This is a genomic window from Variovorax sp. YR216 (assembly GCF_900107745.1).
Classification (GTDB): Bacteria; Pseudomonadota; Gammaproteobacteria; order Burkholderiales; family Burkholderiaceae_C; genus Variovorax.
The window spans coordinates 111903-206900 of the sequence record NZ_FNRO01000010.1 but is presented as its reverse complement, the minus strand read 5'-3'; the positions used below and the strand labels follow the sequence as shown (position 1 = coordinate 206900).

General features: G+C 66.5%; 86 protein-coding genes and 1 pseudogene (1 of these 87 cut by a window edge). 55 read left to right on the top strand and 32 right to left on the bottom strand.

Features of this window, described 5'->3' with window-relative positions:
* Positions 1–262 precede the first annotated feature (262 nt).
* From BLW05_RS23230 to BLW05_RS23200, 7 genes are all read right to left on the bottom strand, one after another.
* Positions 263–574, bottom strand: a complete 312-nt coding sequence (locus BLW05_RS23230; protein WP_093165921.1) for a helix-turn-helix domain-containing protein — start codon at positions 572–574, stop codon at positions 263–265.
* Between the two features lie 333 nt (positions 575–907).
* Positions 908–1363 (bottom strand): MBL fold metallo-hydrolase, encoded by a 456-nt coding sequence (locus BLW05_RS23225; RefSeq protein ID WP_256330456.1) that lies wholly within the window; start codon positions 1361–1363, stop codon positions 908–910.
* A gap of 41 nt (positions 1364–1404) precedes the next feature.
* The gene (locus BLW05_RS23220; protein WP_093165937.1) at positions 1405–2166 is read right to left on the bottom strand and encodes an ABC transporter substrate-binding protein; all 762 of its coding nucleotides are present in this window, start codon (positions 2164–2166) and stop codon (positions 1405–1407) included.
* Between the two features lie 50 nt (positions 2167–2216).
* Positions 2217–3233 carry a zinc-binding dehydrogenase gene (locus BLW05_RS23215; RefSeq protein WP_093165920.1) on the bottom strand — a complete coding sequence of 339 codons (1017 nt, stop codon included), beginning with the start codon at positions 3231–3233 and terminating at the stop codon, positions 2217–2219.
* Positions 3234–3241: 8 nt separating this feature from the next.
* Complete coding sequence (locus BLW05_RS23210; RefSeq protein ID WP_093165919.1) at positions 3242–4321, bottom strand: isocitrate/isopropylmalate dehydrogenase family protein; 1080 nt, start codon at positions 4319–4321, stop codon at positions 3242–3244.
* A 25-nt stretch (positions 4322–4346) separates the two neighbouring features.
* Entirely contained in the window at positions 4347–5717 is a 1371-nt protein-coding gene (locus tag BLW05_RS23205) for an MmgE/PrpD family protein (RefSeq protein WP_093165918.1), read from the bottom strand.
* Between the two features lie 52 nt (positions 5718–5769).
* Positions 5770–6738, bottom strand: coding sequence for a Bug family tripartite tricarboxylate transporter substrate binding protein (locus BLW05_RS23200; RefSeq protein ID WP_093165917.1), 969 nt, complete (start codon positions 6736–6738; stop codon positions 5770–5772).
* A 104-nt stretch (positions 6739–6842) separates the two neighbouring features.
* On the opposite strand from BLW05_RS23200, the gene BLW05_RS23195 reads away from it, so the two are divergent.
* The 3 genes from BLW05_RS23195 (at position 6843) to BLW05_RS23185 (ending at position 9715) form a co-directional block, all read left to right on the top strand.
* Entirely contained in the window at positions 6843–7757 is a 915-nt protein-coding gene (locus BLW05_RS23195; RefSeq protein WP_093165916.1) for a LysR family transcriptional regulator, read from the top strand.
* A gap of 108 nt (positions 7758–7865) precedes the next feature.
* On the top strand, positions 7866–8945 hold the full coding sequence (locus BLW05_RS23190; RefSeq protein WP_093165915.1) for a carboxymuconolactone decarboxylase family protein: 1080 nt from the start codon (positions 7866–7868) through the stop codon (positions 8943–8945).
* The gene (locus BLW05_RS23185) at positions 8945–9715 is read left to right on the top strand and encodes an adenylate/guanylate cyclase domain-containing protein (protein ID WP_093165914.1); all 771 of its coding nucleotides are present in this window, start codon (positions 8945–8947) and stop codon (positions 9713–9715) included. The genes BLW05_RS23190 and BLW05_RS23185 overlap by 1 nt, the downstream gene beginning before the upstream one ends.
* Here BLW05_RS23185 and BLW05_RS23180 read toward each other — a convergent pair.
* Positions 9703–10446, bottom strand: coding sequence for a DUF899 domain-containing protein (locus BLW05_RS23180; protein WP_093165913.1), 744 nt, complete (start codon positions 10444–10446; stop codon positions 9703–9705). The genes BLW05_RS23185 and BLW05_RS23180 overlap by 13 nt on opposite strands.
* A gap of 178 nt (positions 10447–10624) precedes the next feature.
* Here BLW05_RS23180 and BLW05_RS23175 point away from each other — a divergent pair, with 178 nt between their 5' ends.
* The 7 genes from BLW05_RS23175 (at position 10625) to BLW05_RS23145 (ending at position 15107) form a co-directional block, all read left to right on the top strand.
* Positions 10625–11023, top strand: a complete 399-nt coding sequence (locus BLW05_RS23175) for a hypothetical protein (RefSeq protein WP_143044901.1) — start codon at positions 10625–10627, stop codon at positions 11021–11023.
* Positions 11001–11588: a cytochrome b gene (locus BLW05_RS23170; RefSeq protein ID WP_093165911.1), complete on the top strand. Its 588-nt coding sequence runs from the start codon at positions 11001–11003 to the stop codon at positions 11586–11588. The genes BLW05_RS23175 and BLW05_RS23170 overlap by 23 nt, the downstream gene beginning before the upstream one ends.
* Complete coding sequence (locus tag BLW05_RS23165; RefSeq protein WP_177142780.1) at positions 11585–12151, top strand: YceI family protein; 567 nt, start codon at positions 11585–11587, stop codon at positions 12149–12151. Before BLW05_RS23170 ends, BLW05_RS23165 begins: the two co-directional genes overlap by 4 nt.
* 5 nt (positions 12152–12156) lie before the next feature.
* Entirely contained in the window at positions 12157–12876 is a 720-nt protein-coding gene (locus BLW05_RS23160; RefSeq protein ID WP_177142779.1) for a YceI family protein, read from the top strand.
* Positions 12873–13442 carry an SRPBCC family protein gene (locus BLW05_RS23155; RefSeq protein ID WP_093165908.1) on the top strand — a complete coding sequence of 190 codons (570 nt, stop codon included), beginning with the start codon at positions 12873–12875 and terminating at the stop codon, positions 13440–13442. The genes BLW05_RS23160 and BLW05_RS23155 overlap by 4 nt, the downstream gene beginning before the upstream one ends.
* Positions 13443–13575: 133 nt before the next feature.
* Positions 13576–14706: a TIGR03118 family protein gene (locus BLW05_RS23150; RefSeq protein WP_093165907.1), complete on the top strand. Its 1131-nt coding sequence runs from the start codon at positions 13576–13578 to the stop codon at positions 14704–14706.
* Positions 14707–14822: 116 nt separating this feature from the next.
* Positions 14823–15107: a cupin domain-containing protein gene (locus BLW05_RS23145; RefSeq protein WP_093165906.1), complete on the top strand. Its 285-nt coding sequence runs from the start codon at positions 14823–14825 to the stop codon at positions 15105–15107.
* Between the two features lie 56 nt (positions 15108–15163).
* Here the strand turns inward: BLW05_RS23145 and BLW05_RS23140 are convergent, their stop codons facing one another.
* Both BLW05_RS23140 and BLW05_RS23135 read right to left on the bottom strand, forming a co-directional pair.
* Positions 15164–15610, bottom strand: a complete 447-nt coding sequence (locus tag BLW05_RS23140; protein ID WP_093165905.1) for a c-type cytochrome — start codon at positions 15608–15610, stop codon at positions 15164–15166.
* Positions 15611–15740: 130 nt separating this feature from the next.
* On the bottom strand, positions 15741–16037 hold the full coding sequence (locus BLW05_RS23135; RefSeq protein WP_177142773.1) for a hypothetical protein: 297 nt from the start codon (positions 16035–16037) through the stop codon (positions 15741–15743).
* Between BLW05_RS23135 and BLW05_RS23130 the strand changes: the two genes are divergently transcribed.
* Entirely contained in the window at positions 15923–16744 is an 822-nt protein-coding gene (locus tag BLW05_RS23130; protein WP_371126963.1) for a LysR family transcriptional regulator substrate-binding protein, read from the top strand. The two genes, BLW05_RS23135 and BLW05_RS23130, sit on opposite strands and share 115 nt — an antisense overlap.
* 40 nt (positions 16745–16784) lie before the next feature.
* Here BLW05_RS23130 and BLW05_RS23125 read toward each other — a convergent pair whose 3' ends face one another.
* Entirely contained in the window at positions 16785–18101 is a 1317-nt protein-coding gene (locus tag BLW05_RS23125; RefSeq protein ID WP_093165904.1) for an amidohydrolase, read from the bottom strand.
* On the opposite strand from BLW05_RS23125, the gene BLW05_RS23120 reads away from it, so the two are divergent.
* Positions 18064–19110 carry a LysR family transcriptional regulator gene (locus BLW05_RS23120; RefSeq protein WP_305517129.1) on the top strand — a complete coding sequence of 349 codons (1047 nt, stop codon included), beginning with the start codon at positions 18064–18066 and terminating at the stop codon, positions 19108–19110. The genes BLW05_RS23125 and BLW05_RS23120 overlap by 38 nt on opposite strands.
* A gap of 53 nt (positions 19111–19163) precedes the next feature.
* On the opposite strand, the gene BLW05_RS23115 is transcribed toward BLW05_RS23120, so the two are convergent.
* The 5 genes from BLW05_RS23115 to BLW05_RS23095 all read right to left on the bottom strand — a co-directional run bounded on the left by BLW05_RS23115 (position 19164) and on the right by BLW05_RS23095 (position 22952).
* Positions 19164–19448, bottom strand: a complete 285-nt coding sequence (locus tag BLW05_RS23115) for a hypothetical protein (protein ID WP_093165902.1) — start codon at positions 19446–19448, stop codon at positions 19164–19166.
* 65 nt (positions 19449–19513) lie between these two features.
* On the bottom strand, positions 19514–20068 hold the full coding sequence (locus BLW05_RS23110) for a nucleoside 2-deoxyribosyltransferase (protein ID WP_093165901.1): 555 nt from the start codon (positions 20066–20068) through the stop codon (positions 19514–19516).
* A gap of 30 nt (positions 20069–20098) precedes the next feature.
* On the bottom strand, positions 20099–20536 hold the full coding sequence (gene trxC, locus BLW05_RS23105; protein WP_093165900.1) for a thioredoxin TrxC: 438 nt from the start codon (positions 20534–20536) through the stop codon (positions 20099–20101).
* Positions 20537–20701: 165 nt separating this feature from the next.
* Positions 20702–21061, bottom strand: coding sequence for a putative quinol monooxygenase (locus BLW05_RS23100; RefSeq protein ID WP_093165899.1), 360 nt, complete (start codon positions 21059–21061; stop codon positions 20702–20704).
* A gap of 253 nt (positions 21062–21314) precedes the next feature.
* Complete coding sequence (locus BLW05_RS23095; RefSeq protein WP_218135214.1) at positions 21315–22952, bottom strand: long-chain-fatty-acid--CoA ligase; 1638 nt, start codon at positions 22950–22952, stop codon at positions 21315–21317.
* A gap of 756 nt (positions 22953–23708) precedes the next feature.
* Here BLW05_RS23095 and BLW05_RS23090 point away from each other — a divergent pair.
* The 3 genes from BLW05_RS23090 (at position 23709) to BLW05_RS36855 (ending at position 25817) form a co-directional block, all read left to right on the top strand.
* Positions 23709–24644 (top strand): hypothetical protein, encoded by a 936-nt coding sequence (locus BLW05_RS23090; RefSeq protein ID WP_093165897.1) that lies wholly within the window; start codon positions 23709–23711, stop codon positions 24642–24644.
* Between the two features lie 153 nt (positions 24645–24797).
* Positions 24798–25505, top strand: coding sequence for a hypothetical protein (locus tag BLW05_RS23085; protein ID WP_143044900.1), 708 nt, complete (start codon positions 24798–24800; stop codon positions 25503–25505).
* Positions 25506–25673: 168 nt separating this feature from the next.
* The gene (locus BLW05_RS36855) at positions 25674–25817 is read left to right on the top strand and encodes a BBE domain-containing protein (protein ID WP_177142778.1); all 144 of its coding nucleotides are present in this window, start codon (positions 25674–25676) and stop codon (positions 25815–25817) included.
* A 427-nt stretch (positions 25818–26244) separates the two neighbouring features.
* On the opposite strand, the gene BLW05_RS23075 is transcribed toward BLW05_RS36855, so the two are convergent.
* A complete protein-coding gene (locus BLW05_RS23075) occupies positions 26245–27279 on the bottom strand; it encodes a LacI family DNA-binding transcriptional regulator (RefSeq protein WP_093165894.1) in 1035 nt (344 codons plus the stop codon).
* A 134-nt stretch (positions 27280–27413) separates the two neighbouring features.
* Between BLW05_RS23075 and BLW05_RS23070 the strand changes: the two genes are divergently transcribed.
* From BLW05_RS23070 to BLW05_RS23045, 6 genes are all read left to right on the top strand, one after another.
* Complete coding sequence (locus tag BLW05_RS23070) at positions 27414–28214, top strand: SDR family NAD(P)-dependent oxidoreductase (protein ID WP_093165893.1); 801 nt, start codon at positions 27414–27416, stop codon at positions 28212–28214.
* A 160-nt stretch (positions 28215–28374) separates the two neighbouring features.
* Positions 28375–29406, top strand: coding sequence for a TRAP transporter substrate-binding protein (locus BLW05_RS23065; RefSeq protein WP_093165892.1), 1032 nt, complete (start codon positions 28375–28377; stop codon positions 29404–29406).
* 25 nt (positions 29407–29431) lie between these two features.
* On the top strand, positions 29432–31306 hold the full coding sequence (locus tag BLW05_RS23060) for a TRAP transporter large permease (protein WP_256330458.1): 1875 nt from the start codon (positions 29432–29434) through the stop codon (positions 31304–31306).
* A 55-nt stretch (positions 31307–31361) separates the two neighbouring features.
* On the top strand, positions 31362–31916 hold the full coding sequence (locus BLW05_RS23055; protein ID WP_093165890.1) for a VOC family protein: 555 nt from the start codon (positions 31362–31364) through the stop codon (positions 31914–31916).
* On the top strand, positions 31913–33178 hold the full coding sequence (locus BLW05_RS23050; protein ID WP_093165889.1) for a ribulose-bisphosphate carboxylase large subunit family protein: 1266 nt from the start codon (positions 31913–31915) through the stop codon (positions 33176–33178). The genes BLW05_RS23055 and BLW05_RS23050 overlap by 4 nt, the downstream gene beginning before the upstream one ends.
* Entirely contained in the window at positions 33175–34467 is a 1293-nt protein-coding gene (locus BLW05_RS23045; protein ID WP_093165888.1) for a four-carbon acid sugar kinase family protein, read from the top strand. The genes BLW05_RS23050 and BLW05_RS23045 overlap by 4 nt, the downstream gene beginning before the upstream one ends.
* 93 nt (positions 34468–34560) lie before the next feature.
* Here BLW05_RS23045 and BLW05_RS23040 read toward each other — a convergent pair.
* A pseudogene (locus tag BLW05_RS23040) lies at positions 34561–34833 on the bottom strand (IS3 family transposase); the annotation flags it as partial.
* 261 nt (positions 34834–35094) lie between these two features.
* Between BLW05_RS23040 and BLW05_RS23035 the strand changes: the two are divergent.
* From BLW05_RS23035 to BLW05_RS23015, 5 genes are read left to right on the top strand one after another with little or no spacing between them, the layout of a single operon-like run.
* The gene (locus BLW05_RS23035) at positions 35095–36612 is read left to right on the top strand and encodes a DUF3300 domain-containing protein (protein ID WP_143044899.1); all 1518 of its coding nucleotides are present in this window, start codon (positions 35095–35097) and stop codon (positions 36610–36612) included.
* Between the two features lie 38 nt (positions 36613–36650).
* Complete coding sequence (locus BLW05_RS23030; protein WP_093165887.1) at positions 36651–37544, top strand: DUF2950 domain-containing protein; 894 nt, start codon at positions 36651–36653, stop codon at positions 37542–37544.
* Positions 37545–37567: 23 nt separating this feature from the next.
* On the top strand, positions 37568–38440 hold the full coding sequence (gene ppk2, locus BLW05_RS23025) for a polyphosphate kinase 2 (RefSeq protein ID WP_093165886.1): 873 nt from the start codon (positions 37568–37570) through the stop codon (positions 38438–38440).
* A 17-nt stretch (positions 38441–38457) separates the two neighbouring features.
* Positions 38458–40020, top strand: a complete 1563-nt coding sequence (locus BLW05_RS23020) for a phospholipase D family protein (protein ID WP_093165885.1) — start codon at positions 38458–38460, stop codon at positions 40018–40020.
* Complete coding sequence (locus BLW05_RS23015) at positions 40008–41720, top strand: SulP family inorganic anion transporter (RefSeq protein WP_218135213.1); 1713 nt, start codon at positions 40008–40010, stop codon at positions 41718–41720. The genes BLW05_RS23020 and BLW05_RS23015 overlap by 13 nt, the downstream gene beginning before the upstream one ends.
* A gap of 6 nt (positions 41721–41726) precedes the next feature.
* Here the strand turns inward: BLW05_RS23015 and BLW05_RS23010 are convergent, their stop codons facing one another.
* Positions 41727–44666 carry an autotransporter family protein gene (locus tag BLW05_RS23010; RefSeq protein WP_093165883.1) on the bottom strand — a complete coding sequence of 980 codons (2940 nt, stop codon included), beginning with the start codon at positions 44664–44666 and terminating at the stop codon, positions 41727–41729.
* 191 nt (positions 44667–44857) lie between these two features.
* Between BLW05_RS23010 and serC the strand changes: the two genes are divergently transcribed.
* Both serC and BLW05_RS23000 read left to right on the top strand, forming a co-directional pair.
* Positions 44858–45940, top strand: a complete 1083-nt coding sequence (gene serC / locus BLW05_RS23005) for a 3-phosphoserine/phosphohydroxythreonine transaminase (protein ID WP_093165882.1) — start codon at positions 44858–44860, stop codon at positions 45938–45940.
* Positions 45933–47129 (top strand): phosphoglycerate dehydrogenase, encoded by a 1197-nt coding sequence (locus tag BLW05_RS23000; RefSeq protein ID WP_093165881.1) that lies wholly within the window; start codon positions 45933–45935, stop codon positions 47127–47129. The genes serC and BLW05_RS23000 overlap by 8 nt, the downstream gene beginning before the upstream one ends.
* Before the next feature lie 13 nt (positions 47130–47142).
* Here BLW05_RS23000 and BLW05_RS22995 read toward each other — a convergent pair whose 3' ends face one another.
* Positions 47143–48354, bottom strand: a complete 1212-nt coding sequence (locus tag BLW05_RS22995; protein ID WP_256330453.1) for an ROK family transcriptional regulator — start codon at positions 48352–48354, stop codon at positions 47143–47145.
* A 257-nt stretch (positions 48355–48611) separates the two neighbouring features.
* Between BLW05_RS22995 and BLW05_RS22990 the strand changes: the two genes are divergently transcribed.
* The 18 genes from BLW05_RS22990 to BLW05_RS22905 all read left to right on the top strand — a co-directional run bounded on the left by BLW05_RS22990 (position 48612) and on the right by BLW05_RS22905 (position 68906).
* Positions 48612–49889: an ABC transporter substrate-binding protein gene (locus tag BLW05_RS22990; RefSeq protein WP_093165879.1), complete on the top strand. Its 1278-nt coding sequence runs from the start codon at positions 48612–48614 to the stop codon at positions 49887–49889.
* Positions 49890–49931: 42 nt separating this feature from the next.
* Positions 49932–50879, top strand: a complete 948-nt coding sequence (locus BLW05_RS22985; RefSeq protein WP_218135212.1) for a carbohydrate ABC transporter permease — start codon at positions 49932–49934, stop codon at positions 50877–50879.
* Positions 50872–51723 carry a carbohydrate ABC transporter permease gene (locus tag BLW05_RS22980; protein WP_093165878.1) on the top strand — a complete coding sequence of 284 codons (852 nt, stop codon included), beginning with the start codon at positions 50872–50874 and terminating at the stop codon, positions 51721–51723. Before BLW05_RS22985 ends, BLW05_RS22980 begins: the two co-directional genes overlap by 8 nt.
* Positions 51724–51896: 173 nt before the next feature.
* Positions 51897–52958, top strand: coding sequence for an ABC transporter ATP-binding protein (locus BLW05_RS22975; RefSeq protein ID WP_093165877.1), 1062 nt, complete (start codon positions 51897–51899; stop codon positions 52956–52958).
* 18 nt (positions 52959–52976) lie between these two features.
* Entirely contained in the window at positions 52977–54455 is a 1479-nt protein-coding gene (locus BLW05_RS22970) for a glycoside hydrolase family 5 protein (protein WP_093165876.1), read from the top strand.
* On the top strand, positions 54455–55552 hold the full coding sequence (locus BLW05_RS22965; protein ID WP_093165875.1) for a Gfo/Idh/MocA family protein: 1098 nt from the start codon (positions 54455–54457) through the stop codon (positions 55550–55552). Before BLW05_RS22970 ends, BLW05_RS22965 begins: the two co-directional genes overlap by 1 nt.
* 31 nt (positions 55553–55583) lie before the next feature.
* Positions 55584–56225, top strand: a complete 642-nt coding sequence (locus BLW05_RS22960) for a ThuA domain-containing protein (RefSeq protein ID WP_093165874.1) — start codon at positions 55584–55586, stop codon at positions 56223–56225.
* Between the two features lie 22 nt (positions 56226–56247).
* Positions 56248–58662 carry a glycoside hydrolase family 3 protein gene (locus tag BLW05_RS22955; RefSeq protein WP_093165873.1) on the top strand — a complete coding sequence of 805 codons (2415 nt, stop codon included), beginning with the start codon at positions 56248–56250 and terminating at the stop codon, positions 58660–58662.
* An 8-nt stretch (positions 58663–58670) separates the two neighbouring features.
* A complete protein-coding gene (locus tag BLW05_RS22950) occupies positions 58671–59858 on the top strand; it encodes a fumarylacetoacetate hydrolase family protein (protein ID WP_093165872.1) in 1188 nt (395 codons plus the stop codon).
* A 32-nt stretch (positions 59859–59890) separates the two neighbouring features.
* A complete protein-coding gene (locus BLW05_RS22945; RefSeq protein WP_093165871.1) occupies positions 59891–60655 on the top strand; it encodes a D-xylose 1-dehydrogenase in 765 nt (254 codons plus the stop codon).
* The gene (locus BLW05_RS22940; protein WP_093165870.1) at positions 60652–62436 is read left to right on the top strand and encodes an IlvD/Edd family dehydratase; all 1785 of its coding nucleotides are present in this window, start codon (positions 60652–60654) and stop codon (positions 62434–62436) included. The genes BLW05_RS22945 and BLW05_RS22940 overlap by 4 nt, the downstream gene beginning before the upstream one ends.
* Before the next feature lie 44 nt (positions 62437–62480).
* Positions 62481–63659 carry an amylo-alpha-1,6-glucosidase gene (locus BLW05_RS22935; RefSeq protein ID WP_093165934.1) on the top strand — a complete coding sequence of 393 codons (1179 nt, stop codon included), beginning with the start codon at positions 62481–62483 and terminating at the stop codon, positions 63657–63659.
* A gap of 72 nt (positions 63660–63731) precedes the next feature.
* Positions 63732–64166, top strand: a complete 435-nt coding sequence (locus tag BLW05_RS22930; protein ID WP_093165869.1) for a hypothetical protein — start codon at positions 63732–63734, stop codon at positions 64164–64166.
* 60 nt (positions 64167–64226) lie between these two features.
* Positions 64227–64739: a lipocalin-like domain-containing protein gene (locus BLW05_RS22925; RefSeq protein ID WP_093165868.1), complete on the top strand. Its 513-nt coding sequence runs from the start codon at positions 64227–64229 to the stop codon at positions 64737–64739.
* Positions 64740–64844: 105 nt separating this feature from the next.
* Positions 64845–65531 carry a DUF3348 domain-containing protein gene (locus BLW05_RS22920; protein WP_093165867.1) on the top strand — a complete coding sequence of 229 codons (687 nt, stop codon included), beginning with the start codon at positions 64845–64847 and terminating at the stop codon, positions 65529–65531.
* Between the two features lie 9 nt (positions 65532–65540).
* Positions 65541–67631, top strand: coding sequence for a DUF802 domain-containing protein (locus BLW05_RS22915; protein WP_093165866.1), 2091 nt, complete (start codon positions 65541–65543; stop codon positions 67629–67631).
* On the top strand, positions 67631–68278 hold the full coding sequence (locus tag BLW05_RS22910) for an OmpA family protein (protein WP_093165865.1): 648 nt from the start codon (positions 67631–67633) through the stop codon (positions 68276–68278). Before BLW05_RS22915 ends, BLW05_RS22910 begins: the two co-directional genes overlap by 1 nt.
* Entirely contained in the window at positions 68271–68906 is a 636-nt protein-coding gene (locus tag BLW05_RS22905; RefSeq protein ID WP_256330452.1) for a DUF2894 domain-containing protein, read from the top strand. Before BLW05_RS22910 ends, BLW05_RS22905 begins: the two co-directional genes overlap by 8 nt.
* Before the next feature lie 6 nt (positions 68907–68912).
* On the opposite strand, the gene BLW05_RS22900 is transcribed toward BLW05_RS22905, so the two are convergent.
* Positions 68913–70367 carry a metal-dependent hydrolase family protein gene (locus tag BLW05_RS22900; protein ID WP_256330451.1) on the bottom strand — a complete coding sequence of 485 codons (1455 nt, stop codon included), beginning with the start codon at positions 70365–70367 and terminating at the stop codon, positions 68913–68915.
* Between the two features lie 117 nt (positions 70368–70484).
* Between BLW05_RS22900 and BLW05_RS22895 the strand changes: the two genes are divergently transcribed.
* The 3 genes from BLW05_RS22895 to aspA all read left to right on the top strand — a co-directional run bounded on the left by BLW05_RS22895 (position 70485) and on the right by aspA (position 74343).
* Positions 70485–71135 (top strand): dihydrofolate reductase family protein, encoded by a 651-nt coding sequence (locus tag BLW05_RS22895; RefSeq protein ID WP_093165862.1) that lies wholly within the window; start codon positions 70485–70487, stop codon positions 71133–71135.
* A gap of 79 nt (positions 71136–71214) precedes the next feature.
* A complete protein-coding gene (locus BLW05_RS22890) occupies positions 71215–72822 on the top strand; it encodes an MFS transporter (RefSeq protein ID WP_256330450.1) in 1608 nt (535 codons plus the stop codon).
* Between the two features lie 99 nt (positions 72823–72921).
* The gene (gene aspA, locus BLW05_RS22885; RefSeq protein WP_093165861.1) at positions 72922–74343 is read left to right on the top strand and encodes an aspartate ammonia-lyase; all 1422 of its coding nucleotides are present in this window, start codon (positions 72922–72924) and stop codon (positions 74341–74343) included.
* Between the two features lie 19 nt (positions 74344–74362).
* On the opposite strand, the gene BLW05_RS22880 is transcribed toward aspA, so the two are convergent.
* Entirely contained in the window at positions 74363–75457 is a 1095-nt protein-coding gene (locus tag BLW05_RS22880; RefSeq protein WP_093165860.1) for a SphA family protein, read from the bottom strand.
* A gap of 198 nt (positions 75458–75655) precedes the next feature.
* Between BLW05_RS22880 and BLW05_RS22875 the strand changes: the two genes are divergently transcribed.
* A complete protein-coding gene (locus BLW05_RS22875; protein ID WP_093165859.1) occupies positions 75656–78952 on the top strand; it encodes an ATP-binding protein in 3297 nt (1098 codons plus the stop codon).
* On the opposite strand, the gene BLW05_RS22870 is transcribed toward BLW05_RS22875, so the two are convergent.
* The 5 genes from BLW05_RS22870 to BLW05_RS22850 are packed head-to-tail and all read right to left on the bottom strand — an operon-like array spanning position 78907 to position 86229.
* Entirely contained in the window at positions 78907–80778 is a 1872-nt protein-coding gene (locus tag BLW05_RS22870) for a hypothetical protein (protein WP_093165858.1), read from the bottom strand. The two genes, BLW05_RS22875 and BLW05_RS22870, sit on opposite strands and share 46 nt — an antisense overlap.
* 5 nt (positions 80779–80783) lie before the next feature.
* The gene (locus BLW05_RS22865) at positions 80784–81992 is read right to left on the bottom strand and encodes a saccharopine dehydrogenase NADP-binding domain-containing protein (RefSeq protein WP_093165857.1); all 1209 of its coding nucleotides are present in this window, start codon (positions 81990–81992) and stop codon (positions 80784–80786) included.
* A 16-nt stretch (positions 81993–82008) separates the two neighbouring features.
* Entirely contained in the window at positions 82009–83058 is a 1050-nt protein-coding gene (locus tag BLW05_RS22860; protein ID WP_093165856.1) for a polyprenyl synthetase family protein, read from the bottom strand.
* 16 nt (positions 83059–83074) lie between these two features.
* On the bottom strand, positions 83075–83896 hold the full coding sequence (locus BLW05_RS22855) for a hypothetical protein (RefSeq protein WP_093165855.1): 822 nt from the start codon (positions 83894–83896) through the stop codon (positions 83075–83077).
* Complete coding sequence (locus BLW05_RS22850) at positions 83893–86229, bottom strand: NAD(P)-binding protein (protein ID WP_093165854.1); 2337 nt, start codon at positions 86227–86229, stop codon at positions 83893–83895. Before BLW05_RS22850 ends, BLW05_RS22855 begins: the two co-directional genes overlap by 4 nt.
* A 123-nt stretch (positions 86230–86352) precedes the next feature.
* Here BLW05_RS22850 and BLW05_RS22845 point away from each other — a divergent pair, with 123 nt between their 5' ends.
* The 5 genes from BLW05_RS22845 (at position 86353) to BLW05_RS22825 (ending at position 88958) form a co-directional block, all read left to right on the top strand.
* A complete protein-coding gene (locus BLW05_RS22845) occupies positions 86353–86631 on the top strand; it encodes a hypothetical protein (protein ID WP_218135211.1) in 279 nt (92 codons plus the stop codon).
* Positions 86628–87239, top strand: a complete 612-nt coding sequence (locus BLW05_RS22840; RefSeq protein ID WP_093165853.1) for a LysE family translocator — start codon at positions 86628–86630, stop codon at positions 87237–87239. The genes BLW05_RS22845 and BLW05_RS22840 overlap by 4 nt, the downstream gene beginning before the upstream one ends.
* A 157-nt stretch (positions 87240–87396) precedes the next feature.
* Complete coding sequence (locus BLW05_RS22835; protein ID WP_093165852.1) at positions 87397–87807, top strand: DUF3830 family protein; 411 nt, start codon at positions 87397–87399, stop codon at positions 87805–87807.
* Between the two features lie 112 nt (positions 87808–87919).
* Positions 87920–88291, top strand: a complete 372-nt coding sequence (locus BLW05_RS22830) for a hypothetical protein (protein WP_093165851.1) — start codon at positions 87920–87922, stop codon at positions 88289–88291.
* Between the two features lie 10 nt (positions 88292–88301).
* Positions 88302–88958 carry an ATPase gene (locus tag BLW05_RS22825; protein ID WP_093165850.1) on the top strand — a complete coding sequence of 219 codons (657 nt, stop codon included), beginning with the start codon at positions 88302–88304 and terminating at the stop codon, positions 88956–88958.
* Between the two features lie 524 nt (positions 88959–89482).
* On the opposite strand, the gene BLW05_RS22820 is transcribed toward BLW05_RS22825, so the two are convergent.
* The 5 genes from BLW05_RS22820 to BLW05_RS22800 form a co-directional block, all read right to left on the bottom strand.
* Entirely contained in the window at positions 89483–89920 is a 438-nt protein-coding gene (locus tag BLW05_RS22820; RefSeq protein ID WP_093165849.1) for a CBS domain-containing protein, read from the bottom strand.
* A 49-nt stretch (positions 89921–89969) separates the two neighbouring features.
* The gene (locus tag BLW05_RS22815; protein WP_093165848.1) at positions 89970–91025 is read right to left on the bottom strand and encodes a 2-oxoacid:ferredoxin oxidoreductase subunit beta; all 1056 of its coding nucleotides are present in this window, start codon (positions 91023–91025) and stop codon (positions 89970–89972) included.
* Positions 91022–92866, bottom strand: a complete 1845-nt coding sequence (locus BLW05_RS22810; protein WP_256330449.1) for a 2-oxoacid:acceptor oxidoreductase subunit alpha — start codon at positions 92864–92866, stop codon at positions 91022–91024. The genes BLW05_RS22815 and BLW05_RS22810 overlap by 4 nt, the downstream gene beginning before the upstream one ends.
* The gene (locus tag BLW05_RS22805) at positions 92863–94692 is read right to left on the bottom strand and encodes an FAD-dependent oxidoreductase (protein ID WP_093165847.1); all 1830 of its coding nucleotides are present in this window, start codon (positions 94690–94692) and stop codon (positions 92863–92865) included. The genes BLW05_RS22810 and BLW05_RS22805 overlap by 4 nt, the downstream gene beginning before the upstream one ends.
* A gap of 226 nt (positions 94693–94918) precedes the next feature.
* Positions 94919–94998, bottom strand: the end of a protein-coding gene (locus BLW05_RS22800; protein ID WP_093165846.1) for a class I SAM-dependent methyltransferase. 736 nt of this gene lie beyond the right edge of the window; only the last 80 of its 816 coding nucleotides appear in the window; its start codon lies off the right edge, out of view — the gene reads right to left on this strand; it ends in the stop codon at positions 94919–94921.

Below are 94998 nucleotides of genomic sequence, written 5' to 3'. Positions count from 1 at the left end.
AGAACCAGGCACAGCTGTTCAGCCTGTTCGGATTGGCCAATCTGGTCATCGCCAAGAGTTCGTTGCTGATCGCTCATGGCCGAGGTGCGTCTTGAACATCGAAAGTGGCCTCGCAAGAGGTGCAAAGCGCCCGGCTGGCGGGCCTCACCGCGCGAAGTCGACCAAAATCGCGACCGCATCGCTTCGTGATGTCCTCAGATCCGACGACGTCGTTCATTGATCAGCATCTCCCTAGCGGCTCGGGAGCTATGGCAATTCGAAGCTATCCATCTCGCGACAGCAGCAACTCTTGAAGTTCCGTCTGAATTGCGTGCAAGGTCTTTTCGACCGATGCAGCGCTAGGCCGCTTCAGATAACAAAGCGTCAAGAGCGAGAGCGGATGCACGCCCAGCACCCCGGCGAGTTCATCTATTTTCTGGAGCGTTGGCTGCTTCAACCCGCGCTCCAGCGCACTTACGTACGTCCGATTCGATACTGCATCGAACTTCTCTTGGGTGATGTCTTTCGCAAGACGAACTGTCTTGAGAGCTTGGCCAAATTCCGAGCCGTTCGACAGATTCGTCGCACCTTTCATGCTCGATATTTCGGCATGGCGACACCAATAGGTCTACATCCTATAGGATTCATTTTGACGCATTGCAGCATTTCAACAGCTGCGGCTCAGTTTGGGCGATCCCCGAACATTTCGTCCGCGAAGCCGAAGCATCGCGATCGGAGACTCTCGTCACAGCAGGCAGAGGGCAAGAAACCGCGCCACATATCGCAGGGAAATGCTGCGATCAAGCTCTCACGAAACAGGCGCTGCAAGCCCATGTCGTTGTCGAAGCGGTCCAGTTCAGAATGATCGGTCTCCCCCGATCGCTGAAGTTCGGCAGACCAATTCACGACTATATTTGTGAGTTCGCGACTATGTTTGCCAGTTCGCGACATTAATTGTCGAGATCAGCTTGGCCGCGAAGAACGGCGGCATTTCGCTGCCGGTGACGATCTTGGATTTCTTCGCGAGCGCGATCTCGACCGCGAGCGAGTTGGGCATCGACGACACCGACATGTCCGGCGCTTCGCAGGTGCCCGAGTTGGGCGCCTTGTTGTGCGCATTGCCCAGATGGTCGCCATGCATGTGGCTCACCAGGATGATGTCGATCTTGCCCAGCCGAGGATCCGAAGGGCCGGCCACCGTGCGGCCCGGGTCGTAGAGGACGCGCGTGCCGTTGGGGTCCTCGAAGACCAGCGCCCGGTCCTGCGGGCAGAACTCGCCGTCGATGCCGCCCAGTGGCGTCACCTTCACGTTCTGCGCCACGGCGGGCAATGCCAGGGCGGCAAGGGCGGCGCCGATGGCGGCCAGTCGGTTCAATCGCTTCATGGAATCTCCATCAACAGGGTTGCAAAAAAACCGTGCGGGCCTCAGCCCGCACGTGGGGGTGCGACGGCCGCACCTTCGATGGCGTGCCGCTTCAGCGCGGCAGCCACGAAGTCGGTGCGCTTCATCTGCTCGATGAAGTCGCTCAGCCAGAGCTGTGCCGCGGTGCGGCCCTTGGGCACGCCCATGGCTTGCTCGATCACCATGAAGCGGCCCGGCAGCAGGCGTACGTTACCGACGCGCTGCGCATCAGATTCGAGCTGCTGCTTCACCCCGGCGGCCACATCCAGGTTCTGCGAGAGGAACATGTCGGTCACCGCCGGGGAGGTCGGCGAACGCACCAGCGTGGCCTGCTTCAGCTCGCGCGTCAGGAACAGGTCGTAGGCACTGCCGCGACCGACCACCACGCGGGTGCCTGCGCGGTCGACCTCTTCGTTGCGCTGCAAGGGCGAACTCTTGCGCACGAGGTACGCGCCTTCGATGATCACGTAGGGCGCGGTGTAGTCCATGTCCGCGCCGCGCACCGGATCGATCGCGACGAATGCCATGTCGACCTTGCCGGCCTTCAACGCCTCGACCACGTTGCCGGCCGAGTTGAACTGCACCAGTTCGAGCGGCAGGTCCAGGCGCTTGGCGACTTCACGCGCAAGGTCCACCGACACGCCCAGCGGCTCGCCGTTCTTGCCGCGCGTCGCGAGGATCGGGTTGCCGAAGTTGATGGCCGCGCGCAGCGTGCCCGTCGGCGCAAGCTCGCTGCGCACCGCGCGCAGATCGGCCGGAGGCTTCGCGCCGCAGCCCGCGAGCATCAAGGCACCGGCGCCGCACAGGGCGCGCCGCACGCTGGAGCAATCGTCTTTCATTCGTCTTGACCCTTGCACTTTTGACCGGATCCCGAATCAGGCCGCGTCCGGCATCTCAGTACGATCTTTCCGACATGCGCGCCGGCTTCCATCAGCGCCTTGGCTTCGGGCAATCGCGCGAAATCCATCACCCGGTCGATGCGCGGGACGATGCGCCCCGCGGCAAAGTGCGGCAGCACCTCGGCGATGAAGCGCGGCACCGCCGCGGCCTTCTGTTCCCGGGAGCGCAGCTTGTTGGAGACGCCGAAGAGCGTGAGCCGCCGCGCGTGTAGCGCTTCGAGGTCGATGTCGGCGTGCACCACGCCATCGACATAGCCGACTGTGGCGAGCCGGCCCTCGAAAGCGAGCGAGCGAATGTCTTCGGCGAACACCGTGCCGCCGACGGTGTTGACGATCAGGTTCGCGCCCTGCCCTGCGGTCGCCTCCATCACCGCCGGCGCAAAGTCGGCTTGCCGGGTGCACAGTGCCAGGTCGAGCCCCAGCGATTGCAGCGATGCCAGCTTGTCGGCCGAACCCGAGGTGCCGATCACCTTCGCACCCAGCGCCTTGCCAAGTTGCAGCGAGGCCACGCCGACGCCCGACGAAACGCCGTTGATCAGCAGCCACTCGCCTGCTTTCAGCCGGCCCTGCAGCACCAGCATGTCGAAGGCGACGAGAAAGGTCAGCGGAATGCTCGCGGCCTGCTCGAAGCTGAGGTTCGCTGGCATCGGGATCGCTTCGGCGGCATCCAGCAACGCGTACTCGGCGAACGATCCGGCACACCGCCCCATGACGCGATCGCCCAGTCCGAAGCCGGTCACTTCCGCGCCTGCCGAAACCACTTCGCCGGCAGCCTCTCCGCCGATCGCCTTCCATGCGCCGGCCTTGCCGTGCCCGGGCAGGAACTCGCCGCGGTTCAGCGACGACGCATGCACGCCCACCAGCAGCTGCTGCGGGCCTGGCACGGGGATCGGCACGTCGCGCAGTTCAAGCACGGCATCGGCTCCGTTCGTCTGCATCCAGTAGGACTGCATCGCGGACCTCAGGCGTGCAGGTTGTTCAGCACCGCCCGCGTGAACGACGCGGTGTTGCCCGTGCCCCGGATGTCGCCGGTGCGCGCCTGCCGGTCGGCCACCGCCGCGGTAGTCGCCTTCGACATCGATGCCGCCATGCGCACCGCGCCCTCGTTGCCACGGCTGTGGCCCAGCCACTCGAACATCATGCGGGTCGATTCGATCATCGCGTAGGGGTTCGCGATGCCCTGCCCCGCGATGTCGGGTGCGGAGCCGTGCGTGGCCTGCGCCATCGCGACATCGCCGTCCCCGATGCACAGCCCCGGCGCCATGCCGAGCCCGCCGACCAGCCCCGCAGCCTCGTCAGACAGGATGTCGCCGAACATGTTGGTCGTGACCACCACGTCGAAGCTCTGCGGATCGCGCACGAGTCGCATCGCGAAGGTGTCGACGATCACGTCGTCCACCCGCACATCGGGGTACTCGGCCGCCAGCTTGCGGCATTCCTCGACGAACATGCCGCAGCTCAGCTTGAACACGGTGTCCTTGTGCACGTAGGTCAGGTGCTTGCGGCGCTGCCGCGCGAGCTCGAAGGCCGCGCGTGCCACGCGGCGACTGCCGGCGCGGGTGATGACGCGCACCGAAAGCGTCACCTCGTCCGTGGGCCGGAACTCGCCCGTGCCCGCGACCATGTTGCGATCGGGCTGGAAGCCCTCGTTGTTCTCGCGCACGATGACGAGGTCCACGCCGTCGTGCAGGCAGCCGATGTCCGGATACGACCGCGTCGGCCGCACATTGGCGAACAGGTTGAACTGCTTGCGCAGGATCGGATGCGGGTTGATCGCGTTCGGCCCCTTGGGATAGGCGCGATGCCCGATCGGCCCCAGGATCCATCCGTCGAGCGTCTGCAGCGTCGCCATCGTCCCGGGCGGCAGCGTGTGCCCGTGCGTTTCGAGCGCGCGTGCGCCGATGGGCAACGGATGCCAGTCGATCTGCACGCCATGGAGTTCGGCAGCGGCGCGCGCGATATCGACCGATGCGGGAACGATCTCGTGCCCGATTTCGTCGCCGTCGAGGATGCCGATGCGCAGTGGTGTGGTTTGTGTCACGTCAGGTCCGGAAGAAATGGGTTCATCACGCCGCACAAAGCGCCGTCAGCGTGCGGATGTCGGGCATCGAAGCCAGCGTGCGGCAGTGCCTGGTGATCTCGTCCGCACGCGCCTGGCCGAGCACCGGCGCCACGAGCGAAGAGAACTTCGCCTCGAGCTGTGCATCGGTGAGCGGGTTTTCCAGCGAACCGATGGCGTGGTCGACGTTCACTTCCGCGCGGCGGCCATCGGTCAGCACCGCGGCCACGCGCACCGCTGCTTCGTCGATGCTGTCGTCCACCGTCGCCTGCACCTTGTTGCGCAGCGCGACCACGCGCGGGTCGTTCACCACCGCGTCGGAAAATTCCTCCTCGCCCGCGCGTCCGAAGAGCAGGCCGGCAGCACAGCCGTGGTAGACGCTGAACTTGCCCTGCAGCCCATCCTTCGGCTCCATCTTGCCGGTGAGTTCGAGCACCAGCGAATGCACGCGCAGCTCGATGCGCTGCACCTGATCGGCGGTGATGCCCTGTTCGCGCAGGCGCACGCAGGCATCGATGCTCGGGTGGATCACGATCCCGCACGCGAAGGGCTTGTAGGTGTTGAAGGAAATCTCGAATCGCTCGCCGAGCTCGTCGGTCACCTCGTTCCACGCACGTTTGTCCGAGGCCACCTGCACGAAGCCACGCGGTGCTTCGAGCGCGCGCTCGCTCGCGGTGAAGCCCTGGCTCGCCAGCAGCGCCGACATGAGGCCGGCCCGCGCGGCACCGCCCGGATGAAAGGGCTTGGTCATGGTGCCGAACTGCTCGCGAAAGCCGACCGGTTGCGATGCCGCGATGCCGAGCGCCATCGCGGTCTTCTTCTCGTCCAGGCCCAGCAGGCGCGCGCAACCGGCCGCCGCGCCCAGCATGCCGGTGGAGCCGGTGATGTGCCAGCCCCGGTCGTAGTGGTCCGGGTACATGGTGTTGCCGATGCGGCAGGCCACGTCGATGCCGAGCACCAGCGCGTCGATCACTTCGCGGCCGCTCGCCCCGCGATGCTCCGCGAGCGCGAGCACCGCCGAGGCCACGGGGCCGGCGGGATGAATGATGGTCTTCAGGTGCGTGTCGTCGAAGTCGAAGGTGTGCGAGGTGATGCCGTTGACCAGCGCGGCGCTGGCCATGTCCACCTTCTCCTTGCTGCCGAGCACGGTGGCCTGCGGTGCGGGCTGCAGTAGGCGGACTGCCCCGAGCGCTGCGTTCGCTGCTTCATGATATACCGCACCAATAGCGCAGCCGAGCCAGTTGTAGAAGGTGCGATGGGCCTCCCGCTCGACTGCGTCACTCCAGCCGCGCGAGGCATGGCCGGAGACGAAGCGGGCAAGGATGGCGGTGACCGGGGGTGCCGAGGTATCGGCGGGAACGTGCGTATTGCGTGCCACTGGATCTGAGTCGGTTACGGGGTTGAAAGAAAAAGGGAATCCGCGCGCGGATTCAGTCGTCGAGCCGGATGCCGCGCGCCTTGGCGAGCGCCGTCCACCGCGAGATCTCCGAGGCGATGTACTGGCCGAACTCTTCCGACGTCATGGGCCACGGCTCCACCGCTTCGCCCGAGAGCTTCTCCGCGAGGTCAGGCGACTTGAGCACCGCAACCTGCGTTTCGTTGAGGCGCCTCACGATGTCCGGCGGGATGCCGGCCGGGCCGACCGAGCCATACCACTGCATCGCGTCGAAGCCCTTGAAGCCGATCTCTTCCATCGTCGGCACATCCTTGAGTTGCGCGCTTCGCGCCTTGCCAGTGACGGCCAGCGCGCGCATGCGCCCCGAGCGAAGATGCGGCAACGCCGCCGCAAGACCGGGAAACATCGCCTGCGTCTGGCCGCCCAGCAGGTCGTTGATCGCGGGCGCAATGCCGCGGTAGGGGATGTGGACCATGACGGCCCCGGTCTCCTGCTTGAAGAGCTCCATCGTCAGGTGAGTGAGCGAGCCCGCGCCGGCCGAGCCGTAGCTCACCTTGCCCAGATTGGCCTTCACGTACTTGATGAATTCGTCGACCGTGTTCGCGGGCACCGAGGCGTTCACCGTGAGCACGTTCGGCGTGGCGCCGATCATGCCGATGGGCGTGAAATCCTTGATCGCGTCATAGCTCACCTTGCGCGTCGCGGGCGTGGTGCCGTGCGTGGCGACGTAGCCCTGCATGAGCGTGTAGCCGTCGGGCGCGGCATGCGCAGTGGCCTGGCTCGCGACCACGCCGCCGCCGCCGCTCTGGTTGTCGACCACCATGCTCTGGCCGAGCAGCCGGCCCCAGCGGTCGGCGACCACGCGGGCGATCATGTCGTTGCCGCCGCCGGCGGCCACCGGAACGATGTAGCGGATCGGCTTGGTCGGATAGCTCTGCGCGAAGGCCAGGTGCGGCATCGCGACCGCGGCCGCCGCAGCCTGCAGTAGATGACGGCGTTGCATGTCGTTGTCTCCTTGTTTTGTGGCGCGATCTTCGCCATTCGCGTCCTTGCGGTAAATTGCAAGTTTCTGGTGCTTTATTGCAATTCCTGCATGAATGTATCGCCATGACCAAACCCTCGCTCGCGGACCTGCGCGCCTTCGTCACCGTCGCCGAGACACAAAGCTTCGCCGCCGCCGCGCGTGCGCTGTATCTCTCGCAGCCCGCGCTGTCGCGCCGCATTTCGCACCTGGAAGACATGCTGGAGGTGCGCCTTTTCGACCGCACCACGCGCAGCGTCGCCCTCACGACGCTCGGGCAGCGCTTCCTCGGGCAGGTGCGCGGCCTGATGGAAGAACTCGACCGCTCGGTGCAGAGCCTGCGCGACGCGGCCGAACTGGAGGCCGGCGACGTGACCATCGGCGTGGTGCTCTCGACCATCCACCACTTCATGCCGCCGGTGATCAACGCCTTCCGCGCTCAGCACCCGCGGGTGCTGGTGCGCATCATCGAGGAAGGCGCGGACGAGGTGCTCGCCGCCGTCAAGCAGGGCGAGGCGGACTTCGCGCTCAACTACATCGGCATGCAGGACCCGGAGGTGGAGTTCACTCCGCTGCTGAAGGAGCCGTACGTGCTGGCCGTTGCCGCGGGGCATCCGCTGGCCAGGCGCCGCTCCGTGGGCTGGGAGGAGCTCGCCGACTACCCGCACGCGCGGGTATCGCAGGCCAGCCGCAACCGCCTCTTCATCGACCAGGCGCTGGCCGAGCTGCCACCCCTGCCCCGTCCGGTCTGCGAAGTGCGGCACGTCTCGACCCTGATCGGCCTTGTCGAGCACGGCATGGGCGTCGCGGTGGTGCCGCAGCTCACGCTGCCGCGCAGGCCGGGCTCGGTCGTCGGCGTGCGGCTTGAGAAGCCCGCGATCAGCCGGCCCATCGGCATCATCAAGCGCAGCGGGCGCAGCCTGTCGCCGGCAGCCGAGGCTTTCGCGGAACTGCTCGCGAACGCGAGCCGAGCGGCGCTGGATTCCAGGCGGCGCAGGTAGCACCGGCAACAAAGCTTCGGCGACCGGGCGCCGCGAAGGCAGAATCCGCCTCCGGGCCGGTGAAATGCCGGCGCAGATGCGTTTCTTCGAATTCCGGTGGAGTGCCCAATGGCGATGTTGTTGAGCGAGATCCAGTGGAGCGATCCGGTGCTGCCGGCGTCGCCCAATGCCGAATGGGAAGCCGAACTCAAGCGGCGCGGCGCCCAGGTCCTCGAAGTGGACCGGCGCGTCGCGTCCATCCCCTGGCTGCGCGAGGCCGCCTACCATGCCACCAACTACATGCCCGCCGCCGTGCCCGAGCGGCTGCACCGCATGGGCAGCATGGTGACGGCACAGGAGAACGCATGCCGCTACTGCTACGGCGCCAACCGCGCCTTCATGAAGGTGCTGGGCTATCGCGAGTCCTTCATCCAGCAGGTCGAGCGCGATGTGCTCCTGGCCGAGCTCGACGAGAAGCAGCGCGCCTACATCGCCTTCTGCCGCCGCCTCGCGCGGTCGAAGCCCCGGCCCGCCGCGGCCGAGCGCGCCGCGCTGCTCGCCAGCGGCTACACGCCCACGCAGGTCGGCGAGATCGCGTTCGCGATCTCCTTCGGCTGCTTCTACAACCGCGTGAGCACGCTGATGGCATGCCCGCCCGAGCAGAAGTTCGAGCGCATGGCCGCCGGCCCGATGCGCTGGGTGATCGCCATTGCGATGCGCGTCATGAAGAAGCCGGACGCCCCGGCGCAGGCGCTCCCGGATGCGGCAGCGCTGACGGGTGGCCCCTTCGGCGGGGTGCTCGCGCCGCTTGCCGGCCTGCGTGCGGCCGGCATCATGAAGGCGGCGCTCGACGGCGCCTTCGAGTCCGGCGAGCTGAGCCGCACCGCCAAGGTGCTGATGTTCGCGGTGGTGGGACGCACGCTCGGCTGTCCGCATTGCCAGGCGGAGGCGATCCGGCTGCTGGAGGGTGAAGGCCTCGGGCGCGACGAAATCGAAAACGCCCTCGGCACGCTGCACTCCCCGCGCCTGCCGCAGCGCGAGGACGGCCTTCTCTCGTGGGCCCGTGACACGGTCTACTACGAACCCTCATCGATCCAGCAGAAGACCCGCGCGCTCGGCGCCGAACTCGGCCCGGCCGCGCTGCTGGAAGCCATCGGCGTTGCAGCGCTCGCGAACGGCACCGTCCGGCTCGCGATGCTCCTGGAGTGATGGCGCTGGGCTGGGTACTCGTCGCGCTCGGGGCCGCCGCCCTGGTGGCACTGGCCGCGGTGACGCTGCGCATGCGGCACCAGAACGGCCAGCTCGAAAAGCTGCTGCTGTCCACCGACGACAAGCTGGAGCAGCTCCAACGCCAGTTCGAGCGCTTCGTGCCGGCCGACGTGGTGGAGCGCCTGACCCACGGCGGGGACACCTTCGCGCCCGAGCGCCGGCAGGTGACCATGCTGTTCGCCGACCTGCGCGGCTTCACCGCGCTGTGCGACCGGCTCGATCCCGCGGTCACCGTGAGCATCCTCAACGACTACTTCCGCCACATGACGCTGGCGATCACGCGCCATCACGGCCACGTGACCGAATTCGTCGGCGACGGCCTGCTGGCGCTGTTCGGCGCGATGGAACCCAACCCCTGGCAAGCGCGCGACGCGGTGCTGGCCGCACTCGACATGCGCGCCGAACTGGCGCGCTACAACGCCACGCTGCGCGAGAAGGGCCTGCCGGAGCTTCGCTTCGGCGTCGGCATCCACGGCGGAGAGGTGGTGGCCGGCGTGATCGGCACCGCGGGCCTGTCGAAGTTCAGCGTGACCGGCGACCCGATCAACGTCGCGTCGCGCGTCGAGGGACTGACCAGCAAGTACGAGGTCGACCTGCTGATCACCGAGGACATCCGCCGCGCGCTCGACAACCGGTTCCGCCTGCGGCCGATGCCGCCAGCGGTGGTCAAGGGCAAGGCGGAGCCGATCCAGACCTACTACCTCGAGTGATCCTTCCGGAACGCCGCCTCGCCGGCGTCCGACACCTCCACCCACTTCTTGTCGGGCTCGGCATCCGCGGCGTAGCTGTCGTGCCAGTTCCACCACTTGTAGGGCGGGGTCTGCGGATAGCCCTCGGGCGAGTCCTCCCAGACTTCCTGGCGGCCCAGCGGCGTGATGTCGAGGTAGTTCCAGGTGCCGCCCATCTGCTCGTCGCCGCGGTTGTTGACGAAGTAGGTGCGGAAGATGCGATCGCCATCGCGCACGAAGACATTGGTGCCATGCCATTCGCCGACGCCGAAATCGGCATCGAAGCTGTCGGTGACGGTGAACCACGGGATGTGCGCCCAGCCCATCCGGTTCTGCAGCCGTGCGATGTCCGCCTGCGGTGCGCGCGAGACGAAGACGAGCGTGGTGTCGCGGGCGTTGAGGTGCGACAGGTGCGCGACCTGGTCGGCCACCATCGAGCAGCCCCGGCAGGCGTGCTCGGGCCAGCCGAATACGCCGGGTTCGTAGAAGGCACGGTAGACGATGAGCTGGCGCCGGCCGTCGAACAGCTCTTGCAGGCTTCGCTTGCCCGAAGGACCTTCGAAGACATACGGCTTCTCCACCGCCATCCACGGCATTCGCCGGCGCTCGGCGGCCATCGCGTCGCGCGCGTGGGTCAGCGCCTTTTCCTTGGCGAGCAATTGCTCGCGGGCTGCTTCCCACGCCTGCGGCGAAACGACTGGCGGTGTGTGCATCCTCTGGATTGATGAGGTCATGGCTGCAATCTCCTGGTCTGGAAAAGGCCAGTCTGTCACCGGAGCGCCCGCGGTGGGGAGTAACAAGTTTGGCGGCTTTCCGGCGACGCTTGCCGGGGCCGGCGTTGCCATCGGCACGGGCGCGGCGTATCGTGGGGGCGCGTTGAGGGAGCAACCCATGCCTTCGCCAACAAGTCTTGCCAACGGCGCGACGCATTCCGCGCCAGCGATGCCCATGAGCTCGTGGAGCCCCGACGGCTTGTGCGAGCGCGCGGTGCGAGCGATCTGGCGCAGCCTGGATGAGCATGACCTCGTGGATGAGCATGTGCGGGACGAGCTCGCGACGATCCTCGAACCGCTGACGGAGCTTCCCCTCGGCAACCGGCCGCAACGGCTGATCGGCGTGCTGAAACAGCGCAATCCGCTGGATCCTTCGCACCTGTACTGGTTGACCCGCCGACTGCTGACGCTCGTGCCCGAGCTGCAGGCGATCGCGCACGACGGCCACCCTCCGGCCGGCGCGTTGCGAAGCGACATGCCGATCGATGAGATCGATGCCTACCAGCCGCTCGACTGACCGGCCGGATCCGCCCGCTTCTTTCAGTGCAGGCTGGAGTGCCGTCGCCAGGTTCCTGCACTGGGCCATCGCCGTGCTGATCCTGGCGCAGTTCGTGGTCGGATGGATGGCAGTGGCCTGGCGGTTGTCGCCGACCAAGCTCGACCTCTTCGTATGGCACAAGTCGACCGGCATGCTCGTGCTCGCGCTCGTGGTGGTGCGTCTGGCGTGGCGCGCGACGCATCACCCACCACCCTGGCCTTCGAACATGCCGCACTGGGAGCGCATCGCGGCAGGCCTCACGCACGGTCTTCTTTACGCGGCGATGATCGCGATTCCGCTCACCGGATGGGTGGTCAGCTCGGCCGCCGGCGTGCCGTTCAGCATCTACTGGCGGATTCCGCTGCCTTCGATCGCGCCCACAGACCGCCACCTGGCCGAGGTCGTCGCGGATGTGCACGGGGCGCTGGGCATCGCGCTGATCGTGCTGCTGGTGATCCACGTGGCCGCGGCGCTGCGGCATCACTACGTCAAGCGCGATGATGTGCTGGTCCGCATGCTTCCATGGAGCACGACATCCCGATGAGAAAACCCGCCGCCACCGCCGCCCTGCTCGCCGGCCTTGCCTTCCACGTCGGCGTGGCCTGCGCGGCCGACTGGAAGCTGGAGCCCGCCGGCAGCCGCCTCGAATTCGCGGCCACGTTCGAGAAGACACCTGCGCCCGGTGTCTTCCGCGAGTTCGACGTCAAGCTCGGCCTCGACCCGGCGAAGGAGGATGCGGGCCGGCTCGACGTGACGATCAACATCGCGAGTGCGGACATGGCGAGCGCCGACATCAACAAGGTGATCGCAGGTGCCGAATGGTTCGACTTCGCACGGTTCCGGCAAGCGGAGTTCCACGCGACCGAGATCCGGCGCGTGCAACCCAACGCCTTCGTCGCGCGCGGCACGCTCATGCTCAAGGGTGTCCAGCAGGCGGTCGAAGTGCCGTTCTCGTGGAGCGAATCGGGCAGCACCGCGACCATGGAAGGCAAGTTCGTCGTGAAGCGCAGCGCTTTCGGCATCGGGACCGGGGAATGGACGGAGACGGACACCATCGGTGCGGATGTCACGGTCACGTTCAAGGTGCGGTTGCGCAAGGCCGCATGAAAGCGATGGCCATCGCCATTGTTGCGCGCGCGGTGGTGGCGGCGCTCGCGATGGTGCTGGCGGCGTGCGCATCTGCTCCGAAGCAGCAGGCAGTGCCGGAGGCAGCGCTCGTGCGTGCGCCGCAGGGCTTTCCCGCGGACGTCTACGAGCGCCTGGCGGCCCAGGGCGAGGCGGTGTATCGCGTCGGCCTGAACGACGCGCTCGTGGTGCTCACCGTGCGGCGCGGCGGATCGCTCGCGCGTCTCGGGCATGACCACGTCATCGCCAGCCGTTCGCTGCAGGGCTTTGTCGCGCCCGCGCGAGGCCGCGCGGACCTCTACATGCCGCTGGGCGATCTCACCGTCGATGAGCCTGCACTGCGAACGGAGGCGGGTCTCGACACGCAGCCGACCGCATCAGACATCGAAGGCACGCGGACCAACATGCAGGACAAGGTGCTGCGGATTCAGGAGTTTCCGTATGCGCTCGTGCAGGTGCGCGATGTGGATGCGAAGAATCCCTCGTCGGGATCGGTCGCGATCACATTGCTCGGAGCCACCCGGACGTCGACCGTGCCCATGGAACTCATCACAACGCAGGACGCCTTGCGCGTCGTCGGCTCGATGGAACTCAAGCAATCCGATTTCGGCATCACCCCTCTCTCGCTGCTCGGCGGCGCACTTCAGGTAGAGGACGCGTTCAAGGTCCGCTTCGACATCCGCGCTCGCGCGCCGATGAGCCCATGAGCCGGGCAGACAAGCTGCTCGTGCTCGGCGCAACCGCGTTGCTGCTCAGCGCGCCATCGCCCGCCCAGCGCGTCGACATCGAAACGCATCGGAAGAACGAGACCATCATCGTCGAGGTCTCCGCCGAGATGCCGGTCGATCCGCGCACCGTGTGGAGCGTGATCACCGACTACGACCATCTCCCGCGCTTTATCCCCTACATGCGCAGCTCGCGCGTCCTGCAGCGCGACGCCGATCGCGTGATCGTGGAGCAGAGCGGGGAATTGGTGTTTCTCTTCTTCCGCCAGCCGGTGGAAGTGAAGCTCTCGGTCGTCGAATCACCGCAGACCCGCGTTGCGGCGCGCGCCATCGGCGGCAACCTCAAGGCACTGGACGGCCGCTACACCGTCGAAAGCCTGCCCTCCGGCTACACGCGGCTGTCCTACTCCGGGCGGCTGGTGCCCGATTTCGACGTGCCGCCGGTCATCGGACGGATCGCGCTGCAGACCGTGATGGCCCGCCAGTTCGACGCGATGGTCAAGGAAATCGTGCGACGTGATGCCGAGCGCATCGCACCGGCACGCTAGACCGCGGTGCGGCGCGGCCGGGCGAGGCCGCTTGCGTTTCCTTACCTTCCCGGCGATGAACCGCCGCGGCCTTCGCCGGAATTCACCGTCGCGCGCTACCCGGCGCCGCAACGACCAACTCCGGAGATCCATGATGAGCACGTCCATACCGCGCAGGCCACTTCTCATCGGCTCGCTCATCGCCATCGCCCTGTCAGGCTGTGGTGGCGGCGGCGGAAGCAGTATGCCTTTCATCCCGACATCGACGCCCACGTCCCCATCCCCGCCACCCGCGACCGCCGGCAGCTTCACCGCCACCAGCCTGGTGTCCGACGTCGCCCTCGGCGCGTACAGCACGACCAACCGCGACACCCATCTGGTCAACGCCTGGGGCATCGCCTTCAATCCGAAAGGCTTCGTCTGGGTGGCCGACAACGGCACCAACAGCTCCACCCTGTATGACGGCAATGGCGTGCCGCAGTCGCTGGTCGTGAGCACCCCGCCCAGCCCGACCGGCATTGTCTTCAACGGCAGCAGCACCGACTTCATGCTGACGAGCGGTGGCAAGAGCGGCCCCAGCTTCTTTGTGTTTGCGACGGAAGGCGGCATGTTGGCGGCCTGGTCGCCCACCGTCGAAGCCACCACGGCAGTCCCGGTCTATGACGGCAGCGCCGCGGGCAAGGTCTACAAGGGCCTGGCCATCGCCAGCCAGGGGGGCGCCAACTTCCTGTATGCCACCGATTTCCACAACGGCGCGGTCGACGTGTTCAACGGCAGCTTCCAGCCCAGCGCCGCCAACGGGGCCTTCAAGAACCCGCTTCTGCCTCTTGGCTATGCCCCCTTCGGCATCCAGGCGCTGGGCAATCTCATCTACGTGAGCTACGCGAAGCAGGATGGGGACGCACATGACGAGGTGGGTGGCGCCGGCCTGGGCCTGATCGCCGTCTACGACACCGCCGGTACTTTCATCAAGCAGTTGGTGATGGGCGGCGCGCTCAACGCGCCTTGGGGCATGGCGATGGCGCCAGGCAGCGGCTTCGGCGCCTTCAATGGCGCGCTGCTGGTGGGAAATTTTGGCGACGGCACGATCAATGCCTACGATCCCAACAGCGGCACCATGCTGGGCACCCTCGCGGACGGCAGCGGCGCGCCGCTGGTGATCGACGGCCTGTGGGGCATCGCCTTCGGCAACGGCATCGCAAACCAGCCCACGACGACCCTGTTCTTCGCCGCCGGGCCCAACGACGAGCATCACGGGCTTTATGGTCGCATCGATGCGCGCTGAATGAAGGAAAGCCTAGACAATGGATTCGCGCGTAGATCCGGAGACTGCCCGGACCGGATCGGAGCACACTTTCCGCGCCACCGATCCGTACGCCGCCGGCGACATCGAACCCCGAGATGCACGGCAAGGCGCTGGTCGTGACTGACAACGCCACGATCGGAATCCAGTCGGGCAATGTGAACAAGCACATTCATGCCAGCTCGGACGAGATCCAGTACATCATCGAGGGTTCAGGTGCCATGTGGCTCGGCGGCGAGCGTCGGGACTTCAAGCCGGGCACGCTCATCATCATTCCCAAGGGCACCCCGCATGCCGGTACGCTGGTGACCAGTGGCCCGGTCAAGGCCATCGCGATCAAGATCCCCCCGCAGGCGCCGGACGATACCGTCTTTGTCGACTAGTAACGGGACGCGGCCAGACGTTCCTCGTGCGGACGTCGGCGCGCTGGGCGTGCGGGCTACTTCTTCCTGAAGTTGTCGTGGCACGTCTTGCAGGTCTCGCCCAAGGGCCCCATGGCGGCTTTCAGTGCGTCGAGGTTGCCGGCCTTCGCGGCGACCAGGAGCTTCTGCGTATCGGACATCAATCTCTCGCCCAGCTCCTTGAATTTCGCCTGCTCCTGCCAGATGTCCGGCTGGGCCTTGCCGCCTTCCGTGCCGGGCCCGAACCCGGCCCAGGGAAGCTTCGATATCTCGGCCACGGCTTCCGCATTGGCCACTGCAGTCGTCGCGTCGTAGGGCACCCTGCCGGCGGCCATTGCACCCAGGCGGGCGACGTGCTGGCTCTGGATGAACATCGCGCTCTGGCGGTACTTGATGGCGTCTTCGGTCTTGGCGAACTGCGCGCCGGCCGACATGGAGAAGCCGCCGCACGCGGCAAACAGGATGAGGGGCGCAAGGGTTTTCATTCGTGAGTCTTTCTTTTTCGTGCAACACGAACAGTTCATTCCGGGGAACGCGCGACCGGTTCAATACCCGCGAAGCCGGGTGGGTCGTGGATGTGCCCCCGTGACGAAACTCATCGGCGCGCCAGCGTGGTCAGCTCCACGCGTTACCTGTCTGTCCGGCGCTCGTCATCAATCGCAGGTTCTGCACGGCGGCGCCCGCTGCACCTTTGCCCAGATTGTCGAGAACCGCACAGAGGACGATCTGATCCGTGCGCTCGTTGCATGCAACGGCCAGACTCATGTCGTTCGATCCGTTGTGGACTTGCGGGTCCAATTCGGCCAACGGAGCGGCAGACGACATCGGCAGCACGCGAACATGCGCAGCATCGCGGTATCGCTCCGTCAGGCATTCGTGGATGCGCACGCCCGAGACATCGGCGGGAAGCATTCGCGCGTGCCCGCAGGCTGCTGGCGGACGCGGACGACGCAGTCGAGGACGTTCGGCGTCAACTCGCCGGCCAAACGGGCCGCGTGCGAGTGGGTGCCTCGACGGGCGCCATTGCGCACCTGCTGCCCCCCGCGCTCGAACGTCTTGCCCTGAAGCATCCCGGCGTCGAGGTGAACGTGCAGGTGCTGACATCCAACGAAAGCATGGCCCGTCTCGCCGCAGGAGGCCTGGACCTGGCGATCGTGGCGCTGCCGCGGGCCCCTGCGCGGGGCGTCCATGTCGCGCCTCTGCGGCGCGAGGCTGTCGTCGCTCTTCTGCCGGCGGCCTGGAAGGCGCCCCGGCGGCTGACCCCGCAGTGGCTGGCCCAGCGACCGTTGATCATGAACGACTCGTCCACGCGTCTCTACCGGCTGACCGCAGAATGGTTCTCAGCGGCTGGCGTCCATTGCCGGCCGCGCATCGAACTCAACTACAACGATGCGATCAGGACACTGGTCGCCGCGGGCTATGGAGCGGCGCTGCTGCCGGAGGAGTCGCACGAGCACGCGCGTGATCACCGCATCGCCGTCCGTCCGCTCAGCCCGGCCCTGTGGCGGCAGCTCGGTCTCGCGGTCAGCGACCGAGGCGCCAGCGGACCGACACGTTTCGTCCTGGACGCCTTGCTGCCCCAGAAGGATTCGACAGGTATCAAGACGTCGGTGTCTTGAGCTTGGCATCCCGTGCCTGGGCCGGGCGGTCGGTGTTCCGTCACTTGCTCATCGCGCTCAACACCGCCGTCGTCATCGCCTGCACCCCCATCTTGATCGACGGCTCCGGCACCGGTGCAAAGAAGGGCGAGTGATTGAACGGCAGCGGCTTGCCGCCAGGTTTCAGTGAATCGGCGACCTGCTTGGGGTCGCTCACGCCAACGAAGAAGAACATCGACGGCACGCCCGCGTTCACATACTCCGAGAAGTCTTCGCTCGCCGTGATGGGCGGAACCTGCACGACCTGCGCAACGCCCAGCTGCGACTTGAGCGCGGCGACCGTGCGCTGGACGACCGCCTCGTCGTTGATGACAGCCGCGCCGCCATCCCCGAAGTCGATCACGGGCTCGGGCGCACCCGCCATCGCTGCCGATGCCTTGGCGGTGCGCCGGACGCCTTCCAGCAGCTTCTCGCGCACCTCGGGCTTGTAGCTGCGGATCGTGCCGCGAAGCACGGTCGAATCGGGAATGATGTTGCCCGCGGTTCCGCCCTGGATCGACCCGATCGTCACCACACCGAACTCGAACGGATCCTTCTCGCGACTGACCACGGTCTGCACGTCGGTGACGAAGTGCGCGGCGATGGTGATCGGGTCGATGGTCTTGTCGGGCGCCGATCCATGTCCGCCGCGCCCCTTGAACGTGATTTCGAGGGCGTCGGCCGAAGAGGTGATGGGCCCGACCCGGTAGCCAACGAACCCATAGGGCGATGGGTTCGTGTGCAAGGCGAACGCGAAGTCGGGCTTGGGGAATCGCTTGAACAGGCCGTCGGCCAGCATGGCCTTGGCACCACCGCCCGCCTCCTCGGCCGGCTGGCCGATGAACATCAAGGTGCCTTTCCACTGATCCTTGAGTGCAACCAGCGTCTTCGCGGTTCCGATCCAGCTCGCCATGTGGATGTCATGCCCGCAACTGTGCGCGACGAAGGTCTCGCGGCCATTCCAGTCGGCCTTGACCTTGCTGGCGTACGGCAGGCCTGTCTTTTCCTCCATGGGGAGCGCATCGAGTTCCGTGCGCACGAGGATCGTGGGGCCCGGGCCGTTCTTGTAGATCGCGACGACGCCGGTGCCGCCCACCTTCTCGGTGACGTCGAAACCGATGGCACGCATTTCCGCCGCGAGCTTGGCGGCGGTGCGGGTCTCCTTGAAGCTCAGCTCCGGGTTGGCGTGGATGTCCTTGTAGATCGTCTCGAGTTGCGGGTACATGCCGTCGACGAGGGCGTCGAGGCGCGGCGCGGGTTTCTCCGCGAATGCGGCCGGCGTTATGGAGAAAGCGGCCAGGATGGAAAAGGAAAGCTTGCGAAGGGATGGCAGATGCATCGGTTGTCTCGTGATGGAAATCGTTATGGGGCACCGGAATCTAGAAGGCCGGCGATCCCAAGTCCAATGCATTGTTTTTGGCCTTGCCATAATTCGAACTCATACCCATGACCCGGCCCCGGCAATGACGCTCGTACAGCTTCGGCACCTCATCTCGCTCGCCGAGACCGCTTCATTCACCCGTTCCGCGGAAGCGCTCTTCCTCACGCAGCCGGCGCTGAGCCGTAGCATCCGGACGCTCGAGGATGAGCTGGGCCGGAAGCTGTTCGATCGCGTCGGTCGGCGCAGCGAGCTCACCCAGTTCGGGCATGAAGTGCTGCAGCGGGCTCGTCAACTGGTGTTCGACGCCGACGAGCTGGGCGCGTCCGGCGGGCGCAAGCACGGCGGACGCTCAGGCACGCTTCGCGTCGGCCTCGGCTCGGGACCCGGCGCCCTGTTGACCCAACCACTTCTGATCGGCATGGCGCAGCCCGGCGCGCCGATTCGCGTCGATGTCCTTCACGGCGATGGAGACCGGCTTCTGCAGGCACTTCGCAATCGCGAACTCGATGCGGCGGTGCTGGAGGCGCGCTGGTTCCGGCCGGCGACGGACCTTCGCGTCGAGCCCCTGGTCGAGATGAAGGGTGGATTCATGTGCCGGCGTGGCCATCCGCTCACGCGCAAGCGTGGCGCGATCGGCTTCGACGCAGTGCGCCTGTATCCCATCGCATCGACGAAGCTGGGCGACGAAGTCATGCGCGAAATGGTCGAAGCCTATGGACCGCAGGGTCATCCCGACGAGTGCGTGAGTCTGCGCTGCAACGAGCTATCGAGCCTGGTCGAGGTGGTGCGCGAAAGCGATGCCGTGCTGTTTGCGATCCACGCGGCCGCGCCGGACCTGGTTCAACTGCCTGTGAGACCGGCGATCGCAACCGGCGCGCATTTCGGGCTGGTCACGCTGGCGGGGCGGACGGAGGCGCCGGGGTTGTCGATACTGCGCGAGTTGATCGCGAAGCGACTGCACGACTGAGCGGCCCGTATTGGCCGTATCGGCCGGCCGAGAGTCTCTGACGATCGTTAGACTCAGCCCCCTTCGCAGACCACTCGCGCTTCGTGCGCGAGGCGGTCGCGCACCAGCGAGAGCGCTTCGTCGTCTTCGCTCGCTTCACGCAGCGCGCTGACCATGTCGACATGGTCGAGCACGAGCAGCATGCGGATCGCGTAGCACTCCGTCTGGGAGAACTCACCAGCCTGCGTCAACGCCTCGAGCTTTCGAGTCGCCTCGCCAGGTGCGAGCAGATTGATTTCGATCAGTTCGAGCACATGGCTGACCTGTCGGGAGTTGAGGACTTGTGGTTGTGACGACATCGGGCATTCCTCTCTGAGAAGTGCCAGTCTCGGCCGCGACCCTTAAGCCGGGCTGAATACTTCCATCACCCTCGTGAATGGCCGCCCAGCAGCCTGGCCATCAAGGCGATCGCCGATTCGGCATCCGGCACGAGATGGGTGGACCGGGTAAGCATGAGGTTGAGTCGCTGGCCGAGTCCTTCCACCGTGTTTCCGCTGGCCTTCTCGCGCAACGCGCCCTTCGCGTCCCGCTCGCATGCGAGCACGGCGGAAACACGCTCCGCATAGGTCCCGGGCGGAACGCCGTACACCACGACCGGCTTGCCGAGCGCCACGGCGAACCCGACCTCGAACACAGTGCCCGAATCGGGCTCCAGGCCACGGAAGGATTGCAGGTTGGCGATGCATCCGTCGGCATCGCGAATCACCGCGACGTTGCCGTCGTAGATGGCTTGCGCGAACCGGTCTTCGCCATCGGCGGCACTGTGCTGGATCGGCGCATCGATCGGTGCGACACCGATCAGCCCTGCGCGCTCGCAACGGTTCTTCAGGTCCCTGAAGACATCGTCGCGATGGGGGAAAAAGACATCGGGGCCGGCGAGATAGATGCGCGGCCGGCGGGCGGGTTTCTCTGGCGTCATCCGGCCGATGGTATCGGCCGGCGATGGCCATCAGCGCGCGTGGGCTTCGGTCCAGCGGACGATGTCGGCCGGACCCATCGCGCCCGCCTGCCGCGCGATCTCGCGCCCGCCCTTGAAGAGCGCCAGCGTCGGAATGCTGCGGATGCCGAAGCGCGCCCCGAGCGACGGCACCGCCTCGGTGTCGACCTTCACCAGCCGGACGTTCGGCTCCAGCCGCGCGGCGGCCTGTTCGAAGCCGGGCGCCATCTGGCGGCACGGGCCGCACCACGGCGCCCAGAAATCGACCAGGACCGGGATCTCGTTGCGCGCGACATGCCGGTCGAACCCTGCCTCATCGAGTGCGGTCGAGTGGCCGGTGAACAACGGTTGGTGGCACTTTCCGCAATCCGGCGCGCTGCCGAGCTGGTCGCGCCTCACGCGGTTGGTGGTTTGACAGTGCGGACAGACGATGTGCAGCGATTCGGTCATTCCCCGGAACTGGGGCCGGCGCCCGCCATTGCAAGCCCCGGCATCTTTGGCGAGATCGATGAAGGCGCGCAGCTTCGGCGAATGGGAATCCGTGAGCCGCGGGACGGATTTCGACGCAGATCCGTCAGGCGCGTGAGCGCCGAGCCGGTTCGAAGCGCTGCGTCGTCAGTCCCTGTCGGCCCCCGTCCATTCGGCGGGAAGCGTCGCGACCACGTGCGGGTCGGAAAGCGCGTAGTGACGCACGCTCGGCTCTCGATCGAACAGCTTGCGCACGTCGCCCGGATCGATGGTCGGCGCGGTATGCGGGTCACCCGTATGGGCGCGGATGCTTTCCATCGAGTCCCAGACCGATACGACCACGACCTCGGTCGTCCCGTCATTCAGGTCCCGGAAAAGCGCCGCCGCGCGTCGATTGCCCTCTGCCGCCCGCAGCCTCTTGAGCACGGTGGCATCCAGGTGGTCGCTGCACTCCCCGCGCAGTTCCGCTCGAATCCAGAATGTCCACGCACGCAAGATCTTGCCCATCTCGGCTCACTGAAAAAATTGTTGTTGGTGTGGGGCGACGGCGTCTCGGCCGACGAAGTCTTTTATCGTACCTCGTCGGCTTCGACGACTCGCCGTCGGGCAGGTCGCGCTGGCGACGCCATGTTGCGCCGCGCACATGAACGTGGCAGGCGCCGGGTTCGCGCCTGCGAGTGTCCGTCAGGAAGGGCACTTGTACGAAATTTGTTTCGAACAAGACGTGAGAAAGTTCTCTTTATGCAAGAGAGACGCAACTTCACGCGGTCGGCAGCTTGTAGTCGCGGTACTGCTCGCGCAACTTCGTCTTGAGCAGCTTGCCCGTCGCGGTGTGCGGCAGCTCGCCCACGAACACCACGTCATCCGGCAACCACCACTTGGCGATGCGGCTCGCAAGGTATTCGAGCACCGCGGGCTTGTCCACGTTCACACCCGGCCGCTTGACCGCGATCAAGAGCGGCCGCTCGCCCCACTTGGGATGCGCCACGCCGATGATCGCGGCCTCGGCGATGCCGGGACAACCGACGGCGGCGTTCTCGACATCGATGGAAGAGATCCATTCGCCGCCGGACTTGATGACGTCCTTTGCGCGGTCCACCAGCTGCAGGAAGCCGTCGGGGTCGATGGTCGCGACGTCGCCGGTGCTGAAGAAACCTTCCTCGTCGGTCACCGCGCCGCCCTCGGCCTTGTAGTAGCCGCTCGCGATCCACGGACCGCGCACGCGCAGGTGGCCGAAGGCCTTGCCGTCCCAAGGCAGCGGCTTGCCCTCGTCGTCGACGATCTTCAGGTCCACGCCCCACACGCCGCGGCCCTGCTTGAGCTTGATCTTCACCAGTTCTTCGCTCGGCAGCGACGCATGCTTGGGCAGGAGCTTGCTGATCACGCCGATGGGGCTGGTCTCGGTCATGCCCCAGCCCTGCACGACCTCAGCGCCGAACTGTTTCTCGAAGCGCTCCAGCATCGCGCGCGGCACGGCCGCACCGCCGATGCCCACGCGCTTGAGCGCCAACGCGCCGACGTCGACATCGGGGTTGGCGTCGAGGTACTGGAACAGCATCAGCCACACGGTGGGCACGCCCTGCGAGAAGCTGACCTTCTCGTCGCGCATCATCTCGTACACGCTCTTGCCATCGAGGAACTGGCCCGGCAGTACCAGCCTGGCGCCGACCATCGCGGCGCCGTAGGGCGCGCCCCAGCCGTTGGCATGGAACATCGGCACGATCAGCATCAGCGTCTCGCCGGAGTTGAGGCCGAAGGTGTCGGGCGCGAGTTCCATCAGCGCATGCAGCACCGTGGAGCGATGCGAATACAGCACGCCTTTCGGATTGCCGGTGGTGCCCGACGTGTAGCAGAGCGACGACGCGGTGCGCTCGTCGAACTCGGGCCATGTGTAGTCGGTGCTCTGGGCGCCCACCAGCTCGTCGAAGCACTGCAGGTTGGGCACGTCGATCGCGGGCATGTGCGCGCGGCCGCACATCGCGATGAAGTGGCGCACCGTCTTGAGCCTGGGTGCGAGCTTCTCGACCAGCGGCGCGAAGGTCACGTCGAAGCACAGCACCGTGTCTTCGGCGTGATTGATGATGTAGTCGATCTGGTCCGGAAAGAGCCGCGGGTTCACCGTGTGCAGCACCGCACCCGAGCCCGATGCGCCGTAGTACAGCGCAAGATGCCGGTCCGAGTTCCAGGCCAGGGTGCCCACGCGGTCGCCCTGCCGCACGCCGAGGTCGCGCAGCATGCCCGCCACCTGCCGCGACTGGTCGCGGATGCCGCGCCAGTTCGTGCGATGGGTTCCGCCCTCGGGTCGGCGCGAGACGATCTCCGTCTCGGGATGAAAAGTGGCCGCATGCTCAACCAGCGATGAAATCAGAAGCGGTCGGTCCTGCATCAGTCCCAGCATGGATGCCTCCTTTGGCATTGGTTGGCTGCACCTGTTTGCCCATATTAAAGTCATAAAGCAGGCCCCAGGTGATATCCGGCTCCCAGAGCCAAGAGGACCCGTGGCTCGGAAAAAAAGCCGTAAAAAATCCCTTTTCCTCGGGGACAGTTGGGTCAGCAGAGGATAAAAAACCCGTAATGTCCCTGTGTCCACACTCTGTGCGTCCCACGCCCAAGGCCGACCGTCGACGCGGCAGAAGCGCCACCACTCGTTCTTGCACTCCCAATTCGGCTCGTCGTAGCTCACCCGACCACGGCGGGCCCCGAGTTGAGCCACGAGGTCGAGATAGCTAGAAGATGTAAACCCAAAGCTCGAAAATGAATGCTTTTGAATTTAAATCAAAGGTACTCAAATGCAATTGAATGCATAAAGACACATAAGTTACGAGCACCGTTTTGGTGATCGAAACGCTACGTTTCAGATAGCGCTTCGCTCCCATGTGGCAAGACCTTGGCTGCAAAATAACGCCGATTTACGCTTCTGTCTCAATCTCGTTGCAGTGGATGGTTCCGCGTCATTTTCTTTAATGAAATCAACGCCTTGTCCGAAACGCGGCGATGAACTCGAAAATCGACATGCCGTCTCAGACGGCGACCAGCTGCTTGCGCAAGAGTCTTTTCATCGTTTAACGTCGACCACCCTCAAAAGGCGTTGAATGCCTTAGGGTAGCAAATTCTTTTTGCATGCAATTTCAACGAAACCTGAAAGGTGACTTGTATGGGACACGCTGCAACAATTGAAGAAGAAGGCGCAAAGAACAAGGCGTTTCAAAAGTACATCGATGAAAGGAATGCCGAATTGGACAAGGCAACGGCCGCTGCCCAGCTGGTACTGGATGGGCAGATCAAGAAATTCTATGAAGCTGGGAAATGGACCGACGCCCAACCTTTGGCCAGTGGCTCTTACCAGCACCTGGCAACGGCGTCGACTTGGTCGCTCGACAAAGTCATCGAGATGATAGACAGCGTCCGAAGTGCGCTCTTCGGAGGAAAAGCCACCGTCATCGAACCCACGAAGAAAGGCGACGCGGTTCCTACGGCTGCCTGCGCCAAGGGCAGCACGATCGCCCCCGTCACCCAGAATCTTCTAACGATGATGGCAGGAACGGAAGCGATCATCGCAAACGCGGCATTTCAGGCCATCTCAGGGATCTTGTCAACGATCAAGACAGGAACCGAGACCGACCTGTCGAAGCAGATTATGCAGAAGGACATCATCCCGGGCATGAGTTTGTTCGTTTGCGTGATGGAAAACAAATTCAGCAGTCAGGATTTTTTCAACAACGAGATCATCATTCAAAACTTCTACATCTACGATGTGCGGATGTCGGCGGATCGCGCCCGTGATCTTGCCAATTTCAATAGGATAAATGGTCTCATTGCCCAGCAAAACGATCTGGAGACGGCTGTCAACGAATTGAGCCAGCAAGTGAATGGCATGAAAATAGCCGACTACAAGAAGAAACACAACGATGATCTCAAGGCGGCGCTCGTAGACTACAAATCTGATTTCACGGCACTGGAAGAAATGATTGCGGAGATCAACAAGAAGATTGCCGACACCGCCGCGCTGATCAATCAGAAGAAAGCTCTGTTGGCCGCAAACAATGCTGCACTCGTGCGCGCGAAGCGAAAGGAATTGATGCTCATGTGAGGCATCGGCGCCGATCATCACCAATAAGGACACCATTGTGGCCCTGTATATGGTTCAAAAGATGAGTTCTGGCGTGCTCGCGGCACGGACTCTGGGCGACGTTTCCGTTAGTCCGATCACCCGAATCCAACCACTCGTTAGGAGAGAATCTTCATGACTACGATGACCGACACGGCATGTGTCAATGCGTACGTGTCCGAACTTAAGAGTGGATTTGCAACCAAGTGGACGGGAAAGAGTCCGCTGGAACGCGCAAAGTTCTTTCACGATGCTCTTTCGAATGTCCATCGAAGTGTCAACATGCCAGTCACCGGGCTCGACGTGAAAGACCTTCCTCCGGGCGTACTCGGACAGTTCGACTTTCAGCCCTGGTCGATCGACATTAGCAATGATCTCTTCGATGACAATCGAGGCGTGGTGAATGCGAAGAGCGATCACTTTGTCGATCTCGCGGAGACCTTCTACCACGAGGGCCGTCACGCGGAGCAGTGGTGGCACATGGCGCGCTTCGAGGCAATTCAGCCAATGAAGGGCCCGACGGGTGCCAATGTGAAGATGACAGCGGCTGAACTCGCGAAGCGTCTCTTCATCAAAGAGGCGACCTGCAAGACGGCTCTGGACAACGTCATGGGTGGGAATGATCCTATGCTCAGTCTCACCAAGCGCTGGTTCACAAGCGTCTACGGAGAAAGCGGTCGCGAGGTGACGCTGACGGCTCTTAGCCTCACTCGCAACAACAATAACAAGGTCAACCTGCAAGACTTTCACAACCGGACACATCAAGCCTATTCGGGCGGCCTTCCAGAGGAAGAGGACGCATGGGGCATCCAGGTCCCGGTCCGAATGGCAATGCTTTCATGAAGTCGTAGTGCGAGCGTCTTGCGGCCGAGTGCCGTCGGCCTGGCGCGTCGGTCTCGGCCGTTGCCCTCGCGCACGGCCTGGCCACCAACGCCGTGCGCAAGTGGCTCGCGGGCCGCGGCCTCAGCCATCGACCGGTCGCTGTCGACCTTATCGTCCCTGCCGTTTTCGGTGAGCTCGAATGACGGGCGCCCATCCTCGTCCAGATTCACTTGCAGGGACAATTTCGGACCGCACTACGACAAGCTGGCGTCGATCAACCGCAAGTGCGACCCGGGCAACCTGTTCCACATGAACCAAAATATCCAGCCGTAGCAGGTAGCCGACGCGCGACGCGGGGTGGCATCTGAATCGTCTACCTCGGATTGAGCGTGCCGCGACTGCTCCTGGCGCTAACGGCGCCTCCTGGCTGGACTGAGCCGCGGGAGTGCCGCGTAAGCGGTCCTCCGGTTCGGAACACGAGAGCGACTGCCAGGTGGCTCTTTTACTGAGCCATATCCCGCATTCAGATGAGTTAGCCGAGCTCGACCAAACTCCAATGCTTTGTCCGAGACGGCGCAGGCTCGATCTCAATTGAACGTCCGGCCCCCGCTGCTTGGCCGCTGGAAGGCAGGGGCGCCATCGAGTCGCATCTGACTTTTGGACTTAGTTCAAGTGCACTAATCCGGTGGCTCGGATATTCGCAACCTGTTTTACTCACGTGAGACAGGAAACCTTTTCCCTAAGCGACAGCGTTTCGACATCAGGGCAGGTTTTCCCTGAAGATCACCTGGCTGCGGGTGGCCTCCACCCCCGACATCATGTCGCGTCGGTCCCGCAGGTTCGTGAAGATCCGGACGCAGGTGAGGATGGCGCTTTGCGGGCTCTGGTTGATCAGTGCATCCATCGTGCCGTCGATGAGCAGGGCGCGCGTGTCTGGCGTAAGCCCGTGGCCGACGAATACCACCCTGTGCTCCTGCCCGCTTTCCTTCAGCGCGCGGCCCACGCCTTCGGCGCCGCCGCCGATGTTGTAGATGGCCGCAAGGTCGGTGTGCTGCTCCAGCAGGGCGCGCGTCTGGCGGTAGTTGGTGCGCTCGTCGTCGTAGCCCTCGCGCAGGTCCAGCAGCCGAAGCTGCGGATACTGCTCGGCCAATAGCTGAATGAAGCCGGCCTCTCGCTCCTCGTGCGCGCGGTAGCTGAGCGAGCCGGCGATCATCACCACCTTGGCGCGGCGCGCCGGGCCGAGGAAGCGGCCGATCAGATAGGCCGCGGTGCGCCCGGCAGCGCGGTTGTCCAGCCCCACGTAGGCAACGCGCTGCGAATGCGAAAGGTCGGACACCAGCGTGATCGAGGGAACGCCCAGTTCGGCCAGCCGGTCGACCGCCTCGCGCACCAGCGGATGCTCCAGCGCCATAAAGGCCACGCCGTCCACCTTGGGCCCGCGCCGGCGCAGCATGCCTGCCAGCGCCTCGGGGTCGAAGCTCTGGATGAAGGCGGTCTTGCAGTTCACGTTGAAGGGCGACCAATGCTCCTGCGAGTAGCCCACCCACTCACCGAGCATGCGCAGGAAGCGGCTGCTGCGGTCGGGCAATATGAAGAGCAGCTGCATGGGTTCGGGCGCCAGTGCCGCATGCAGCTCGTGGCGCGGCAGGTACTCGAGTTCGGCGGCGGCCTGCACCACGCGCTGCACGGTAGCAGGCCGCACGCCGGGGCGTCGGTTCAGCACGCGGTCCACGGTCGCGGTGGAGACGCCGGCGAGGCGCGCCACGTCGGCCACGCCGGGAAGGCTGCGTGTCATATCGAGCTTGTCTCCATCTATCCATCAAAAACCATCATGCCGTTTGTTTGGAACCTGGCGGCAGCGAGCCTATCGTAAGCAGCCTGTTCGCGGCAACCGATACGGCGAACTCAACGGAAGAAGCAGGAGCATCGATGGAGACACGCGACAGATTGAAGGGCCGCGTGGCCCTGGTGTTCGGTGCCGGCGCGGCCGGCGAGGGCTGGGGCAACGGCAAGGCGGCGGCGGTGGCCTATGCACGGCATGGCGCGAAAGTGGTGGCGGTGGACCGCGATGCGGCGCTGGCCCGGGCCACCTGCGAGCTGATCCGCGGCGAGGGCTTCGCGGCGCAGGCGGTGGCCGCCGACGTGACCGTCTTCGAGGAGGTCCATCAAGCGGTGGCGGTGGCGCTGGAGAGCTACGGCCACATCGACATCCTGCACAACAACGTCGGCATCACTTCCCAGGGCGGTCCGGTGGAAACCAGCGAAGAAACCTGGGACCGCGTGATGACGGTGAACGTCAAGAGCATGTTTCTCACCTGCAAGGCCGTGCTGCCCCTGATGGAGCGTCAGGGCCGCGGGGCGATCGTCAACATCGGCGCGCTGGGCGGCGTTCGGTGGACGGGCTACGCGTACTGCGCGTACGCGGCCTCCAAGGGCGCGGTGAATTCGTTCACCCAGAGCGTCGCGCTGCAGTACGCGGCCAAGGGCATCCGGGCCAACTGCATACTGCCGGGCGTGATGGATACGCCCCACATCTACAAGCAGATCTCGGGCTTCTACCAGAGCACGGAAGAGATGGTGCAGGCGCGCCACCGCCTCTCGCCCACCGGGCGCATGGGTGACGGCTGGGACGTGGCCAACGCCGCTGTGTTCCTGGCCTCGGACGAGGCGCGCTACATCAACGGCGTGGAGTTGCTGGTGGACGGCGGCATGCACGTGCGCTGCAACTAAGGAGTGACTGCAGCATCCATCAAAAACCATCAGACTCGCGGTTTGCGCCCCGCGCGCGGCCGCCCTATCTTTCCCCGGCAGGCGCGATAGCGGACACCACAACATCATGCGCCGCCCTCTTCACAGACGGCAGAGACTTCACAAGAACAGGAGACAAGACATGACCCAATCGCCTCTTTTCAGCCGACGCAGCCTGCTGCGCAGCTTTTCCGCGCTGCCGGCCGTCGGCCTCGTCGGCGCGCTGCCGCGCCTGGCGCATGCCGCGCCGGAGTTCAGCTTCAAGTTCGGCAACAACCTGCCGGTGACCCATCCGCTGAACGTGCGCGCCAACGAGGTGGCGGCCCGCATCGCAAGGGAAAGCAACGGCCGCATGGAGATCAAGGTGTTCCCCAATAACCAGCTGGGCGGCGACACCGACATGCTGGCGCAGGTGCGCAGCGGCGGCCTGGAGATCTTCAACCCTGGCACCATGGTGATCGCCACCGTGGCCCCCATCAGCGCGATCACCGCGGTGGGCTTCGCCTTCTCCAGCTACGACCAAGTGTGGGGCGCGGTGGATGGCAAGCTGGGCGACGCGATCCGCGCCGCCTTCGCCAAGGTGGGCCTCTACACCTTCGACAGGATGTGGGACAACGGCTTCCGCCAGACCACCACCAGCACCCGGCCCATCAAGACGGCGGCCGACCTGGAAGGGCTGAAGATCCGCGTGCCGGTGAGCCCCATGGGCATCTCCATGTTCAAGTCGCTCGGCGCGTCGCCCACCAGCCTGCAGTTCTCCGAGGTGTACTCGGCCCTGCAGACCAAGGTGGTGGACGCGCAGGAGAACCCGCTGGCCATCGTGCAGACGGCCAAGCTGTACGAGGTGCAGAAGTTCTGCTCGGTCACCAACCACAGCTGGGACGGCTACCACCTGGTGGTCAACGGCCGCGCCTGGAAGGGCCTGCCCGACGACCTGAAGACCATCGTGTCACGCGCCTTCAACGAGGGCGGCCTGCAGCAGCGCGAGGATTTGCGCAAGCTCAACGAGTCGCTTCAGGCCGACCTGACGGCCAAGGGCATGGCCCTGAACACCGCGGCGCCCGACAGCTTCCGTGCGCAGTTGCAGAAATCCGGCTTCTATGCCGAGTGGAAGAACAAGTTCGGCGCCGAGGCCTGGGGCCTGCTCGAAGCCACGGCCGGGAAGGTGTCCTGAAGTGAACGCAGCCCCGACCATGGGCATGCACGGCGCGAGCGCGCAAGCATCGGCGGCGGCCGCCGGATGGCGCGCCGGCGTGGATGCGCTGGACCGCTGGCTGGGCCGGCTGACCGAGATCCCGGCGGCCGGGCTGGTGCTGGCCAACATCGTGGTGCTGCTGGCGGGCGTGGTGTCGCGCTACGTCTTCCATTCGCCGCTGGTCTGGTCCGACGAACTGGCCGGCATCATGTTCCTGTGGATGTCGATGCTGGGCGCGGTGGTGGCACTGCGCCGCGGCGAGCACATGCGCATGACGGCCTTCGCGGCCAAGGCCTCGCCGGGCGTGCGCGCCTTCCTCGACGTGCTGGCGCTGGCCGCTTCACTGGCCTTCCTGCTGCTCATCGCGCACCCGGCCTTCGACTACGCCTCGGAAGAAGCGATTGTGGTAACGCCGGCGCTGGAGATCAGCAACGCGTGGCGCGCATCGGCCCTGCCGGTGGGCGTGGCGCTGATGGTGCTGGTGAGCCTACTTCGCTTACTGCGCGTGAGCACGCCGGGTCGCACCCTAGGCGCGCTCGCACTGGTCGGCGTGCTGTGCGCGGCCTTCTGGTGGATGGCGCCGGTGCTGATGCCGCTGGGCAAGCTCAACCTGCTGATCTTCTTCACCGGCGTGGTGGGGGCCTGCGTGTTCGCGGGCGTGCCGATCGCCTTCTCCTTCGCGCTGGCCACCTTCGGCTTCCTCGCGCTGACCACGAAGACGCCTATGCTGGTGCTGGTGGGCCGCATGGACGAGGGCATGTCGCACCTGATCCTGCTGGCGATTCCGCTCTTCGTGTTTCTGGGCCTGCTGATCGAGATGACCGGCATGGCCAAGGCCATGGTGCAGTTCCTCGCCAGCCTGCTCGGGCATGTTCGCGGCGGCCTGAGTTACGTGCTGATCGGCGGCATGTACCTAGTGTCGGGCATCTCGGGCTCCAAGGCGGCGGACATGGCGGCCATCGCGCCGGTGCTGTTCCCCGAGATGAAGAAGCGCGGCGCCAAGCCGGGCGAGCTGGTGGCGCTCCTGTCCACCACGGGCGCGCAGACCGAGACCATTCCGCCCTCCATCGTGCTGATCACCATCGGCTCGGTGACCGGCGTGTCGATCGCGGCCCTGTTCACCGGTGGCCTGGTGCCCGGGCTCGTGCTGGGCCTGGCGCTGTGCGCGGTGGTGTGGTGGCGCTACCGGCATGAAGACCTGTCGGGCGTGGAACGCGCGAGCGGCCAGGCCATCGGCAAGGCCTTCGTCTACGCACTGCCGGCTGTGGCCCTGCCCTTCGTGATCCGCGCGGCGGTGGTGGAGGGCGTGGCCACCGCCACGGAAGTGTCGACCATCGGCATAGCGTACTCGGTGCTGGCCGGGCTGCTCCTGTACCGCCAGTTCGACTTCAGGCGCATCCTGCCGATGCTGATCGAGACGGCGGCACTGTCGGGAGCGATCATTTTCATCATCGGCGCGGCCACCGGCATGGCCTGGGGCCTCACGCAGTCGGGCTTCGCGCAGGACCTGGCCGGGGCCATGGAAGCCATGCCAGGCGGCAAGGCCGGCTTCATCGCGATCTCGGTCATCGCCTTCATCGTGCTGGGCAGCGTACTGGAAGGCATCCCGGCCATCGTGCTCTTCGGCCCGCTGATGTTCCCCATCGCCCGAGCCGTCGGCGTGCACGAAGTGCACTACGCGATGGTGGTGGTGCTGTCGATGGGCCTGGGCCTGTTTGCGCCGCCCTTCGGCGTGGGCTACTACGCGGCCTGCGCCATCGGCAAGGTCGACCCGGTGGAGGGCATGCGCCCGATCTGGGGCTACCTGGTGGCGTTGGTGGTTGGCCTGGTGCTGGTGGCGGCAGTGCCCTGGTTCTCGACCGGCTTCCTGAGCAAGTAACTCGTTTCTCCCTCAACGCCCCGCCCTCTCGGCGGGGCTCTTCAAGGCAATTCTCATGAGCAGATTCTTTGGCGAGATCCGCCAGGTGGCTTACCTCGTTCCCGACATCGAGGCGGCCATGGACTACTGGTCGCGCGTGCTGGGCGTGGGCCCCTGGTTCTACAACCCGCGCGTGCCGATTCGCAACTACAGCTACCGCGGCGAACGCTACGAGCCGCACAACTCGGTGGCCCTGGCCAACGCCGGCGGACTGCAGGTGGAGTTGCTGCAGACGCGCAACGACGTGCCCTCCATGTACCGCGACTTCCAGGGCGCCGGCCACGTGGGCTCGCAGCACTTCGCCTACTGGACCGAGAACTTCGACGAAGACCTCCGCCGCGCGCAGGCCGCCGGCTTCAAGGTGTGCATGAGCGGCGAGGTGGGCAAGCGCGGGCGCTTCGTGTACTTCGAGGATCACACCGGCCAGCACGGCTACCACCCCGGCACGACGATTGAGCTGTCGGAGGTGGCCGGTCCAAAGGGCAAGCTCTTCCGGATGATCCGGGAGGCCGCCGAAGGCTGGGACGGCCGCGACCCGGTGCGCCCCTTCCCGGACCTGGACACGCTATGAACATGCAGCGCGTGCGCGCCACCTACATCGTCGAGACGCCGCTCGACCCGACCGACGTGGCCGAGGTGATGGCAGGCGAACAGTCCTGCGGCACCTTCACCCGCGTGGAGGGCGAGACCGATGCGCTGCGCCAGCGGGCACGGGCGACGGTCGAGTCCATTCAGCCGCTGGAAAGCGTGGCCGAGCCGGCGCTGCCCAACGCCTGGCTACAGCGCAAGGGCGTCACCGGCCACTACCGGCGCTTCAGGGTCCGCATCGGCTTCCCGGCCGACAACATCGGCGCCAACCTGCCCACCCTGGCGGCCACCGTGGCCGGCAACCTGTACGACCTCGGCGAAGTCACCGGCCTGCGACTGGAGTCGGTGGACATGCCGGCGGCCTACCGAGCGCGCTTCGAACTGCCGGTGCAAGGCATCGCCGGCACGCGCCGGCTGACCGGCGTGGCGCAGGGCGCGATGGTGGGCACCATCCTCAAACCCAACGTGGGCATGACGGCGCAGGACACCGGCAACCTGGTGGCACGCCTATGCGCCGCGGGGGTGGACTTCATCAAGGACGACGAGGTCTGCGCGAACCCCGCGCACGCGCCACTCGCCGAGCGCGTACCCGGCGTGATGGCCGCCGTGCGCGCGCACCAGGAGCGCACCGGCAAGCACGTGATGGTGGCCTTCAACATCAGCGACGAGACCGAGGCCATGCTGCGCCATGCCGAGCTGGTGGAGCGCGAAGGCGGAAGCTGCGTGATGGTGAGCCTGAACTGGTGCGGCTTCTCCGCGGTGCAGACGCTGCGGCGCCGCACGCGCCTGGCGCTGCACGGCCACCGCAACGGCTACGGCGCAATGTCACGGCACCCGCTGCTGGGCATCGGCTTCGACGCCTACCAGGCGCTGTGGCGACTGGCCGGCGTTGACCACATGCACGTGCACGGCCTGCAGGGCAAGTTTGCACAGGACGACGAAGAAGTGATCTCTTCGGCTCATGCCTGCTACACGCCATTGGCCGCCGGCCTGGACGACGCGGTGCTGCCCGCCTTCTCTTCCGGCCAGTGGGCCGGCACCGTGCCTGCCACATGGGACGCCATTGGCCGCGACGACCTGCTCTTCATGGCCGGCGGCGGCATCCTCGCGCACCCGGATGGCGCTGCAGCCGGCGTCACCAGCCTGCGCCAGGCCTGGGCCGCGGTGCGTGCCGGCAGCAGCCTGCAGGACGCGGCGAGCGACGCACCCGAGCTGGCCGCGGCCCTGCGCTTCTTCGGAAAATGAATCCGCCTGCCTTGCTTTTCTACGGAGACGACTTCACCGGCGCCACCGATGCGCTCGGAACGGCGGCGCGCGCAGGGCTGCGCACGCTGCTCTTCCTGGGCACGCCCGACGCCCGACGCCTTGAAGCCGTCGGCGAACTGGACTGCATCGGCATCGCCGGCGCCGCGCGCTCGATGGGCCCGCAGGCCATGCGTCAGGAGCTCGCCCCCGTGGCCGTGCTAGCGCGCGAACTGACGCCACGCGTGTTGCACTACAAGACCTGCTCAACCTTCGACAGCGCGCCGCAGGTGGGCAGCATCGGCGAAGCGGTGCGCCTGCTGTCGCCGGCCCTCGGATCGCCACGGCTGTCCATCGTGGGCGGCCAGCCCAACCTGGGCCGCTACTGCCTCTTCGGCAACCTGTTCGCTGCGGCCGGTGCGCAGGGCGAGGTGTTCCGCATCGATCGGCATCCCACGATGAGCCGGCATCCGGTGACGCCGATGAACGAAGCGGACCTGCGCCTGCACTTGGCAAGTCAGGGGCTGGAGGGCATCGCGCTCGTGCCCTGGACCGCCTATGCCGAAGACGAAGAGACACTTTCCCTGCGCGCCGCGAAGCACGACGGCGCGCTGCTATGGGACGTGGCCGCAGCTGCGCACCTGCCCTTGCTGGGCCGGCAGCTGTGGGCGCAGGCACGACGACAACCGGTGCTGGCTGTGGGGCCGAGCAGCGTGGTGGAAGCCATAGCGCATGCCGTCCATCCGAAAGTCGCTTCGCAAGCGCAAGCCATCTATCCCGCCGATGGTCCGGTGCTGGTGCTGGCCGGCAGCCTGTCGCCGGTCACCGCTGCGCAGGTGAGTGGCGCGGCTTCGTTCGATCTGTTGCGCCTGTCGGCCGAGCGCCTGGCCTCGGGCGATGTCGACTACCTGGCGGATGCCGCGCAGCAGTTGACGTCGGGACTGCATTCGGGCCGGCACATGCTGGCCTGCACGGTCGCGCAGGATGGTGCGCGCGCCGAACTGCCGGCGGGTTCGCTGGCGCAGGCGGGCGGCCTGTTGCTGAAGGAAGTGCTGCGCCTCGCTCCGGCCGTGCGACGCGTCGGCATCGCAGGCGGCGACACCTCGAGCCTGGCGGTGCGCGCCCTCGATGCCTGGGCCCTGGCCTACCAGGGGGTGGTTGCGCCCGGCGTGCCGCTGTGCCGGCTGCACAGCGACGACGCGCGACTGGATGGGATCGAGCTGATGCTCAAGGGCGGACAGATGGGGGAGCCCGACGTGTTCGAACGGCTGGTGTTTGGCGTAGGAAACTAGAAGTACCGAAGGAACTGGCGACAACATCAACCGAAAACGACCTCGCCCGTGGATCCAGAGGTGTGGGCTGCTGCCGATTCCGTGGACACCGACCTAAGCTTTTTGAGCTTTCTCGAACTGTATCGGACTGACGTAGCCGAGCGTCGAATGACGACGGGTTGGGTTGTAGAACCGCTCGATGCAGTCGAACACATCGGCGCGAGCCTGCTCCCTGGACCGGTACACCTTTCTGGCCGTGCGCTCAGTCTTCAGTGAACTGAAGAAGCTCTCCATGGCCGAGTTGTCCCAGACCTCGCCCGCGCGGCTCATGCTGCAGGTGATGCCTTGCTCCTTGAGCAACTCCTGGAAGTGCTCGCTGGTGTATTGGACCGCGCCTCATATCGCAGGGAAATGCTGCGATCAACAGAGGCTCCGCTTACGACTTTTATTGTGGAGCCCGGCCTGGTTTGTACGAGTTTTTTGTTCCATTTACGGCTTTGTTCTCACGAAACATGCACCTTGGATCGTAGGGTTGACGCACCAATATCCAATTGCGGGGTTTGCCTGAGCCTCGTATGCTGGCAGCCCAACCGCGCCGCCCATGGGCATCGGCTTCGGCGAATCACTACAGGAAGAGGAGCAAGTCACATGCGTTTCCTTTCCAGCCGCTTCGCGCGGATCCTCGTGCTGATGCTGGCGCTGCTTTCGTCAACGGTGATGTCGCAGCCATCGCAGCCCTTCAGCCGGGAGCAACTCGACCAGATGATGGCGCCCATCGCCCTCTATCCGGACTCACTGCTCTCGCAGGTTCTGATGGCATCGACCTACCCGGCCGACGTGGCCGACGCTGCCAAATGGTCCAAGGCCAATTCCAACCAGAAGGGCGATGCCGCCGTGAAAGCGGTGCAGGACAAGCCCTGGGACCCGAGCGTGCAGTCGCTCGTCGCCTTCCCGCAGGTGCTGCAGATGATGGGCGATCAGCCCGATTGGGTGCAGAACGTCGGCGATGCCTTCCTGGCGTCGTCGAAGGACGTGCTCGATTCAGCCCAGCGGCTGCGGACCAAGGCGCAGCAGCAAGGCAGCCTGAAGACCAATGAACAGCAGAAGGTCATCGTCGAGCAGGAGCCACAGACGCAGCAGACCGTGATCAAGATCGAGCCCGCCAATCCGGAGGTGGTGTACGTGCCGTCGTACAACCCGGCGGTGGTCTACGGCGCGTGGCCCTATCCGGCCTACCCCCCTTATGCGTACGCCCCCGCGCCCTATTGGTATCCGGGCGCGGCGCTGGCCACCGGCATCGCCTTCGGCGTCGGCGTGGCGGCCGTCGGTGCACTATGGGGCAATGCGAACTGGGGCGGTGGCAACGTCAACATCAACGCCAACCGCTACAACAGCATCAACACCAACCGGCAGATCTCCGCGAACCAGAGCTTCCAGCACAACGCGGCCAACCGGCGCGGCACGCCGTATCGCGACCAGCGCAGCCAGCAGCAATTCGGCCGCAACGTGCCGGGCGCCGAGAACCGAGCCGATTTCCGTGGCCGCGACAACGCCGGGCGCGACGCGCAGCGCCAGCAGGCGCAATCGGCCCTGCAGCAGCGCGGCATGGATCCGGGCCAGGGACGCGAGAACCTGCGCAACGACCCGGGGACGCGGGATCGCGCGCAGCGGGCTGCCGAGGGCGCCGGCCGTGGCGATCGGGGCGGCGCGGGTGCCGGCGATCGGGGTGGCCAGCTCGGCGACCGGGGCGGTGCGGGTGGCGGCGATCGGGGCGGCCAGCTCGGTGACCGCGGTGGCGCGGGTGGCGGCGATCGCGGTGCCCAGGTCGGCAACCGTGGCGGCGCAGGCACCGGCGATCGCGGTGGCCAGTTCGGCGGCGGCGACCGCGGTGGCGCAGGCGCAGGCGCAGGGGGGCGTGGCGGCGGGGGCTTCGAGCAGGTTCAGCAGCGCGGCGGCGACAACGCCCTGCGCGGCGCGAACAGCGGCCAGGCCCGCCAGCAAATGGACCGCGGCGCAGCAAGCCGGCAGTCCATGAGCGGCGGTGGTGGCGCACGGGCCAGCGGTGGATTCAGCGGGGGTGGCGCCCGGGCCGGTGGCGGTGGCGGTGGTGGCATGCGCGGAGGCGGTGGTGGCGGTGGTGGCGGTCGAGGCGGCGGACGCCGTTGATCCGCATCAAGCAACCCATCTCCGAACGAGGACACACCATGCCCCAATTCATCCGCATCAAGCATGCTGTCGCCATGGCCGTTGCGGCTGTTGCGCTGGCTTCGGCTCCGGCGTTCGCGCAGAAGGCCTATCCCAGCGCCGACGCCGCGGCGCAGGCCTTCTTCAGCGCGATCGCCAACTACGACGAGAGCGCGCTGCGCACCGTGCTCGGCGACGACTGGAAGCGCTTCGTGCCCGCCGGCGAAGTCGACCGCGAGGACATCTACGACTTCCTCGCGGCCTACGCGAAGCAGCACAAGGTGGTGGCCGACGGCCCCAACCGCGCGCTGCTGTCCGCGGGCGACGCCGACTGGACGCTGCCGATCCCCATCGTCAAGGGTGCGGGCGGCTGGCACTTCGATCCGGCCGCCGGTGTCGATCAGATGAAGACCCGCCGCATCGGCCGCAACGAGCTCGCGGCCATGAACGCGGTGCTCGCCTATTTCGACGCGCAGAAGGAATACGCCCAGGTCGATCGCGATGACAACCACGTGCTCGAATACGCGCAGAAGTTCGCCAGTTCGCCGGGCAAGCACGACGGCCTCTACTGGCCCACCGCCGCCGGCGAACCCGAGAGCCCGCTCGGCCCGATCTACGCGCCGGCGCGTCCCGGCGAGGGCTACCACGGCTACCACTTCAAGATCCTCAAGGCGCAGGGCGCGAACGCGCCGGGCGGCGCCTACGACTATGTCATCGGCAAGCGCATGCGCGGTGGCTTCGCGCTCGTCGCGTGGCCGGTGAAATACGGCGAGACCGGCGTGATGAGCTTCATGGTCAGCCATGACGGCGTGGTGTACGAGAAGAACCTCGGTCCCAACACCGATGCAACCGCGCGCGCGATGACGCGCTTCGATCCCGACACGAGCTGGCAGAAGGTCAACCTGCAGCCATGAATGCAAGACACGAGGAAATCGCCATGCAGAAAGACAAGAAGTCGAACCGCAGCGAAGCCGAGCCAGCGGCATCGAAAGCGCCGGAGGAAGTGCCCGACAGCGTGGCGCCCAAGGCGGAGTCCGGCCCCCTGTCCACCAAGGACTACGACAAGGCCCTGAAGGACCTTCACATCGAACTCGTGAAGCTGCAGGAGTGGGTGAAGCACGCCGGCCTCAAGGTGTGCATCCTCTTCGAGGGCCGCGACGGCGCGGGCAAGGGCGGCACCATCAAGGCCATCACCGAGCGTGTGAGCCCGCGCGTGTTCCGCGTGGTCGCGCTTCCCGCGCCGACCGAGCGCCAGAAATCGCAGATGTACTTCCAGCGCTACTTCGGCCATCTGCCCGCGGCGGGCGAAATCATCATCTTCGACCGCAGCTGGTACAACCGCGCCGGCGTCGAGCGCGTGATGGGCTTCTGCACCGAACAGCAGGCCAAGGGCTTCCTGATGGGCGTGCCGCTGGTGGAGCGCGCCATCGTCGACTCGGGCGTGATCCTGCTCAAGTACTGGCTCGAAGTGAACCCGGACGAGCAGACCCGCCGCCTGAAGGGCCGCATCGAGGACGGCCGCAAGATCTGGAAGCTGTCGCCGATGGACCTCAAGTCCTACAACCGCTGGGACGACTACACCCGCGCGCGCGACGACATGTTCAAGGCCAGCGATTCCTCATGGGCACCCTGGTACGTGGTGCGCTCGGACGACAAGAAGCGCGCGCGGCTGAACATGATCCGCCACCTGCTCTCGCAGATCCCCTACCAGGAAGCGCCGCGCGAGAAGGTGAAGCTGCCGAAGCGGCACCTCAAGAGCGACTCGCACGAGTCGAGCTACCCGGTCAAGTACGTGCCCGAGGTCTACTAGCCACCGCTGCGCCTTCGATGCCTCACCTGCTGCAAGGGCTTCATCATCGAATCCATCGGGCGCTGGGCGCGGCCTGCATCGCTACTGTCGCCCTGCTCGCGGGATGCGGCACCCTGCCCTCCCAGGAGGACCGGCCGGAGACCCACTCGATCGCGCCGTCCGCGCAAGGCCCGCTCGGCAGCGCCGTCGTTCCGCTCGCGCAGCAGCACCCGGGCAAGACGGGCGTCGTCGCGATCGATGACGGCCATGTCGCCTTCGGTGCGCGCATCGCGCTCGCACGCGCGGCGACGCGATCGATCGACATCCAGACCTTCATCTGGCACAACGACGCGACCGGCACGCTGCTCTTCGACGAGGCGATGCGCGCCGCCGAGCGCGGCGTCCGCGTGCGCATCCTGCTGGACGATCTCAACACCGTCGGTCTCGATCCAACACTCGCACTGCTGGCTTCGCAGCCCAAGCTCGACCTGCGGCTCTACAACCCCTATGCAGGGCGCAGCGCACGCGGCCTGGGCTTTCTTGCCGACTTCACCCGGCTCAATCACCGCATGCACAACAAGTCCTTCACCGTCGACAACGTGGTCGCGGTGGTCGGCGGACGCAACATCGCCGACGAGTACTTCGAGGCCGGCGCGGACACCGGCCTCGTCGACCTCGACGTGATCGCATTCGGCGAGGTGGTGAAGTCGGTGTCCTCGGAGTTCGACCTGTTCTGGAACAGCCCCTCGGCCTATCCCGCGAAGAAGATCCTTGCGGGCGTCGAGCCCGAGTCGCGGCAGGCGCTCGCTCGTCGCGCGCAGACGATCCGCGACGACCCGACCACCGCGAAGTACGCCGACGCCATCGCGCACGCCGAAGTCGTGCAGCGGATGCTCGCGCATACGCTGCAACCCGAATGGACGACCGCCACGGTGGTGCATGACGACCCCGGCAAGACATTGAGTCCCGAAACCAGGACCGAACTGCTCCTGCTGCCCAAGCTGATGACCGCCTTCGGCAAACCGGTGAAGTCGCTCGACATCATCTCGCCCTACTTCGTGCCGGGCAACGCGGGCACCGAAGCGCTGGCCAGCCTCGCGAAGCAGGGCGTGCAGGTGCGCGTGCTGACCAACTCGCTCGCGGCGACTGACGAGAAGTCGGTGCACTCCGGCTACGTCAAGCACCGCAAGGAACTGTCGCAGGCCGGGGTACAGCTCTTCGAGCTCAAGCCCGAGGCAGCGCCGATCATGGCGCGTGCGAACGAGATCGGGCGCGGCTCCAAGGCCGGACTGCATGCGAAGACCTATGCGGTCGACGGACGCTCGATCTTCGTCGGCTCGTTCAACTTCGACCCGCGCTCGGCGCGGCTCAACACCGAAATGGGCCTCGTGATCGACAGCCCCGCGATGGCGTCGAAGCTGCACGCGGTCGTCGGCGACGCCTATCCGTCGATCGCGTACCGCGTCACGCTCGCCGAAGACGGGTCGCTGCGATGGGCCGATGCGGGCGGCAAGGTCTATACCACCGACCCGGAGACCGGATGGCTGGAACGGACCTTCGTCGATATCGGCGCGACACTGCCGATCGAATGGCTTCTGTGATCTCTGTCTCCCGCTGGCTTCCGGGCCTGCGCAACCTGCGCGGCTACAGCGTGTCCGCGCTGCGCCACGATCTCGTGGCCGGTCTCGTGCTCACGACCATGCTGGTGCCCGTGGGCATCGCGTATGCGCAGGCCTCGGGCGTGCCGGGCATCTACGGGCTTTACGCCACCATCGTTCCGCTGCTGGCCTACGCGCTCTTCGGGCCGAGCCGCATCCTCGTGCTCGGCCCCGACTCCGCGCTTGCCGCGGTGATCCTCGCGGTGGTGCTGCCGCTATCGGCCGGCGATCCGATGCGCGCCATCACGATCGCGAGCGCGATGGCGATCGTCTCGGGGCTGGTGTGCATCGCCGCGGGCTTCGCGAAGCTGGGCTTCGTGACCGAGCTGCTGTCGAAGCCGATCCGCTACGGCTACATGAACGGCATCGCGCTCACCGTGCTCCTGAGCCAGTTGCCCAAGCTCTTCGGCTTCTCGGTCGAGGGCGAAGGCCCTCTGCAGCAGACCTGGGCCCTGCTGCAAGGCATCGCCGGCGGCAAGACGCACGGCGTGACGCTGCTCGTGGGCGCCGGCACGCTCGTGGCGATCCTGCTGCTGCAGCGGGTGCCGCGCGCGCCCGCCGTGCTGATCGGCGTGGTCGCCGCGACGATTGCCGCCGGCCTGTTCGATCTCGCGACGCAGACCGGCCTCAAGGTGCTCGGCCCGTTGCCGCAGGGGCTGCCCACGCCTTCGGTGCCAATCATCCAGCTCGATGACATCCGCCCGGTGCTGCTCGGCGGGCTCGCGGTCGCGCTGGTTTCATTTGCCGACACGAGCGTACTCTCGCGCGTCTATGCCGCGCGCATGCGCACCCCGGTCGATCCCAACCAGGAGATGGTCGGGCTCGGTGTCGCAAACCTCGCCACCGGGTTCTTCCAGGGCATGCCGATCAGCAGCAGCGCATCGCGCACGCCGGTGGCCGAGGCGGCCGGTGCACGCACCCAGGTCACCGGCGTCGTCGGCGCCATCGCGATCGCGGTGCTGCTGCTCGCCGCGCCCAACCTGATGCGGAACCTGCCGACCACGGCGCTCGCGGCGGTGGTTATCGCGTCGGCCATCGGGCTGATCGAGATCACCGACCTGCGCCGCATCTACCGCATCCAGCGCTGGGAGTTCTGGCTGTCGATCATCTGCTTCATCGGCGTCGCGGTGTTCGGCGCGATCCCGGGCATCGGCATCGCGCTCGTGATCGCGATCGCCGAATTCCTCTGGGATGGCTGGCGACCGCACTCCGCGGTGCTCGGGCAGCCCGATGGGGTGGACGGCTTTCACGACATCACGCGCTACCCGCAGGCGCGGCGCATTCCGGGGCTGGTGATCTTCCGCTGGGACGCGCCGCTGTTCTTCGCCAACGCGGAGCTCTTCCGCGACCGCGTGATGGAGGCAGTGAAGGCCTCCCCCACACCGGTGCGCTGGGTGGTCGTGGCGGCCGAGCCGGTGACCAGCGTCGACGTGACCGCCGCCGACATCGTGGCCGAACTCGACGACAGCCTGCAGGCCGAAAACATCGAGCTCTGCTTCGCGGAGATGAAGGATCCGGTCAAGGACAAGCTCAAGCGCTTTGGGCTCTTCGCCCGCTTCGGCGCCGAGACCTTCTATGCGACGGTGGACGAAGCCGTTGCGGCCTACGGACAGCAGCAGCCGGGCACGCAAGCGAAGGCCTGATCGCGCCTAGCCACCACCGAAGGTGTAGCGCAACCCGCCGCTGAAGGCCCAGTTTCGCCATCCGGCGGTGCCGCTGTTCGTCTGCCAGGTCACGTCGGCAAACAGCGAGAGCCGCTTGTTGACCATGCCGCTGACGCCGCCGCCGACCTGCCACGAGTTGCCGAAGCTGCCGAGCTGGAAGGTCGTGCCACCGACGTAGATGGACCCCGGGTCGCTCGCGCCGTAGAGGTAGTTCACCTTCAGATAGGGCGTGAGGCGCGTGCCGTTGCCCGTTTCCATCGGCCGCGTGAGCCGCGCGCCCACTCGCCAGATGCTCTGGCTCTGGTTGCCCATGCGGGTCCTGATCTCGTCCTGGTCGTAGAAGTCGTCGAAGCGCGCCTGCTGCCAGACGTACTGCAGTTGCGGCTCGATCTCGAAGCCGGTCGACCCGATCGCGAACGGATAGCCCACCTCGGCCGACGCAGCCAGCGAACGGCCGTCGAAGTTCGCGACTTCGCCGCCGAAGTAGGCCGTCGTCTTCGAGCTCGAGCTGAAGGTCCCGCCAGAGAGGATGAAGTCCGCGTACCAGCCCTGGCGGTCGAGGTAGGTCGCGTTCGCCGCGAGGCTGCGCGTGTCGGTGTCGGTCTGGCTGCTGCCGTCGATCGGCGAGGTCGGCGTGAGCTGCGAGCGCCCGAGGCTGAACGCCCCGCCCACGCGCCAGGTGCCGGCATCGTCCCGGCGCACGATGGCGCTGCCGCCGACCTGCAGCGCAGCGTAGTCCTGCTTGGCCCCGAAGCCGAACGCGCCGAAGCCCAGGTTGGTCCGGTAGTCGTACGAGCTGCCGTACACCCGCGCGAAGCCTTCGCGGTCGTCGCTCGACCCGAGGCGCTCGGTGTCGCGGACTTCGCCCAGGCGGCGATGCAGGCTGTCGATGTCCTGCAGGCCGGCGTTGAGCATCGCGCCGGGCAGCGTGAGGTACGAAGGCACCTGCGGCGCCACGAGAGGCCGGCTGTTGTCGGTCCCATCCGGCTTGGGCGCCGGGGGGATCACTTCCGGTGATGGAGGCGGTGCCGGCGGAGGCGGCGGAGGCGGTGGGGGCGGCGGACCCGGCGGCGGAGGTGGCGGTGGCGGTGGCGGTGGCGGTGGCGGTGGCGGTGGTGGCGGCGGTGGAGGGGGAGGCACCACTTCCGCGATCGGCCGCGTCAGGCGGTAGTCCCAGTAGCTGTTCGCGTTGCCGACCAGGTTCTGGGCGACCGATGCCGCGCCGTTCGCGGAACCGGGCCCGAAGGCGTAGAGGCGGTACTGGTACGGTGTGCCGCCCGTGACGTAGCCGTGTTCGAGCGTGAACGTCGTCGACGTTGCGCTGCCAGCCACCTGGATGATCGACACGCCGGTGTCCGGCGACACCACGTCCTGGCCGACTTGCTGGCCGTCGGCCAGAACCCTCGTGCGGGACACCTGCGTCCGGCTCGCAGCCGCTGCGATGGCCGCCTGGATCGCCGAGAGCGAATCGATGCGCGTCACGACATTGACGTAGGTATGCCCGCTCGCGCTGCCGCCCACGAGCAACCGGTCGGTCAGTTGCTTGCTGATCGGCCCGAGGTAGTCGTCGTCGAGCAACGTGCCGAGAAACAGCGTCGAGACCCCGGTGCCCTCGTAGTTGCCGGTGATGCGAAAGGTGTTGCCCCACGGTGCGCCACCGCTCAGCGCGAGCACGCGCGTGTTGGTCATCGATCCATCGAGCAGCACCGTGGATGCCTGCGTCGCGCCCGGATAGGCCAGCCCGGCGCCGATGTACACGAGCCCGTTGTTCGTGAGCTTCCCGCTCAGCACGCTGTCGTAGGCCGCAAGCGCAGCCCCCTGGTTCACCGTGATCGTGTCGGCCACCAGCCTCGCTCCGGACGAGCCGGGCTCGCCGATCGCGAGCAAGCCGCTCTGCACGGTGCTGGTCTTCGCTTCGGTCCGGCCGAGCAGCGTCCATCGGTCGCCGGTCATGTCGAGCGCGCCGAAGCTCAGGAAGTCGTTCCGCGCGGTGCCCTGCCCCTGGAACACCACGCGGCTGGTGCCGCCGCCATGCGCCGGGCCGTTGAGCAAGGCGCCCGTCTGCATCGTCAGCTTGCCGTTGCCGGTCTCGAACTGGACCGAGTAGGTGCCGCCGCTGATCGTGCCCGCCGTCGTGATGTCGGCACTGCCGTTGCGGGTGTGCACGCCGATCTGCGCGCCGCTGATCGAGGCGCCCGCGTTGTTGACCAGCGTGCCGCCCGCGCTGAAGTCGACCCCAATCCCGGTCGATGCGCTCACCGTGCCGCTGTTGGTCATCGACTGCGAGCCGTTGACGAACTGCACGCCGTAGCTGGTGCCGCCGACCTTCGCGCCCGCGTTGTTCTGGAAGCCGAGATTGCCGCCTTCGAGCCTCACCGCCGCACCATTGGTGGCTGTGATCGTCCCGCTGTTCGTCGCGCTCTCGTTGGCGTTCAGCAGATAGATGCCGTACGTGCCGCCCGAGATCGTGCCGCCCACCTCGTTGTTCACCGTGCCGCCCGCCCGGAACATCACGCCGGGCCCTGCGGTCGCGATGATCGAGCCGCTGTTGGTCAGCGATCCCGAGGAATTGACCATCGTGACGCCCCCGCCGTTGCCCTGAATCAGGCCGGTGTTGTTCACCTGGTTCCCGTTCTGCAGGTGCACGACGAAGTTGTTCGGGTCGCTGCTCGCAAGAACCCCCAGATTGAAGACCTGGAACGTCTTGTTCTGCCCGTACAGCGCCTGCCCGCTCGCAACGTTCACGGTGACGCCCAATGGCACGGTGATCGCATTGCCCTGACCCGTGCTGGGCAGGCTGTCGAGGTTGACCGTCGTGTTGCCGCCCTGGACGATTGCGTCGCCCCACGCGTTGAACGAACACGCGACCATGGCTGCAGCGATGGCGATGGCGCGCTTTTCCCCGATCCGGACCGATTCCCTCATGCAGCTTCCTTGATCCAAGGCCTGTTCCCGTCGCGCCGCTCCCGCGGCGCACCACCGCGAATCAGCTTAGTGCACCTTGGCGAAACGGTGTACGCCTGCTGGCAAATGCGCAACAACCAGCACCAAAGGCCACTTGTCGGACTTCCGCCGATGCGCTACGGTGCACGCCCGCACCCCGTGGAGATTTCACGATGACCCGTGTCTTCAACTTCAGCGCAGGCCCTGCCACGTTGCCCGAATCGGTGCTGCGGCAGGCCGCGGACGAGATGCTCGACTGGCGCGGCAGCGGCATGTCGGTGATGGAGATGAGCCATCGCGGCAAGGAGTTCATCTCCATCCATGCCGAAGCCGAAAGGCGGCTGCGCGAGCTTCTGGCGGTGCCCAAGAACTACAAGGTGCTCTTCCTGCAGGGCGGCGCGATCGCGGAGAACGCGATCGTTCCGATGAACATGCTGCGCGGCCGGGAGAGCGCGGACTACATCGACACCGGCGAGTGGTCGAAGAAGTCGATCAAGGAAACGAAGAAGTACTGCAAGGTCAACGTGGCCGCCAGCAGCGAGAAGGACGGCTACACGAGCGTGCCCAGGCAGGAGACCTGGAAGCTCGACCCCAAGGCCGCCTACGTGCACATCTGCTCGAACGAAACCATCGGCGGCGTCGAATACCACTGGACGCCCGACACCGGCGACGTGCCGCTGGTGGCCGACATGTCGAGCAACTTCATGTCCAGGCCGGTCGACGTGAGCCGCTACGGCCTCATCTACGGCGGCGCGCAGAAGAACATCGGGCCGGCCGGCGTGACGGTGGTGATCGTGCGTGACGACCTCATCGGGCAGGCGCTGCCGATCACGCCTTCGGCCTTCGACTACAAGATCCAGGCCGAGAACGACTCGATGTTCAACACCCCGCCCACCTACGCGATCTACATCGCGGGGCTGGTGTTCAACTGGATCGAGCAGCAAGGCGGCCTCCCGGCCATCGAGGCGAACAACCGCCGCAAGGCCGCGGTGCTGTACGACCATCTGGAAACCACCTCGTTCTTCTACAACCCGGTGGCGCGCGAAGACCGCTCGCTGATGAACGTGCCCTTCAAGCTGCGCGACGAATCGCTGGACGAGGCCTTCCTCAAGGGCGCAGACGCGCGCGGCATGGTGCAGCTCAAGGGCCATCGCTCGGTCGGCGGCATGCGCGCATCGATCTACAACGCGATGCCCATCGAAGGCGTGCAGGCGCTGGTGGCCTACATGAAGGAGTTCGAGGCGAGCCATGGCTGAGCGCCTCAAGATCCTGGTGCTCAACCAGATCTCGTCCAAGGGCCTGGCCCGGCTGCCGGCCGAACACTACGTCACTGGCCCTGATATCGCCCTGCCCGACGCGGTGCTGGTGCGTTCGGCGGACATGCACAGGATGGAGATCCCTTCCAGCGTGCGCGCCATCGCCCGTGCCGGCGCCGGCACCAACAACATCCCGGTCGAAGCGATGAGCGCGCGCGGCGTGCCCGTCTTCAACGCACCGGGCGCCAACGCGAATGCGGTCAAGGAACTGGTGATCGCCGGCATGCTGATGGCCGCGCGCCAGCTCTCGGGCGCGCTGCGTTTCGTCGATGAGCTCGACACCGCGCATGCCGATCTCGACAAGACCGTGGAAAGCGGCAAGAGCGCCTTCGCGGGCTTCGAGCTCGCGGGCCAGACGCTCGGCGTGGTCGGGCTCGGCAAGGTGGGCTGCCTCGTGGCCGACGCGGCCATCAAGCTCGGCATGAACGTGCTCGGCTACGACCCCGACATCACGGTCGATGCGGCCTGGAGCCTGCCCTCGCAGGTGAAGAAGGCCGGCAGCGTCGCCGAGGTGCTGCGCAGCGCGCATTTCGTGACCCTGCACGTGCCGCTGATGCAGGCCACCCGCCACCTCGTCAGCGCCGCCAACATCGGCCTGATGCGCCCGGGCACCGTGCTGCTGAACTTCTCGCGCGACGGCGTGGTGGACAACGCGGCGGTGCTGGCCGCGCTGACTTCTGGCCATCTCGGGCACTACGTGTGCGACTTCCCGAGCGCGCAGCTGCATCGGCACGCGCGCGTGATCTGCCTGCCGCACCTTGGCGCATGCACCCGCGAGGCCGAAGAAAACTGCGCTGTCATGGTGGCCGACCAGCTCAGCGACTTCCTGGAGAACGGCAACATCACGAACGCGGTGAACTTCCCCGGCGTGACGATGGCGCGCGAATCCGCCTACCGGGTCGCGATCGCGAACGCCAACGTGCCGAACATGCTCGGTCAGATCTCCACCGCCATGGCGCAGGCGGGCCTGAACATCCACAACATGGTCAACAAGTCGCGCGGCGACATGGCCTACACGCTGGTGGACGTGGACAGCGCGGTGGGCGGCGCGGTGCTCGACGACATCGGGGCGATCGAAGGGGTGTTGTCGGTGCGCTATTTGCCGCACGCGGCCAGTCGAGCCAATTAATTCGAACGTCGAACTAACTGGCTGCCACGTATTGCGAATGCAGCGCCGGCTGGTGCGGATTGAGCATCGCGTGCAAGGCGTAGGCGGCGCCGCCAACGGCGGTCGCAAGATCGGAATACCGCGCCGTCTTCACCACGGGCGCCGTCAGGCCGGCCCTTTGCGCATAACGGGAAAGTACGTCGGTGGCTGCGTCGAGCAGCGTGTCTCCGCCGAGCGTCACCGTCTCGCCACCCAGGACGATCACCTGCGGGTTGAACGTCGTCCAGGCGTTCTGGAGCAGCACGCCGAGATAGGCGCCCGCCTTCGCGAAAGCGGCCCGGGTCGCCGGATCGCGGCTGCTCATGCGCGCGCGCAGCGCCCGCCTGTCGATCGCATCGCCCTGAAAGCACCCGGCAGAGGCTGCGATGGCCTTGAGCCCGATATACGCCTCCGCACATCCGAGGCGACCGCACGAGCAGGGCTGCCCTTCGATCACGAGCGTCGTGTGGCCGATCTCGCCCGCTGAACCGCTGGCGCCCGTGAACAGCGCGTGGTTGAGGATGATGCCCGCGCCGACCCCGACGCCGCAGCTGACGTAGACCAGGGGATCGTCGACCGGTCTTTCGCAGAACTCGGTCTCGCCGACGGCGGCCAGATCGGCTTCGTTGTGATAGTAGACAGGGACGTCGGCCAGGCCCGCCTGTGCGAGTTCCGCCCCAAGCCGGCGGCCGATCTCGACATGGCGCCAGCCGATGTTCGGCGCGAATTCCAGCATGCCCGAACGCTTGTCGACCGGGCCATGCAGCCCGACGCCGATGCCCAGCAGACGCAAACCGCCGCGCGCCATCTTGGCGGAAAGCGCGGTGGCCATCTCGACGAGCTGGTGGCATGCCTCGTCCGGATCCTTCGACCGAAGGCCAGCCTGGCTTGCCTCGAGAATTTCGCCGTGGATCGACGTCGCGACCACCTGGACCGCGTCTGGCCCGAGATCGACGCCAAGCAAGACCATGTCCTTCCCGGCGAGCTTCAAGGGCGTCGGCCGGCGTCCGACGGTGCCGGTGACGAATGCGTCCGCCTCGACCAGCCACCCTTCGTCGATGAGTTCCTTGATGAGCAGGCTGACGGTGGATCGTGTCAGGCCGCTGCGCTCGGACAGCCCCGCGCGCGAGATGCCGGCGTGCTCGCGGAGCAGGCGAAGCAAGGCGATGCGGTTGATGCTCTTGACGAGCGCCTGGTCCCCCTTCACTGGCGCCGGCGCCGGCACCGACGAGGGAATCTCCTCCTTCGGAGCCCTGAGGCGCTTTACGACTGCTGGTCGAATCAATGATCTTTCGCTTCGATTTTTCAGATGGTTCATGGCGATCCTTGGCCATCATTGGCTCAGCGGAAACAGGTGCAAGCGTAGCGCCAACCGGGAATTCTGGCACTGTCAGCGTATTCCCTAGTGACCTCGCCACGGCCCGATGGCACATTTGTTCGGCCATCATACAAATTGGAGACACGATGAGAAACATCAAGTTGGCTGCTTCTGCGCTGGTCGCCGCGGGAATGTGGCTGTCCTCAGCGAGTGTTCTCGCCGACACGACGGTTCGCCTGATGCACGTGGACCAGAACCCCGAGACCGGCGCCTTCTACAACGACGTTGCACGGCGTTTCGAATCGACGCACCCCGGCGTCAAGGTCGAGATCCAGTACCTCGAGAACGAGTCGTACAAGAAGAAGCTGACGACGCTCCTGCAGTCGCCGGACCGGCCGAACATCCTGTACAGCTGGGGCGGCGGAACGATGCGCGACCAGATCAAGGCCGGTGTCGTCGAGGACCTGTCGGCGCCCATGGATGCGAAGTGGCGCGAAAGCTTCATGCCGGCCGCGCTGCAGGCCTTTACGGTCAACGGCAAGGTCTATGGCGTGCCGCTGCAGTTGGGCCAGGTCGGGTTCTTCTACAACAAGGACCTCTTCGCGAAGGCCGGCGTGGACGCAGGGTCGATCAAGACCTGGGACGACCTGCTCGGCGCAGTGAAGAAGATCAAGGACTCGGGAACCACGCCGATCATCGTGGGCGGTGGTGACAAGTGGCCGCTGCACTTCTATTGGTCGCACCTGGCATTGCGAATCGGCGGCAAGGGTGCTTTCGAATCCGCCATGCAGGGCGAAGGCAAGGGCTTTGCGAGCGATCCCTTCGTCCAGGCAGGCACCTTGTTCCAGCAGCTCACGGATCTGAAGCCGTTCCAGCCGGGCTACCTTGGCGCAACGTTTCCCCAGTCTTCGGGTCAGTTCGGCGACGGCAAGGGCGCCATGGTCCTCCAGCTGAACTCGATGCTCGGCTCGATGAAGGCGAACTCCGCGAACAAGCTCGGCATTCCCGAGGACAAGCTGGGATGGTTCCCGTTCCCGGCCGTGGCGGGCGGCAAGGGCGACCCGAGCGACACCCTCGGCGGAATGAACGGCTGGCTGGTCACCAAGGGCTCGCCGAAAGAGGCTGCCGAATTCCTGCGCTTCTTCTCGGAGGCCAGCAACCAGCGCATCCCGGCTCAACGCGGTTCCTACATCCCCGTCGTCAATGGCACGCAGGACGCGATCGCCAACCCCATCCTTCGCCAGTTGGCGGAGAACGTCGCGAAGTCGCACTACCACCAGATCTATTACGACCAGATGCTTGGCCCATCGGTCGGTGCGGTCGTCAACGACATTTCGGTCGATCTCGCGACCGGGAAGATGAAGCCGGCGGAAGCCGCGGCTGCCGTGCAAGCCGCCTGGCAGCGCGCCAACAGCACCAACTGAGCGATCGCGCGACCACGACACAAGCGCAGGGAGGAATCCAGCGTGACGACGATCGATCACAGTGCAGGCACCATGCCCGCCGCCCCGACGGGCTGGTCGCGGGCCTGGCGCCGCAAACCATCCAGGCGGACCGGCGGCACGACCACAGTGGTGCTGTTCTTTCTTCCGCCGGCCATTCTGCTGTTCACCTTGTTCGTTGCCTTCCCGATGGGCGCGGCCGGCTGGTACAGCTTCTTCAACTGGAACGGCTATGGCGTTCCCACGAATTTCGTCGGCCTGCGGAACTTCGTGGACCTCTTCCGCAACCCCGCGTTCCATATCGCCCTTGGCAACAACCTGCTGATCATCGTGGGGTCGCTGGCGGTGCAGTTGCCATTGGCGCTGGCGATGGCGGTGCTGCTGGCCGACCGGGTCATCGGCACGACCACGTTCAGGTTGATCTTCTTCCTGCCCTACATCCTGGCGGAGATCGCGGCCGGCCTGATCTGGCGCTTCGTCTACGACGGCGACTACGGCTTGCTGGCGAAGATCTGGGAATCTTTCGGAGGGACCGCACCCTACGTGCTGTCCGAGCCCGACCTCGCCATGTACGCCATCCTGATCGTCGTGATCTGGAAGTACTTCGGCTTCCACATGATCCTGTACATCGCCGGATTGCAGCAGATCGATCGAAGCCTGTACGAGGCGGCCCGCATCGACGGCGCGTCGCGCTGGCAGATCTTCAGCCGGATCACGGTTCCGTTGCTGGGTTCGACGATCAGGCTGTCGGTGTTCTTCGCGATCCTCGGCTCGATCCAGCTGTTCGATCTCATCATGCCGCTGACCAAGGGCGGTCCGTCCGACAGCACGCAGACGATGGTGACCTTCCTCTACAACTACGGTGTCACTCGGATGGAGATCGGCTTCGGCAGTGCCGTCGGCGTTGTCCTGTTCATCATCTGCGTGGTCTTCGCCTTTGGCTACAAGCGGGTCCTGATGCGCCATGACTAGTCACGATTCATCCGCGCCGAAGTCCGCGGCCATGTCGCCGGTCGTGCGCTATGCGGCGCTGTTCCTCGTCGCCGGGCTGGTGCTGATCCCTTTGGTCGCCACCGTCCTCGGCGGCTTCAAGACCCTCGGGGACCTGCGCGTCAATCCCTTCGGATTTCCGGCGCAATGGGAATGGCGCAACTACTGGGACATCCTGGGCGGGAGCCGCTACTGGCAACTGATGGGGAATTCCGCCGTGATCGCGGTGCTGACGGTCATCCTGACGGTGATGGTCTCGGCGATGGCGGCGTTCGTGTTCGTGCACATCCAGTTCTTCGGCTCGACCTTCCTCGTCAACTACCTGCTTCTCGGATTGATGTTCCCTGCGGCGACCGCGATCCTGCCGCTGTTCATCCAGATCCGGGACCTGGGCCTGCTCGACAACTACTGGGGCGTCGTCCTGCCGCAGGTCGCCTTCGGCCTGGCGTCGAGCATCCTGCTGTTCCGCAACTACTTCAAGCAACTGCCGGCGGAACTGTTCGAGGCGGCGCTCATCGACGGCTGCGGCTACTTCAGGTTCTTCTGGCACATCGTGCTGCCGCTGTCGAGGCCCATCCTGGCGACGGTGGCGGTGATCGTCTTCGTGCACAGCTGGAACTCCTACCTGCTGCCGCTCGTGGTCTTCAACCGCGAGACGCTCTACACCTGGCCGCTCGGGATCATGGCGTACCAGGGCGAGTTCTCCACCGACTGGAACCTGGTGCTGGCATTCATCACGCTCACGATCCTTCCGGCCGTGATCATGTTCTTTGCTGCCCAGAAGCACATCGTGGCCGGCCTGACCTCCGGCTCTGTCAAAGGCTGAGATGAAACCCACCCCCAGCCTCGCCCACTTCGTGTGGCTCGGGCACCCCCTTGCAGGGGGCAACCCCGGCGGCCCGGCAAAGCCGGTTCCGCGGGGTTCCTGGCCTCGGCTGTGCCGGTTTCATGCGATGCGGGTGGCGCACAGTGCCATCGAGAACTGACAAGGATCAATCAATGTCTTCAGTGAGTATCAGAAAGGTCCAGAAGGACTATGGCGCGGTGCCCGTCATTCGCGGCGTCGATGTCGAAATCGATGATGGCGAGTTCGTCATCCTCGTCGGCCCTTCCGGCTGCGGCAAGTCGACGCTGCTGCGGATGATTGCCGGCCTCGAGGATATTTCGGGCGGCGAGATCCGCATCGGCGAACGGGTCGTCAACGACCTGGAACCGAAGGAACGCGACATCGCGATGGTGTTCCAGAGCTATGCGCTCTATCCGCACATGACGGTCGAGCAGAACATGGCCTTCTCGCTCAAGATGGGCGGCGCGAAGAAGAGCGAGATCGATCCGAAGGTCGCACGCGCGGCGAAGATCCTTAGTCTCGAGCCGCTGCTGGGTCGCCTGCCCAAGGAACTCTCGGGCGGCCAGCGCCAGCGCGTCGCGATGGGCCGCGCGATCGTTCGCGACCCCAAGGTGTTCCTGTTCGACGAGCCGCTGTCCAACCTCGACGCCAAGCTGCGTGTGCAGATGCGCACCGAGATCAAGGCGCTGCACCAGCGCCTCGGAACCACCATCGTCTACGTGACCCACGACCAGGTCGAGGCGATGACGATGGCCGACAAGATCGTGGTCCTGCATGACGGCGTCGTCGAGCAGGTCGGCGCCCCACTCGACCTCTACGACCGTCCGGCCAACCTCTTCGTTGCCGGCTTCATCGGCAGCCCCGCGATGAACCTGCTCAAGGGCAAGGTGGAGCGGGAAGGCTTCGTGGTCGAGGGATCGGGCGGCCTCACCCTGCCCTTCTCGAATGCGCAGAAAGCAACGCCGGGACTGCCGGCGGTCTATGGCATCCGGCCCGAGCACTTCGTGCTCGACGACGCGGGCTTTCCGATCACGGTGGAGGTGGTCGAGCCGACCGGCTCCGAGACGCAGGTGATGGCCCAGATCGGCGGACAGGCGATCTGCGCAGTCTTCCGCGAGCGCATCACCGCCGGGCCCGGCGAAGTCATCCACATCACCGCGCAGCGCGAACACGCGCATCTCTTCGACGCGGCGACCGAGCAACGAATCAACTGATCAACAGGAGCAGCACCAATGGATTTTCTGAGCGTGAAGGCCAACCAGATCGTCGACGCCCGAGGCAAGAGCGTGCGCCTCCGGGGCACCTGCGTCGGCGGCTGGATGAACATGGAGGACTTCATCAACGGGTTCTCCGGCGCGGAGCACACGCTGCGCTTCGAGATGGCCGAGGTCCTGGGCAAGTCGAAGGCCGAGTTCTTCTTCGAGCGGTTCCACGATCACTTCTTCAATGAGTCCGACATTGAATACCTCAAGAGCCTTGGCACCACGGTGGTCCGGCTCCCGCTGAACTACCGGCATTTCGAGGACGACAACAAGCCCTTCGTCTACAAGGAAGCCGGGTTCCAGCGGCTGACGCAGGTGCTGCGCTGGTGCGAGAAGCACGGCCTCTACGCCATCCTCGATCTCCACGCCGTCCAGGGCTGGCAGAACGTGCATTGGCATTCGGACAATGCCAACAGGCACAGCCTGTTCTGGAACCACTCGCACTACCAGGACCGGTTCGTTGCGCTGTGGAAGGAGATCGCGAGGCGCTACAAGGACGAGGCCGTCGTCGCGGGCTTCAACCTGATGAACGAGCCCTGCGTGAACAACCAGTTCGGCGACCTGCCCTGGAACATCCACAAGAACTACCGTCCGGACTGGGAGCTGATGAACACGGTCTACCGACGCGCCGTCGCCGCGGTGAGGGAGATCGATCCCAAGCACATCATCTTTCTCGAAGGCGATCGGTATTCCTACCTGTTCAGCGGCCTGGAAGCACCGTTCGCGGACAACCTCGTCTACAGCAGCCACAACTACACCATCGCGGGCTTCGGCCCGGGCCAGTACCCCGGCACGATCGATGCGGGACAGCCCCGAAGCGATGGCCCCGAGCACTGGGACCTGGCGAGGCAGGAACTTGAGTTCACGAACCACGAAGGCACCGTGTTCACGAAGAAGCACAGCGTTCCCCTGTGGGTCGGGGAGTTCGGATCGGTCTACAACGGCGGCGCCGCAGAGGTGCCCGACCGCCTGCGCGCCATGGACGACCAGATCGGCATCTTCGAGCGTCATGGCGCGCACTGGACCACCTGGACCTACAAGGACGTCGGCGTGATGGGCCTGGTGACCCTCGACCCCGAATCGGAGTACCAGCAGCGGGTTGGTGACTTCATCCGGAAGAAGGTTCAGCTCGGCGCCGACGACTGGATGGTGTGGATGCCCCAGACGCCAGTGAAGCAGGAAACCGGGAAGCTCGCGCAGCAGATCTACGACGTCATCGGCGACGACAGCATCACCCAGGTCTACAACCGCAAGTGCTTCAGCTCGGCGGTGCTCTGCTTCTACACCAGCGCGCTGATGCAGCAGACCTACGCCCGACTGTTCAAGGACTTGTCCGAATCGCAGATCGATCAGGTCCTCTCGTCGTTCTCGCTGAAGCAGTGCAAGGTGAACAACGAGCTCGCCGGCATCGTGAAGAAGTATTCCGCCTTCCCGGTGCAGGAGCACTGATGGACAAGGTGGGCATCGGCTTCATCGGCTGCGGGAATATCAGCGAGGCCTACCTGAAGGCCGCGACGAAGTTTCCCATCCTCGATATCCGGGGCGTCGCGGACCTGAAGCCGGAAGCGGCGCAGGCGCGTGCCTCGCAGTTCGGGCTCGAGGCGGTTTCGGTCGACGCGCTCCTGCGCGACCCGGCGATCGAGATCATCGTCAACCTGACGATCCCGGCGGCGCATGTCGAGGTCGGCCTGATGGCGATCGCCGCCGGAAAGCACGTGCATTCCGAGAAGCCCTTGGGCCTCACGACAGCCCACGCAAGAACGCTGCTCGAAGCGGCCGACAAGCGCGGCCTTCGCGTCGGTTGTGCGCCCGATACCTTTCTGGGTGGCGCGCATCAGACCTGCCGCAAGCTCGTCGATGAAGGCGCCATCGGCAAGCCAGTGGCCGGCACGGCGACTTTCATGTGCCCGGGCCACGAGCGGTGGCATCCGAATCCTGCCTTCTACTACGCCGAGGGCGGCGGGCCGATGCTCGACATGGGGCCGTACTACATCACGGCGCTGGTCAACCTCATCGGACCCGTCGCGCGCGTTTCGGGGTCGACCTCGCGTGTGCGCAGCGAGCGCCTCATCACCAGCGAACCGCTCAAGGGCACGAAGATCGACGTCGAAGTGGCCACCCATGTCGCCGGCACGATGGAGTTCGCTTCGGGCGCCATCGTGTCGATCGCGACCAGCTTCGACGTGCCGAAGCATCGGCATGTGCCCATCGAGCTCTACGGCACCGAGGCCAGCATGATCGTGCCCGATCCGAACTACTTCGGTGGCACCATCCAGCTCGCCCAGGCCGGGCAGGAGTGGGTGGACCAGCCCATCGGACATGCGTACGGAGACGGCAACTACCGAAGCATCGGCGTGGCCGACATGGCGCATGCGATCCGCGCCGGCCGTCCGCATCGCGCATCGGGCGAACTGGCCCTTCATGTCCTCGAAGTGATGGAGGCGTTCGAGACCTCGTCGCGACTCGGCCGGCACGTGAGCATCGAGACCCGACCGGCACGGCCACAGATCCTGCCGACCGCATTCTCGGCAGGCGGCCTCGGCTGACCCCATCGGTGAACTGAACAAAGGCAACTCAATGCGTGAAGCCATGATCGTGTGGGGCGGCTGGATGGGGCACGAGCCCGACCAGGGCGCGAAGATCGTCTCGGACATGTTGACGGAGCACGGCTTCAAGGTGCGTGTCGAGACCTCGACGAAGGCCTTCGCGGACCCGTCCATCGCGGAACTGAGCCTGATCGTCCCGATCATCACGATGTCGAAGATCGAAAAGGACGAACTCGCCAACCTGACCGGTGCGGTGCGCGAAGGTGTCGGCCTCGCAGGCTTTCATGGCGGGATGTGCGATGCCTTTCGCGACGCGGTCGACTACCAGTTCATGACAGGGGGCCAGTGGGTCGCCCATCCCGGCAACGTCATCGACTTCCGAGTCAACATCACCCGGCCGGACGACCCCGTGACGGCGGGCATCGGCGACTTCGACTATCGCTCGGAGCAGTACTACATGCACGTCGATCCGTCGAACGACGTGCTGGCGACGACGACATTCACTGGTGAGCACGCGCCGTGGATCGATGGCGTGCTGATGCCGGTGGCATGGAAGCGCCGCCACGGAAAAGGCCGGGTGTTCTATAGCGCGCTCGGCCATGTCGCCAGCGAGTTCCAGGTGCCCCAGATGCGCACGCTCCTCGAGCGCGGAATGCTCTGGGCGGCGCGCTGACACAACCCGACGACATCCCCCCATGACCTCTTCCACGCCCATCTACAAGGACCCCGCGCAGCCGTTGGCGGCGCGCGTGGACGACCTGCTCGGACGCATGACGCTCGAGGAAAAGATCGCCCAGATGCATGCCTTCTGGCTGATCCTGTCCGAGAGCGGCGAACACCGGGTGCGCCCCGGAGAGGCTTTCGTTGTCGCCAGCGACGCCGATTCGGTGCTGCGGCGCCTGGCCAACGGCATCGGACAGATCACCCGGCCTCTTGGCACGCGCAGTGTCGAGGCGGGCAGCGGATTGCGCGCGCTCAACAAGTTGCAGCGCTATCTGCGGAACGAGACACGCCTGGGCATTCCCGCGATCTCGCATGAAGAGTGCCTCGCAGGCATGATGACCCGCGACGGCACGCTGTTCCCGTCTCCGCTGGCCCTCGGCGCCACCTGGAATCCCGCGCTCGTCGAGCAAGTGGCGGAGAAGATCGGCTTCGAATGCCGGGAGCTGGGATGCCAGCAGGGACTGGCGCCCGTTCTCGACGTCTCGCGCGATGTGCGGTGGGGCCGCACGGAAGAAACCTTCGGCGAAGACCCCTACCTCGTCGGCGTCATGGCGACACGCTACGTTCGCGGCGTCCAGGGCCCGCGTCGGGACGTGCTCGCGACGCTGAAGCACTACGCGGGTCATTCGTTCAGCGAGGGCGCACGCAACCATGCGCCGGTGCATGTCGGCTGGCGCGAACTGAACGACACTTTCCTGCTTCCCTTCGAGATGGCCGTGAAGCAGGCCAACGCCGGCTCGGTGATGCCGGCCTACCACGACATCGACGGCGAGCCGGCGCACTGCTCGCACCACCTGCTGACCGAGGTGTTGCGCGAGCAATGGGGCTTCGACGGCCTGGTGGTGGCCGACTACGTAGGCGTGAGCCTGCTCTACCAGCACCACGCGGTGGCGGCGGATGCGACCGAAGCCGCGGCCCTGGCATTCAATGCGGGGCTGGATGTCGAGTTGCCTGCGGATGATTGCGCGCAGCACCTCGCCGCGGCGATCGAGCGCGGCCTGATCACGATGGCGACCGTCGATCGCATCGTCTCCCGGGTCCTCACGGAGAAGTTTCGCCTGGGGCTGTTCGAGAAGACCTTCGAGGACACCGCGGCGGCGCCCGCGCTGCGCACGCCCGAAGTCGTTGCGACGGCCCTCGAAGCGGCGCGCCAGGCGATCGTAGTGCTGGACAACCGGGGTGGCGTGCTGCCGCTCGGCACGGCCGGCACGCCACGGATCGCCGTCATCGGCCCCACGGCCGACGATCCGTTGGCCATGCTCAGCGGCTACAGCTACCCCGCGCATGTCGTGCTGCACAACCAGGTCGAAGACACCCGTCACATCGTGACGCCGCTGCAGGGCTTGCAGGCGATCTACGGCACAGACAGCGTGTGTTACGCGAAGGGCTGCTCGATCATCGAAGTGCGCAAGAAGGGAACCCCGGTGTTTCCGGGCGATGTGCGCGCGGAGGGCATCCAACCCACCTCGCCGGTTTCGCTTCGCACCGATGGAATTCCCGAGGCTGTCGACGTCGCCCGAAACGCAGATGTCGCGTTCGTCTTCGTCGGGGACCTCGCAGGCCTTTTTCAAACGGGCACGATCGGTGAAGGCTCCGACGCAGATTCGCTCGATCTGCCCGGCGTGCAGCAGCAGTTGCTCGAAGCCGTGGTCGATACCGGCACACCGACCGTGGTCGTGCTGACCAGCGGGCGCCCCTACAACCTCGGCGGACTGGAGGATCGCGTCGCAGCCTTCGTGATGGCGTTCGCCGGCGGCCAGCAGGGCGGCACCGCCATCGCCGAGGTCCTGTCGGGCCGCGCCGAGGCCACGGGCAGGCTGACCGTCTCCGTGCCGGACAACGTCGGCGCCATGCCTTACTACTACAACCACAAGTTCAAGAGCGGAGGAACACCGATCGCCCTGCACTTCGGCAGCCGGTATCCCTTCGGCCATGGCCTCGGCTACACGCGCTTCGAGTACCGCAATCTGGAAGTGCCCCTTTCTCCCGTCCCCATCGACGACGGCGAGATCGTGCTCAGCTTCGACGTCGCCAACACCGGCTCCCGCAAGGGAGTGGAGATCCCGCAGCTGTACGTGCGCGATCGCCTGGCCAGCGTCGTGCGACCCGTGCGCGAATTGAAGGCCTTCGGCCGCGTGGAACTGGACGCCGGCGAGGTCTCCCGGGTGACCTTCCGCGTACCGGTCGACATGCTGGCCTTCACCGGCATGGCCGGTGCGCGAATCATCGAGCCGGGCACGTTCGAGTTGGGGATCGGTGCATCGAGCGCCGACATCCGGCTGCGTGCGGAGGTCGATGTATCTGGCAGCACGCGCACGCTCGAACGGAAATGGCGCATGGAAAGCAGCTGCGAGATTCACCCCCTGTCTCCGGCATCCCACCTCTAGATCTACCAATGCAATCGAACCTCCTCAATTCATCGTTTCTCCCCACCGACGCTTCCGGCGCCTTGCTCGTCGGCCGGGTCTGGCGTGCAGGTCACGTCAACGGACCTTGCGTCGTGGTGGTTCGAGAAGGTCAGGTGGTGGACATCACTGCCTCGGCGCCCACGGTGTCCGACCTTCTCGAGCGGCATGACCTCCTGGAATTCGTGCGCAACTGCCCGGGAGAGCCCTTGGGTGAGGTCGCCGGGTGGCTGGACAAGGCCATGACGGCCTCTGGAGGGGCTGGCGCCGAGAAGCTCCTGGCACCGTGCGACCTCCAGGCCATCAAGGCATGCGGCGTCACCTTCGCCGTGAGCCTGCTGGAGCGCGTCATCGAGGAGCAGGCGGGCGGCGATTGGACCAAGGCCACACAGATCCGGCACGAGCTTCAGCGCACGATCGGATCGGACCTGTCGGCCATTCGACCCGGCTCGCCCGAGGCAGAAACGCTCAAGCGCGAACTCATCCGCCAGGGCACATGGTCCCAGTACATGGAAGTCGGAATCGGCCCCGATGCCGAAGTGTTCTCGAAGGCGCAGCCCATGTCGGCGGTCGGATTCGGCGAGGACGTCGGACTGCATCCCAGCTCGTCATGGAACAACCCCGAGCCCGAGATCGTGCTGGCCGTCAACAGCCGCTCGCAGATCGTCGGCGCCACGCTGGGCAACGACGTCAATCTCCGCGACGTCGAAGGCCGCAGTGCCCTCCTGCTTGGGAAGGCCAAGGACAACAACGGCTCCTGCGCCATCGGACCGTTCCTGCGGCTCTTCGACGAGACCTTCACGCTGGACACGATCCGCGCGGCCACCGTGAGCCTGACCATCGAAGGGCAGGACGACGGCTTCAGGCTCGAAGGAACCAGCCGCATGGCCGAGATCAGCCGCGACCCCGCCGATCTGGTGGGCCAGACCTGCGGCGCGCACCACCAGTATCCAGACGGCTTCTTCCTGTTCCTCGGCACGATGTTCTCCCCCATCCAGGACCGAGGGGCCGAGGGCAAGGGATTCACGCACCGCCTCGGCGATCGCGTGACGATCTCGACGCCGTCGCTGGGCGCGCTGGTCAATCGCGTGCAACGCTCCGACGCCATCGCGCCCTGGACGTTCGGCGTCCGGGCGCTCTATCGAAATCTCTCCTCCCGCGGCATCGCCGCTTCCTGAGGCACGGCCCCATCAACAAAAAGGACCCATCAATGTCTGCCATCTATCCGAGCCTCGCCGACAAGCGAGTCGTCATCACCGGCGGGGGCTCCGGCATCGGCGCGGCCATGGTCGAAGCTTTCGCCCGGCAAGGCGCCAAGGTGTTTTTCCTGGATATCGCCGACGAGGAAGGCCGGGCGCTTCAAGCGAAGCTCCGCGATGCCGCGCACCCGCCTGTCTTTCACCGGTGCGACCTGACCGACATCCAGGCTGTGCAGGCGACCTTCGCCGCGATCGAGGAAGCGGGAGGACCCATCAACGTCCTCATCAACAACGCGGCCAATGACGATCGACACGAGATCGATGCCGTCACAGCGGACTACTGGGATCAACGGATCGCCGTCAACCTCAGGCACCAGTTCTTCTGCGCACAAGCCGTGTCGAGCGGCATGCGCGCGGCGGGCGGCGGCGTGATCCTCAACCTCGGCTCCATCTCCTGGCACCTCGCGCTGGCCAGCCTGTCGATCTACATGACGGCCAAGGCGGGCATCGAGGGACTGACCAAGGGATTGGCACGCGACCTGGGCAGATTCAACATCCGCGTCAACTGCATTGTCCCGGGCGCGGTGCGCACGCCCCGCCAGATGAAGCTGTGGCAAACGCCCGAAAGCGAGGCGAACGTCGTGGCCGCGCAGTGCCTGCAGCAACGGATCGATCCCGCGCATGTCGCGGCGATGGCGCTCTTTCTCGCGTCGGACGATGCGGCCCGATGCTCCGGGCGCGAGTACTTCGTCGACGCAGGCTGGCACGGCGCATGACGGAAGGAACCCGCTCCGCCCGCCGGTTCCGATCGCAGGACTGGTTCGCCAACCCCGATCACATCGACATGACGGCGCTCTATCTCGAGCGCTTCATGAACTACGGCATCACGCCGGCGGAACTGCGCTCCGGCAAACCCATCATCGGGATCGCGCAATCCGGAAGCGACCTGAATCCGTGCAATCGCGTTCATCTCGAACTGGCCAAGCGCGTGCGCGACGGCATCCGCGACGCGGGAGGCATTCCGATGGAATTCCCCGTGCATCCGACCTTCGAGAACTGCAGGCGGCCGACCGCGGCCATCGACCGCAACCTGGCCTACATGGCCCTGGTCGAGATCCTGCACGGCTATCCGATCGACGCCGTCGTGCTGACGACGGGCTGCGACAAGTCGACGCCATCGCAGGTCATGGCTGCGGCGACCGTGGACATTCCCACGATCGTGTTGTCCGGCGGCCCGATGCTGGACGGCTGGTTCGAGGGTGAACTCGTGGGCTCGGGGGCCGCGATCTGGAAGAGCCGCAAGCTTCTGGCGGCCGGCCAGATCGACGAAGTCAAGTTCATGGATATCGCCACGGCATCGGCGCCTTCGGTGGGGCACTGCAACACCATGGGAACCGCTTCGACCATGAATGCGCTCGCGGAGGCGCTGGGCCTGTCATTGACGGGCTGCGCGGCGATTCCCGCGCCCTACCGTGAACGGGGGCAGATGGCCTATGAAACCGGTCGCCGCATCGTCGAACTGGCCTTCGAGGACCGGCGGCCCTCTTCGATCCTCACGCGGGACGCATTTCTCGATGCGATCGTCGTCAACGCCGCGATCGGCGGCTCCACCAACGCGCAGCCCCATCTCATGGCCATGGCGCGGCATGCCGGCGTGGACCTGCGTCCGAGCGACTGGACCGAGTTCGGCTTCGATGTGCCGCTGCTGCTGAACATGCAACCGGCGGGCAAGTACCTGGGCGAGGCTTTTCATCGCGCAGGCGGCGTGCCGGCGGTGATGTGGGAACTCCAGCAGGCGGGCTTGCTGCGCAGCACACGCCCGACGGTCACCGGCATGACGATGGAACAGAATCTCGAAGGCCGCCAAAGCGTGAACCGGGAAGTGATCCGCGAGTTCGCGCGCCCCCTCAAGGAGCGCGCCGGGTTCCTCGTCCTCAGCGGCAATCTGTTCGACTTCGCGATCATGAAGACGAGTGTGATCTCCCCGGAGTTCAAGGAGCGCTACCTGAGCCGTCCGGGCGCGGAGGGCCAGTTCGAGTGCCGCGCGATCGTCTTCGAGGACTCGGACGACTATCACGCTCGAATCAATGACCCGGCGCTCGCCATCGACGAGAACTGCATCCTCGTGATTCGCGGCGCGGGGCCCGTCGGCTGGCCAGGTTCCGCGGAAGTCGTGAACATGCAGCCGCCGGACGCGCTGCTCAAGCGCGGGATCACCAGTCTTCCCACTTTGGGGGATGGAAGGCAGTCAGGGACCTCCGACAGCCCGTCGATCCTCAACGCCTCGCCCGAGAGCGCCATCGGCGGTGGGCTGGCCTGGTTGTGCACCGGCGATGTCATCCGCATCGACCTGAACGCCGGGCAATGCAACATGCTGGTGTCCGACGAGGAGATCGCGCGACGCAAGGAAGAAGGCGTGCCGACGATCCGGCCGAGCCAGACGCCGTGGCAGGAGGTCTATCGCGCGACGGTCGGGCAACTCGAGTCGGGCGCCTGCATGGAACTGGCGGTCAAGTATCGCGGTGTGGCCGGCGATCAACCTCGGCACAATCATTGATGTTGCGGGCGCCATAGACGTGGTTGTCGGCAGCGCGACCGATCATGCCCACCCTCGCCCCCGCCGACCTCGCCCTCATCGATGCCTGTGCCCAGGGCTCGCTCGATCTCCTCGAACGCAATCTCACGCCTCACGGCATCCTCGCCGCCAGCCGCACCGAGGCGGCAGTGGCGCGTCGCTACACCCGCATCTTCGGGCGTGATGCGGCCATCTGCGTGATGGCGATGTGCGGCAGCGGCGTGCCCTCGCTCGAACAGGGCGCGGTCGCGAGCCTGGAAGCGCTCGCCGCGCAGCAAGCGCCCAACGGGCAGATACCGAAGTACGTCGACCCCGAAGGCCTCGACGCCGACTTCTGGTATCTCGGCTGCATCGACGCCACGCTGTGGTGGCTGATCGCGGTGGACCATGTGCGCCGCGCCGGCAGCGTCGATGCCTCGCATTGGCAGGACGGGGTCGATCGCGCGATCGGCTGGCTGCTCGCCCAGGAGCACCAGCACTTCCGGCTGCTGCAGCAGAACGAGGCCAGCGACTGGGCGGACATCATGCCGCGCTCGGGCTACGTGCTCTACACCAATGCGCTCTGGTACGAGGTCAAGCGCCGCTACGCGCTGGCGCAGGCCGAGGAGACGCAATACCACTTCAACCATCTCTTCAATCCCTTCCAGCGCGACCTGCCCGAGTACCACCGCGCGCGGCTGCTCGGGCACTACGCCCGGCGCGGGCGGCGCGATCCGGGGCTGTACCTGAGCTTCGTCAATCTCTCTGTCGTCGGCGACGAGGGCGATGTGTTCGGCAATCTGCTCGCGATGCACAGCGGCCTTGCCGACGACGCGATGTCGCACCGCATCGTCAACACGATCGCAGCGGCGCAGGTGGATGAGCCGTGGCCGGTGCGCGTGGTGCTGCATCCCCTCTCGCGCCAGCATGCGCTTTGGCGGCCGTACATGGCGCGGCACCAGCAGAACCTCATGCACCAGTACCACAACGGCGGCATCTGGCCGTTCGTGGGCGGCTACTGGGTGCTCGCGCTCGCCCGGCTGGGCCTGCGCGAGCAAGCCTGGCACGCGCTCGCCCGACTCGCGCGTGCGAACGCGCATGGCGACTGGCGCTTCACCGAATGGTTCCACGGCCGCACCCTCGAGCCGATGGGCATGGCCGGACAGAGCTGGAACGCCGCGACCTTCCTGCTCGCGCACAGCGCACTGCGCAACGGCCGGCGATAGACGCAGCCCCGCTTGAGGACGGCGGATCGTCCTACGCCGAGCACCCGGCACCTGGGCTTTGATGCGCTCACGATGAGCGCGCGTTCGCAGCAACTGGTCCTTCGGCTCCTGCAGGCACTGGCCTGCTCGCGCATCCAGTTCGGGTGCAAGCGCCTGTCGCCGAGGGTGTGGCACTACCCTGACCTGTCGTGCGACGAGCTCTGGCTGCGCATGACCCTGTATCAGGAACGGATCGACCAGCTTGCCAATGCGATGAACGTCGAAGAGCGCGCCCAGGTGCGGCTGGAGCGCGCGTTGTTCCTTCGCCTGCTCCTCGAAAGCGCGCCCGCGCGCCTCCAGGCCTGGAGCGACCAGGACGAGGTGGCCGACATGCCGCCGTCGCATCTGTTCGAGTGGGTGTCGCACGATGACGAGCGCCTGGAGCTCTCGGAACTCGAGGCCGCCATGACGCCCCAGGAAAGCGCCCGCTACGACAGTGCGATCAACGGGCTGCAGTGGCTGGATTGAGCGCTGCGGCGGCCGATTTCATTCGATAATTCCGCTCCCCTTCTGGACGGGAGAGTCGGCATGAATGGCAGGAACCTCTTTTGCACGGGGGCGGCGGCCGCGGCCTTCGCAAGTCTGCTGTCGGTGCCCGCTGGGTCGGCTTGGGCACAAGGTCAGCCGGATCTGGCCGGCACATGGATGCTGGTGTCGTCGGTCACCGAAAAGGACGGGGTGCGCACGGACCAATACGGCCCGGGGGCAACAGGCGCTCTGTCGCTGGATCCCGCGGGGCGGTTCATGCTCACCATCATCGGGCCGAACCTGCCGCGGTTCGCATCGGGCAGCCGGGCGTCCGGTTCGGCCGACGAGAACCGGGCCGTCGTCGCCGGCAGCATTGCGATGGTCGGCACATACGCCGTGAATCCCGCCGACAAGACGCTCACATTCAAGGTCGAACGCGCCACCTTCCCCAACTGGGACGGCACCGAACAGAAGCGCCTGTTGTCCGAGGTCAGCCAGGACGAACTGAAGTACGTCACCCCGACCGCGTCCAGCGGCGGGGTCGGCACCGTCACCTGGCGGCGCGCGAGGTAGCCGGCAAATCGGCGTCTGCGTTGCAGGTGCTTACCCTCGCCCTGCGCAGCCAGGCCCGTTCGGAGGGCCTCATCAGTTAGACTGCTGGGTTTTCCAGCTGGCGGTATGGTGCAAGAGTCAATGCGCAGGAGTTTGACCGGCTCGGCGCTCATTCGCTTGCTCGATCGACTGGCCGGCCCCGATGTTCGCGAATCCGGCGCATCCACGTCGGATCGGCTGAGCCAATGGTTCAGCTGGACGGACGCCATTTCGCTTTCCGCCGCGCTCGACGGCGTGCCCGTGGGCGCCGCGGGCGCATCCGGCGCGAAAACCTCGTCCACCGCCGAAGAAGGCGAATGCCACCGCGTGCGATCGGCGCTCGCGAAGGCCATCGCCGAGGACAGCGCCTTCGCCTCGCTGCAGGCGCGCTCGGAAGCGAATGACGCCGAGGCCGATTTCTCGCCCTACCGCCAGCGCTACCAGGCCCGGCAGCAGGCGATCGAGGCCGGCGTCGGCGCGTTGCGCGGCAAGCTGCGATCGCGGCTCGCGATCCGGTCGCCCGCCATGGCGAAGCTCGCCGCAGTGGACGTGGTGATGGAACAGGTGCTGGGCGCGCGCGAGCGCAGCCTGCTGTCGACCGTGCCCAAGGTGCTCGAAAAGCACTTCGGACGGCTGCGCCAGGATGCCCAATCCGAGGGCAGTGGCGCATGGCTCGACATCTTCCGGCGTGACGCACGCGACGTGCTGCTCGCCGAACTGGATTTTCGATTTCAACCCGTCGAAGGGCTGCTCGACGCCCTTCGCATGAAGTAACCCCCATTCATGAACAGATCTTTTCTTCATGCCGTCCTCGTGGCCGGCCTGGCCGCCGTGGGCTGGGTGGGCCTGGGCTATGTCGGCTCGAACGCGCTGGCGCTGGCCGTCATCGTGCTGATCGCCGCGTTCTACGTCATCGGTGCGTTGGAACTGCATCGCTTCCAGCAGGCGACTTCGTCGCTGGTGCAGGCCACCGCGCGCGTCGACGATGCGCCACCGAGCCTCGCCAACTGGCTCGACACCCTCCATCCCTCGCTGCGCAACGCGGTGCGCCTGCGCGTCGAGGGCGAGCGCGTGGGCCTGCCCGGTCCGGCGCTGACGCCCTATATCGTGGGCCTGCTGGTGCTGCTCGGGATGCTGGGCACCTTCGTCGGCATGGTCGTCACGCTCAAGGGCACCGGGATGGCGCTCGACAGCGCGACCGATCTCGACGCGGTACGCGCATCGCTCTCCGCACCGGTGAAGGGCCTGGGACTGGCCTTCGGCACTTCGGTCGCAGGCGTGGCCGCCTCGGCGATGCTGGGCCTCGCCTCGGCGCTGTGCCGGCGCGAACGGCTGCGTGCCGGGCAATTGCTCGACACGCGCATCGCAACCAGCCTGCGCGTGCATTCGCTGGCGCACCAGCGCGAGGAATCGTTCAGGCTGCTGCAGCAGCAGTCGCAGGTGATGCCCGATCTCGTCCGCCAGTTGCACGCGGTGATGACGACGATGGAGCAGCAGAGCGTGGCGATCAGCGAACGCCTCGCCGCGAGCCAGGATCACTTCCACACACGCGCCGAGGCCGCCTATGCCGGCTTGGCCGCGTCGGTCGGCCAATCGCTGCAGCAGAGCCTCACCGAAAGCGCACGCATCGCGGGCGCAACCATCCAGCCGGTGGTCGAGACGACGATGGCCGGCATCGCGCGCGAGACTGCTTCGCTGCATGACAAGGTCGCGGGCGCGGTGCAGTTGCAGCTCGAAGGGCTCTCTGGCCGCTTCGAAACGATGACCACGCACGTGGCCGACACATGGCAGACCGCGCTCGTGACGCACCAGCGCACGAACGAAGCGCTCTCCACCGACCTGCGCGGCACGCTCGGCCAGTTCGCCGAGACCTTCGAGCAGCGTTCGGCCTCGCTGGTCGCAGACATCGCCGCGCGCCTTGAAAGCACCGTCGGCAGCGTCTCCGGCACCTGGGGCGGCGCACTGGCACAGCACGAGCGCACGAGCGAGAAGCTCTCCGCGGACACGCAACAGGCACTCGCCGCCGCCGCCGCGACCTTCGAGCAGCACTCGGCAGCTCTCCTGGCCCAGGTCGACCAGTCGCACGCGAGTCTTCAGGCCGAGCTCGCCTCGCGCGACGAGCAGCGTCTGTCGGCATGGAGCCAGTCGCTGGCGTCCATGGCCACCGGCCTGCAGCGGGAATGGCAGCAAGCCGGCGAACACGCCGCTGCGCAGCAGCAGCAACTCAGCGAAGCCATGGCGCAGACCGCGCGCGACATTGCCGCGCAGTCCGAAGCGCACGCGACCCACACCATGGCCGAGACGGCCCGCCTGCTGCAAGCGGCATCAGATGCGCCGAAGGCTGCCGCCGAGGTGGTGGCCGAATTGCGCCAGAAACTCTCAGACAGCATGGCGCGCGACAACGCGATGCTGGAAGAACGCAGCCACATCCTCGAAACGCTCAAGACCCTGCTCGACGCGGTGAACCATGCGTCCACCGAACAGCGCGGCGCCATCGATGCGCTGGTCGCTTCCTCGGCCGACCTGCTGGAGCGCGTTGGCAACCGCTTCACGGAACAGCTCGAGGTCGAGACCGGCAAGATGGGCGAGGTCGCTGCGCAGCTCACCGGCAGCGCGGTCGAAGTGGCCAGCCTCGGCGAGGCCTTCGGCCATGCGGTCGGTCTCTTCAGCGAGTCGAACGACAAGCTGGTCGGCCATCTGCAGCGCATCGAGGCGGCGCTCGGAAAATCCATCGCGCGCAGCGACGAGCAGCTCGCCTACTACGTCGCGCAGGCACGCGAGGTGATCGACCTGAGCATCATGTCGCAGAAGCAGGTGGTCGAAGACCTGCAGCAGATCGCGAACCGCCAGGCCACCGCAGGCAGCGAAGCGTGATGCACGACGAGCTCGACGCCGGCCTCGAGCCGGAGGTGCCGGTCTGGGCGGTGTTCGGCGACCTGATGGCCGGCCTGCTCGGCGCCTTCGTGCTGATCCTCGTGTGCGCGATCGGCATGCAGCTCGATCTCACGTCGAAACTGCAGGACGAGGTGCAGAAGCGCCGCATCGAGGCGCAGCGCCGCGAGGCGCTCGAGAAGGCCCTCGAAGGCCCGCTCGCCGCCGGCCGCGTGACGCTGAAGAATGGTCGCATCGGCATCAGCGGCAGCGTGCTGTTCGCGGTCAGCTCGGCCGACCTGCAGCCCGAAGGCCGCCAGTTGCTCAGAAGCTTGGCCGGACCGCTGGCCGCCTACCTGCGCGCGCGTGACGAAATCCTGATGGTCAGCGGCTTCACCGACGACCGCCAGGTGCGCGGCGGCAGCAAGCAGTTCGCGGACAACTGGGAGCTCTCGGCGCAACGCGCGTTGACGGTGACGCGCACGCTCATCGAGGAAGGGCTTCCGTCGTCGTCTGTGTTCGCCGCGGCTTTCGGGTCCGAGCAGGCGGTGGCGTCCAACGCCGATGCGGAAGGCCGCGCACGCAACCGCCGCGTGGAGATGGCGCCGACACCGCGGCCTTCGAACAACATCGCAGGACGTCGTGAGTAACGAAGCACCGGCCGGCCCCGACGCCGCCATCGAGGCCTGGCGCCAGCGCGGCGACCACCGCTTCGATCCGGTGCGCTTTCACTTCATCGAAGCGCTTGCGCGTCGTGCAGCCTTGCATGAGGGCGCTGCCCGTCGTCTGCTGGATGAACGGCTGCAGACACACATGGCGGCGTATGCCGAGGCGCTTCAAAAGTCCCGCGAGACATCGGGCGCCGCGCCGAACGACGAGCCACCGCCGACTGGGCGCAGCGCGCTCGCAGAGCTGGTGGAGCACCTCGGGCAGCACGCATCAGCCCTCTCTGCCGCCACCGCTGCGTCGCCCGTTCCTTCGGGCGAATTGAAGACGCTCAGCTACTTCAGGAGCACCTGGTCGCGCCTGAGCGCAGATCGCCGGCTCCATCAATCGCTGGCCAAGGTGCCGGAGAACGCGGGGCCGCTCAACTCGCATCACCTCGTGCACCGCGCACTTACGCTGATGCGGGACCTGTCGCCGGAATACCTCAACAAGTTCATGTCCTACGTCGACGGGCTCCTGTGGCTAGCCGACGCCGACGCGCGCGGCCCTGCCGCCGCGAGCGCTCAAGGCGCCGAAACCGGCAGGAAGAGCGGGCGCGGCAAGGCCCGCTGAGATCGATCAGCCCTTCAGGGTGTTCTTGTGCACCTTGCCGTCCTTCATGATGACCATGAGGCTCGTCTCCGGCGTGGCGAGCAAGGCGAGGTTGTCCAAGGGGTTGCCATCGACCAGCAGCAGGTCTGCATAGGCCCCCTCCTCCAGCACGCCGAGCTTGCCCGGATAGGGATTGCGCGGCCCCGAGAGGGCCATCAGCTGCGCGTTGGTCGAGGTCGCCATCGCGAGGACCTCGCTGTTCGAATACCAGCGCGAGAGGTGGTTGAGCATGATGCCCTGCCGCTGCGCCAGCGCGGCTGAGAACAGCATGTCGGAGCCGAAGGCGGTCTTGATCTTGTACTTCTTCGCGAGCTTGTAGAGGCCGTCCGTGGCCCCGAAGACCTGCTGCGCGGAGACGAGGTTGGGGCCGGTCAGCCGCCCGGTGTCCTCATCGGACAGGAAGGGCTGGGTACTGAGCCACACGCCCTTGTCGGCCATCAGCCTGGCGGTCGCGTCGTCCATCAGGTGCGCATGCTCGACACAACCGGCGCCCGCGTTGATCGCGCGCTGCACCGTGTTCGACGCGTAGGCGTGCACCGTGATGTAGGTGTTCCAGTCCTTCGCCGTTTCTGCGGCGGCGCGCACCTCGGCTTCGCTCAGGGTCGTCAGGTCCAGCGGGGTGCGCGGCGACGAGACGCCGCCGCCGCCCACGATCTTGACCTGCGATGCACCCTGCGTGAGCTGCTCGCGCACGCGCATGCGGATCTCGTCGGGGCCGTCGACGATCGCGGCCGCGCCGGTTCGCTCCGTGAAACTCTGGACGCCCGGCGTGCGGGGCACATCCGACAGCGGACGCAGGTCGCCGTGGCCGCCACTGCCGGTGATCATCGCGCCGCACGGATAGATGCGCGGCCCCGGGATCAGTCCTTCATCGATCGCCTGCTTGAACGCGAACACCGGCCCGCCCAGATCCCGCACGGTGGTGAAGCCGCGGAGCAGCGTTCGCTCGGCCTCCGCGCTGCCGGCGAGGTGGATGTAGCCGATATTGCCCTGGAGCAGCACCGGCAGCGGCAGGGCCGCGAACAGGGAGTGCCAGTGCGCATCGATCATCCCCGGCATCATCACGCGGCCCTTGCAGTCGATGAGCTGTGCGCCTTCGGGCGTCGCGGGCGTGCCGCTGGCGATCGACTTGATGCGGTTGCCTTCGACGAACACATGCAACCCGTCGCGGAGGTTGGCGGAGCGGCCGTCGAAAAGGCGAACGTTGGTAAACAGGGTCGACCGTGGCGGCGGCGGTGTCTGCGCCTTGGCCTTGAATGGAAATCCCAGCGCGGCGACCGATGCGGCCATGCCGGCGACGAAGCCGCGGCGAGTGAGTTCTGCGTTGATGCGGCTGGTCAGTGAATGGATCTCCGGTCGATGGCACAGGCACACGGCGCGCCGGATGACCGTGTCGCCGGTGAGGGATGAGCATGCGTACAAGACAGGACTCCTTGCAGATCGAATCGACTGCGCGCATGGTGTCCCGGCGCACGGAGCCATGTCAACCGGATCGAAGTAGCGGTTGCGGTGCGTGCAGGTGCCTGCAAGAATCGCCCGATGTCCAAACTACGTGTCCAAAGCTTCTCCATCTCGCTCGATGGCTTCGGCGCAGGCCCGGCGCAGGACCTGCAGAACCCGCTCGGGGTTCGCGGGCCGGAGCTGATGGAATGGGTCTTCCCCACGCGCATGTTTCGAACGATGCACGGCGGCGGCGAGGACGGCGAGACCGGCATCGACAACACGATGGCCGAGGAAGGCTTCTCGAACCTGGGCGCATGGATCCTCGGGCGCAACATGTTCGGCCCGGTGCGCGGCCCCTGGCCCGACGACAGCTGGAAAGGCTGGTGGGGCGACGAGCCGCCATATCACACGCCCGTCTTCGTTCTCACCCATCATCCGCGGCCGCCGCTCGCGATGAAAGGCGGCACCGAGTTCCGCTTCGTCACCGAAGGCATTCATGTGGCACTCGCGCAGGCGAAGGCAGCGGCGGGCGGGCGCGATGTGCGCCTGGGCGGTGGCGTTTCAACCGTCCGCCAATACCTGCAGGCGGGGTTGATCGACGAGCTGCATCTTGCGGTGCGGCCGGTGCTGATGGGGTCGGGCGAGAACCTGTACCAGGGTCTCGACCTGCATGCGCTCGGCTACGAATGCCATCGCAGCGTGGCGGGCGAGCGCGCCACGCACGTGTTCCTGCGCAAGCGGGCCTGATGCGGCTGTCCGCCGGGCGACTCCGCCCGCTGGCGCCGCACGCTGATAATGGCCGCCGCCCGCCGATGGATTCCCGCGCTTGAACACACCCGCTGCCACCGCCACGTCCGCGCCGTCCATCTGGAGTCCCCTGAAGACCGGGTCCTTTCGTGGGCTCTGGACGGCAGGCAGCCTCTTCTTCGTCGGCAACGCCATGCTCAACATGGCCGCCTCGTGGCTGATGATCGAGGTCACCGGCTCGTCGTTTCTGTCGGCGCTGGTGCAGACGGCCTCCTTTCTTCCGATGTTCCTGCTGTCGCTGCCGGCGGGCGTGCTGGCCGACACCACGCATCGCCGCAAGCTGATGTTGCGCGTGCAGGGCATCTACGCGGCCGCCGCCCTGTTGCTGACCGCGCTCGCGTTCGCAGGGTGGGCCGGGCCGACGACGCTGCTCTTCTTCACCTTCCTGCTCGGCGTGTGCACCGCACTGCAGTCGCCGTCGTGGAACTCGGCGGTCAGCGATGCGGTGGGCCGCAAGCAGTTGCCGCAGGCCATCACGCTGATCTCGATGTCCTTCAACGGCGCACGCGCGGTCGGGCCGGCACTCGCGGGGCTGATCTTCGCGTGGACCGGCGGCGGCGCGGTGTTCGCGATCGCGGTGCTCACCGCCGTCGGCATGAGCTACGCCACCCGCCGCTGGCCGCCCGCGCCGCCCACGGTCGGCAAGCTGCCGGCGGAACGGCTCTGGGGCGGCATGCTCAGCGCGCTGCGCTACGCGCGCCATTCGCCGGCGATCTTCGCGCAGCTCGTGCGAACCGCCACCTACGCGGGCCTCGGTTCGGCGCTGTGGGCGCTGCTGCCGGTGATCGCGCAGCAGAGGCTCGATCTCGGCGCGGCGGGCTTCGGCCTGCTGATGGCGTGCCTGGGCAGCGGCGCGGTCGCGGCAGGTTTCTTCGTCGGGCGCATGCGTTCGCGCTATGGGCTCGACACGCTTGCGATGGCCTGCTGCGTGATCTTCGCCAGCGCCATGCTGGTGGGTGCGCTGGTGACGTGGCGTCCCCTGGTGTACGTGACCTTCGTGATCGGCGGCGCGGCATGGATGACGATGATGTCGACCTTCAACGCCGCCACGCAGACCAGCGCATCGCCCTGGGTGCGCGCTCGGGCAGCGTCGATGCACACCTTGTGCTCGCTCGGCTCCTTTGCGCTCGGCTCGGCGTTGTGGGGGGCGGTTTCCAGCCTGCTGGGCTTGCCGGCCGCGCTGTGTCTTGCCGCCGCCGGCATGCTCGCGAGCGTAGCGCTCGCCAGGCCCTATCCGCTGCGCATGGGCGCGGACGACGAAGTCACGCAGGTCGCGCAGTCGGACGAACTCTCGCTCGCGAACGAGCCCGAGTTCGAAGCCGGCCCCGTCGCGGTCGAAGTGGTCTACTGCATCCGCGAAGCCGATGCTGCGCGCTTCCTCGATGCGGTGCGGCTTCTCGCGGTGCCGCGCCGGCGCGACGGCGCGACCTTCTGGCGCATCTACCGCGATCTCGGCGATCCGACGCGCTATGTCGAGCGCTTCATCGTCACCTCCTGGGCCGACTACCTGCGCCAGCGTTCGCGCGCCACCGTGGCGAGCACGGAACTCGAAGCCGCCGCCCGCAGCTTCCAGGTCGGAGGCGAAGCAGTGGTCACGCGACACTACCTCGCCGAACGCAGCTCCTGAGCGGAAGAAGAGGCATTGGCCAGCGCGCACGCCGCGCGCTACGATGGCTGCGGTCTCGTCGCATTCCGCTTCATTCCATCCGCGAAACCAGGAGGAGACATGAGCAACGTACGGATCGAACACGACCTGCTCGGCGACCGCGAAGTCCCGGACGACGCCTACTACGGCGTCCATACGCTGCGGGCCAAGGAAAACTTCCAGATCACCGGCACGACCATTTCGGCCTACCCCGACCTGATCGGCGCGCTGGCCTCGGTCAAGCAGGCGGCCGCGGAAGCCAACACCGGGCTCGGCCTGCTGGACCCCGGCCTGCGAGATGCGATCGTGGCCGCATGCCGCGAGATCCGGCGCGGGTCGCTGCACGACCAGTTCGTGGTCGACGTGATCCAGGGCGGCGCGGGCACGTCCACCAACATGAACGCGAACGAGGTGATCTGCAACCGCGCACTTGAAATCCTCGGCCACCAGCGCGGCGAGTACCAGTACCTGCATCCGAACGAGCACGTCAACATGGCGCAGAGCACCAACGACGTGTACCCGACCGCGATCCGCATCGCGACCTGCTTTGCGATCGAGCGGCTGCTCAAGGCCATGGAATACCTGCGCGCCGCGTTCGCCGCGAAGGCCGAGGAGTTCGCGCACCTGCTGAAGATCGGCCGCACGCAGTTGCAGGACGCGGTGCCCATGACGCTGGGCCAGGAGTTCTCGACCTATGCGGTGATGATCGAGGAGGACATCGCGCGCCTGACCGAAGCCTCGGCCCTGATCCGCGAGATCAACCTCGGCGCGACCGCGATCGGCACCGGCATCACGGCGCATCCGGACTACGCCGGCAAGGCGCTGGCCGCGCTGTGCGACATCACCGGGCTGGACCTTTCGACCGCACCGAACCTCATCGAGGCCACGCAGGACTGCGGCGCTTTCGTACAACTGTCGGGCGTGCTCAAGCGCATCGCGGTGAAGCTGTCGAAGACCTGCAACGACCTGCGGCTGCTGTCGAGCGGCCCACGCGCGGGGTTCGGCGAGATCAACCTGCCGCCGATGCAGGCCGGCTCGTCGATCATGCCGGGCAAGGTGAATCCGGTGATCCCCGAAGTGGTGAACCAGGTCGCTTTCGAAGTGTTCGGCAACGACGTCACCGTGACCTTCGCAGCCGAGGCCGGACAGCTCCAGCTCAACGCCTTCGAGCCGATCATCGCCAACGCCCTGTTCCGCAGCTTCAAGCACGTGACCAATGCGTGCATGACGCTGGCCGATCTCTGCGTGAAGGGCATCACCGCCAACCCGGCAAAGCTCGAGGAAAGCATCGAGCGCTCGATCGCGCTGGTGACCGCGCTCAATCCGATCATCGGCTACAAGCAAGCGACCGAGGTTGCCGCAGAGGCCTTCGCGAACGGGACGAACGTGCGCGAGGTGGTGCTCAAGCGCAAGCTGATGACCGAAGAGGCGCTGAACGAGGCATTGCGCCACGAGGTGCTGACGCGTCCGCACGTGTACGAATCCGCGCGGCGCACACCCTGAGGCCCTGCGCGGTCAGTCATCAGAACTTGTAAGCGGCCTTGAACCACACACGGTCGGCCTGCGGCAGGTTCCTGGACTGGAACTCGTGGTGCCAGTGCAGGTTGATCGTCCAGTGCGGATACAGGAACCATTCGACGGTCGGCCCGATGCCGCTGACCTGCGCCCGGTTGCCGACGCCGTTGTTGAAGAGGTCCGGCTGCGGGTCCGCGGCGGAGAACACGGGCACGCCGTATCGCGTGTCGTCCGTGATCTGCCGGTAGTAGTAGCCGGAGATGCCGGCCTTCGTGGTGGCGTTGAACCACTGCATCAGCCCGAAGCTCACGAAGAACTCGTCGCCATTGCGGTAGTGGGTGTCGTTGTTGGTGCCGTTGCGCAGGTAGTTGAACAGCACCGAGGCTTCGAGGCCCGCGCCGAAGCCCTCTTGTTTGGCTTTGTCGAAGTAGGTCACTCCGAGCTGTGGCGCCCAGCTGTTGTAGTTGCGACCGATGTTCTGCGCCCGATTGCGGTCGTAGCTGCCGGTCTTCACATAGAAGTTCAGCGGGTTTGCGGTCATCGACCATGGTGGGTGTTCACCGAATTTCCAGCCGAGGAACAGCGGGAAGATGGCGGTATCGCCAAAGCTGGTCACGGAGTTCGAACCCAGATCGCGGAAAGGCGACAACCCGAGCGCCGCGAACACGGGTACGGTCGCATTGAGGTCCACGTGCTGTTCGCCGTACAGGAAGGTGGCGCCGAAGCCCAGCGTGTCGCTGCCCAGGAAAGAGATCGCGGTCTCGGTCTGCTTGAAGAGGGTGAGCTGCGCGTAAGTGCCCGTCGCATCCAGATTCACCGGGCCACGGGTGCCGGGTGTGCCCGGTGGAACGCCGTAGGGCGCAAGCGAGGGGCCGAAGTTGGCGTAAGCGCGATTGCCGTCCTGGTCGTTGTACCGCGTCGTCCGGTACTCCAGCAGATCGAGCCGCACATAGAAACCGGGGTCGAACACCGCGCCGTGCAGCGAGTCGGTGAACCCGAGCGCGGCATGAGTCGCGGCTTTTTCAAGCGCCCACGCGGCGCCGGCACATGCGGCGAGCGCCGCTGCCGCGACGCAAGGACGAGCGAACTTCCAGGCTTGCATGGCGTTCTCCTCCTCGTGGAGTCGCAGATTGTGCTTGCGGCCGGACCGCTTTGGAAACCACCCGCCCTTGGAGGAACGGGCTCCCTCATCCAACCGTAGGAGGCGCCGGCCCGCAGCGCCTCTGCAATCGCCACTCCCTCTTTAGTGAACTTAAGACTAAACTTTGGCGCCATCGCCCCACGGCGGGAGTTATCCAGCATGACGATCCGATCGGTTTGTGTTGTGTGCCACCACTCCAACCGGAAGCTGGCCCGCTTCTGCGAGCGCTGCGGCGAACGCCTGCCGCAGTCGGCGCGGCCCTCGATCGAGCTCCGTCAAGGAACCGTGGTCTTCTGCGATCTCGTGGGCTCGGGCGCGCTTTCGATGCACCTCGACTCCGACGCGCTCGTCGATCTGTATGGGCGCTATTGGCGCTTCGTCTCGGAGACGACCAAGCGCTATTCCGGCTACGTGAATCGAACGGAGGGTGACGGTGCCTTCCTCTTGTTCGGCTATCCGGCGGGCGGAGAGGATGCAGCGGAATGCGCGCTGAGGACGGCGCTCGAACTGGTACGCGACATCGCTGCCCGCATCCAGGTCGCAGGTGAACCGCTGGCGCTGCGGGTCGGTGCCGCATCGGGAACCATCGTGATGGCCGGCGCGATCGAGGCGGCGACGAACCGGGAGCTTGCACTGCTCGGCCCCGTGCCGGACCGCGCGCACCGGCTGCAGAGCCTGGCTTCTGCGAGTGCGATCCTGATCGACGCCGAGACGCGGCGGCTCGCCGGCGAATTCTTCGCCTACCGCGAACTCGGCCCGCACACGCTCAAGAACGTCGATCGCCCGGTGCAGGTGTGGGAAGCCGTGGGCGAGACCGCCGTGGTGTCCCGCTTCGAGGCGCGGCACCACGACGAGGCCGCGCAGGTCATGGCGCCGATCGGCCGTGACGAGGAGCTCCAGCAAATCAGGGATTGCTGGCAGACGGTGCAATCGGGCGATGGCCGCATCGTATGGGTCAGTGGCGAGCCGGGTATCGGCAAGTCCTCGCTCGCACGCTACTTCGCGGCGAAGGACCTGTCGTCCCGGGGGAAATTACTGGAAATGCATTGCGTGGCGCGCAGCGAGCGCAGCCCGTTGTTTCCGGTGGGTGTGCTGCTGCGCAGCCAGGCCGGGATTCACGTCACCGACGGCGATGAAGAGCGGCTCGCGAAAGCCCATGCCTTCCTCGGCGCGATCGTCCCCGAAGAGCGGCTCGAAGCGGCGATGGGCCTTGCCGCGGGCCTGCTCGGCCTGCCCCCGCCGGCCGAGCATGCCGCCATGGAGCCGGACGCCCTGCGCGAGCGCACGATCGCGCTCTTGTGCGAAGTTCTTGTGTCCTTCGCACAGCGCGGCCCCACGGTGCTTTGCGTCGAGGATCTGCATTGGGCCGACGCGACGACGCTCGGCCTGCTCGCGCGCGTGGCCAAGGCCGCCGGCGGACTTCCGATGCTGCTTCTGCTCACATCGAGATTCCCGCCTGCCGCGACGAGCCACTTCGACGCCGCCCTTCTGGCGCACTGCACCCGCATCGAACTCCAGCCGCTGGACGATGCGCACGCCGCGATGATTGCGCGCCGCGCCGCATCGCAGCAGCCGCTCTCCGACGAACAGATCGCGGCCGTGGTCGCACGCGCCGAAGGGCTGCCGCTGGTCATCGAGGAGCTGGCCTACGACGCGCTGCATCAGGCCGACCTCGGCGCGATGCACTCCGGGGAGCCCCATGACGCGAAGGACCGCGTCCCGGCCATTCTCAAGACGATCGTGCAGAGCCGCATGGACCGTTCGCCTTCGGTGGTCCCGATCATTCATGCGGCTTCGGTGATAGGCCGCGAGGTGTCGCTGCAATTGATGATGAACGCTGCCACCGACGCCCCCGACGTTCCCTCGGCGCTTGCCGAGGTGATCGACCTCGGACTGTTGAATCAGGAGTTCGTGGCGGGCGTGCCCGTGCTGCGCTTCAGGCACGGCCTGATCCAGGAGGCCGTGTACGACTCGATGATGGCCTCGCGGCAGAAGGAACTGCATTCGCGCGTGGCCGACCTGCTGAGGTCCGGCCTGGGCACGGCCGACGAGTGCACGCCCGACGCGCTGGCGCATCACCTGCTCTCGGCCGAACGCTTCGCCGAGGGTGTCCGCTGCCTCTACGAAGCGGCAGTGGCCACCGCATCGCGTGCGGCTTACCTCGAATCGCGCGCCTACGCGGAACAAGGGCTTCAATGGGTCGCATCGGTGCCGCAGGCCGAGGAGCGCGCGCAACTCAAGCTGCTGCTCCTCAGCATCATGGGCGCCGCGCTCTCGGCGGTGCTCGGCTACGGTGCGCCCGAAGTGGAGCAGACCTACCGCGAGGCGCACAGCATCTGCAGCGAAGGTGGCGATGCGACAGCACTCTTCCCGATCGCGCGCGGACTCGCCGCCTTCTATTTCGTGCGCGGCCAGATGACCACGGCCGGTGCGCTGGCGGCGCAGTGCATGGACCTGGCTGCCAAGGCCAACATCCCCGATTTCGAAGTCGAGGCCTTGAGCTTTCGCGGCTACACCGACTGCTACCTCGGCGAGACAAGGAAGGGGCGCGCGGCGCTGGAGAGTGCCATCCGCATCGGCAAGACGCTGGAGCATCCGTTCCGATACACCTCACCGCAGCATCCGGTGACGGCTGCGCTCGCCTTTCTCGGCAATACCGCCTGGGCGCAGGGCGACGCCGACACGGCCGAAGCCGTCGTGCAGGAGGCCCTCACCTTTGCGCAGGGCCTTCAGCGCCCCTTCGACCTGGCCTACGTGCACGGCTGGGCGGCCGGCCTGCGCAACCTGCAGCGGCGCTGGGACGAGGCCCAGATGCATGCGCAGCAGTGCTACGCCGCGAGCGAGAAGTTCGGACTGCGGATCTGGCTCGCCACCGCCACGATGCAAGGCTGCATCGCCGCGGTCTCGAAGGCCCCCGCACCCGAGGCTCTGGCCATGCTCCAGGGCGCGCTGCAAGGTTTCCTCATGGCCGGCGCGGAGGTCAATTCAGGCTACTTCCGCTGGGGCATTGCGCGCGGACAGCGGATGGCGGGCGACCCGGACAGCGCGCGCGCCACGGTCGCCGAGGCGCTCGAACATGTCGAACGCACCGACGAGTCCTTCATCCGCGGCGAACTGCTGATCCTCGCCGCCGAACTCGACAGTGATCCGGCCCGCATCGATCGCCTGCTGCTCGAAGCCATGCAGGAAGGCATCGACATCAACGCACCCACGCTGGCGCTGCGCGCGGGCCTGCTGCTGCTGCGGCATCGCGGCCTGACGTCGGACGATCCGCAACGCGATCTGGCGGCGCAGCTCGCGCTCGACGGACAGGTATTGCAGACGATGTCGGTCAACTGGATCCACGAGGCCTGGGCCGGCGTACGCGCGGCGATCCCCGATATCGCGATGGACGACGCGACGGCGTTGATCTACCAGCGCAGCCCGTCCTCGATGGACAGCACCATCGAGCACTGAGCGCGATACCAGCAGCCGGTCGGGAAGCTCATCTTCCCGTCGCGCATCAGTTCGCGCAGCTTCTTCCATGCCGGCGGCGCGTTCTTGCAATCCGGCAGCTCGAGCGATGCGACGCCCGTCGGGAAGCGGTAGCGCAGGTCCTTGGTGCGCATCGATCCATAGATCCAGGTCTTGCCCACCTCGTTGATGCGAGGGTCCTCGTCGACCGGAGAAATCTGCAGCGAACGGAACCCGCCAAAGCCCCGCGCGAGCACGGGCCGCGCGAATGCACGCCGGAACTCCGTGGCATCGAAATCGCTCTGTCGCCACGGGCCGGTGAGCGGCGTCATGCGGCCCGCGACGCCGCGCAGATCGACCTGCTCGAAGTCCCGGTCGGTCAGGTCGACGCCGCGGCCATAGTCGATGTTCAGGACGACCGCCTCCTTCTCGACGAGTTCCCCGACCCGCCTGACCAGCGAGACCCGGTCGACCTGCATCAGCGGAACCCGCTGCGTGCTTGCGGCGTCGAGCCTGCCGTCCATCGTGAGGCGCCGGCATGGGCCCCCACCGCTCGTGGTGCAGAAGGACGCCAGCACCTTGTCGAAGCCCTGCACTTCCCTGCCGAGCGCCTTCGACCACGGGTTGTCCACGAAGATGGCGGGCACGTAGATGGCCGCGTCGCGCGCCTGGGCCGTGTCGTCATCCACCCGACCGACGAGGACGCGCAGGAGCAGTTCGTGCTGCGCCTGGTAGTCCAGCGTGCGCACGGGCGGCCAGTTCTTCGTGAGCCGCATCTTGCGATAGCGCAGCAGCTCGATGACCAGCCAGGGCGTCGCCACCTCGTAGCGGAAATCGTCGGCGTAGCGCATGTCGCCGCGGGTATGGAAGTTCAAACCGTCGACCATGCGGTTGAGCTCGTCCATCACACCGGGCACGTCCGAGAGATCGACGCGGAAGCCGACCAGTTCGACATCGTCGAAGGCGAACTTCGGCGGGCCGAACAGGTCCCGTCGAGGCGCGGCCGACCACGTCGGGCGCGTCGCCATACCACCCGGCTTGCTCGGCGGCCCGCCACGGGCGAGCGCCGGTGCGGCCGGCGCAACCGGTGCAGCCGGCACCGGCGCAGATGCCGGGCGGTTGAGCGGATTCGCGATCGTGCCGGCCCATGCCACGCGGCAGTCGCGCTTTCCGTTGCCCAACAGGCGCTGCAGCGCCGGATACCATGCCGCCGCCGAACTGAGCCCGGCACCGCTCTCGAAGATCGCCGTGAGCGTGCGGACCGGCGCCCAGGGCGACGGCCGCACGAGCACCGAGCTGCCCGCGTCCGCCGCATCGGGAACCACCCTGAACTTCTCGTACGTCGGATTCAGTGCAAGCGTGCCCGCGGGCGTGCCCCGCGCGGAATTGCCCAGCATCGGCCGCTCGATCACGAGCAAGGGGCCGACGCTCAATGCGGCCGGGATGCCGAACTCCTTGCCGTCCGGCTCGTCGCTCAATGCATATCGGGCGGCATGGATCGTGAGCGTCTGGGCATTCGCGCCGCAGGCGATGTCGGCTTCCACGATGGGGAAGCCCACCTTGCGGGCCTCGTCGCACCACTGCACCTGGTTGCTGTAGGCAAGCCAGCAGGTGAGTTTGCTGGGCGGCTCTTTGGGGTCGCCGAAGGCGACCGAGACGGCCACGGCGAACGAGTCGTTCTTCTGATCGGAGACCACCTCGACCACGAGGAAGGGGTTCTGTCCGTCATTGATCAGCGGGCCCAGGACGGGCCCGAGGGACGCCGGATCCGTCCCCCAATCCGGGTCGAGCTCGTAGGTCGCAAGTTGGAATTCCAGAGGCGCCGTCATCGCATCTATCCCTTCCTGCGGGTCAGCGAGCTGTCCGTGAATGGATAGGGCATCTCATCGTTCGGGGACGCCTCGAGTAGCGCCTGCGCATCCAGCAACTCCGCCGGCGTCCGCCAGCCGCGCAACGACGCATCGATCTCGTCCGCCGTCGCGCACAGGATCCTCTTCGCAACCGCCACCACGCTTCGGGCCGTGAAGTCGTAACAGTTCGGCGTGTCGAGCTGCCAGTCGATCACGGTCTGGAGGCGGGCGTCCTCGATCTCGAGCAGCACGGTGTGGCGATCGCGCTCGCGTTCTCTTGGCGAGGGGCCTTCGGGCAGCTGGTCCGCCAACATCTCGCTCCATCGCAGCGGCAATGGCAGGTTGAGCCAGGGCGATGCGATCGCGGCCCATTGGTAGGACGAACGCTCGACCGCGTTCATTGCCATGTACACCTCGATCGTGCGTGCAACGACCTCTCGGCGCCTGGCGGTCCGCATTGCGCTCATCACGTCGATGAGCGCGACGCCCGATGCGATGCACCGTCCCTTCTTTCCGCCGAAGTCGAAGCTGCGTTCGAGCTGCCCGATCGGAACGTGCTGCAAGCGGGCATAGGGCTGCTTGGGGTCTGCCGAGCTTGCGCGCGCCACCGGCACCTGCTCGCGCACCCAGCGTATCGCGGTGCGCGCACTGCCGCGCGACTGTGCCTCCAGGCGCGGCACCGCGATCCGGATCGCGCCCACCTCCGAAGGATTCAGATTTCCCTTGCGCTTTAGCTCCTGCAACGCGCCGTCGACAAGAACGTCACTCGCAGCGGACACCTCGCCCGCGCCGCACACGACCACGAGTCGGCGCTGGTAGGCGATGAATCCAAGATCATCGAGGCGCCGGTAGACATCGGTCTCGCCGGTGATGTCCACGTAGTGGCACCTCGCATCGAGCGCGGACTTGGCCAGACGCTCGGCGGTCAACGCGAAAGGCCCCGCCGCATTGATGACGAGCTGAAAGCCCGAAAGCGCCCTCACGACTGTGGTCCGGTTGTCGAGCGCAAGCTCCAGGCCTTCGAGCTTCAACTTCCTGCACAGGCGCCCCAGCTCGGTCGCGTTTCGCGCGCCCAGGACGAGCTGCGCGCTTCGCGTCGGACTGGCCATGTTGCCCCATCGTCTCGCCGCCTCCTCCGCGATCAGCCTGCCTGAGTAGCCGGTCGCGCCATAGAGCAGAACTCGTGGGGTCATGTCGGCACTCCATCGGTCAATGCACGCGGTCCAGCGTCCAGGGAATGATCTCCCACAGGAAGCGGCGGTCCTTCGAATCCGGCAGGTGGGCGAAGGTCTTCTCGTACTCGTAGCGCGCCGCACCGGCCAGCGCGCGCGCCGCGCTGCGCGCGTAGTCGAGCGCCTCGTGCCGCTCGATCCAGCGATGCAGCCATTGCACGTCAGCCTCGCCGCGCACGGGCTGCTGCAAGAGCTCAATCGCGCGGTCGCGTTCCGCGCCGTCGCTGCGCCGCAGAGCCTCGATCACCATCAACGTGCGCTTGCCCTCGGCGAGGTCGCCGTCCTGCTCCTTGCCGTAGCGCGCGTGTGCCTCCAGGTTGAGCACATCGTCCTGGATCTGGAAGGTCGCGCCGAGCAGGAAGCCGAAGGTGAAGAGCCGGTCCAGCGGCTCCTTGCCGCGCGTGCCGATCAGTCCGCCGAGCCGCAGGGGATGGATCGTCGTCAGCCAGCAGGTCTTCTTCAGCACCATCAGCAGGTAGTCGTCCTCGGTGATGTCCACGCGGTTGTCGCGCCGCCAGCCGAGCTCCAGCGCCTGGCCCTCGGTGGTCTCCCAGGCGACGTGCTCGGTCTCCTCGAGGATGCGTCGCGCCAGCATCGGGCCGAGCCGCATGGTGTTGTCCTTGAGCGGACGCACGCTCAAAAGGCTCAGCGCGTCCCCCGCATTCAGCGCGAGCGGCACGCCATGCAGCATGTGCAGCGTCGGCCGGCCTCGGCGCTGCTCGCTGGCGTCCTGGATGTCGTCATGGATCAGGAGCGCGTTGTGCATCAGCTCGATCGCGACCGCGCTCGGCACGGCGTCCTCCATCTCGGCGCCGAAGGCGCGTGCGGCGGCGATGCAGAGCGTGGAGCGCAGCATCTTGCCGCCGCGCATCGGATAGTCGCGCAGCAGCGCATCGAGATAGGGGCGCTCCTCCTGCCCGCGCAGATGCGCGTGCAGCGCTTCGCGCGTGATCGCGCCGTATTCCGACAGCAGTTCGTCCACCAGCGGTTCGCGGGTGCCGGAGGCAGGAATGTCGTCGCGTCGCATGGTCTTTCCTCGAGCCCTAGAGCTCGATCTCCACGATGCCGAACTGGGTGCCGTCCGCGGTGCACAGCGCGCTCTTCCAGCGACCGGGCGCATGGCTGGTGAGCGTGGTGAGCGTCATGACCGGCCCGTCATCCTCCATGCAGAGCGTGCCTTCGATCTCGTTCGCTGACGGGTTGGTCTCACCGAAGAAGCGCAGCTTGGTTTCACTGGCCTTGACGAACGCGGGCGACACGTCCCATCGCACGATCGACACGGCTCTGAACGCCGAGCCCTCCTTATGCCTGATCTTGACCGTCGGCCCCATCGGACGTGCGGCGTGCCGCACCGGCGGTTCCTGTACGTCGGACTGCGCGGCCGGCGATGGCGCCGGTTTGGAAGGCGCTGCCGCACCGGCGCCGTCTCCAGGAACGATGCCCAGCGCCGCGCCGATCCACCGGTATTCGGCCGCGAGCACCCGCTTGACCGGGCTGCCGGGCTGGGCTGCCAGCGTCTCCAGCCATTCGACGCCGGCGAGCAAGGCCTTGCGGGCAAGCCGTTCGCCCGCATCCAGCGTTTCGGCCGGTTCGCCCGCGCCCTGCCGGACCGACGCCTCGCGAAGCGATCGCGCGATGCGCGCGCCGCGCTCCATCTGCGCATCCGCGACGCGATACGCGGCTCGCACCGCGGAGACGGCGGTCTCCTCCGCGGTGCGCAGCGGAACGCCGTAGTACGCGCCGGTACCGCTTTCGCCGGCGGCGGCGCGGTAGTAGCCGCCCGGGCCGCGGTCCGGTGCGGTTCGCCGGGGCGCGGTCCGCGCCCATGGACGGCTTGGCTGTGCGGGTGTCTGCGTCTCGTTCATGGGTGGTCGTACCCCACGATGTCGTTGAGTTTGGGGAAGCCACAGATCGCGTGCGCGGCCAGCATGCCGGACATGACGGCGGCTTCGACGCAGCTTTCCTCGAAGCCGCAAGCGGTCCACTCGCCCGCGATGGTCATGTTGACCACCGAGTAGTCGAGCGGCGAGATCCGCTTTTCGAGCGAGCCGGGCAGCGACAGCGTGAAGCGCTGCGAGCCATGGAAGTTCGCCTGCACGAAGGGCGCCTGGGCCACGCCGGTCGGTCCCACGGCCAGGTACTGCTGCAGCCCCTCTGCCGAGGGTCTGGCGAGCTGGGGCCAGAAGGCGCGCATGCCATCATCGAGGGTGGCGTACAGGTCCTTCTGCAGGCGCTGGTTGAGCGCGGTTTCCACCTGCTGCTGGGTTTTGTCGGCGTTTGCTTGTCCAGGCGCCGCGGGCGTGCCGAGGGCATCCCGCTCGGCCGCACGGATCTGTTCCTCCGGCAGAACTCCGCAGAAATAGTGCACCAAACGATCGGTTGCCGGTGGCGAACCCATGCCCATCCGCTCCCGCCAGGCGAACTCGGCCGCGAGCGTGTGGGTCATGTCGGCCCATGTCTCGAACGGCGGATCGAGCCCCGAAAGGATCGCGGGTTCGCGCGCCCATCCGAAGGTGCTGGCATCGGTGTTCAGCCACACCTGCGCGGCCCGCGTGCCGACCGTCTTGACGGCATCGCGCATGCGCGCCCACTCCGGCAGGGTCTTGAAGAGCATCCGTGCCCTCGGGTTCTGCGGCTCGCGGCTGCACACCGCGACGAAGTCATCGACGCCCATCGCGAAGACAACCGCGTCGAAGTCGTCCGGCCCGCAGCAGAGTTCGGCCTCCTGCGCATCGGGAGGAACGGGATCATCTTCGGGCCAGCACCCGGTCGGGTCGAGCGCATCCCGGCTCTCAGGAAAGAGCGGATCTCCGCCAGCCGCCACGGGGTATTTGAAACGCAGCCCGACGACCCGGTTGTCCGCGCTGCCGGGCTTCAAGTCCTCGCAGAACTCGACCTCGCTGAGGACGTGCTTCATATGGAACCTGACGCCACCGCGCAGCAGCACCCGGTAGAGCGGTGCAAAGACGGCATCGCCCATGCCCGAGCCCATGCGCCAGAAGAGCGACCCGCGGTAGGTGAAGAACATGCGCAGCACACCGCGCAGCGCCTGGCCTGCGGCCAGCGCCGGCCTGGACCGGTCGCCGTCCTCGTAGCAGAAGGCCAGGTCGTAGAGGCCGGTGATGAAAGGCGAATCCACCGAGGTCCTCGTCGCGCCGTGGTTCAGCAGCCATTCGCGGCAGTCGATGCCGTTGATGCTGTCGAGCCCCTGCTTGTTGAACAGCACCCGATCGCGGTAGAGGCCGACGGAGACGGTGATGACCAGGTCGATGATCTCGGTCTTGCGGCGCACATGCTCGTCGATGCTCGTGATCTCGGACAGCCGGCGGCGCAGCGCCGCCGCGAGCGCATCCATGAAATCCAGCACCCTGGAGTTCCACTGCTGCCCGGTGTCGAACTCGCGCAGCCAGACCTCCATGATCGTCACGCCCTGCAGGAGCATCGCCGAGGCCACGAGCACCGCGTTGCGCAGCGAGTTGGTCAGGCGCTCCAGCGTGGCGGACGGCGAGCTCAGCGGATCGGCATCGAGATTGAGCTCGACCGCCTCGTCGATGCCCTGCTGCCCATCGGGCCGGGGCTCGCCGGGCCGCGGTTCGCGCGCCGGCTCTGCGATCAGGCTCACGATCAGGGCGCGGGTCAGGGCCATCGCGCGCGCCAGGTAGGCCGCGAGCGTGAACGGGTTCTCGCCCGGCTTGGTACGCGTCCCGGGCAGGCCTTCCATCGGCGGCAGGTAGCCGGTCCATGCCTCGAACCGGCCTGCGCGGTTCTTCGATGCAATGCCGATGTGCTGCTCGGGGATGAAGGCCTCGTCGATGGAGGCATGCGGCAGGGTGCTTCCGCGGTTGGCCTCGGGACCCATTTCCAAGGTCTTCGCCTGCGCGTAGCAATCGCGCATCATCCTGAAGGCGTTTTCGTAGAAGCCCAGCCAGACGTGCAGGCCGTGCTCGTGGATCCGACCGAACGCATCGCGTCCCGACGCCCCCTTGCCACCGAGTCGCCAGCTCGCCTCGAAGACCTGGATGGCGTATCCGCCCTGGTCGAGGCAACGCCCCTTCTCGTGCTTTCTTTTGAGCGACTCGTTGCGCTTCTGGAGCTGCCATGCGGCCGCCAGGCCGGCCATGCCGCCGCCCACGATGAACACCTTGACAGGCGGCACCGGCTTCCGAGGGGCCGGACCGCTGGTTACCGGAGGCGTCATTGCTCAATCCCTCTTGTTCTTGCTTGAGCATGGCGGCGTGCCTCTTCCGAGAAGGAAGCGGCGGCCGATCTGAAAGTATGGGGTGAATGCAGCCTTGGAGCAAGCTGTGGCACAGTCCGCGCGATGAAATGGATGCACTCCAAGTCCCTGCGGGTCCGGACGACGCCAGCCACCGCGACAGGTGCGCACGCCATCGGCACTGCTGCGCTGGGCTCGATCGCCATCGGCGTCGTGGCCGTCAGTGCCCTGGCGATCGGCGCCCTGGCCATCGGCCGGCTCGCGGTGGGCCGGGCCCGAATCCGGCGGCTGGAAATCGACGAGCTGGTGGTCGGCCGCATTCGCGTCATCGAGGAGCTCACGCTTGACCGCCGCGGCGGCGCCCCCGAGCATTCGGAATCATGACTCTCCACACCTGGCTCATCTACCTGGCGGCGGCGATCGGGCTGTCGCTGTCCCCCGGTCCCAACGGCCTGCTGGCGCTGACGCACGGCGCGCTGCACGGGCGCCGCAAGACGCTCTACACCATCTTCGGCGGGGCGTCGGGCTTCGTGATCGTGATCGCGCTGTCGATGTTCGGCATCGGCGCGCTGCTCAAGGCGTCGCTGACCTGGCTCACGGTCATGAAGTGGCTGGGCGGGGCCTACCTCGTCTGGCTCGGGATCCAGGTGTGGCGCGCACCGCCGATCGGCATCGAGGCCAGCGCACCGGTCGAGTCGCGCTCGGGGCGCTCCCTGTTCGGGCAGGGCGCGCTGTCGGCGCTCACGAACCCGAAGGGGATCCTCTTCTTCGCCGCCTTCCTGCCGCAGTTCATCGATCCGGCACGCAGCCTCTGGGTGCAATTCCTGGTCATGGCCGGGACCTTCGCGGCGATCGAGATCGCCACCGAGCTGCTGATCGCCAGCATGGCGCACCGCATCAGCCCGTGGCTGCGCAAGGTCGGGCGGCGCTTCAACCAGGCCTGCGGCGGGGTGTTCGTGGCGATCGGGGTCGCCCTGCCGCTGCGCGGCTGAATACGCCCCGGTCAGCCGGGGTTCAGGCCGGGCCCCGTCCTGCCGCGAAGCCCCTGCCGACCCCGAGATGGTCAACCCACCCGAAGCACGAGCGCACCCGGCTCTCCCTGAGCCAGCTGCTTCACTGATCCTTTCAACTTTCCGGACACACACATCCATGGCAAGAATTGGCATCCAGGCCGCGGGCTTCCGCTTCGTCGCGGAGACGAATCCCGAGGCGCCCCAGACCGTCGAAGCGTTCCTCAAGCTGCTGCCCTACAGGCAGAAGATCATCCACGTCCGATGGAGCGGCGAAGGCTGCTGGATTCCGCTGGGCGAATTCCAGCTCGGCGTCGGCTTCGAGAACCACACCAGCCACCCGTCGGTCGGCGACATCCTCTTCTACCCGGGCGGCTACAGCGAGACCGAGATCATCCTGGCCTACGGAAGCTGCAGCTTCGCCAGCAAGATGGGCCAGCTCGCGGGCAACCACTTCCTGACGATCGTCGAGGGCAAGGAAAACCTTCGCGCGCTGGGCAAGAAAGTGCTCTGGGAAGGCGCCCAGGACATCAGCTTCGAGCTGCTCTGAGCCGCGGGGCCATGGGTGGGTCGCGGCCACTTCATATGGGCAAAATGGCTAGAATCCCCAAATCGGCCAAAATAGCCAAAATGGCCGTATTGGAGATCCACCGGAGCCCGCCATGTCCAGCCCCAGCATTTCGCGTCCCGAAGCCATCGACCGTTTCACGCGCGGTCTGCCGGCCGTCTCGGCCACCAATCTGGTCGCCGGGATGCAGAAGGTCACCAGCGCCGTCATGACGCACGGCGCGGTGGTCGTCACCCGCCACGACGAGCCGGCCATGGTGCTGATGTCGATCGACCGCTACCTCGCGCTCGAACAGGCGGCCGAACCCGACCTCGACGCGCTCACCCGGCAGTTCGACGACATGTTCGCCCGCATGCAGGGCGACGAAGCCGCCGCGGCAATGGAAGACGCCTTCGCGATGTCCCCGGCCGAACTGGGCAAGGCGGCGGTCCGCGCCGCGGGCCGCGGCAAGTCCGCCAAGAGGTGATCCCCAGGTAATGGCCGCGCGCATCTTCGTTCTCGCGGGCGTCAACGGCGCCGGCAAGAGCAGCATCGGCGGCGCGGCGCTCCAGGCGCGCAAGGTCCCCTACTTCAATCCCGATCTCGCGGCGCGCACGCTGCTGGACGCCAATCCCGCGCTCACGCAGGAAACGGCCAATGCACAGGCCTGGGAAATGGGCCGCGCCGGCCTCGAACGCGCGCTGGCCGACGGCCTCAATTTCGCTTTCGAGACCACGCTGGGCGCGCGCACCCTGCCGGACATGCTGCTCGCCGGCGCGCGCAAGGGCGCGCAGGTCCACGTCTGGTACGCCGGGCTGGCCTCGCCCGAGAAGCACGTCGAGCGCGTGAAGGAACGGGTGATCGCCGGCGGCCACGACATTCCCGAAGACAAGATCCGCGCGCGCTACGTCAGCAGCCGCGCGAACCTCATCCGCCTGCTGCCGCACCTCGCCAGCCTGCGCGTGTACGACAACAGCATCGACGGCGACCCCAAGGCCGGCATCAAGCCGCAGCCCGTGCTGGTGCTGCACATGGAGGGCGGGCAGATCGTCTCCCACATCGCGCTCGACCAGGTCCCGCAATGGGCCAAGCCGGTGGTGGCGGCCGCCTTCGACGCGACGAAGAAGAAGGCCACGAAGGGCCGGCCGCACTGACGCGCGAGGCGCGGCACATGAACCGGCACACCCAAGACCAGGAACCCCGCGGAACCGGCTTGGCCGGGCCGCCGGGGTTGCCCCCCGGAGGGGCCCTCCTGCTCGTAGAAGCCCAGGCGCTTCGCGACGATCTCGCCGACCTGGTTCACGCTCGGAATCCAGCCGAACTGCATGTTGATGCGCGTCTTGCCGTGGGCCAGCGCGTCGATCGAGAGAAAGCCCCCGGCCGCCAGGCCGCCAGCGGCAATCGAGGTCTTGAGCAGGCGGCGGCGTGCGGGGTCGCAAGAGTGGTTCGTGACGGGGTTCCTGGTTTGTGGATTCGGGTCGTCTGCCGTGTGGCGTGACCGAAATTTAGGAGGTGCAGGCGTTCCCGCAAAGCACCGTTTTTAGGGTCGGGCGATCCAAAAAATTGCCGGTAGAAACCCTGAATCCAGGGGCGCGCACGCCCCTTTCCGGACGGAACGAACGTCTATTTCGGGAGATCGGGAGGGCCGCGAAGGCGGCCGGAGCGGATGCGCCCGGGCTCAGCCCAGCACGTCGTTCACCTGCTCGTTGAACTCGGTCTGGCTCAACGCCGCACCAATTTCGCGCGGCAGCGCATCGCGCACGGAGAACACGCCGAGCACCTTCGTTCCTGACACCAACGGCAGGTGACGGAAACCGCGTTCGAGCATCAGCACGACAGCATCGGACACCAATGTTTCCGGTGTGACACAGATCGGATTGGGTGTCATGACCGCGCGCACGCTGGTGGCGTCCGGATCGAGTCCGCGCGCGAGCACGCGGGTCATCAGATCGCGCTCCGTGAGAATGCCCAGAATGCTGTCGGGCGGCTCCATGACAAGCACGCTGCCGCAGTTGGCCCGCGTCATCACGCAGGCGGCGTCGCGCACCGTGGCCGTCGGCGCCAGGCTGGTCACGTGCTTGCGCGAGATGGACTGGAAAACCGTACGTTCTGCCATGGACCGCCCCCTCCGTTGGGAAGCACGCTATGTTGCGACCGACGCCCGCTTAACGCAAGGTGGCGTTGAGCCGCTCCAGCGCCTGCGCGCCGGGGCACAGCTCGGCGGGGCCGAGCGTATTGAGCGGGCGCTCGACGGTGTTGAGCGCCGTGTGCAGGTCGGTCGCGAGAGGATCGACGTACAGCAGCCCGGTCACGATCTCGCCCATCTCCTGGTGCTTCTGCATGTGCGCCATCGCGGCGTAGCGGTCGGCCGGGTTGTAGTCCGGATGCAGGCTGCGCAGGCGCAGCAGCGTGCCGTCGTGCTGGCGCACGTCCATCACCTCGCCCGGCGCCATGTCCACCTTGATCTCGTCATGCGTGCCGATGAAGTCGATGCGGCTGACCGCCTCGTTGTGCTCGCGCACATAGTCGTAGCTCTTGGTGCTGCCCGGATGGTTGTTGAAGGCCACGCAGGGGCTGATGACATCGATGAACGCCGCGCCGCTGTGGCTGATCGCGCCCTTGATCAGCGGCACGAGCTGCGCCTTGTTGCCCGAGAAGCCGCGCCCCACGTAGGTCGCGCCGAGCTGCAGCGCCATCGCCGCCAGATCCACCGGGCTGTCGGTGTTGACCACGCCCTTCTTGCTCTTCGAGCCCTGGTCGGCGGTGGCGGAGAACTGGCCCTTGGTGAGCCCGTAGACCCCGTTGTTCTCGACGATGTAGGCCATGCGCACCCCGCGCCGCATGGCATGCGCGAACTGGCCGAGCCCGATGGAGGCCGAATCCCCGTCGCCCGACACGCCGAGGTACAACAGGTCGCGATTGGCGAGGTTGGCACCGGTCAGCACGCTGGGCATGCGCCCGTGCACCGTGTTGAAGCCGTGCGAGGCACCGAGGAAGTAGTCCGGCGTCTTCGAGCTGCAGCCGATGCCCGAGAGCTTCGCGACGCGATGCGGCTCGATGTCCAGCTCCCAGCAGGCCTCGATGATCGACGCCGAGATCGAATCGTGCCCGCAGCCCGCGCACAGCGTGGAGATCTTTCCTTCGTAGTCACGCCGCGTGTAGCCCACCTTGTTGGTGGCAAGGGTCGGATGGTGCATCCGCGGCTTGGCGATGTAGGTCATGCACGCTCCTGGTTCACGCGCTTGGAAATGGTGTCGGTGATGAACCGCGCCGTGATCGGCGTGCCGTCGAAATGCAGCACGCGCACCAGCCGCGCCGGATCGACGTCGAGCTCGTTGACCAGCAGGCTGTGCATCTGCGCGTCGCGGTTCTGCTCGACCACGAACACCCGCTCGTGCTGCGAGAGGAACCGCGCGACGCTGTCCGGAAACGGAAATGCTCGCAGCCGCATCGCGTCGAGATGAATGCCCCGCCCCTGCAGGGACTCGAGCGCCTCGTGCATGGCCGGGCTGGTCGAGCCGAAATAGATCACGCCGAGCGGCGTCTTCTCGGCCGCCAGCCGCACCACCGGCTGAGGCACCAGCGAGGCGGCGGTCTTGAACTTCCGCAGCAGCCGTTCCATGTTGTAGATGTAGTCCGGACCTCGCTCGGAATAGCGCGCGTACGCATCGCGTGTGGTGCCGCGCGTGAAGTAGCTGCCCTTGGTCGGATGCGTGCCGGGCAGCGTGCGCCACGGGATGCCATCGCCGTCCACGTCCTTGTAGCGGCCGAAGTCGCGGCCGGCTTCCAGCTCTTCGGCGGTCATCACCTTGCCGCGGTCATAGGCGCGGCTGTCGTCCCAGGCGAAGGGCGCGCACAGGCGCTGGTTCATGCCGATGTCGAGATCGGTCATCACGAACACCGGCGTCTGCAGCCGGTCCGCCAGGTCGAGCGCGGCCGCCGCATGCTCGAAGCACTCGTGCGGATCCTCGGGGAACAGCAGCACATGCTTGGTGTCGCCATGCGAGGCATAGGCGCACGCGAGGATGTCGGCCTGCTGCGTGCGCGTCGGCATGCCGGTCGACGGGCCGCCGCGCTGCACGTTGATGAGCGTGACCGGGATCTCCGCGAAATACGCAAGGCCGATGAACTCGCTCATCAGCGAAATGCCCGGCCCCGAGGTCGCGGTGAAGGCGCGCGCGCCGTTCCAGCCCGCGCCGACCACCATGCCGATCGAAGCGATCTCGTCCTCCGCCTGCACGATCGCGAAACGCTGCTGGCCGGTCGCGGCATCGACGCGGAACTTCGAGCAGTACTTCTGGAAGGCCTCCGCCACCGACGACGAAGGCGTGATCGGATACCACGCCGCCACTGTCGCGCCGCCGTACACGCAGCCCAGCGCGGCGGCGCTGTTGCCGTCCACGAAGATGCGGTCGCCCACCTTGTCCGCGCGCCGCACCTTGAGCCCGACCGGCTCGCGCAGGTGCTCGCGCGCGAAGTCGCATCCCAGGTGCAGGGCCTGCACGTTGGAGGCGAGCAAGCGCTCCTTGCCCTTGTACTGCTCGCCGAAGAGCTTCTCGACCACTTCGGGCTCGATGCCCAGCAGCACCGCAAGCGCGCCCACGTAGACGATGTTCTTGAAGAGCTGCCGCTGCCGCGGGTCCTGGTAGACCACATTGCAGATCTCGGTCAGCGGCATGCCGATGACGCGGATGTCGTCGCGGAACTTCGAAGGCGGCAGCGCGCGCGTGCTGTCGTAGAACAAGTAGCCGCCGGGCGCCAGTTCGGCCACGTCGGCGTCCCAGGTCTGCGGATTCATCGCGACCATCATGTCGGTGCCGCCGCGCCTGCCCAGGTGGCCCCCCTCGGTCACACGCACCTCGTACCAGGTCGGCAGGCCCTGGATGTTGCTCGGGAAGATGTTGCGCGGGCTCACCGGCACGCCCATGCGCAGGATGGCCTTGGCGAACAGCTCGTTGGCCGACGCCGAGCCCGAGCCATTGACGTTGGCGAACTTGATGACGAAGTCGTTGACGGCCTCGATCTGCCGCACGATGCCCTTGGGCGGAAGCGTTGCGCTCATGCGGCTACCCCCTCAGGCGTAGCGCGCTTCTCACGCGCCTTCGGGCCTGCGGGCGTGGTCTTCAGGAGGAACTTCTGCATGTCCCAGGCACCCGTCGGGCAACGTTCGGCGCACAGGCCGCAGTGCAGGCAGACGTCCTCGTCCTTGACCATCACGCGGCCGGTCTTCAGGCCGCCGGACACATACAGGTCCTGCGCAAGGTTGAGTGCCGGCGCCTTCAGCCGCTCACGCAACTCGGCCTCGTCGCCGTTGGTGGTGAAGGTGATGCAGTCCATCGGGCAGATGTCCACGCAGGCATCGCACTCGATGCACGCGGTCTCGGTGAACACGGTCTGCACGTCGCAGTTGAGGCAGCGCTGCGCTTCCTTGAACGCGGTGGCCGCGTCGAAGCCAAGCTCGACCTCCACGCGGATGCTCGCGAGCGCCTTCTCCGCCTTTTCCCACGGGACCTTGTAGCGCAGGTCGTTCGAGGTGTCGTTGTCGTAGCTCCACTCGTGGATGCCCATCTTCTGCGAGATCAGATTGGTCATCGGCGCGGGTCGATGCGTCACCGGCTCACCGTGCAGCAGCTTGTCGATCGACACCGCCGCCTCGTGCCCATGCGCCACCGCCTCGATGATGTTCTTCGGACCAAAGGCCGCATCGCCGCCGAAGAAGACGTTCGGCAGCGTCGACTGGAAGCTGCTCTTCTCGAGCCTGGGCAGGCCCCACTTGTCGAACTCGATGCCGCAGTCGCGTTCGATCCACGGGAAGGCGTTCTCCTGCCCCACCGCCACCAGCACTTCGTCGCACTCGAAGAAGGCATCGGGCTGGCCGGTCGGAACCAGCTTGCGGTTGCCCTGGTCGTCATACTCGGCGCGCACGATCTCGAAGCGCATGCCGGTGAGCCTGCCGTCTTCGTGCACGAATTCCTTCGGCACGTGGTAGTTGATGATCGGGATGCCCTCGTGCTGCGCGTCTTCCTTCTCCCACGGCGACGCCTTCATCTCCTCGAAGCCGCTGCGCACGATGACCTTCACGTCGGTGCCACCGAGCCGGCGCGCCGAACGGCAGCAGTCCATCGCGGTGTTGCCGCCGCCGAGCACGATCACCCGCTTGCCGATGGTCGTGACGTGGCCGAACGACACGGAGGCCAGCCAGTCGATGCCGATGTGGATGCGTTCGGCCGCTTCCTTGCGCCCGGGCACGTCGAGGTCACGCCCGCGCGGTGCGCCGCAGCCGACGAAGATCGCGTCCCAGCCCTGGGCCGCGAGCGCCTTCATCGAATCGATGCGCTCGCCGGCGCGGAAGGTCACGCCGAGGTCGAGGATGTAGCCCGTCTCCTCGTCGATCACCGATTCTGGCAAGCGGAAGCGCGGGATCTGGGTGCGGATGAAGCCGCCCGCCTTGGCTTCGCCATCGAACACCGTGACCTCGTAGCCCAGCGGCGCGAGGTCGCGCGCGACGGTCAGCGAGGCCGGTCCCGCGCCCACGCAGGCGATGCGCTTGCCATTGCTCGGCTCGACCTTCGGCATGCGCGCGCGCACGTCGTTCTTCATGTCGGCCGTCACGCGCTTGAGCCGGCAGATGGCCACCGGCTCGGGGTCTTTCGAATTGCTTTCCTCCACCCGCCCCCGTCGGCATGCGGGCTCGCAGGGCCTGTCGCAGGTCCGGCCGAGGATGCCGGGGAAGACGTTGGAGGCCCAGTTGATCATGTAGGCGTCGTCATAGCGGCGCTGCGCGATCAACCGTATGTATTCGGGGACGGGGGTGTGCGCGGGACAGGCGTACTGGCAATCGACGACCTTGTGGAAATAGGCCGGGTTGGCAATGTTGGTTCGCTGCAATGCGGTCTCCTGGATGCCGCCCGTTGCCCCGGGGGAAGGCTTCGCGGGTCTGCCGCCAGTATGCGCCGCGTGTGTGCGAGCGCAACCTTGGTGGAATCCCGCAGCGTCCGGGACATGGAGCGCTGCAGCAGAGTGCCAAGGTTCTACATGCAGGCGCAGGCAGCGGGCTTGACGCACGAGGGCGCCGCGCTCCCCGTCTCGGCCGCGCTGGTGCCGCACCCGCCTGTCAAGCGATGGTGGACTTGCGGCGACGCACCCTGCGCTTGGTTGCCCGGATGTGCAGCGACAGCGGCGCAATCCGCGTGT

What these genes read in the sequence shown, in the direction of transcription:
- BLW05_RS23060 (WP_256330458.1), top strand. Translation starts at nt 29,432, where the DNA reads ATGCACGGCGCGAGCGCGCAAGCATCGGCGGCGGCCGCCGGATGGCGC.
- BLW05_RS22820 (WP_093165849.1), bottom strand. Translation starts at nt 89,920, where the DNA reads ATGGCAGAACGTACGGTTTTCCAGTCCATCTCGCGCAAGCACGTGACC.
- BLW05_RS23150 (WP_093165907.1), top strand. Translation starts at nt 13,576, where the DNA reads ATGAGCACGTCCATACCGCGCAGGCCACTTCTCATCGGCTCGCTCATC.
- BLW05_RS23165 (WP_177142780.1), top strand. Translation starts at nt 11,585, where the DNA reads ATGAGAAAACCCGCCGCCACCGCCGCCCTGCTCGCCGGCCTTGCCTTC.
- BLW05_RS22895 (WP_093165862.1), top strand. Translation starts at nt 70,485, where the DNA reads ATGTCCAAACTACGTGTCCAAAGCTTCTCCATCTCGCTCGATGGCTTC.
- BLW05_RS23220 (WP_093165937.1), bottom strand. Translation starts at nt 2,166, where the DNA reads ATGCTCGCGGGCTGCGGCGCGAAGCCTCCGGCCGATCTGCGCGCGGTG.
- BLW05_RS23090 (WP_093165897.1), top strand. Translation starts at nt 23,709, where the DNA reads ATGGGACACGCTGCAACAATTGAAGAAGAAGGCGCAAAGAACAAGGCG.
- BLW05_RS22825 (WP_093165850.1), top strand. Translation starts at nt 88,302, where the DNA reads ATGGCCGCGCGCATCTTCGTTCTCGCGGGCGTCAACGGCGCCGGCAAG.
- BLW05_RS23145 (WP_093165906.1), top strand. Translation starts at nt 14,823, where the DNA reads ATGCACGGCAAGGCGCTGGTCGTGACTGACAACGCCACGATCGGAATC.
- BLW05_RS22830 (WP_093165851.1), top strand. Translation starts at nt 87,920, where the DNA reads ATGTCCAGCCCCAGCATTTCGCGTCCCGAAGCCATCGACCGTTTCACG.
- BLW05_RS23140 (WP_093165905.1), bottom strand. Translation starts at nt 15,610, where the DNA reads ATGAAAACCCTTGCGCCCCTCATCCTGTTTGCCGCGTGCGGCGGCTTC.
- BLW05_RS22840 (WP_093165853.1), top strand. Translation starts at nt 86,628, where the DNA reads ATGACTCTCCACACCTGGCTCATCTACCTGGCGGCGGCGATCGGGCTG.
- BLW05_RS23065 (WP_093165892.1), top strand. Translation starts at nt 28,375, where the DNA reads ATGACCCAATCGCCTCTTTTCAGCCGACGCAGCCTGCTGCGCAGCTTT.
- BLW05_RS23195 (WP_093165916.1), top strand. Translation starts at nt 6,843, where the DNA reads ATGACCAAACCCTCGCTCGCGGACCTGCGCGCCTTCGTCACCGTCGCC.
- ppk2 (WP_093165886.1), top strand. Translation starts at nt 37,568, where the DNA reads ATGCAGAAAGACAAGAAGTCGAACCGCAGCGAAGCCGAGCCAGCGGCA.
- BLW05_RS23175 (WP_143044901.1), top strand. Translation starts at nt 10,625, where the DNA reads ATGCCTTCGCCAACAAGTCTTGCCAACGGCGCGACGCATTCCGCGCCA.
- BLW05_RS22855 (WP_093165855.1), bottom strand. Translation starts at nt 83,896, where the DNA reads ATGAACGAGACGCAGACACCCGCACAGCCAAGCCGTCCATGGGCGCGG.
- BLW05_RS22955 (WP_093165873.1), top strand. Translation starts at nt 56,248, where the DNA reads ATGACCTCTTCCACGCCCATCTACAAGGACCCCGCGCAGCCGTTGGCG.
- BLW05_RS23115 (WP_093165902.1), bottom strand. Translation starts at nt 19,448, where the DNA reads ATGTCGTCACAACCACAAGTCCTCAACTCCCGACAGGTCAGCCATGTG.
- BLW05_RS23095 (WP_218135214.1), bottom strand. Translation starts at nt 22,952, where the DNA reads ATGCTGGGACTGATGCAGGACCGACCGCTTCTGATTTCATCGCTGGTT.
- BLW05_RS23170 (WP_093165911.1), top strand. Translation starts at nt 11,001, where the DNA reads ATGCCTACCAGCCGCTCGACTGACCGGCCGGATCCGCCCGCTTCTTTC.
- BLW05_RS22910 (WP_093165865.1), top strand. Translation starts at nt 67,631, where the DNA reads ATGCACGACGAGCTCGACGCCGGCCTCGAGCCGGAGGTGCCGGTCTGG.
- aspA (WP_093165861.1), top strand. Translation starts at nt 72,922, where the DNA reads ATGAGCAACGTACGGATCGAACACGACCTGCTCGGCGACCGCGAAGTC.
- BLW05_RS22950 (WP_093165872.1), top strand. Translation starts at nt 58,671, where the DNA reads ATGCAATCGAACCTCCTCAATTCATCGTTTCTCCCCACCGACGCTTCC.
- BLW05_RS22980 (WP_093165878.1), top strand. Translation starts at nt 50,872, where the DNA reads ATGACTAGTCACGATTCATCCGCGCCGAAGTCCGCGGCCATGTCGCCG.
- BLW05_RS23010 (WP_093165883.1), bottom strand. Translation starts at nt 44,666, where the DNA reads ATGAGGGAATCGGTCCGGATCGGGGAAAAGCGCGCCATCGCCATCGCT.
- BLW05_RS22845 (WP_218135211.1), top strand. Translation starts at nt 86,353, where the DNA reads ATGAAATGGATGCACTCCAAGTCCCTGCGGGTCCGGACGACGCCAGCC.
- BLW05_RS22875 (WP_093165859.1), top strand. Translation starts at nt 75,656, where the DNA reads ATGACGATCCGATCGGTTTGTGTTGTGTGCCACCACTCCAACCGGAAG.
- BLW05_RS22990 (WP_093165879.1), top strand. Translation starts at nt 48,612, where the DNA reads ATGAGAAACATCAAGTTGGCTGCTTCTGCGCTGGTCGCCGCGGGAATG.
- BLW05_RS22975 (WP_093165877.1), top strand. Translation starts at nt 51,897, where the DNA reads ATGTCTTCAGTGAGTATCAGAAAGGTCCAGAAGGACTATGGCGCGGTG.
- BLW05_RS23015 (WP_218135213.1), top strand. Translation starts at nt 40,008, where the DNA reads ATGGCTTCTGTGATCTCTGTCTCCCGCTGGCTTCCGGGCCTGCGCAAC.
- BLW05_RS22815 (WP_093165848.1), bottom strand. Translation starts at nt 91,025, where the DNA reads ATGACCTACATCGCCAAGCCGCGGATGCACCATCCGACCCTTGCCACC.
- BLW05_RS22925 (WP_093165868.1), top strand. Translation starts at nt 64,227, where the DNA reads ATGAATGGCAGGAACCTCTTTTGCACGGGGGCGGCGGCCGCGGCCTTC.
- BLW05_RS23000 (WP_093165881.1), top strand. Translation starts at nt 45,933, where the DNA reads ATGGCTGAGCGCCTCAAGATCCTGGTGCTCAACCAGATCTCGTCCAAG.
- BLW05_RS22935 (WP_093165934.1), top strand. Translation starts at nt 62,481, where the DNA reads ATGCCCACCCTCGCCCCCGCCGACCTCGCCCTCATCGATGCCTGTGCC.
- BLW05_RS22960 (WP_093165874.1), top strand. Translation starts at nt 55,584, where the DNA reads ATGCGTGAAGCCATGATCGTGTGGGGCGGCTGGATGGGGCACGAGCCC.
- BLW05_RS23045 (WP_093165888.1), top strand. Translation starts at nt 33,175, where the DNA reads ATGAATCCGCCTGCCTTGCTTTTCTACGGAGACGACTTCACCGGCGCC.
- BLW05_RS23020 (WP_093165885.1), top strand. Translation starts at nt 38,458, where the DNA reads ATGCCTCACCTGCTGCAAGGGCTTCATCATCGAATCCATCGGGCGCTG.
- BLW05_RS23075 (WP_093165894.1), bottom strand. Translation starts at nt 27,279, where the DNA reads ATGACACGCAGCCTTCCCGGCGTGGCCGACGTGGCGCGCCTCGCCGGC.
- BLW05_RS23185 (WP_093165914.1), top strand. Translation starts at nt 8,945, where the DNA reads ATGGCGCTGGGCTGGGTACTCGTCGCGCTCGGGGCCGCCGCCCTGGTG.
- BLW05_RS22865 (WP_093165857.1), bottom strand. Translation starts at nt 81,992, where the DNA reads ATGACCCCACGAGTTCTGCTCTATGGCGCGACCGGCTACTCAGGCAGG.
- BLW05_RS23035 (WP_143044899.1), top strand. Translation starts at nt 35,095, where the DNA reads ATGCGTTTCCTTTCCAGCCGCTTCGCGCGGATCCTCGTGCTGATGCTG.
- BLW05_RS23125 (WP_093165904.1), bottom strand. Translation starts at nt 18,101, where the DNA reads ATGCATCTGCCATCCCTTCGCAAGCTTTCCTTTTCCATCCTGGCCGCT.
- BLW05_RS22915 (WP_093165866.1), top strand. Translation starts at nt 65,541, where the DNA reads ATGAACAGATCTTTTCTTCATGCCGTCCTCGTGGCCGGCCTGGCCGCC.
- serC (WP_093165882.1), top strand. Translation starts at nt 44,858, where the DNA reads ATGACCCGTGTCTTCAACTTCAGCGCAGGCCCTGCCACGTTGCCCGAA.
- BLW05_RS22965 (WP_093165875.1), top strand. Translation starts at nt 54,455, where the DNA reads ATGGACAAGGTGGGCATCGGCTTCATCGGCTGCGGGAATATCAGCGAG.
- BLW05_RS23155 (WP_093165908.1), top strand. Translation starts at nt 12,873, where the DNA reads ATGAGCCGGGCAGACAAGCTGCTCGTGCTCGGCGCAACCGCGTTGCTG.
- BLW05_RS23120 (WP_305517129.1), top strand. Translation starts at nt 18,064, where the DNA reads ATGGAAAAGGAAAGCTTGCGAAGGGATGGCAGATGCATCGGTTGTCTC.
- BLW05_RS23160 (WP_177142779.1), top strand. Translation starts at nt 12,157, where the DNA reads ATGGCCATCGCCATTGTTGCGCGCGCGGTGGTGGCGGCGCTCGCGATG.
- BLW05_RS23215 (WP_093165920.1), bottom strand. Translation starts at nt 3,233, where the DNA reads ATGCAGTCCTACTGGATGCAGACGAACGGAGCCGATGCCGTGCTTGAA.
- BLW05_RS23055 (WP_093165890.1), top strand. Translation starts at nt 31,362, where the DNA reads ATGAGCAGATTCTTTGGCGAGATCCGCCAGGTGGCTTACCTCGTTCCC.
- BLW05_RS23225 (WP_256330456.1), bottom strand. Translation starts at nt 1,363, where the DNA reads ATGAAGCGATTGAACCGACTGGCCGCCATCGGCGCCGCCCTTGCCGCC.
- BLW05_RS23050 (WP_093165889.1), top strand. Translation starts at nt 31,913, where the DNA reads ATGAACATGCAGCGCGTGCGCGCCACCTACATCGTCGAGACGCCGCTC.
- BLW05_RS23070 (WP_093165893.1), top strand. Translation starts at nt 27,414, where the DNA reads ATGGAGACACGCGACAGATTGAAGGGCCGCGTGGCCCTGGTGTTCGGT.
- BLW05_RS22835 (WP_093165852.1), top strand. Translation starts at nt 87,397, where the DNA reads ATGGCAAGAATTGGCATCCAGGCCGCGGGCTTCCGCTTCGTCGCGGAG.
- BLW05_RS22945 (WP_093165871.1), top strand. Translation starts at nt 59,891, where the DNA reads ATGTCTGCCATCTATCCGAGCCTCGCCGACAAGCGAGTCGTCATCACC.
- BLW05_RS23230 (WP_093165921.1), bottom strand. Translation starts at nt 574, where the DNA reads ATGAAAGGTGCGACGAATCTGTCGAACGGCTCGGAATTTGGCCAAGCT.
- BLW05_RS22920 (WP_093165867.1), top strand. Translation starts at nt 64,845, where the DNA reads ATGGTGCAAGAGTCAATGCGCAGGAGTTTGACCGGCTCGGCGCTCATT.
- trxC (WP_093165900.1), bottom strand. Translation starts at nt 20,536, where the DNA reads ATGACCGAATCGCTGCACATCGTCTGTCCGCACTGTCAAACCACCAAC.
- BLW05_RS22850 (WP_093165854.1), bottom strand. Translation starts at nt 86,229, where the DNA reads ATGACGCCTCCGGTAACCAGCGGTCCGGCCCCTCGGAAGCCGGTGCCG.
- BLW05_RS23135 (WP_177142773.1), bottom strand. Translation starts at nt 16,037, where the DNA reads ATGCTTCCCGCCGATGTCTCGGGCGTGCGCATCCACGAATGCCTGACG.
- BLW05_RS23110 (WP_093165901.1), bottom strand. Translation starts at nt 20,068, where the DNA reads ATGACGCCAGAGAAACCCGCCCGCCGGCCGCGCATCTATCTCGCCGGC.
- BLW05_RS22870 (WP_093165858.1), bottom strand. Translation starts at nt 80,778, where the DNA reads ATGACGGCGCCTCTGGAATTCCAACTTGCGACCTACGAGCTCGACCCG.
- BLW05_RS22860 (WP_093165856.1), bottom strand. Translation starts at nt 83,058, where the DNA reads ATGCGACGCGACGACATTCCTGCCTCCGGCACCCGCGAACCGCTGGTG.
- BLW05_RS22880 (WP_093165860.1), bottom strand. Translation starts at nt 75,457, where the DNA reads ATGCAAGCCTGGAAGTTCGCTCGTCCTTGCGTCGCGGCAGCGGCGCTC.
- BLW05_RS23085 (WP_143044900.1), top strand. Translation starts at nt 24,798, where the DNA reads ATGACTACGATGACCGACACGGCATGTGTCAATGCGTACGTGTCCGAA.
- BLW05_RS23180 (WP_093165913.1), bottom strand. Translation starts at nt 10,446, where the DNA reads ATGCACACACCGCCAGTCGTTTCGCCGCAGGCGTGGGAAGCAGCCCGC.
- BLW05_RS23190 (WP_093165915.1), top strand. Translation starts at nt 7,866, where the DNA reads ATGGCGATGTTGTTGAGCGAGATCCAGTGGAGCGATCCGGTGCTGCCG.
- BLW05_RS23200 (WP_093165917.1), bottom strand. Translation starts at nt 6,738, where the DNA reads ATGCAACGCCGTCATCTACTGCAGGCTGCGGCGGCCGCGGTCGCGATG.
- BLW05_RS22940 (WP_093165870.1), top strand. Translation starts at nt 60,652, where the DNA reads ATGACGGAAGGAACCCGCTCCGCCCGCCGGTTCCGATCGCAGGACTGG.
- BLW05_RS22930 (WP_093165869.1), top strand. Translation starts at nt 63,732, where the DNA reads ATGAGCGCGCGTTCGCAGCAACTGGTCCTTCGGCTCCTGCAGGCACTG.
- BLW05_RS22970 (WP_093165876.1), top strand. Translation starts at nt 52,977, where the DNA reads ATGGATTTTCTGAGCGTGAAGGCCAACCAGATCGTCGACGCCCGAGGC.
- BLW05_RS23100 (WP_093165899.1), bottom strand. Translation starts at nt 21,061, where the DNA reads ATGGGCAAGATCTTGCGTGCGTGGACATTCTGGATTCGAGCGGAACTG.
- BLW05_RS23030 (WP_093165887.1), top strand. Translation starts at nt 36,651, where the DNA reads ATGCCCCAATTCATCCGCATCAAGCATGCTGTCGCCATGGCCGTTGCG.
- BLW05_RS22810 (WP_256330449.1), bottom strand. Translation starts at nt 92,866, where the DNA reads ATGAGCGCAACGCTTCCGCCCAAGGGCATCGTGCGGCAGATCGAGGCC.